This is a genomic window from Streptomyces sp. NBC_00670 (genome assembly GCF_036226765.1).
Classification (GTDB): Bacteria; Actinomycetota; Actinomycetes; order Streptomycetales; family Streptomycetaceae; genus Streptomyces.
Genome location: NZ_CP109017.1, coordinates 1,481,552 through 1,593,292, shown reverse-complemented (window position 1 = coordinate 1,593,292; position 111,741 = coordinate 1,481,552). Strand labels below are relative to the sequence as shown.

The following is a 111,741-nucleotide window of genomic DNA, read 5'->3' as shown; positions in this document are numbered from 1 at the left end:
AGCAGGCCCGGACGGCCGCCGCGCTCGGCGCCGGCACCGACGAGACCCCCCAGGACCCGGTCGACCTGGTGCTCGTCGCCGCCCCGCCCGCCCACGTCGCCACCGTGCTCGCCGACGCCATGCGGCGCGGCCTCGGCTACGGCTACCTCGACGTGGCCAGCGTCAAGGGCGGCCCGCGCCGCGAACTGGCGTCCCTCGGCCTGGACGACGAGCTGCTCGCCCGCTACCTCGGCACGCACCCCATGTCCGGCCGCGAGAAGTCCGGGCCGCTGGCCGCCACCGGGGACCTCTTCGAGGGCCGCCCCTGGGTGCTGACCCCCACCCGGGACACCGACACCGAGGTGCTCAACCTCGCCCTCGAACTGGTCTCGCACTGCCGTGCCGTCCCCGTCGTGATGGACGCCGACGCCCACGACCGCGCCGTCGCGCTCGTCTCGCACATGCCGCACCTGGTGTCCAGCATGGTCGCCGCCCGGCTCCAGCACGCCGAGGAGAGCGCCGTACGGCTGTGCGGGCAGGGCATCCGGGACGTGACCCGGATCGCCGCCTCCGACCCCCGGATGTGGATCGACATCCTCTCCGCCAACCCGGGCCCCGTCGCCGACCTGCTCACCGACGTCGCCGCCGACCTCGACGACACCGTACGGGCCCTGCGCGCCCTGCAGTCCGCCGACGACGCCAAGCGGCGCGAGGGCACCGAGGGCATCGAGACCATCCTGCGGCGCGGCAACGCCGGACAGGTCCGGGTCCCCGGCAAGCACGGCAGCGCCCCGCGCGCCTACGAGGTCGTCGCCGTGCTCATCGACGACCAGCCGGGCCAGCTGGCCCGCATCTTCGCCGACGCGGGGATGGCCGGCGTCAACATCGAGGACGTCCGCATCGAGCACGCGACCGGGCAGCAGGCGGGTCACGTCCAGCTGATGGTGGAGCCGAGCCGCGCGCCCGTCCTCACGGCGGCGCTGCGGGAACGGGGCTGGGCGATCCGCCAGTGACCGTCCGCCGGTGACCGTCGGCGGTGGGCCGGGCTCGGCTGTCGGAGGGGTGCCGGTGAGCCAGTAACCTTGTGCGGGACGCTCTCGCGTCCCGCACCACCCTTCACCCACCACCCTGCACCTGGAAGGTGTTCCACCGTGGAAAGCGTCCCGGCAGTGATTGTCGCCATCGACGGCCCCTCCGGCACGGGCAAGTCGAGCACGTCGAAGGCCGTGGCCGCACAGCTCGGCCTGAGCTACCTGGACACCGGCGCCCAGTACCGGGCGATCACCTGGTGGATGGTGACCAACGGCATCGACATAGACGACCCGTCGGCGATCGCCGACGCGGCCGGCAAGCCCGAGATCGTCTCCGGCACCGACCCGGAGCGGCCGACGATCACGGTCGACGGCACCGACGTGGCCGGCCCGATCCGCACCCAGGAGGTCACCGCCAAGGTCAGCGCCGTCAGCGCGGTGCCCGAGGTGCGGGCCCGGATCACCGAGCTGCAGCGCTCGCTCGCCGCGGGTGCCACGCGGGGCATCGTCGTCGAGGGCCGCGACATCGGCACGACCGTGCTGCCCGACGCCGACCTGAAGATCTTCCTCACCGCCTCCCCGGAGGCGCGCGCCGCCCGCCGCAGCGGCGAGCTCAAGGGCGCCGACGTCAACGCGACCCGCGAGGCCCTGATCAAGCGGGACGCCGCCGACTCCGGCCGCAAGACCTCCCCGCTGGCCAAGGCGGACGACGCGGTCGAGGTGGACACCACCGAGCTGACCCTCCAGCAGGTCGTCGAGTGCGTCGTCACCCTCGTCGAGGAGAAGCGGGCCGGGAAGTGAGCCATCCGTCCGCGCCCCCGGCGGGAGCTGTCTCGGAGCGTGGTGCCGAGGTGGGCCGGCGCATCGGCGTCGGACTGATGTACGGGCTGTGGAAGCCGCGCGTCCTCGGCGCCTGGCGGGTGCCCACCACCGGTCCGCTGATCTTCGCCGTCAACCACTCGCACAACGTCGACGGCCCGATGGTCATGGGCGTGGCGCCCCGGCCGACGCACTTCCTGATCAAGAAGGAGGCGTTCGTCGGCCCGCTGGGACGCTTCCTGACCGGCATCGGCCAGCTGAAGGTGGACCGCCACGCCACCGACCGCACGGCCATCGGGCAGGCGCTCGGTGTGCTGGCGGACGGCGGAGTCCTGGGCATCTTCCCGGAGGGCACCCGGGGCGAGGGCGACTTCGCCTCGCTGCGCGCCGGGCTCGCCTACTTCGCGGTGCGCAGCGGCGCCCCGATCGTCCCGGTCGCGGTGCTGGGAAGCACGGACCGTCCCGGACGGTTGATAAAGGCGCTGCCCCCGCTGCGCTCGCGCGTGGACGTCGTCTTCGGCGAACCCTTCGAAGCGGGCGACGGCAGCGGGCGGCGCACCCGCAAGGCGCTGGACGAGGCCACCGAGCGCATCCAGAAGCGGCTCACCGCGCACCTGGAAAACGCCAGGCGCCTCACCGGGCGCTGAGTGACACTTGAGTAGTGGATCACCCGGTACAGGGGTGTTCCACCGATCACCACGATGAACGAGGTACGGACTTCATGAACGACCACATCCACTCCGAGGGCTCGGGCGAGGAGCACGACCACGGGGCGCTCGGCGACGCCGAGTACGCGCAGTTCATGGAGCTGGCCGCCGAAGAGGGCTTCGACATCGAGGACGTCGAGGGCGCGATCGAGGAGGCCGGGCACGGCCCGCTGCCGGTCCTCGCCGTCGTCGGCCGCCCCAATGTCGGCAAGTCGACACTGGTGAACCGGATCATCGGCCGCCGCGAGGCGGTCGTCGAGGACAAGCCGGGCGTCACCCGCGACCGCGTCACCTACGAGGCGGAGTGGGCCGGCCGCCGCTTCAAGGTCGTCGACACCGGCGGCTGGGAGCAGGACGTCCTCGGCATCGACGCCTCCGTCGCCGCGCAGGCCGAGTACGCGATCGAGGCCGCCGACGCGGTGGTCTTCGTCGTCGACGCCAAGGTCGGCGCGACCGACACCGACGAGGCCGTCGTCCGGCTGCTGCGCAAGGCGGGCAAGCCGGTGGTGCTGTGCGCCAACAAGGTCGACGGCCCGAGCGGCGAGGCCGACGCCTCCTACCTCTGGTCGCTCGGCCTCGGCGAACCGCACCCGGTCTCGGCGCTGCACGGCCGCGGCACCGGCGACATGCTGGACAAGGTCCTGGAGGCGCTGCCCGAGGCGCCGCGCGAGTCCTTCGGCGGGACCGGGATCGGCGGTCCGCGCCGTATCGCGCTCATCGGCCGGCCCAACGTCGGCAAGTCCTCGCTGCTGAACAAGGTGGCGGGCGAGGAGCGTGTCGTCGTCAACGAACTGGCGGGCACCACGCGCGACCCGGTCGACGAGCTGATCGAACTCGGCGGTGTGACCTGGAAGTTCGTCGACACGGCGGGCATCCGCAAGCGGGTCCACCTTCAGCAGGGCGCCGACTACTACGCCTCGCTGCGCACCGCGGCCGCGGTGGAGAAGGCGGAGGTCGCGGTCATCCTGATCGACGCGTCCGAGTCCATCTCGGTCCAGGACCAGCGGATCGTGACCATGGCGGTCGAGGCCGGCCGTGCGGTCGTCCTCGCCTTCAACAAGTGGGACACGCTCGACGAGGAGCGCCGCTACTACCTGGAGCGGGAGATCGAGACGGAGCTGGGCCAGGTGGCGTGGGCGCCGCGGGTCAACGTCTCGGCGCGCACCGGGCGGCACATGGAGAAGCTGGTCCCCGCGGTCGAGACCGCGCTGGCCGGCTGGGAGACGCGGGTGCCGACGGGGCGGCTCAACGCGTTCCTCGGCGAGCTGGTCGCCGCGCATCCGCACCCGATCCGGGGCGGCAAGCAGCCGCGCATCCTCTTCGGTACCCAGGCGGGCACCAAGCCGCCGCGGTTCGTGCTGTTCGCCTCCGGGTTCATCGAGGCGGGGTACCGGCGGTTCATCGAGCGGCGGCTGCGGGAGGAGTTCGGCTTCGAGGGGACGCCGATCCACATCTCGGTGCGGGTGCGGGAAAAGCGCGGCGCGAAGAAGAAGTGACGGGCGGGCGGGCGGCGGCGGTCGGGTTGTCCCGGCCGCCGCCGCCCGCCCGTGTGCGTTGCGTCAGGGGGCCCGGCGGGGGGCCGGGGGGAGGGCCGCCGGGACGTGGTGCATGCCGGTGGAGTGCCGGGGGGTGCCTGGCTGCCAGACGGCGGTGCCGGAGTGGGTCTGCTGCGCGGCGGCGGCCCGGCGTGCGCCGTGCGCGCCGGCGCTGAAGGCGCCGTACGTGCCGTGGGTGGGGGAGTGGTAGGTGCCGGTGCGGTGGTGGAAGGCGTCGCCGAAGCCGGTGAAGCGGAACTCCTCCTCGCCCGTGCGGTCGCCGGGCAGGGCCCGGTACGACCTGACGTACTCGGCGTAGAGCGCGTCGTAGATCGGCGTGGCCGAGGAACCGCCGGGGGCGTCCGCCGCGCTCCGGGCGGCCGGAACGGGGCGGAAGGCGGGGCGGCGGGGGGCGTCATATGCGTGCACGTAACTGCCAACGACGCGGCGCACCCGGAGGATGCGCCATTTCCCCCCACTCCCACCCTTAGGGGGCCAACCTCCTGAACCGCCGAGGGCGCGCCGGGGCCCCCGGCCGGCCGGCAAGGAACCGTCAGGTGCCCGCCAGGGGCAGGGCCGCGCCCACCAGCTTGCCCTCCGCCGCCGCGCGGTCCAGCGCATCCCGCAGCAGGTCCTCCCTCGGCTGCCGGCCGATGGATCCGACCGGCGCCGCGAACAGCAGCACCTGCTGGTGCTTGCCCGCCGCCGTCCGCCAGCCCTCCGTCACCTGCAAGGGCTGGTGCGCCTGCCACCACGCCACCGGCGATCCCCCGGAGGGCCCCGGCTGCAGCACCGCGTGCAGCCGCCCCATCGCGAGCAGCACCGACCACCCGTGCAGCACCCCCGGCGCCGTCTCGATCGCCGTCAACGGCATGAACCCCTGCTCGATGAGGAGCGGCAGGAAGTCGTCGCCCGCCCCCGTCGCCCCGGGCCGCGCGATCGGCGCCGTCGGCTCGACGACCAGCGCCGGATGCAGCTCACCGGCGATCAGCACGAGCCCGCTGGTGACCCCGAGCACCGCCTGCTCGGGCGCCGCCGCCCCCGGCACCTGCGCCGCCTGCCCGGCCTGCCCCGCCGCCGAGTCCGCCGTGATGGAGCGGACCGCGCCCTGCAACTGCTCCTCGGTGACCTTGACGACCTGCGACGGCAGACAGCCCGCGTGGGCGAAGGCGAGGACGGCGGTCTCCTCGCCGATGAACAGGACGGTGCTCGTGCGCTCCTGCTCGGAGTCGCCCGGGGTACGGCACGACGTGCAGTCGTACCCGCCGGGGGCGTTCTCTCCGGCGAGCAGCCGTTCGGCCTCTTCGTCGCCGATCTCGGCGCGTACGTCGTCGCTGACATCGAGCATGCGCGGCACGGGTGGCTCCCTCGGGATGCGTGCGTGACGGTGCCGGGTGGCTCCCGGCCATGAGCCGGGGGCCCGGCTCATGAAGAACACAACGGAGGACCTGTGGCCGGAGTCACGCCCGCCGGCGAACGGAATCGAACCAACCGACGCACAGGGTGAGAGCGTCCCCGGAATTCGTCACTCCCCGTCAACTGCGCCGACTGTCAGGGAAGTTGACGCGGTGAGGTGGCTCACAGGCCACCTCGTCGCACGGTCGACAAATCCGGAAATCAGGGAATGAAGTGGGTGTCCGGAAAACGCCGCTACCGGAAGTAACGGCTGTGTGGCCTGGCCGTACGGGCCGGCTGTTGCTGCCGGGCCGCCGTCCTCCCTACATTCCTCCGCCGTGTGCAACGAGCACCGCCCGGGCACGTCCGCCGGCCGGACCGGGAGGACGGTCCGGGGCACCACACCGACGGACGGGGCGGCGCACGACGACCGCGTACGACACGTGGCGCGCCGTGCGGCGTCCGGGGGACCCCGGGTATGCCGAGAGGGAACTACATGTCCGCATGTGCCGACAACTCCCGTCCTGACAAGGCCCGTACGACGCCGGCCACGGACCGTGCGCCGCGTGCGCCGCGCACGTCACGTACGGCGCGCCGGGCCGCGGTCCTCGCCGGAGCGGCGCTGCTCGCCCCGGCCGGACTGCTCGCCGCGACCGGCACCGCCGCCGCGGCCGACGCGGGAGTGTGGGACCGCATCGCCCAGTGCGAGAGCGGCGGCGACTGGCACATCAACACCGGCAACGGCTACTACGGCGGGTTGCAGTTCTCCGCCGGAACCTGGCGCGCCTACGGCGGCACCGCGTACGCCGCCACCGCCGACGGGGCCTCGCGGGAGGCCCAGATCGCGGTGGCCGCCAAGGTGCAGCGGGCGCAGGGCTGGGGCGCCTGGCCGGTCTGCTCGGCCCGCGCGGGAGCCACCGGGACCGCCCCGGGCGGCGGGGTGGGCGGCGCCGACGGCGCCTCGAACGGCTCCCGCCATCGGGCGGCACCCGAGTCCGCCCCGTCCCGGCAGCCGGCACGGGCCCCCGAACGCCCGGCGGCGGCGCACACCGACCGCGGTGCCTCGCGCGGCGCCCACGGCGACTACACCGTCCGCACCGGCGACACCCTCAGCGGTATCGCGCAGCGGCACGGCACCAGTTGGCGGCGGCTCTACAGCGCCAACAAGGACGTCATCGGCGCCGACCCCGACGTGATCGTCCCCGGTCAGCGGCTCGCTCTCTGATCCGGAACCCCACGTTCCCTCGTATACCCCCGAGTTCCCCTACCGCCCGTGACGCTTGCACAGGGCAAATGGTTCCACGAACGGGTTATCAATAGCGCATCCGTTCTGGAACAAGATGGTGAGGGAGCCCAACCCCTTTCCGCGGCGGTGGGTCTAACCATGCAGTAGGCGGACGAGCCAGGGGAACTCAGGGGATACAGGGACGCATGCATATTTCTTTCCTTCTGCACAACGCGTACGGGATCGGCGGGACGATCCGTACGACGTACAACCTCGCGTCCACCCTGGCCGAGCAGCACGACGTGGAAATAGTCTCCGTCTTCCGCCACCGGGACGAACCCGTCTTCGCCCCCGGCCAGGGTGTCCGCGTGCGTCACCTCGTCGACCTGCGCCGGGACACCGCCGACGCCGACGACCCCGAACGGCAGCGGCCCGCCGAGGTCTTCCCGCGCGCCGAGGGCCGTTACGAGCAGTACAGCGCCCTGACCGACCGGCGCATCGCCGAACACCTCGCCTCCGTCGAGGCCGACGTGGTGGTCGGCACCCGCCCGGGGCTCAACGTGCACCTCGCCCGGCAGACCCGGCGCGGCCCGCTGCGCGTCGGCCAGGAGCACCTCACCCTCGACAACCACTCGCCCCAGCTGCGGCTCGCGCTGCGCGGCGTCTACCCGAGGCTGGACGCGCTCACCACCACCACGGAGGCCGACGCCCGCTCCTACCGCCGCAAGATGCGGCTCCCGGGGGTCAGGGTGCAGGCCGTGCCCAACCCGGTGCCCGCGCCCGGCATCGAACCGGCCGACGGCTCCGGCAAGTGGGTCGTGGCGGCCGGCCGGCTCGCCCCGGTCAAGCGGTACGACCTGCTCATCAAGGCCTTCGCCAAGGTCGCGGCCGAACGTCCAGACTGGCGGCTGCGGATCTACGGCGGCGGCAAGCAGAAGGACAAGCTGCGCGCCCTGATCGACCAGCTCGGCCTGTACAACCACGTGTATCTGATGGGCCCCGCCCACCCCATCGAGCCCGAGTGGGCCAAGGGCTCCCTCGCCGCGGTCACCTCCAGCATGGAGTCCTTCGGCATGACCATCGTCGAGGCCATGCGCTGCGGCCTGCCGGTGGTCTCCACCGACTGCCCGCACGGCCCCGGCGAGATCATCTCCGACGGCGTCGACGGCCGGCTGGTGAAGGTGGGCAGCGTGGACGCGATCGCCTCCGGGCTGCTCGGCCTCATCAACGACGACGAGCTGCGGCAGCGGATGTCGCACGCCGCGCTCGAGGACTCCGCGCGCTTCGACCCCGCGCGGATCGCCGAGCGGTACGAGTCGCTCTTCACCGACCTCGGTGCCCGCGCCGGCGCCTCGCTGGGCGGCCGGATGCGCGGCTCTTTACACCGTACGCGCGCGGCCCTGCTCGGCAGCGCCTACGCCGTCCGCGACGCCGGACACGCGGCCTGGCGGCAGAAGGGACACACGTCATGACGCAGCCGCTGGCCGACGACCGGCCCCTGAGATCCCCGCAGTCCGAGGAGGACGCCATCCTGCCCCCGCGTGCCGACTGCATCGCCGACTCCGCCGGCGGGCTGACCTTCGACGTCCTCGACGGCGGTGAGAGCGGTCCGGCGCACCTCGTCCTGGTCAGGCGGGGCGCCGAGGACGACGTGGTGCGGCTGCCGTTGACGCCGGTCGCGCGAGGGCGGCTGCGGGCGGTGCTGCCGAGCAGTGTGGAGCTGGCGGAGGGGCGGTGGGACGCGCAGGTGCGGATCGGTGACGCGCGGGCGCGGCGGCTGACTCCCGGCGTCAACGATCTGCGGGCGCTGGTGGACCGGGCGCCGAGTCCGGACGCGGCGCGGATCGCGGTACGGATTCCGTACGCGACGAAGCACGGCAATCTCAGCGTGCGCAGTTGGCTGCGGGGGCCGCACGCGGAGGCGGGCGAACTCACCCTTGACGACACGCGGCTGATGGTTCGTGGCCGGCTCTATGGCGCCGGGCTCGGGGAGGGAGCGTACGTCGAGCTGGGTGCGGGGGAGTCGGTGCTGCGGGCGGAGGTGACGGCGGAGCGGTCGGTGCCGGGGGGATTCGTGTGCGTGGTGGACTACGCGGCGCTCACGCAGGGCGTCTGGAAGCTCTGGCTCCGGCCGGCCGGAGAAACCGGCCCCCGCGTCCGTCTGTCCCGCCTCCTGGACGACGTCCCCGACAAACACGACATCTTCCACTACCCCGGCACGGCCTACCCCCCCAATACCCCCAAACTCCACATAATCCCCGCCTACACCCCCTCCAACGACCTGACCCTCACCACGACGCCGACCACGTAGAACAGCGGGACCGCGCCGGGGGTGCGCCGTTGGGGCGCGGGGCTGCGTCTTCTGCGCGGCTCCGCCGCGGGGGCAGCGAACCGTCGGCCGGGTGAGCGGCCCGCAGGCGGGTGGTGGGCGGGCGACTCACCCGGTGGTCGACTGGTGGGCGCGCGGCTCCGGTTGGGGGGCCTGGGCCGCGTAGTCCGGGTGGTGGAGGTCGAACGCCGGGGACTCCGAACGGATCCTCGGCAGCGCCCGGAAGTTGTGCCGCGGCGGCGGACACGACGTCGCCCACTCCAGCGACCGCCCGAACCCCCAGGGATCGTCCACCTGGACCCGCACCCCGTACCGCGCCGTCCGCCACACGTTGTACAGGAACGGCACCGTCGAGATCCCCAGCAGGAACGCCCCGATCGTCGAGATCGTGTTCAGCCACGTGAAGCCGTCCACCGCGAGATAGTCCGCGTACCGCCGCGGCATCCCCTCCGCCCCCAGCCAGTGCTGCACCAGGAACGTGGTGTGGAACCCGACGAAGAGCGTCCAGAAGTGAATCTTCCCGATCCGCTCGTCGAGCATCCTCCCCGTCAGCTTCGGCCACCAGAAGTAGAACCCCCCGAACGTCGCGAAGACGACCGTGCCGAAGACGACGTAATGGAAGTGCGCGACGACGAAGTACGAGTCGGTGACATGGAAGTCCAGCGGCGGCGAGGCGAGGATGACGCCGGTCAGCCCGCCGAAGAGGAACGACACCAGGAAGCCCACCGCCCACAGCATCGGCGTCTCGAAGGAGAGCGAGCCCTTGAGCATGGTGCCGCTCCAGTTGAAGAACTTCACCCCGGTCGGCACCGCGATCAGGAAGCTCATGAAGGAGAAGAACGGCAGCAGCACCCCGCCGGTGGCGAACATGTGGTGCGCCCACACGATCACCGAGAGGCCGGTGATCGCCATGGTGGCGCCGACCAGCGTGAGATAGCCGAAGACCGGCTTGCGGCTGAAGACCGGGATGATCTCCGTGATGATCCCGAAGAACGGCAGCGCGATGATGTAGACCTCGGGATGGCCGAAGAACCAGAACAGGTGCTGCCACAGCAGCGCCCCGCCGTTGGCGGAGGCGAACACCTGCGCCCCGAACCGCCGGTCCGCCTCGAGGACCAGCAGCGCCGCCGCCAGCACGGGGAACGCGATCAGCACCAGGATCGACGTGAACAGGATGTTCCACGTGAAGATCGGCATCCGGAACATCGTCATGCCCGGCGCCCGCATCCCGACGATCGTCGTCAGGAAGTTCACCGCGCCCAGGATCGTGCCGAACCCGGCCAGCGCCAGGCCCATGATCCACATGTCGGCGCCGATCCCGGGCGAGCGGTCCATGCTGTTGAGCGGGGCGTAGGCGAACCAGCCGAAGTCCGCCGCCCCGCCGGGGGTGAGCAGGGAGCCGAGCACGATCAGACCGCCGAACAGGAACAGCCAGTAGGACAGCATGTTCAGCCGTGGGAAGGCCACGTCGGGGGAGCCGATCTGCAACGGCATGATCTCGTTGGCGAAGCCCGCGAAGGTGGGGGTCGCGAAGAGCAGCAGCATGATCGTGCCGTGCATGGTGAACAGCTGGTTGTACTGCTCGTTGCTCATCAGCTGCAGCCCCGGGCGGGCCAGCTCGGCGCGCATCAGCAGCGCCATCACCCCGCCGGCCAGGAAGAACACGAACGACGTGATCAGATAGAGGTGGCCGATCTTCTTGTGGTCGGTGGTGGTCAGCCAGTCCACCGCGATCCGCCCCGGCGTCCGTCCCGTCCCCGCCGGCCGCCGTACCGCGGCCATGGTCTGCGTCCCCATTCGCCTGCCCCTCCGCCGTCGCGCTCCGGGCTTGCCGTGCCCGCCGCCCCGGCCGGTGGTGCTCGCGCGGGGTGTCCACGAGCACGGCCATGATGGCGCGCCGCCCCCGGCCGCGACAGGGGGCGTGCGGCGGTCCTGTGCGGGAACCGTGTATTTCCCATGGCGTGCCGGGTTCCGCGGCGGAGCGCGGTATCGGCGGGAAAAAGCGTGCGGCGGGGGTGGTGCCCGTACTTCCGTGCGGGTATTCCGAATGGCTTTTCGGGGGCGGCCCCGGCATCGCGGAAGTCGGTGCGGAATTACGTTCGACGGGTGGCCCGAAGGCTGTGAAACCGCTCGTTCGAGTGAACCGGTTGGGCCGAAACGCGTGTCGTTGTCCTGTGACAGAAGCGTGACCGGCGGGGAACGTACGGAGCGTCAGGGGCCGTCGGCATCGGAGGGCCCGGCCGGATTCTCCTGGGCACGGCCTCCGCTTCCCCCGGACGGACGGCGCCGCCTACCGTGGCCGTATGGCACCCATTCCCACACCCCCCGCGGAACCCCACGACTCCCCGGAGGCGTACGTCGGCCAGGAGGCGGCGCAGGCCGAGCGGCTGGCCCGGGAGCGCGGCTGGACCACCGTGCGGTCCCTGGCGCCGGGCACGGTCATCACGATGGAGTACCGCGCCGGACGGCTGAACTTCGAGGTGGCGGACGGCACCGTGACGCGCTGCTGGAAGGGCTGAGCACCCGGGCCCCTGCCGGTCGCCCCGCGCCCCGTTACGGTCAGTTGCCGCCGAGCGGGCGGGCCGAGCCGGCGGCGGCGCGCGGCGAGCGGTCCGAGTGCGGCGGGCGGCGGCTGCCCGCCGGGGTGACCGGCGTGCGCTCGGAGCGCGCGGTGTGCGGCCCCGGCGCCAGGTACGCCGGTGCGCGGGACGCGCGCGTGGCGACGGTCTCCCGGGCCGGGGGATCGATCTCGTCGGCCGTACGGGCCGCCTGCGGCGCCGGAGTGGCCACCGGGGCGACCGGGGTGGGGGAGGCGGCCGGAGCCGGAGCAGGGGGCGCGGCGGGCGCCGGCGCCGGTGCGGGGCCCAGGAGGCGGCTGCGCCAGCGGTCCCGCAGGTCCAGGATGAACGCCTCGGCGCGGGCGATCAGCGGCTCGCACCACGGCAGCCCCAGCAGGATCAGCAGCCCTGCCGTCCAGCCCAGCACCACGTCGCTCAGCCAGTGCGTACCGAGATAGACGGTGGTCAGACCGACCCCGAGCGAGGTCACCGCCGACAGCGCGGAGAGCCAGCGCCGGGCCCGCGGGGTGGAGGCGAGATAGGCCAGGATGCCCCAGGTCACCACGGCGTTGGCGGTGTGCCCGGAGGGAAATATGTCGCCGCCGCGCCACATCTCGTTGGAGCCGATGGCGGTCGCGTAGTGCGGTCCGAGCCGTCCCATGCCGTACTTGGCGGCGCCGACCGTGGCGTTCAGCAGCAGCAGCGCCGCGCCCAGCGTGAGCAGCGGGCGCAGGGTGTGCTGCCGCCAGGAGCGCCAGCCCAGCCAGGACGCCACCATCACCGCCGTGGGGCCGCGCTGGCCCAGCACCACGTAGTAGTCCAGGAACGCGTGGATCTCGGGCCACTGCTGGTACGGCCGGAAGAACATGACCTGCCAGTCGAGCCGCACCAGCCAGGAGGTGATCACCACGGCCCACACGATCGCCCCGTAGAAGGCGAGCGTCCCGGCGAAGAGGACCACGCGGTGCCGGCTCATCCTCGGCACGTCGATGTGGACCGGCCGCTCCGGCTCACGGTCGAGCCGCGCGAACAGCCCGTCCAGACGGGTCAGCATTGCTTCGGTACGCACTCAATCGACGTTACAGCGAGTGAGCTGCCGTCCCCGCACTATCACCGGGTTTGTGATGACGATGTGATGTGGGATTCCTCTCAGCGGAGGCTTATTTTCTGTGTAATTCCTGATCGGAAGCCCGGTCTCCCCTTCATTTCCTTTGATCTTCGGGCGTTCCGGTTATGCGCCCGTATTCAATTCGTTCACCGAATCATCGGCCGGAATTCCCCGGGCGCTCATTGAGCCGTTCGAGGCCGGTCGGGGCGGCCCGAGGGACGGTCACGGCGGCCCGGAACCGTTCAGCCACACCGCCCCGTAGACCGCGGACGCCACCGCGACCACCCCCAGCACCGTCGCCGACCTGCGCGGACGCCAGGCGGCCAGGGCCCGGGCGAGCGGCAGCAGCAGTGGGAAGGCGGGCAGCAGCAGCCGCGGCTTGGAGCCGAAGTAGCTCGACGCGCACAGCGCCAGCGCGGTCACCACCCCCGCGTAGACCAGCAGCGGCAGTGGCTGGCGCTGCCGTACGCACGTCACGTACAGCCACACCACCAGAGCGACTCCGACCAGCAGCCCCAGACCGGCCAGGGCGGCGGGGAACGACGTGAACTTGTCGCCGACGAAGCGGGCGAAGGCGTACCCGCCGTCGAAGCCGTTGCGCCAGCCCGCCTGGACGTCGAGGTAACCGAACGGCCCGCCGCCCGTGCGGTGCCCGACCCACAGGACGTAACCCGCCGCCCCCAGCGGCGCCAGCACCACCCCGAGCAGCCGTGCCGCCGGAACGCGGGGACCGGCCCCGCCCTCGCGCCGCTCCCGCAGGCAGGACCCGGCCGCCGCCGCCCACACCGCGGCCACCACCGCAAGACCCACCGGCCGGGTCAGCCCCGCCAGCAGGGCCAGGACGCCCGCACCGGCCCAGCGGCCGGTCAGCACCGCGTACAGCGACCAGGCGGCCAGCGCGGTGAACAGCGACTCGCTGTACGCCATCGACTGCACGATCCCCACCGGCAGCACCGCCCACAGCAGCACCGCGCACAGGGCCGCCCGCCCGCCGTACACCCGCGCCGTCACGGCTTGGATGCCGCCGGCCGCGGCGAGCGAGGCCAGCGCGCTCACCAGCAGCCCCGCGTCGGCGTACGACAGCGGGGTCAGGGCCGCGCCGAGCCGCTCCAGCCAGGGCAGCAGCGGGAAGAAGGCGAGGTTGGAGTGGACGTCGCCATTGGGCAGCCGCACCTCGTAGCCGTACCCCAGCTCCGCGACCCGGGTGTACCAGAGCGAGTCCCAGCGCGCGGACAGCAGTGTGCGCGGGTCCGCGCCGTGCGCGGCGCTCACCAGCGCGAGCGCCAGCAGGCCCAGCGCGCGCACGGCGGCGTACCCGAGCAGGGCGGGCAGCCGCCCCTCCAACCGTGTCGGCACCGTACGCAGAGCAAGATCGGTCACGCGCTCGATTATCGACGCCGGCCGGGACCGGCCGGGCCCCTTCGCCCCCTCAGCCGCACGAGAGCGTGGTGTACACCACACGCATCACGCGTGAACGTGAGGGGTCCGCCACTGGCCACCGGCCGGAACTCGCGTACTCTGGCGGCTCACTCGCATCGTTGCGTGGGCCCCACGGAGCACCACTCCCTCGGGCCGCAGCCCCGCGGGGACGTCCCCACCCCGTGGATCCGCCGATGCGAGGAACCATCTGGGAGGTACGTACATGTCCGGGACGACCACGGCCGCCGTGCGATGCCGTCGGGAGCCCGGGGCGGGTGCCAACCGCTGGGTCGTCCTCGTCGTCCTCTGCGTCAGCCTGCTGCTCGTCGCCGTCGACGCCACCGTGCTGCACGTCGCGGTACCGGCCGTCACCGAGGACCTCGAACCCGGCGCGATCGAACTGCTCTGGATCGTCGACGTCTATCCGCTGGTCTGCGCCTCGCTGCTGATCCTGTTCGGCACGCTGGGCGACCGGATCGGCCGCAGACGCGTCCTGCTGCTCGGCTACGCGTTGTTCGGCCTCGCCTCGGCGATCGCGGCCTTCGCCGGTGACGCGCACGTCCTCATCGGCGCGCGCGCCCTGCTCGGCGTCGGCGGCGCCATGATCATGCCGGCCACGCTCTCCCTGCTCCGCCAGGTCTTCCCCGACCGGCGGGAGCGGGCGCTGGCGATCGGGGTGTGGAGCGCGGTGGCGGCGGTCGGCGCGGCCGTCGGACCGCTGCTCGGCGGTTTCCTCCTCGAGCACTTCTGGTGGGGCTCGGTCTTCCTCGTCAACATCCCGCTCATGCTGGTCAGCCTGCCGGTGGGGCGGGCGCTGCTGCCGGAGTCGCGGGGCGAGGGCGACGGGCCCTGGGACGTGGGCGGCGCGTGCATGGCCGCCGCCGGGCTGTTCGGCACCGTGTTCGGAGTGAAGCGGCTGGGCGGCGGGGAGCCGCCGCTGTCCCTGCTCACCCTGGTGCCGCTGCTGGCCGGGGCGGTGCTGCTGGTGCTGTTCGTGCGGCGGCAGCGGAGCAGGGCGCATCCGCTGGTCGACCTCGGGATGTTCGCCCGTACGGCGTTCAGCACGTCCGTCGGGTGCATCGTGCTCGCGATGCTCGCGCTGGTGGGCCTGGAGCTGATCGCGGCGCAGTATCTGCAGCTCGTGCTGGGGCTGTCGCCGTTGCAGACGGGGCTGCGGCTGCTGCCGCTGACCTTCGCGGCGATGGCGGCGGGGCTGCTGGGCTCCCGGCTGCTGCACCGCTTCGGGCCCCGGCGCACCGTGGCCGCCGGGTTCTGCCTCACCGCGGGCGCGGTGCTCACGCTCACCGTGATGGGCGGGCACGACGAGCCCGGGCTGCTGCTCGGCGCGTTCCTGCTGCTCGGGTTCGGTCTGGAGACGACGCTGTTCGGGGCGTACGAGTCGATGCTGAGCGAGGCGCCGGTGGAGCAGGCGGGGGGTGCGGCGGCGATCGGGGAGACGTCGTACCAGCTCGGTGCGGGTATCGGGATCGCGCTGCTGGGGAGCGTGATGAACGCGGCGTACGCGCCGGGGCTCGCGTCCGTGCCGGGGGTGCCGGCGGGGGCGTCGGCGGCGGCAAGGCATTCGCTGGGGGAGGCGTATGCGGTGGCCGGGCGGCTCGGGGGTGAGCGGGGTGAGCTGCTGCGGCAGGCCGCGCGTCACTCGTTCGTGCATGGGTTGCATGTGACGTTGCTGGTGAGCGCGGGGTTGCTGCTGGCCGGGGCGGTGATGGCGTTGCGGTTGCCGCGGGCGATGCAGTGCGCGGAGACGCCGGCGGAGGGTGCGGTGCCGGAGGGTGCGGTGCCGGCACCGCGTGGCGTGGAGACGTCCAGGGTGTCGGCGTAGAGGGGCCGGGGGAGGGTTCTTCGCCCCCGCCGCCCCTACCCTTCCCGTCCCTTCAAGGGGCGCTGCCCCTTGGACCCCGGAGGCTCGGTGGGTGGGGTGAGGCGCGGGAGAGCTCGGGGGCTTCTGCGGTGCGGCGGCTGCGGCTGCGTCGTGGTTGCTCGCGCAGTTCCCCGCGCCCCCTAAAAGCCTGGGGGCGCCCCCGGCTTTCAAGGGGCGCGGGGAACTGCGCGACCGGCCACACTCGACCCGCACCCGCCGATCAACCCACCCGCCCCGAGCTCTTCCGCGCCTCACCCCCACGCGGGTGGTGCCGCCTGGTGTTAACGTGCCGTACCTGTTTCCTAGCGTTGCTAGTTTTCGTCGCCGGAGGAGCCCGTGTCCGCGTCCGCCAAGCCCCCCGCCTTCGACCCCACCGACCCCCTCGGCCTCGACGACCTCCTCTCCGCGGAGGATCTCGCCGTCCGGGCCACCGTCCGCAACTGGACGGCCCGCCGCATCGCACCCCACATCGCCGAGTGGTACGAGAACGGCGAACTCCCCGGCATCCGGGAGCTCGCCCGCGAACTCGGCGCCCTCGGCGCGCTCGGCATGTCGCTCACCGGCTACGGCTGCGCCGGCGCGAGCGCCGTCCAGTACGGCCTCGCCTGCCTGGAACTGGAGGCCGCCGACTCCGGCATTCGCTCCCTCGTCTCCGTCCAGGGCTCCCTCGCCATGTACGCCGTCCACCGCTTCGGCTCCGAGGAGCAGAAGCAGACCTGGCTGCCCCGGATGGCCACCGGCGAGGTCATCGGCTGCTTCGGGCTCACCGAGCCCGACCACGGCTCCGACCCCGCCGCCATGCGCACCCACGCCCGCAAGGACGGCACCGACTGGGTCCTCGACGGCCGCAAGATGTGGATCACCAACGGCTCGGTCGCCGGCGTCGCCGTCGTCTGGGCCCAGACCGAGGACGGCATCCGCGGCTTCCTCGTCCCGGCCGGCACCCCCGGCTTCTCGGCCCCCGAGATCACCCACAAGTGGTCGCTGCGCGCCTCCGTCACCAGCGAACTCGTCCTGGACGGCGTACGGCTGCCCGCCGACGCCGTACTGCCGGAGGCGACCGGGCTGCGCGGCCCGCTGAGCTGTCTGTCGCACGCCCGTTACGGAATCGTCTGGGGCGCGATGGGCGCGGCCCGCTCCTGCTTCGAGACGGCCGTGGAGTACGCGCGAACGCGCGAGCAGTTCGGACGGCCCATCGGGGGCTTCCAGCTCACCCAGGCCAAGCTCGCCGACATGGCGGTCGAACTGCACAAGGGGATCCTGCTCGCCCACCACCTGGGGCGGCGCCTGGACGCCGGCCGGCTGCGCCCCGAGCAGGTCAGCTTCGGCAAGCTCAACAACGTGCGCGAGGCCCTCGGGATCTGCCGCACCGCCCGGACGATCCTGGGCGCCAACGGGATCTCGCTGGAGTACCCCGTGATGCGGCACGCCACCAACCTCGAGTCGGTGCTCACCTACGAGGGCACCGTCGAGATGCACCAGCTCGTGCTGGGCAAGGCGCTCACCGGTCTGGACGCGTTCCGGTGACCTGAACACCGGAAAGGGCGCGGGCGCCGGTGAGCGGCCCTGCCTCAGCTCTGGTTGAAGAAGCCGTCGGACGGCCCTCTCATCGCCTCACCGCTGACGATCTCCGTGTCCGCCGGCGTCAGCAGGAAGACCCGGGTCGAGACGCGGTCGATGGAGCCGCGCAGGCCGAAGATGAGCCCGGCCGCGAAATCCACCACGCGCTTGGCGTCGGCGGGCTCCATGCCCGTGAGGTTCATGATGACCGGGACGCCGTCCCGGAAGAGCTCGCCGATGGCCCGGGCGTCCCGGAAGCTGTCCGGGGTGACCGTGGCGATCCGGCGGCTTCTGTCCTCGGCCGCCTCGGAGGCCACCTTCACCCGGGGGTCGGTGACCCAGGCATCGCCGGACTCCTGACCCTCGGCGTAGTCGTCGTCGTAGTAACGCTCGTCATCGTTGTCGTCGACGAGGCCAAGCCAGGCACTCGCCTTGCGCACCGATCCCATGGACGCCTCCTTTCACAGCGGTCCTGCCTGCCTTCCGCATCCCCATGGTCGACCATGATGCGGAGGGAGCGCCAAGGGGATAGACGTCGCGCGGGGGTTTCGTGACGGTACTGGTGCAGAGCGCGTTCGTCGAGAGCCCGCGTTTCCCAAGGGTCGCGACACAAACGGGTGCTGACTGGAAGTGAAATATGATTCTTCACGGCGACCGGGTGACGGCTGATACGGACGAGTGAACGACACGGCGCCCCCGAAGAGCGCGTGAATCCCGTCCGGAGCAGGGCCGGAAGAGACCTTGAACCGGTACGATGCCGCAGCTCAACGCCGTTTTTCCGGTTTCCGCTCCACATCGTGCACACCACCGGGGGAAGTGTCGTGTTCGGAATCGTTCGCCCCTGCCGGCACCGGCTGAGCGAGGGGCTCAGAAATCAGTGGATGGCGCACTTGTGCGGGCTGTGCCTGGCACTGCGCCAAGACCACGGACAATTCGCGAGGGTCGCGACAAATTATGACGGCCTTCTCATATCGGTGTTGACGGAGGCTCAGTCCGCGCCCGCCGCCACGGCGCGGCGCACCGCGGGGCCCTGTCCGCTGCGCGGCATGCGGACCGCGTCCGTCGCCCGCGGCGAGGGCGCCCGGCTCGCCGCCGCGGTCTCACTGGTCCTCGCCTCCGCCAAGGTGCGCGACCACGTCGCCGACGGGGACGGGCTGCTGGCCCGCCGGCCGGTGGCCGTCGCCGCCCGCCGGGTCGCCGCGAGCTGGGGGCGCGCGGGCGCCCGCAGCGGACATGACGTCGGGTTCGACACCGCGCTGCTCGTCGACGCGGTGGAGCGGCAGGCCGGCATCGAGGCACTCGCCGGGCCCGGCACGCCCCTGCTGACGGTCACCGAGCCCACCGAGACGGCCACCGCGGCCGCGTTCGCGCACACCGCGCTGCTCGCCGGGCGCCCGGCCAACGCGGAGCCCCTCGCCGAGGCGGGACGGCTCTTCGGGCGGCTCGCGCATCTGCTGGACGCGGTCGAGGACCAGGTCCAGGACGCCGCCACCGGCGCGTGGAACCCGCTCACCGCGACCGGCACCCCGGCCGCCGAGGCCCGGCGGCTCGCCGACGACGCGCTGCACGGGATCCGGCTGGCGCTGCGCGAGGTGGAGTTCACCGATCCGGCGCTGGCGCACCTGCTGCTCGTGCACGAACTGCCGCGCTCGGTGGACCGGGCGTTCGGGACGGAGTCGTGCGGGCATGGCGGGCACGGTGGCCAGGCGCGGGGGGCGTTCGGCCCGCCGCAGCCCCCGCACGGGGTACCGCAGTCGCCCTACGGCCCGCCGCGGTCCCCGTACGGGCCCCCGCCGTTCGGGCCGCCGGAGCCGCCGCGGCCGCCGGAGAAGCGGGGCTGGCTCGCGGGGTGCGCGGTCGCCACGGGGCTGTGCTGCACCTGCCAGGTGTGCTGCGCCGACGAGTACGAGGGGCCCTGGTCGCGCAAGAAGCGGGAGGGGTGCCTCAGCAACTGCGACTGTGACTGCGACTGCTGTGAGGCGTGCAGTTGTTGCGAGTGCTGTGAGTGCTGCTCCTGTTGCGACTGCGGCTGAGGGCGCGACGGGACCGATTCGCCCCTGAAGATCTCCAAAAACCGGTATGGGCGCAGCCGGGCAACTTCGCACGCATATGAAAGGGTTGTCCGCATGACGACGGACGCACCCGAGGTGTGGAAGCAGTGGCAGGAACACCGTCTGGAGACGGTCTCGGCCCCCTACGGGCCCCTCGCGCTGACCGGCACCCACTGGATCGAGGACTTTCCGGACGGTCGAATTCCGGACACCCCCGGCCGCTGGTCGGCCGAGGAGGACGCGGTCGTGCTCACCGCGCGCGCGGAGGACGGGCTGTCGGTCGACGGGGAGCCCTTCACCGGCAGGATCCGCCTGGTCGCCGACCCGGGACCGGCGGAGGCGGCCCGGGTGGCGCACGGCGAGCGCCGCCTGGTCGTGCTGGTCCGCGAGGACGACTGGGGCGTACGCGTGTATGACCCGGCCGCCCCCGCCCGCCGGGAATTCCGCGGCATCGAGGCCACGCCGTACGACCCGCGCTGGACGGTGCCGGGCCACTTCACCCCGTACGGCGCCCCCCGGACCGTACGCGTGGAGAACGCCGACGGCCGGTACCGGGGGCTGCGGCTCGGCGGGGTGCTCGCCTTCACGCTCGACGGGCAGGACCTCACCCTCCAGGTCTCGGTCCGCGACGACGGCTCGCTGCGGGCCGTCTTCACCGACACCACCGGCGCGGACGGCGCGAGTTACCGCTTCCGGTTCCTGCGCGCGCCGGCGCCCGACGCGCAGGGGAGCACGACGGTGGACTTCAACCGCGCGCACCTCCCGCCGTGCGCCTTCTGCTCCCACTTCCTCTGTCCGCTCCCGCCGCCGGGCAATACGCTGGACGTCGCCGTCGCGGCCGGGGAGCGCACCCTGCGCTGACCCGACGCGCCGTCATCCCGCACGCGTCGCACACCGGTTCACGACAGTTCGCGCACGCCGTCCCTTCCGTATCCACACATGTGCCGGCCGCCCGCGTCGCTCGGCCGAAAGGCGCCCTTGCGTCCGTCGGCCGGGTGACCGAATACTGCCCCCACAGCGCTTGTCAGGGACACGGCGTGTTCGCAACCCGGACGCGTCGGTCCCCGGCTGCGCCTCACCGGGCCCCGTCCCCACGCGGGCCCCCGACTTCCCCCGATGGAGGAACGAAAAGTGAGGATCAAGCGCACCACCCCCAGCAGCGGCATCTCGAGACGGACCCGGCTGATCGCCATCGGTTCGACGCTCGTGGCCGCCGCCGCGATCGCGGTCCCCAGCGCGAGCGCGTCCGACACCGCCGCCACCTTCAGCACCGCCCAGCTCAACCGGGCCGGCGGCTCGGTGCTCGAGGCCAACGTCCCGGGCACCGCCTGGGCGGTCGACACGGCCAACCACCGCGTGGTCGTCACCGTCGACAGCACGGTCTCCCAGGCCGAGATAGCCAAGATCAAGCAAGCGGCCGGCAGCGAGTCCGGCGCACTCACCATCAAGCACACCCCCGGCACGTTCAAGAAGCTGATCGGCGGCGGCGACGCCATCTACGCCAGCAGCTGGCGCTGCTCGCTCGGCTTCAACGTGCAGGACTCGAGCGGGAACTACTACTTCCTGACCGCCGGGCACTGCACCGACGGCGCGGGCACCTGGTGGTCGAACTCCTCCCACTCGACGACGCTCGGCACCACCGCCGGGTCCAGCTTCCCCGGCAACGACTACGGCATCGTGCGCTACACCAACAGCTCGGTGAGCAAGTCGGGCACGGTGGGCAGCGTGGACATCACCAGCGCGGCCACGCCGTCCGTCGGCACCACCGTCTACCGTCGTGGCTCCACCACCGGCATCCACAGCGGCCGGGTCACCGCGCTCAACGCGACGGTCAACTACGGCAGCGGCGACGTCGTCTCCGGGCTGATCCAGACCACGGTCTGCGCCGAGCCCGGCGACTCCGGCGGTTCGCTGTACTCCAACAGCGGCGTCGCCTACGGTCTGACCTCCGGCGGCAGCGGCGACTGCAGCTCCGGCGGTACGACCTTCTTCCAGCCGGTGACCGAGGCCCTGAGCGCGTACGGGGTGCACGTGTACTGATCCGGTTCCCTGTGGTGCCGGCCGTGTGAGGGCCCCCGTACGCCGTGGCGTACGGGGGCTCGCCCCGGTGTCCGTCCCGGAGCTACCGTGAGGTTGGACCAGGTGCGGGCGGGCGGCCCCGACACGCCCCCGCGGCGCACCCTCGCTGCGGACCCGAGGGGGCCGACATGGTCGAGGAACTGGTGACGGCGGGCGTGGCCTTCGTCTGCGCCGCGGGTGTCTACCTGATGGCGGGGGCCAAGGTCGTCAAACAGTACGAGCGCGGTGTGGTCCTGCGGCTGGGCCGGCTGCGGTCCGACGTGCGCGGGCCCGGGTTCACGATGATCGTTCCGTTCGTGGACAAGCTCCACAAGGTCAATATGCAGATCGTGACGATGCCGATTCCCGCGCAGGAAGGGATCACGCGGGACAACGTCACGGTGCGGGTGGACGCGGTGGTGTACTTCCGGGTGACCTCGGCGGCCGAGGCCGTCATCCGGGTCGAGGACTACCGGTTCGCGGTCTCGCAGATGGCGCAGACCTCCTTGCGGTCGATCATCGGCAAGAGCGAACTCGACGATCTGCTCTCCAACCGGGAGAAGCTCAACCAGGGGCTGGAGCTGATGATCGACAGTCCGGCGGTGGAGTGGGGGGTCACGATCGACCGGGTGGAGATCAAGGACGTGTCCCTGCCGGAGACGATGAAACGGTCGATGGCGCGGCAGGCGGAGGCGGACCGGGACCGGCGGGCGCGGGTCATCAACGCGGACGGGGAGTTGCAGGCGTCGAAGAAGCTGGCGGAGGCGGCGGCGCAGATGGCGGACCAGCCGGCGGCGTTGCAGCTGCGGTTGTTGCAGACGGTGGTGGCGGTGGCGGCGGAGAAGAACTCGACGCTGGTGCTGCCTTTCCCGGTGGAGCTGTTGCGGTTCCTGGAGAAGGCGCAGCAAGGGGCGGCGCCGCCCCCTGCTGCGGCTCCTTCGCCGGCGCCGGAGCCTGTGCGGGAGGCGCGGGAGGTGCGGGGGCCGGAGGCGTAGGCCGGCGCCCGGAGGCTCAGGACACAGCCACGTTCGTGGGCGCGGTCCAGCCGGTGGCTCGGATCCATGCGGCCAGGTCCAGGGTGGCCGGCTCGATCGAGCGCACCACCGCGGGGTCCGAAGGGTGTTCCGCCGCCTTCGCGAACTCGCGGAACATCACCCTGTCGAGGTCGGTGGGAAGCACGCTCAACGGGAGGGCCTCGTACCGTGCCGGGAGCCCGGCGCGCGCGCCGAACGCCGCGGCGATCTCGGGACCCGTCAGCTCGTCGCCGACGAGTTCGACGGCTCCGCCGGGCGCCTCCGCGAGGTCGAGCAGGAGCGCGGCGGCGACCCGGCCGATGTCCCTGACCGAGATCATCTTCAGGGGGGCGTCCTCCGGCAGCGGCAGCCTCAGCACGATCTCCCCGTGCTCCAGGCTCGGTGCCATCACGCTCGTGAAGTTCTCCATGAAGGCGGTCGCGCGCACCATCGTGGCCCTGAGGCCGGACTTCCTCAGGTACTCCTCGATCGAGTGCTTCGAGTCGTGGTGCGGCACACCCGACTCCCGGTCCGCCCCGAAGACCGAGTTGAACACGACGTGCGGGACGTCCGCCTCGACCGCCGCGTCGACGAGCGCGGTACCGACGCGGATCTCCGCCTCGACCTCTTCGAGGCTGTTCGCCTCCGGGGTCATGAAGGAGAACCCCTCGACACTCGCCAGCGCCGCGGCAGTCGACGCCGGGTCGTCGGCCCGGACGGCCGCCAGTTCGACGCCGCGGGCGGCCAGCGCCCGAGCCCGGTCGGACCGCGGGTCGCGGACCAGGGCCCGTACCCGCGCCTTGTGGTCCAGCAGCGCGTCGACCACCGCCCCGCCCTGTTGCCCCGTCGCGCCGAAGACCGCGATCGTGCCGGTCGTCTGTGTGCTCATCGCTGCCACCCTTCAGTAGTTCATGGCGTGAACGAAATTAGTTCACGGCATGAACAGTGTCAAGGGTGCGTGCGGGTGCGGCGGGACCTCACGGGGTGACGGGCTGGTCCGAGGTGGGTGCGGAGAGGTCCGAGGTGTCCACGATGGCGGTGGCCACGCGCGCGAAGTCGCGCTGGTCGTCGGGGTCGAGGTTCCTCGCGATCTCGGGCAGGCGCTTGGCGATCTCGGCGTAAATGGCCTCGGCGAGCACCTTTCCCGTGGGTGTCGCACTGAGCATGACGACCCGCCGGTCCTGCGCCGAGCTTGTCCGGCCGACCAACTCGCGCCGCGCGGTGCGGTCGACCAGCTGGCTCAACGCGTTCTTGGTCATACCCAACGCCGCGGCGAGGTCGGCCATCCGCCGCGGCTCGTTCCTGACCGCGCAGAGCAGTGTGGCCTGCAAGGGGGTCAGGTCGAACCCGGCGCAGATCTGCGCGTACTTGCGTTGAATCACGACCGAGAGCCAGAAGAGCTTGTCGCCATAGTCCACATAGTCCACGCCGACCTCCCCGGTACCGATGGCGAACGATCAGCCTACTCGTCGCGGGCCGGCGGACCACGCCACGTACCAGGAACCTGCCGTGGGGCGTCACGCCGCCAGTGAGCCCGGTCCGATCGCTCCGGGGCCGAACTTCGCCCGGACCCGGTCCGCGACCTCCTCGATGCGGCGGACCTTCTCGTCCACCGGGTCGAAGGTGAGCTGGTGCGCGGCCCGCTCGGCGGGGGTCAGCCCCTCGGCGCGCAGCGCGAGGCCGCGGACCCGGGCGCGTTGCAGGCCGAGCGCCTCGTACAGGCGGTAGGCGGTCCGGGTGAGCGCCGCCGAGTGCGCGGTCGGCTCCGGGAGCGCCCGGCCGCGGACGGTCGCGGAGCGGTCGGCGTAGCGCACGGTGAGGGTCAGCGTCCTGCACACGTGTGCGGTGGCGCGCAGCCGGACGCCCAGTTCCTCCGCCGCCGAGAGCAGCGCGCGCCGGTGCCGGCCGGGATCGAGTTCGTCCAGGTCGAAGGAGCGTTCGGTGGCGAGGGAGCGCGCGACCGCGTTCGGGACGACCCGGCCGCGGTCGACGCCGTTCGCCCGCTCGTGCAGCTCACGGCCGGCCTTGGCGCCGACAAGCCGTTGCAGCGTGGCCGGGGGCGCGGCGGCGACCCTGCCCACGGTGTCGAGCCCGTACTCGCACAGCGTGCGGGCGGTGGCGCCGCCGACGCCGGGCAGCGCCCGCACGGGCCGTCCGGCCAGGAACCCGGTCACGCCGTCCGCGGTGTCCGGTACGGCGACGACGGCGCCCGGCGCCGCCTCCCGCAGCGCCATGCGGGCCAGCATCGGGCCGGGTCCGGCGCCGATCGCGCAGTCGATCCCGTGGTGGGCGAGCGACCGTACCCGGAACAGCCGGGCCAGTTCGACGGCGTCCCGGCCGAAGTAGCGCTCGGCGCCGCGCAGGTCGGCGAGCGCCGTGTCCGGCGGCAGCGCCTCGACGACGGGCGTGAACTCCTCCAGCAGTCCGAGCAGCCCGGGCAGGGCCGCCTCGTACATCGGCGGCAGCTGGAAACGTACGCAGAGGATGGTCATCCCGCACTCCCCGGACTCTGGTGCCACAGTTTCCTTCCGCCCGGCGGGCCCTCGCCCGCGGGGCGCAGATCGGCCCAGGGGTGCATCTCGTACCCCGTGGGCATCCGGATGCGCCGCCCCCGGCCGTCGCCCCGGTCGTCGTCCCCGCCCTGCTCCCCCTTGGCCTCCTCGGCCCGCTCCAGTTCCCGTCGCCGGCGTTCCATCGGGTCCGGCGCGGCGGAGCCGGCCGGGCGTGGCAGCCCGTCGGACCCGGCGACCGCCCCGGCCCGGACCCGGCCGCCGCCGGTGCCCCCGTCACGGCCGTCGCCGTCGCCCGCGGTTCCCGTCTCGGCCAGCCGGGCCGCCACCCCCTCGAGCCCTTCCCGCCGGCGTATCTCCAGCAGCTCCGCGAGGTTCCAGGCCGCCGCGCCCACCACGCTCAGGCTGCGCGGGCCGCGCCGCTGGACGACGCCGCGCACCAGCAGCAGCCAGGAGTGGAAGACGGTGTGGGCGCAGGTGTCGTGGGAGTCCTCGAAGAAGGCCAGGTCGACCAGTCCCGTGCCGTCGTCGAGGGTGGTGAAGACGACCCGGCGGCCGGAGCGGATCGGCGGGGTCTGGGTGGCCGCCTTGGCGCCCGCGACCAGCACCGTCTCGCCGTGCCGGGCGTCGCGCAGCCGTCGTGCGGACAACACGCGCAGCTCGTCGAGGAAGGCACGGTGGTCGTCCATCAGATGGCGCGAGGCATCCATGGAGAGGACGCCCAGCTCGGCGCTGAGCCGTTCCTCGTCCGACAGGTCGGGCAGCCCCGCGGAGGCGGTGCGCCGGCCCCCGGCCAGCGGGAGCTGGCCGCCGCCCCCGCCGCGGGCGCCCCGGTGCAGTTCGGTCAGGTGCAGTTGCAGGTCGCGCCGGTTGGCGCCGAACGCGTCCAGCGCGCCGACCTGCGCGAGCCGTCCAGCGACCGGTCTGCTGGGCCGGGCGCGTTCCCAGAAGTCGAGCAGGGAGGCGTACGGCTGTCCGGCGGCGATCCGCCCGGCCTCGGCCTCGCTGATGCCGTGCACGTCCGAGAGGGCGAGCCGCAGCCCCCAGGCGCCCGCACGCCCCTCGCCACCGGACACCAGTTCGATACGGTGGGCGACCCCCGACCGGTTCACGTCCAGCGGCAGCACCGGCACCCCCCGCCGCCGCGCGTCCGCGAGCAGCAGCCGCTTGGGGTACATCCCGGGGTCATGGGTGAGCAGCCCGGCGTAGAAGGCGGCCGGGTGGTGGGCCTTCAGCCACGCCGACTGGTACGTGGGGACGGCGAAGGCCACCGCGTGCGCCTTGCAGAAGCCGTAACTGCCGAACGCCTCGACGATCTCCCAGGTGCGCGCGATCGTCTCCGCGTCGTATCCGCGCGCGGTGGCCTGCTGGGCGAACCAGACCCGGATGCGGCCCTGCGAGCCGGGGTCGGACAGCCCGCGCCGCACCCGGTCGGCCTCGTCGAGTCCGCAGCCGGTCAGGGTGTGCACGAGGTGGATGATCTGCTCGTGGAAGACGACGACGCCGTACGTCTCCTTCAGTGGTTCCTCCAGGTCGGGGTGGGGGTAGCGGACCGGGGTCCGGCCGTGCCGGGCCTCGATGAACGGCCGCACCATGTCGGCGGCGACCGGTCCGGGCCGGAAGAGCGAGATGTCGACGACCAGGTCGTGGAAGGTGGCCGGCTGGAGCCGGCCGACCAGGTCCCGCTGGCCGGGCGACTCGATCTGGAAGCAGCCGAGCGTCTCGGCGGACCGGATCAGCCGGTACGTCGCCGGATCGCCCGGCGGCACCGCGTCCAGGTCGATCCGGTCGCCGCTGGTGCGTTCGACCTCGGCGACCGCGTGCGCCATCGCCGACTGCATCCGCACCCCGAGCACGTCCAGCTTGAGCAGCCCGAGCTCCTCCACGTCGTCCTTGTCGAACTGGGACATCGGCAGCCCCTCGCCGCTGGTCGGCACGACCGGCGTACGGCCGCGCAGGGAGGCGTCGGAGAGCAGCACCCCGCACGGGTGCATGGCGACCCCGCGCGGCAGCGCGTCGAGGGCCTCGACCAGCTCCCAGAGCCTGCCGTACCGCTCCCGCTCGCCCGCGAGCGCGCGCAGCTCGGGCAGCTCGTCGAGGGCCGCGCGGGCGTCACGGGCGCGGATGTGCGGGAAGGACTTGGCGATCCGGTCGATCTCGGCGGGGTCCATGGACAGCGCCGCGCCCACGTCCCGGATCGCGTGCCGCACCCGGTACGTCTCCGGCATCGCGACGGTGGCGACCCGCTCGGCGCCGAACCGGCCGATGATCGCGCGGTAGACCTCGATGCGGCGCGCGGACTCCACGTCGATGTCGATGTCGGGCAGCACCGGGCGCCGCTTGGACAGGAAGCGCTCCATCAGCAGCCCGTGCTCGACGGGGTCGGCGTGCGCGATGCCGAGGAGGTGGTTGACGAGGGAGCCGGCGCCGGAGCCGCGCGCGGCGACCCGGATGCCCATGCCGCGCACGTCGTCCACGACCTGGGCGACGGTGAGGAAGTACGAGGCGAAGTCGTGGTGGGCGATGATGTCCAGCTCCTGGTGCATCCGCTCCCAGTACGCGCGCCGCCCGGTGAGCCCGAGCCGGACCATGCCGGCCGCCGCCCGGGAGGCGAGGGTGCGCTGGGCGGTGCGGCGGTCGGCGCCGACGAGGTGGGGCTCGGGGAAGTGGACGGTGCCGATGCCGAGGTCGTCCTCGGGGTCGACCACGCACTCGGCGGCCGTGGCCCGGGTCTGCTCCAGCAGATGGCGGGCGGTCCCGGGGCGGAAGCCGGCCGCCTCCACGATCCGCTCGGCGGCGTGGGCCATGGCGGCGGTGTCCTTCAGCCAGGCCTCACCGGAGTCCAGCTCCTTGGTGGGGTCGACGGGGACCAGGCGGCGGGCGGCGTCCAGGACGTCGGCGACCGGGCCGAGGCCGGGGTCGGCGTAGCGTACGGCGTTGCTGAGCACGGGCCGCACGCCCTGCTCGGCGGCGAAGCCGACGGTACGGGCGGCCAGGCGCAGGGAGCCGGGTCCGGTGCCGGTGCGGCCGTGCCAGACGGCCTCCAGACGCAGGGCGGCGCCGTACGTCTCGCGCCAGGGCGCGAGCAGCCGGGCGGCGCGGTCGGGGCGGCCGGCGGCGAGGGCGCGGCCGACGTCGGAGTCGGGGCCCAGGAGGACGGTGAGACCGTCGCCGTGGTTGGCGTCCCGGGGCAGGAGCGGGGGGCCGTCGCCGGGCCGCTCCCCGTGGGCCGCGTGGGCCGCCGAAACGATTCTGCACAGATCGGCCCAGCCGGTGGCGCCGTCCCGGGCGAGGAAGGTGACGCGCGGGGCGGACTCGTCCACGAAGGCGCCGCCGCGGACGGGGGTGCGGCGGCGCCCCTTCGGTGCGGGGCCGTACGGGGCGACGGCCAGGTCCACGCCGTACAGCGGGCGGACCCCGGCCGTGGCGCACGCGCGGGTGAACCGGACGGCGCCGGCGAGGGTGTCCCGGTCGGTCAGCGCGAGCGCGTCCATCCCGCGCTCACCGGCCTGCTCGGCCAGCCGCTCGGGGTGTGAGGCGCCGTAGCGCAGGGAGAACCCGGAGGCGGTGCGCAGATGCGTGAACGCCGGCACGACACCACCTCCCGCGGGCGCGTCTTTCGCACCCCACTCGAACATTCGTTCCCTACCCCACCCTACCTCCACCTTCGAACGCGCGTACGAACCCCGCAAACGGGGCCTCACCTGCGGGAAAGGGGGGTCGGGGGTGGCTCAGGGGTGGTTCGGGAGCGGTTCGAGTGCGGGTGTGCGGGGGTGCTCGCGCGGTTCCGGTGGGCTCCGCGCCGTGGCCGAGAGTCCGCCGAGTCCTGTCGCGTCGCGGGTCGCGGAGCTAGTTTGCCCAGGGTGGAGCGAGCCGGGTGCCGTCGGCGAGCTCCGCCTCCAGGCCGGTGGAGGTGGTGACCCAGGAGACGGCGGTGCGGCCGGCGGGGTTCTCGATGCCGAGGGTCGTGCCCGGGTTGACGACCACGGCGTCGCCCGCGACGGCCCGCTCGGTGCGCCCGTCGAGGGTGATCAGCAGCTCACCGTCGAGCAGGTGGAAGACCTCCTCCCGGCTGACGGTGTGCGCGGGCGCCGTGGCCCCGGCGGGAATCTCGACCCGCCAGGCGCACAGCTCCTTGCTGCCGGTGTGGGGGGCGGCGTACGAGACGAAACGGGCGCCGTGGACCTCGTGGACCACGGCCTCGGACGAACGGACGACGGGCATGGGGACCTCCGGTGGAGAGGGGTGGGAGTTATTTGGTCAAGCTGCTTGACCATCTGGACCCCCTCATGGTCAAGCAGCTTGACCAATTCGTCAAGGGTGTTCTAATGCCTGCGTGGAGAACTCCGAGGCCCTGGCCCTGTCCGCCGCCCTGCTCGCCGCCGCCGGTGAACTCACCCAGCGCATCCACGAGGGCGTGCTCGCCCGGGGCTTCGAGGGGCTGCGGCCCGCCCACGGGTTCGCGTTCACCCGGCTCGCTCCGGACGGGGCGACGGTCACCGACCTCGCGCTGCACCTCGGGGTCACCAAGCAGGCCGCCAGCCAGCTCGTCGACGAGCTGGTGCGCAAGGGGTACGTCGAACGCCGGCCGCATCCGGAGGACGCGCGGGCGCGGCTCGTGGTGATGACCGGACGCGGCTGGGCCTGCGCGCGGGCGGCGGAGGAGGCGGCGGCGGAGGCGGTGCGGCCGTGGGCCGAGCGGTTGGGGGAGCAGGGGGCGCGGGCGCTGCGGGGGGCGTTGCTGACGGTGGCGCCGCGGGGGCCGGTGCGGCCCACGTGGTGACGTCCGTGCCGTTCGGGGGCGGGTGCGGAGCCGGTCGGCGGGCCGCTGGGCCCGGAACCGCGGGCGGGGTCTGCCCGGCCTGAGCCGCCGGGCAGACCCCGCTGGTGGGTGTGTCGTTGGCAGGTGGGTCGTCCTGCGGTGCCTCGGTCAGCGGCCGTGGCGGCCCGCGTGGGTCGCGCGGCGGCGGACCGAGGCGAACAGGGCCGCCGCCCCGAGCGCGAGGGCGGCGGCGCCGCCGATCGCGACGTACGTGGTGTGTCCGTCGGCGCCGGTCTCGGCGAGGTTGCCGGTGGCGCCGTCGGCCTTCGGCTGGTTGGCCGAGGTGTCCTCGGCGGTGGTGTCGCCGCCCGTCGTGGTGCCGGTGGCGGTGGTGTCGTCCGACTTGGCGTCGGCGGGGCGGGGCTCCGCCGAGGTGCTGGCGTCCTGGTCGCCGTGGCCGTGGTGCTCGATCGTCGACTTGTCGGCGCCGGCTTCTATCTGCTCGTTGGTGGGGGCGGAGGCGGCCGGGGCGGGGGCCGCGCCGCCCGAGCCGCCGCTGTCGCTGTCGCTGCTGCCGTTGGTTGCGGTTCCGCTGCCGCCGAAGTCGACGTCGGAGCAGGAGTAGAACGCCTCCGGGCTGTCCGAACGCTGCCAGATCGCGTAGAGCAGGTGCTTGCCGGAGCGCTGGGGGAGGGTGCCGGAGAAGGTGTAGAAGCCGTTGACCGGGGACGGGTCGGTGGAGGTCGCGACCGGGTGGTCGAGGTCCAGGTCCTTCCAGGCGAGGGGCCCCGCGGGGTCGTAGCCGGACTTGGTGACGTACACCTTGAAGGTGCCCTTGTGGGGGGCGGTGACGCGGTACTTGAAGGTGTACGCGCCGCTCTTGACGGAGGTGGTGGGCCAGTCGGTGCGGGCCAGGTCCAGGCCCTTGAACTCGTCGTTGTTGGCGCTGCAGAGCTTGCCGTCGGGGATGAGGGTCTGGTGCCGGCCGGCGGCGTCGCCGATGCGGATGCCGTTCCAGTCGTAGAGCGCCTGGGTGCCGCCGGCGGCGACGGCCGCCTTGCACGCGGCGGACTTCGGGGACTCCGGGCCCTCGGCGTAGCACTGGGCCACCCGGCTGACCGGGTCGCCCATGGTGCCGTGGGCGGCGGCGGGGGTGGCGGCGAGGGCGGTCAGGGCGAGGGGGGCGCCGGTGAGGAGGGCGAGGGCGGTGGTGCGGCGGCGGGGGCGGCGGCTGGGGGCGGGCATGGGGGGCTCCTCGGGGTCCTGGGCGGCGGGTGCGGTCAGCAAGTTAGCCGCGGAGGACGGGGGAAGCCGCTGTTCGGGGCGGGGGGAGGGGATCCTTATGCTCGCGTTAAGGGAGTGCTCAGGCTGGGCTCAGGGAGAGGGAGTGGGAGGCGGTTTTCTCGCCCCCGCCGCCCCTACCCTTCCCATCCCTTCAAGGGGCTCCGCCCCTTGGACCCCGGGGGTGCGTTGTCGGCTGACCGCCGGTGGGGACTTCTCGCGCAGTTCCCCGCGCCCCTGAAGGGGCACGGTAGCTGCTCGCGCGCACCGCGGCGGAGCCGCGCAGATGTCGCGGTCCTGCGCCCCTTTTCGGCGCGCTGTCAGCCGTCCGGCCACCAGGTGCGGTGGATGTCCTTGCGGACCTCGGGGCGCTCGGCGGGGCGTTCTTCGGTTTCCTCCCGTACGCGGCGGGAGGCCGACTTCCTCAGCGGCTTCTGCACGGTTGTCCGGCGCATGGCTGCCTCCTAGCGAGATCACCAGGTCCCGCGTTCCCGCGGGCTGGACCTCTACCCGGAGCCTGGCCCATCCCACCCTCGATGTCAGTGGCGCTTGTCACGATTGGGCTGTCAGTGGTACCTGCCACGCTGGCCCCATGAGCACCCACAGTGAGAGCGGACCGGCCACCGGTGACGACTGGGACGCGCTGGCCGCCACCTTCGACGACGAGCCGGACCACGGGCTCGGCGATCCGCGGGTACGCGCCGCCTGGGCCGAACGGATGCGCCGCTGGCTGCCCGGCGACCCCGGTGAACTGCTCGACCTCGGCTGCGGCACGGGCAGCCTGTCGCTGCTCGCCGCCGAGGCGGGGCATCGCGTCACCTGCGTCGACCTCTCCCCGGCCATGCTCGACCGGGCCCGGGCCAAGCTCGCGGGGCGGAACGCGGAGTTCCTGGCCGGGGACGCGGCGGCGCCGCCCGTGGGGGAGCGGCGTTTCGACGCGGTGCTCGTCCGCCATGTGCTGTGGACGCTGCCCGACCCGGCGGGCGCCCTGCGGCGCTGGCACGGTCTGCTGCGGCCCGGCGGCCGGATGGTGCTGGTCGAGGGGGTGTGGGGCACGGTGAGCCCGGTCGGCATATCGGCGGACCGGATCACCGGGCTGCTCGCGCCCCTCGTCGAGGAGGTGGCGGTGGAGCGGCTGTCGGGTGACTCCCCGCTGTGGGGGCGGGAGGTGACGGACGAGCGGTACGCGGTGGTGGCGGTCAGCTGAGGAGGTCCGGGAACGCGGGGCTCAGGGCCAGCGCTTCGAGGGTGTTCAGGGCCTGGAGCGCGGCCCCGGCCGCCTCGGGGTCGGTGCGGGAGAGATTGCTCTGTTCGAATTCGTCCTCGTCCAGGCGGAGGACCGTCGTGCCGTCGGCCGAACGCCACAGATCCAGGTCCAGGTCCTCCGAGACGAGCTCCGTGCCGGTCAGGGTGGCGGGGCGGGTGATGTCGCAGTACCAGCCCTTCAGAGTGCCGGCGGCGTCGCGGACCTCCTTGACCGCGTACCAGCGGTCGCGCCAGTAGTACTCGGTGAAGACGTCGCCCGGCGCGAAGCGGACGAAGCCGAAGTCGCGCACGCCGGGGTTCGACCAGGGGGCCCGTACGGTGATCCGGCGGCCGTCGTCGGCGAGAAGCTCCGCGGGGTAGCGGATCTTCGTGCGGCCCGCCTTCCGGAGCACGACCCCGACCGTGCGCGCGGCACGGTCAGGCGAGGGTACGGACATGGCGCACCTCCGTCGCGCAGATTTCGTACCCGAACCACTTGTTGATCGCCAGCATCGGCCCGTTGCCGCCGTCGTTGCCCGTCAGGGCCTCGGTGAGGCCGGCGGCGCGGGCGCGGTGCAGGGAGTCGTTCTTGGCGAGCTTGGCCAGGCCCCGGCCCCGGTACGCGCGGGCCGTGCCCGTCATCACCGTGCCGTAGCGGGTGCCGCCGTTCGTACGGGCCATGGTGAACGCCGCCGGGCGGCCGTCGACGACCACCACCGACGTCAGCTCGTGGCTGGTCAGCGGATGGTTCCAGGTGCCCTTCAGCCAGTCCTCGTAGTCCGTCATCTCGTAGTCGATGTCGCTGGGCTCGTCCGACAGCGTCTCCGCGTCGAGCGCGAACAGCGGGCGCGGGTCGGCGGCGAACGCGGTGCCGGGCAGCACCTCCACGCCGGGCGGCGGGGGCTGCAGCGGCGGCAGGGAGCCGTCCGCCAGTCCCAGACGGAGGAAGTGCGCCGAGCGGCTCGCCCGGTAGCCGCGCCGCTCGGCGAACGCGCGGTTCGACGGGGAGTCCAGCACCCAGGAGTACACCTCCCTCACCCCCAGGCCCCGCAGCCGCTCCTCGGCGGCCCGCACCAGCGCCGTACCCGCGCCGCGGCCCTCGTGGTCCGGGCGTACGTAGATGTTGAGGTCCGCCAGGCCGGGCCGCGGGCTGTCGTGCACGACACTGACCTGGGCCGAGCCCACCGCCTCGCCGTCCACCCTCGCAAGGAGCGGCTGGTAGTGGGAGTCCGGATGCGCGTGGCGCAGGTTGTAGGCGATGGCCTCGCCGGTCAGCAGGACGAAGGGCAGCGCCTCGTCGCGGATGCGGGCGAAGGCCGCGCAGTCGGCGGCGTCGGGATGCAGGGCGTGCACGGTCACGGTCGGGGTCATGCCGCGGAACGGTACGGGGAGCGGGGGCGCGGGCGCCTTCGAATATTTCCCGCGCTGCGCGAGAATCGGGACGTGAGTCTGAAGATCGACATCATCGACAGTACGGAGGGCGGCGCGCCCTACGAGCAGGTGCGCGCCCGGATCGCCGAGCAGGCGCGGTCGGGGGCGTTGCCGGTGGGCTACCGGCTGCCGACCGTCCGCGGGCTCGCCGAGACGCTGGGCCTCGCCGCGAACACCGTCGCCAAGGCCTACCGGGCGCTGGAGGCCGACGGCGTGATCGAGACCCGGGGGCGCAACGGGACGTACGTCGCCGCCGCCGGCTCCGCCGCGGAGCGGACCGCCGCGACGGCCGCGCGGGAGTACGCGGAGCGGGTGCGGCGGCTGGGGCTGGGGGAGGACGAGGCGCTGGCCGCCGTCCGGGACGCCCTGCGGGCGGCGTACGGGGGGTAGGGCAGGCCACCAGGGGCTGCCGCCTTCAGCGCGAGGGGCGGGGGCGCATCGGGGGCAGGTGGTGGGGGGTGCGGGTCACGGTCCGGCCCGCCGCCCGGGCCGTCCGGGCGAACAGCATCGCGTCCAGGACCGCCGCGCCCTGCGGGTCGTTGTTGAAGTAGGCGTACACGTCCGACTCGTCCGGCCAGGCCTCCGCGATGCGGTGCACCCAGCTCGACAGGGACTGCCGGCCGTAGTGCGGCCGGCGGCGGGCACGGCCCGAGTGGAAGCGGACGTACCCCCAGTCGGCGGTGCGCCACAGCGGGGTGACCGGGCGGGAGAGGACGTCCGCCCAGCACAGCGCGGCGGCGTGCGCGGTGAGGACCTCGCGGACCGCCGGGGTCCACCAGGACTCGTGGCGGGGTTCGACGGCGACGCGGGTGCCGGTGGGGAAGTGGGACAGGCAGGCGTCGAGGAGGGCGGGGTCGGCACGGAGGGTGGGGGGCAGCTGGAGCAGCACCGGGCCCAGGCGGTCGCCCAGGCCGGCGGCGTGGGTCATCAGGCGGTGTACCGGTTCCTCGGGGTCGCGGAGACGCTTGATGTGGGTGAGGAAGCGGCTGGCCTTGACGGCGATGACGAAGTCGGGCGGGGTGCGGGTGCGCCAGCGTGCGAATGTGTCGCGGGTGGGGAGGCGGTAGAAGGCGTTGTTGATCTCCACGGTGGTGAAGTGGGTGGCGTACTCCTCCAGCCAACGGGTGGTGGGGAGGGCGGGGGGATAGAGGACGTCCCGCCAGTCCTTGTACTGCCAGCCGGAGGTGCCGACGAAGAGGGGCATACAGGTATGTAAGCACCGGGTGGGCGGGTTCGTGGGCGGGCGCGGGTGCGGGTGCGCCGGGGCTCGTCGCGCCCGGGCGGCGAATCCGCGCATCGACACCGCCCCGCGCCGCGTGAAAGCGGGGGCGCCGCTTGCGGGGCACCCCTACAGGTACAGGCCCGACTCTCCGTCCCGTTGGTCCGGGACCGTCGTGGGGTTCGTGCCTCGGTGCAGGGCGTAGAGCTCGGCGAGGGTGGCGCCGTCGCGGGGGACGGCGGTTTCGCGATCGGGGACGTCGGGGCCCAGCCAGGCGAGGGCCTCGGGGCGGGTCAGGGGACCCACCTCGATGCGGGCCAGGCAGCGGCCGGGGCGGACGACGGCCGGGTGGAGGCGTTCCAGATCCTCGTTGGTCGTCACGCCCACCAGCACGTTCCGGCCCTGGCCCAGCAGCCCGTCCGTCAGGTTCAGCAGCCGGGACAGCGCCTGGCCCGCCATGTGCCGCGCCTCGCCGCGGATCAGTTCGTCGCAGTCCTCCAGGAGCAGCAGCCGCCACCGCCCCTTGCCGCCCGCGTCCTCCTCGCCGATCGCGATGTCCATCAGATAGCCGACGTCACCGAACAGCCGCTCGGGGTCCAGCACGCAGTCCACCTGGCACCAGTCCCGCCACGAGCGGGCCAGCGTGCGCAGCGCGGAGGTCTTGCCCGTGCCCGGCGGGCCGTGCAGCAGGAGCAGCCGGCCCGCGATGTCCTCGGGGGTCGTCTTCATCAGACCGTCCATCGCCTCGGCCACCGGCGCGGTGTAGTTGCCCCGCACCTCCTCCCACGAACCCGCCGAGATCCGGCGCGTGGTGCGGTGCGGGCCGCGCCGCGGGGACATGTACCAGAACCCCATCGTGACGTTCTCCGGCTGCGGCTCCGGCTCGTCGGCCGCGCCGTCCGTCGACTGGGCCAGCACCTGCTCCGCCAGCTCGGCGGTGGTCGCGGTGACCGTGACGTCGGCACCGCGGTTCCAGCGGGAGATCAGCAGCGTCCAGCCGTCGCCCTCGGCGAGCGTCGCGCTGCGGTCGTCGTCGCGTGCCGTGCGCAGTACGCGGGCGCCCGGCGGCAGCAGGGTCGCGCCCGACCGCACCCGGTCGATGTTGGCCGCGTGGGCGCAGGGCTGCTCGCCCGTCGCGAAACGGCCGAGGAACAGCGCGTCGACGACGTCGGACGGGGAGTCGGAGTCGTCGACGTTGAGCCGGACCGGCAGGACGTCGTACGGGTTCTCGTACGAGGTCTCGTACGGGTTCTTGTACGGGGTCGCGGACGTGTTGTCGTGCGGCTGCCGGACGGGCGGCTGCGGCTTCTCGGACGGGGTCGCGGACATGTCGCCATGATCCGTCAGGAACGCGGCCCGTGCACCGGATTTCTCCCGGCCCGTGCCCGGTCGTCCCCCTGAGTGGACGTCAACTCGGGCGACGACACGCGGTCACCTGTACCGGTGAACCGCCCCGGCGGTCCCCGCGCGGACGCCTACGCGCAGGTGACCGGCGCCTTACCGCTGTTGAACAGTCGTCAACAATTTTGGCATGAGCACTTCCTGTCAACACGCGTAGCTGCTACCACGGTGGTGGCAGAGATCCTGCTAAAGGGAGGTTCCATGAGACGTTCCCGAATCGCGGCATACGTGACCTCACTCCTCCTCGCCGTCGGCCTCACCCTCACCGGGGCGGCCACGGCGCAGGCGTCCTCGGTCGCGGCCGGCACCGACTACGTGGCCCTCGGCGACTCCTACTCCTCGGGCGTCGGCTCGGGCAGCTATCTGAGCTCCAGCGGCGACTGCAAGCGCAGCACCAAGGCCTACCCCTACCTGTGGCAGGCCGCCCACTCGGTCTCCTCGTTCAGCTTCCCGGCCTGCTCCGGCGCCACCACCAGTGACGTCATGTCCGGCCAGCTCGCCACCCTCACCTCGGCCACGGACCTCGTCTCGATCAGCGTCGGCGGCAACGACGCGGGCTTCTCCGACGTCATGACGACCTGTGTGCTCCAGTCCGACGCCGACTGCCTCGCCCGGATCGACACCGCCAAGTCCTACGTCGACTCCACGCTCCCGGGCCGGCTCGACACCGTCTACTCCGCGATCCGCGCCAAGTCCCCCGCCGCCCGCGTGGTGGTCCTCGGCTACCCGCGCTTCTACCAGCTCGGCACCACCTGCCTCGGCCTCTCCGGGACCAAGCGCGCCGCGATCAACGACGCGGCCGACCACCTGGACGCCGCCCTCGCCAAGCGCGCCGCCGACCACGGCTTCGCCTTCGGCGACGTCCGCACCACCTTCACCGGCCACGAACTGTGCTCCGGCTCGGCCTGGCTGCACAGCCTGAGCCTGCTCAACATCGGCGAGTCGTACCACCCGACCGCCGCCGGACAGTCCGGCGGCTACCTGCCCGTCCTGAACAGCCTCGCCTGACCGACCGGTTCCGCCGACCCGGGGGCCCGTCCGCGATCCACGCGGGCGGGCCCTCAGCCGTCCGAGGAGGAGGACGAGGAGGACGCGGACGAGGACGAGTCACTGCTGGACGGAGTGTGATCGACGCACTTCACGGAGAGGGCAAGGGAGTTGGAGGTGGCACGTACGGGAGAGCGGACCTCGGCCCAGATGCTGCCGTCGGAGTCCTTGCCGCGGACGCTGACGGAGTCCTTCCACCGCACGCCCCTTCCGCCGGCGTCGAACGGCTTCGTGCGCCAGCCCGAGACCGGGCCGTCCCAGGTGTTCCAGCGGTACTCCACCGTCGTGGGCGCACGCTTCACCGTGACGTCCAGTTCGATGTCGAGGTCATGACGGCCCGCCGCGCATTCCCCGGTGTAGGGGTTGGCACCGGTGATCGTCACCTTCACCGACTGCGCGGGCGGCGCCGCCGACGTCGTACGACCGCTGTGGCTCGAGGTGTCCTCGCTCCCGCTCGCACTCCGTCGCGGACCGCCGCCGTCGCTTCCGCTCTCCGCCCCGCTCGTCGTCGCCCCGCCGCCCTTCGTGTCCGGATCGTCGTCGCCCCGGTCGAGCAGGGCGTACGTCAGCCCCGCGAGCGCCAGGGCGAGGGCGAGCACACCGGCGACGAGGACGACGACCGTGCGGCGGTCGCGGCGCGGAGGCGCGGGAGAGGGCGGGGCCGTGACCGGTGCGGCCGTCGTCGTCGGCTGCGGCGGGCCGGGGTCCGGGAGGGCGGCGAGCGTCGGGGGGTACGGCGTTCCGGCCACCGGCGGGGTGTCGCCCGCGGCGATCGCCCGCAGGCCGTCCTCGGCCCGCCCGGCGGTGATCCGCTCCGCCGGATCCTTGCGCAGCAGTCCCTCGATCACCGGCGCCAGCGGACCCGCCAGGCGCGGCGGCGGCAACGCGTCGTCGACGACCGCCCGCAGCGTGCTCAGCGGGGTGTCCTGGCGGAACGGCGTGGCGCCCTCCACCGCCGCGTACAGCAGCACACCGAGGGACCACAGGTCGGACTCGGGACCGGGATCCCGGCCCAGCGCCCGCTCGGGGGCCAGGAACTCGGGCGAGCCGATCACCTCGCCGGTCATGGTCAGCGCGGAGCTGCCCTCGACCCGGGCGATGCCGAAGTCCGTGAGGACCACCCGGCCGTCGTTCGCCATCAGCACGTTGCCCGGCTTGACGTCCCGGTGCAGCACCCCGGCCGCGTGCGCCGCCCGCAGCGCGGACAGCACCTCGGCACCGATCCCCGCCGACCGGCGCGGCGGCAGCGGGCCCTCGGCGTCCAGCAGGTCGGCGAGCGTGATCCCGCGGACCAGCTCCATCACGATCCACGGCCGGCCGTCCGCCACGGCCACGTCGTACACCGTGACCACATTGCGGTGCGCGACCCGCGCCGCCGCCCACGCCTCCCGCTCCAGCCGGGCGTACATCCGCTCCCGCTCGGGCACCGGCAGCCCGTCGGGGGCACGCACCTCCTTGACGGCGACCTCGCGCCGCAGCACCTCGTCACGGGCCCGCCACACCGTTCCCATGCCGCCCTCGCCGAGCGGCGACAGCAGCCGGTAGCGTCCCGCGACCACCCGCTCATGGCCCGGTTCTCCGTCGGACACGGGCGTCCCCCCCCGTCGCGTCGAGTGCGCCTGCCACGCCTGTTCAAAGTAGCTCAGCCGAGGGCGGTTGCCGCCCCCCTGAGCACCAGTCCGGCGCCGAGGACCAGGACCACGCAGGCCGAGCCCAGCGGCGCCGCCCGGCGCACCAGTGCCACCGCCGCGCCGCCGGTCCGGCGGGGGCGGCGGTCCAGCAGCCGGCCCACCCCGCCGCCGAGCCGGACGACGGCGAAGCCGGCCGCGGTCAGCGTCAGGGCGAGCCCGACGCCGTACGCCACGACGAGCAGCAGCCCGAACCAGGCCTGGCCCAGCGCGGCGGCGCCGACCAGCACGACGACGGCGGACGGCGAGGGCACGAGCCCGCCCGCGAAGCCGAGGAGGAGGGTGCCGCGGAGGGTGGGGGCCGTGGGGTGGGTGTGCGGGGGCCCGTTTCCGTGCGTGTGTTCGTGCCCGTGGGGGTGGGCGTGGCCGCGGGGGCGGGTGGGTGCGTGGCTGTGGTCGTGGTCGTGGTCCTGCGTGTGGCTGTGCCCGTGCCCGTGCTCGTGTCCGTGTGCGTGCCCATGCCGGTTGTGCCAGGCCCGGCGTACGAGGGTGACGCCCGCCGCGGTGACGAACGCGCCGCTCGCCAGGCCCAGCCAGGTGATCACCGACGGCGCCGCCGCCGAACCGGCCGTGACCAGCAGGCCCAGGGCGACGACGCCGAGGGTGTGGGTGACCGTCACCGACGCGGCGAGCGGCAGGACGTCCCGCGGCCGGGCCCGGCCCCCGCGTGCCGCGGCGGTCGCGGCCATCAGGGTCTTGCCGTGGCCCGGCGCGAGCGCGTGCAGCGCGCCGAGGCCGACCGCGAGCAGCACGGCGAGCGCGGCGAAGCCGAGGGTGAGGTCGTGCCGGGCCACCAGGTCGTCCAGCGCACGCGTCCAGCGGTCGGCGCCGCGCGGCAGCACCGAGGCGGCCGGGGCGTCGTCCTGCCGTTCCCGGGACAGCGCGGGGCCGCCCGGGCGCACGTCGAACGCCGCGTGCACGGTGTGCGCGGGGGAGGACAGCAACTCCTTCGGATACGTGGTCAGTTCGCGGGATACGGATTTCCCGGGCACGTCGGAGCCGGTGAGCGTCGTACGGTCGCCGCGTGCGGTGATCTCCCGCCAGCCGGGACCGGAGGCGGTGCCGCCCGCGCCGCGGAACTCCACGCGGACGGTGCCCTTCTCCGGCAGCGGGGCGGTCAGCCGGCACTCCACCCGCAGGGTGTCCAGACCCGCCTGCCCGGGGCGGCGGTGCGCCGCGCTCGCGGTGACGGTGAGCCGGGCGGCGCGGTCCGCGACGGTCACCTCGCTGCCGCGGGCGGCCTCGGCGCACCGCTGCCGGGCCCAGCCGGTGAGGCCGCCCGACCGTTCGATGTCCGGCCCGGCCTGGGTCGCCGGGATCTCGGCGAGGTCCTCGACGTGGTCGACCCGCAGCGATCCGGGGGCGGCGACCAGGCCGTCGTACCGGTTGACGGTGAAGTTGCCGAGCGGATGCGCCGCCGCCTGCCCGGCGGGCAGCAGGACGAGCGCGGCGACGGCGGTGACGAGTCCGGCGGCGAACGCGCGATGACGGGGCTTCACTCGGCGGCCCCCAGGGACTTCAGCGCGGTACGTGCCGTGCGGGCGCCGAGCGGCGCGAAGCCCGGGTTGAGGTCGAGGGCCGCCGTCAGGGAGGCGCGGGCCCGGTCCGGGTGGCCGGCGGCCCGCTCGATCATGCCCCGGTGGTAGAGGAAGGAGGCGTTGCGGTAGCCGGTGGCGGTGGCCCGGCGCGCGTACGGCAGTGCCTGGGCGTCCTCGCCGTTGACGTGCAGCGCCCAGGCGAGCGCGTCGGCCGTGTGCACGGTGTGGCGGCGCTGCCACTCGGCGCGGGCCGCCTTGAGCGCGGCCCCGGGGTCGCCGTGGTCGGCCGCGGCGAGCGCGGTGTCGAGGTCGGCGTCCACGCCGTTGGCGCGGGCGAGCGAGACCCAGGCGTGCACCAGGGCGTACTGGTCCCGGGCCCTGGCCGCGTCGCCCTCGGCGCCCCGCTCCTCGTACAACTCGCCCAGTTCGACGAGGGGTTGGGGGAGCGGGGAACGGGCCACGACCTGTTCCATGCCGCGGATCGCGGCCGTACGGTCGCCCAGTGCGGCCTGGGTGCGGGCGCGGCCGTCGAGTGCGGGCAGATACCCGTCGTCGGCGGCGAGCGCACGGGCGTAGTGGTGCAGGGCGGTTTTGTACTCGCCCTGGTTCCAGGCGAGTTGGCCGAGCGCGGTGGCCACGTACGCGATGTCGCCGCGGGTGGTGGCGGTGTCGAGCGCCTGGGTGAGGACGCGGCGGGCGGTGGTGACGTCGCCGCGCAGTTCGTGGACGTAGGCGTAGCGGGTGAAGACGGGGATGCCGGGGCGGCGGGAGTCGGCGAGGTCCGCCGCCTTCGAGGCGTCGGTGTAGCGGCCCAGTTCGACGAGGGCGTCGATGCGGGAGGACAGGGCGCGTTCGCTGTACGGGTTCTCGGTGAGGGCCTCGTCGGCGTACGTCAGGGCGCCGTGGAAGTCGTGCCGGGCGGCGGCGAGGGCGGCGTGGGCGGCGAGGGCGGGGTCGTGGTGGGGGTCGATCTTCAGGGCGCGGGTGAGGGCCTTGTCGGCCTGGGGGTAGCGGGAGGGGTCGCCCTCGGTGCGGGCCTGTTCCACGTAGGCGAGGGCGAGGGTGGACCAGGCGGTGGGGTCCTGGGGCTGGGCGCGGAGGTGTGTCTGGAGGGTTTCTATGCCGGCGGCGAGGTCGTCGCCGGTGAGCTGTTGGGTGGGGGTGGTGGTTGTCGTGGTCGTGTGGTGGGAGGCGGTGGGGGGTTGGGCTGCGCCCGCGGCTATCGCGCCGGTGGTGAGGGCGATGGCCAGGGCTGTGGCGGAGAGGGTGAGGTGGAGGCGGGTGGGGGTGCGGGGGGTGGTGGGCGTGCGGGTGGTGGGGGTGCGCGTGGGGGATTTCGCCCCCGCCGCCCCTGCCCTTTCCCGACCTCCGGGGGCTTCGCCCCCGGGCCCCCTGGGGGTGTTGTCGGGTGCGGGCTCGTTGGGGCTGGTCGCGCAGTTCCCCGCGCCCCTGGAGGCCCTGCGGGCCTCCTCGGGGTGCTCGGGTGGGGTGGGAGGCATGGTGTGTGTCTCCTTGGGTCAGTAGTACGTGCGGCGGGTGCGGCGGCGCCACCAGATCAGGGCCGTGGCGATGAGGAGGAAGCCGGCGGCGCCGGCTGCCGCGGATGTCACGATGAGCGTCGTGTCCGAGTCGCCGTTCATGCCGCTCGCGTTGAGCGCGTCGCCGAGCTGGTTGCGGACGTTGTTGCCGTCCGTCTTCGCGGTCCTGCCGCGGGAACCGGCCGTCGGTTCGGCCAGGTACGGGAAGGACGCGCCGAACTTCTTGTCGTTGGCGTCGACGGCGTCGCCCAGGTCGTTCTTGGCGCCGACCAGCTCGCCCTCCACCACCTGCAACGCCTCGTCGACCACGTCGTCGGTCAGCCGGCGGCCGTTGGGGAAGCCCGCGTTGTCGCCGTCGAGCACGCCCAGCCGCTTGGGGTCGGCGGCCGGTTCGACGGACGTGTTGAGGCGCAGCTCCTCCGCCGGCCGCACGGACGGCGGCTGGTTGAGGCCCTTGACGCCCTTCAGGAAGACGTCGACGAGGTCGTCACGCGGCTCGTCCGGCGCGTCGATCTTGTAGATGGCCTCGATGAGCTTGGGCAGCTCGGGGTTGGTCACGTTCTTGAGGAACTGCGCGTCGTCCCAGGGGGCCGACGCGTTGAACCTGTCCTTGTCCTTCTGCGGGTTGACGACCTCGTTGACGAGCGGGTTGCCCAGCCGTGAGACCTGCGTCCAGTGGCCGCGCGCGTCCTTGCGCTGGGTCGTCGACCAGATGCCGACCACCGGCTGGTCCTTCGACTCGGTGATCATGTCGGTCGGTACCTGGAGGGCTATGGAGTTGACGTTGTAGCCCTTGAGCGTGTCCCGGCCCACCTCGGAGAGGTCGCCGCCGTACAGCAGGTCGAAGACGCGCAGGTCCAGGAAGAACGGGTCGTCGGCCTGGCCGGCGAAGGTCGTCGAGCCGTTGGACAGCTTGTACACGGCCTGGTCGCGCAGCTTGCCGTAGTCCGGCATGGACGCCTTGCCGACGTTGGACGGGGCCACCGGCACGTCGTCCGCGAGCTTCGTCTTCGCCACCAGGCGCTGCTTGTGCAGCTTGATGAGGTCGATGTCGTACGTCTGCGTGATGTTCAGATCCGGGTCGTCCAGGCTGTCGACGGGGCCCGTGTTGTAGAGGAAGGTGTCCTTGTTCTTCGTGTGCGTGCGGAACGTGTACCGGAAGATCAGCTCGCTCTGCGCGTCACCGTTGTTGTCGACGTGGAGGTCGTACTGCGCGTCCTCCGCGAACGTGTAGAAGTTGGGTCCGCCGGCCGGTTCCTGGAACGGGATCCAGTTGGCCACGAGCGTGGTCGTGTCCGGCTTGTCCGGGCTGACGAACGCGTACACGTCGGTGTTGTCGTACTGCGGCTGCCCCGAGATCAGCGGGGCCTCCCGGTGGCTGGAGGCGGCGGCCGACCCCGGTTCCAGCACGGCCACACCGGCCGCCGCGAGTCCTCCGGCGGCCAGTGTGCCGCAGAGCAGGGCCGCGAGGCTCCTGCGTGCCGTGCCCTTGGCGGAGAGGGGGGTCGTGCGGTCCCCGTTCACGGGGCCGACCGTTCGTCCGTGCGTGCGTTCGTCCATCTGTCCGTCCATCCGTTCAGCGGTTCAGCGATGCAGCGGTCCGTGCGTTCGGCTGTGCTGCCGGGCCGCCTGGCTGTTGACCGGGCATTCGGAGAGGCCGGCGGGGCGGATTGGTCGGAGCGGAAAACTTGTCACGGGCCATCAGGGGGCGTGGTGGTGGCCGTCACGCCGACCGCCGCACCGCCGTCGTATTCGTCGCCGTCCGACCCGCGTTTTCGGGCCGTCGATCCGTAATCCCGTCCGAGGACGTGATCGCTCCGAACGACCAGTGAGGCCGCGCGACCCCGTGCCGTGGCCGGAGAGGGGGGTACGAGTGGAGGCGGAGGAACTCCTGGCACTCGTGGCCGGAGGCGACCAGAAGGCCTTCGAGGAGTTGTACGGCATGGTGTCCGGGCCGGTGTTCGGCCTGGTGCGCCGTATCGTGCGGGACCCGGCGCAGTCGGAGGAGGTGGCCCAGGAGGTGCTGCTCGAACTGTGGCGCTCGGCGCCCCGGTTCGACCCGGACCGCGGCAGCGCCCTGTCCTGGATCCTCACCGTCGCCCACCGCCGCGCCGTCGACCGGGTGCGCAGCGCCCGCGCGGCCGGCGAGCGCGAGGAGCGCGAGGCCCGCCGCGCCCACCACCCCGCCTTCGACCAGGTCGCGGAGGAGGTGGAGGCGGGTCTCGAACGCGAGTGGGTGCGCCGCTGTCTGGACCGGCTCACCGCGCTGCAACGGCAGTCCGTCACCCTCGCCTACTACGACGGCTACACCTACCGTGAGGTGGCCGAGCGGCTCTCGCTGCCGCTCGGCACCGTCAAGACCCGGATGCGCGACGGTCTGACCCGGCTGCGCCACTGCCTGGGAGGTGCGGCATGAGCCCCTTCGACCGGCTGTTCGGCCGTGCCGACCTGCACTCGCTCGCCGCGCCCTACGCCCTGGACGCCCTCGAACCCGACGAACGCCGCCGCTTCGAACGGCACTTGCGCCGCTGCGGCCGCTGTGCCGCCGAGGTGCGCGCGCTCTCCGAGGACGCCGTCCGGCTCGCCTGGTCCACCAGCGCCCCGGCCCCGCCCGCGCTGCGCGACCGGGTCCTCGCCGCCGTCCGCACCACCCCGCAGGACCCCACCCCGGGCCGGGACGCGCCCCGCGCCCGGGAACCGCATCTGCCGCCGCACGTGTGGGGCACCGCCCCGCCGCCGGCCCGGGCCCGCACGCCCCGGCCACGCCCCCTGTTCGCGCCGCTGGCCACCGCGACCGCCGCCGCGGCGCTGGTCGTCGCCGCGCTGTTCGCGGTGCAGGCCACGCGGACCCAGGACACGCTGGACGCCGAGCGTGCCCAGGCACGTGAGATCGCCCACGTTCTCGCCGCCCCCGACGCCCGCGCCGCCGCCGACCGGGACGCCCGGGGACGGGGACTGTCCGTGATCGCCTCCGCGTCTCAGGGGCGCGCGGTGGTCACGCTCAGCGGCGCGGGCGCGCTGCCGGACACCCGCGTGCACCAACTGTGGCTCATGCGCCCCGGCGCGCAACCGCGCTCCCTCGGCCTGTTCCACGGCGACACGCCCTTGGTCGCCGAAGGGCTGGTCAGGTCGGCGACGTCACTGGCCGTGACCGTGGAACCCGACGGGGGGTCGGTCCGTCCGACGAGTGCGCCGGTTGTCCAACTCGGCCTGGATTCTGTTGGATTCGGAGAGTAATCGTCAACGCCCTTACGGGGAAGGTGAATCCTGTGACCGTGATACACGAGTGCCCCGGGGGAGCGATAGGGTTACCCTGCCCGGGCCGGGTGGATACGTACGGGTGGGGAGTGACATGGATCAGATAACGATGCGCAGCAGGGCCAGGGTCCCTGCGATCACCTGCGGGAGCAGCGCGAGCAGTACGCGCCTCGACCGCCACCTCTCGGTGCTCGGGGGCCCCGCCCTGCCGCAGCGCGAGACGGCGGAGGCGACGTCCCTGATGCGGGAGATAACGGCGCGTGACGTGACGCACGGACGCAGTGACCGGGGGGCGCGGGTCCGCCGGGTCTCGCTGTTCGCACCGCTGCGCCGGCTGCGGCGGTCGCTGTTCGGGGGACGGTGAGTGGGGGAGCACTGAACGTGCGGGCGCCGTCGCTCTGACCTGACGGTGCCGCCCCTGGCGTACGCGCCCCACCCGGCCACGGCTCCTGTCGTCCCGCTCGTCCACCCGGGGGTTCGCCCCTGGCCACCCTTCTTCTGCCACCCTCCGGCTCCTCACCGCACCCGTCCCGGCACCGGATGCGTCACCACCGCCAGGCCCCGCCCGGCGTGTTCCCCGTCCCGTCACAGCAGGGTGAACTGCCCCTCCGGGCCTCCAGGACGGAGGCGGGGCGGCGGCGGGCGGGCGGTACCGGCAGGACGCCCGCCGCCCGCAGCTCGGCCGCGGTGACGGCGGCTTCGTCGGGCTCCGTTGCCCACTCCTCCCGCTGCGGGCCCAGTTCGGCCAGGAGCGTCAGTACGGTGATCAGCTCCAGGAGTTCCGACGTCCAGCCCTGGGGCCAGCCGGACGGGCGGATCGCCGCCAGCGTGCCGGGTTCCGGCTCCGCCGTGCGGGCCGCGAACCAGGACTCGACGACCCGGGCGCCGGCCACCTCGAACTCCCACGCGGCGGCGGGTACCGGGGAGATGCGGCCGTCGTCGAGGTGCAGGGCCTCCTCGTCGGGGTCGTAGTCCAGGTTCACCGGGCGTGGTGGCAGCGGTGCGCGGACGTACGGGCGCCGGCCGCCGGGCAGCCGGGGCCGCTCCCCGTCGCGTCGCATCAGCCACAGCGTCCGTCGCCCCAACTCCACGCCCCGCGCCCACCGTTCGGCGTCGGCGGTCAGGGGGACGGTGTGGCCGTGGGGTCCGTGGCGGACGGCGGCCATGATCCAGGCCAGGAGCTCGAGCGGTTCGGGCGTGTGGCCGAGGCGGGTGCCCAGGTGTGCGGCGAGGCCGGGCGCGAGATTGGGCTCCGTGGCGCCGGGGCGGCGGTAGAGGGGGCGGATGCGGGCGGTGCGGGGGGTGGGGAAGGGGAGGAGGGAGGTGGCGAGCAGGGGCAGTGGTGCGGGGACGGGTGCGGGGGCCGACTCCACGGTGAACACCTGGTGTGCGTCCGCCACGCGCCACAGTTCGGGGCGGGCGGCGTCGAGCAGGCGGTGGTCGGGGATGAGCCACTGCTCGTCGAACGGGGCGCGCAGGATGCGGACCGGGGTGGGGCAGGGGGTGGTGGTGTGGGCGAGGCGGTCCGTGCCGGTGGGGTGGCCGGGGAGTTGGGGGACGGCGGAGTGGGGGGTGCGGGCGCGGGTGGGCTCGAACAGGGTCTCGCGGTCGGGGGCTTCGGCCTTGAGGAGGGTGTCCCAGCGGGCGGTGAGGGACGGGGCGTCGGGGGAGAGGGGCCATGCCCGGCCGGGGCGGGGAGGCGGGACGGACCACGGCATGAGGTCCGCGAGCAGCGGAGCGTCGTCGTCGTTCGTCACGGGGGGAATCGTACGACGGGGTGTGCGGGCGGGGGCGTACGGCAGGTTTTCCCCGCGCCCCTATCAGGGGGCGAGGGCTTGCCCCCGCGCCCCTACGTCGCCTCCACCGTCACCGAGAAGGAGAACCGGTCACCGCGATAGTGGATGACCGCGACATCCAGCACCCGCCCGTCCACCCCGTACGTCACCCCCGTGTAGTGCAGGATCGGACTCAGCAGCGGCACCCGCAGCAGCCGAGCCGTCTCGGGGTCGGCGAGCCGTGCCTGGACCGTGTCCGTGATCCGGCCGATCTCCACGCCCACCACGTCCCGCAGCACCTTCGTCATCGGCCACCGCTCCAGATCCCCCGGCGCGATCCCCGCCGCCACCTCCGTCCGGACGAAGTTCCGCGCGTGATTCGTCGGCTCACCCGTCCCCTCGTCGCTCCGCACCCGGTGGTAGGCCACCACCTCGCCCACCCCCGCGAAGTGCTCGGCGAACTCCGCCGGCACCGGCACCGCCCCGTGGCCCAGCAACTCCGTCACCATCCCCGACTGCTGGGCGACGATCGCGTCGACCGACCCCAGCAGCCGCACCGGCGCACCCCGCCGGGCGTCCGGCTCGATGAACGTGCCGCGCCGCCGGTGCCTGCTGATCAGCCCCTCGTCCTCCAACTCCTTCAGCGCCTGCCGCATGGTCAGCACGCTCACCCCGTAGTGGACCGCGAGCTGTTCCTCGGTGGGCAGCCGCAGCGGCGCGTCCCGCGGGCGGCCCAGGATGGACGCGCGCAGCGACTGCGAGACCTGGTACCACAGCGGCAGCTTGCGGTTCAGGACGATCGAATCCGGAGCGAAGGAGGTCACGGGCCATCCTCACCGGCGGAAAAACGTCAGTGCAAGGGTCGGAAGTGCCGTTGCAGGCCCTGCCAGACGTCGTCGTAGCGCCGCTGCAGGTGGTCCGCGTCCGCCGCGTGCGGGGTGAGCGTCACCGGCCACCGCGTCTCGAACATGAACGCGAGCCCGTCGTCGACCTTCTGCGGCTTCAGCTCGGCCGTGCTCGCCCGCTCGAACGTCTCCCGGTCGGGGCCGTGCGCCGACATCATGTTGTGCAGCGAGCCGCCGCCCGGCACGAACCCGCCCTTCCCGGCCGACTTCGCGTCGTACGCGCCCTCGACGAGCCCCATGTACTCGCTCATCACGTTCCGGTGGAAGTACGGCGGCCGGAACGTGTCCTCGCCCACCAGCCAGCGCGGCGCGAACACCACGAAGTCGACGCCGGCCAGCCCCGGGGTGTCGGACGGGGAGGTCAGCACCGTGAAGATCGACGGGTCCGGGTGGTCGTAGGAGATGCTGCCGATCACGTTGAAGCGGCGCAGGTCGTAGACGTAGGGCACGTGGTTGCCGTGCCAGGCCACCACGTCGAGCGGCGAGTGGTCGTACGTGGCCGTCCAGAGGTTGCCGCAGAACTTGTTCACCACCTCCACCGGCCCCTCGACGTCCTCGTACGCCGCCACGGGCGCCCGGAAGTCCCGCACGCCCGCGAGGCCGTTGGCGCCGATCGGGCCGAGGTCGGGCAGCCGGAAGGGGGCGCCGTAGTTCTCGCAGACGTACCCCCGGGCCAAGCTGTCCAGCAGCTCCACCCGGAAGCGCACCCCGCGCGGGATCAGCGCCACATGGCCGGGCTCCGCGTGCAGCGCGCCCAACTCGGTGTGCAGCAGCAGTCCGCCGCGCTCGGGGACGATCAGCAGCTCGCCGTCCGCGTCGCTGAACACCCGTTCCATGGACGCGTTGGCGTGGTAGAGGTGCACGGCCATACCGGTGCGCTGGGTGGCGTCGCCGTTGCCGCCCAGCGTCCACAGGCCCGCGAGGAAGTCCGTGCCCGGGGCCGGCTCGGGCATCGGGTCCCAGCGCAGCCGGTTGGGGTCCGGGACGCTCTCGGCGAACGGAGCGGTGCGCAGGGCGCCGTTGTCCGTGCGGCGGAAGGCGGGGTGCGCGGCCGAGGGGCGGATCCGGTACAGCCAGGAGCGGCGGTTGTGCGCCCTCGGCTCGGTGAACGCGGTACCGCTCAGCTGCTCCGCGTACAGCCCGAGCGGGGCCCGCTGCGGTGCGTTGCGCCCCTCGGGCAGGGCGCCCGGCACCGCCTCGGAACTGTGCTCGTTGCCGAAGCCGTGCAGATAGGTCAGTCCTTCGGCACGCTTCCTCGCGTCCCCGGTCATGCGCGCTCCCTCGTTCCTGGGCCCTGGGTCACGGCCCGCGAACTCGCTCCGGGCCCGGTCCCGGCCCGCCGCGATTCCTATGCCTCACCGTAGGAATGAGGGCCCGGGTCCGCAAGAGGGAGGAGCCCCGCGTCTGTCTCCAGGCGGAGGCGACGGCCGAGAACCAGCCGTGGGGACGATCCGGTGTGTCGCAGGAATGTTCTACGCTCGCCGACATGTCGTGGACGCGCGGACTGCTCGCGGCGCTCGCGGTGTGCGCCCTGCTCGGCGGCTCGGCCGGCTGTGGCGCCGGTGACGCGCGCGGGCAGCACAACGGGAGCAACGAGAACTCGCCCTCGCCGGTGGGCAAGGTGCTGGACCACACCGACGAGAAGGGCAGGCACTACCGTGAGGTGGACACAAAGGACGCACCCGAAGTCGGTGTCGAGGTCCAGCCGGACTCCGACGAGGACAGCTGGACGGTCCGGCTGACCCTGCGCCACTTCCGCCTCTCGCCCTCCGGTACCCGCCCGGTGGCCGTGGCCGGACGCGGCCTCGTCCGGCTCTATCTCGACGGTCGTCTGCTGGCCCGGCTGCGTACCACCGAGTACCGGCTGTCCGCCGAGCTCGCGCGCGGCACGCACCACGTCACCGCGCGCCTCTACGCCGACGACGGCACCCTCTGGGCGGTCGACGGCGAACCGGTGGAACGCACGGCGGACATCACCGCCTCCGGCGACGGCACGGAACCGCCCTCGACGGAATCGGCGTCGCCCACGGCGAGCGGTGCGACGGGCAGGACCGCGGCGGACGGCGGGCGCGACGTGACCGCGCGCGGTGCGGACGCACCCGTTCCCGTGAGTGGACGGCGTTCCGCCGTGCGGACAGACGGGGGAGGTCCACCGGCCCCCGTCGGAAAGGCATGATGATGCCCGTGCCCCACCCGACCTCGCTGCGCCGCGCACCGGTCCAACGACGCAGCGCCGAACGGCTCACCCGGATCCTGGACGCCTGCGCCGACCTCCTCGACGAGGTGGGCTACGACGAACTGAGCACCCGCGCGGTCGCCGCCCGGGCCGGCGTCCCCATCGGCTCGGTCTACCGCTTCTTCGGCAACAAGCGCGCGATGGCCGACGCGCTGGGCGAACGCAACCTGGAGCGGTACACCGAGCGGGTCACCCGCCGGCTGGAGGAGACGGCGGGCGAGGGCGGCTGGCGTGCGGCGGTGGACGCGGTGCTGGACGAGTACCTCGACATGAAGCGCACCGCCCCCGGCTTCTCCCTCGTCGACTTCGGCAACCAGATACCCATCGGCACCCGGCACGCCGAGCCCAACCACCGGGTCGCCGACCGGCTGGCGGAACTGCTCTCCGGGTACCTGGGCCGGGGCCCGGACGAGGAGCTGCGGCGCACGGTCCTGGTCGCCGTCGAGACCGCCGACACGCTCGTCCACCTCGCCTTCCGGGTCTCCCCGGAGGGGGACGAACGGATCATCGACGAGATGCGTGAGCTGCTGCGGGCGTATCTGTCGCGTTCGCTGGACTGAACGCGGGCCCGTCCACGTCACCGCGCCCCGCCGGGCGTCCGCGCGGGACGCGCCGGATGCGCCGCTCGGGCGAACTCCGCGCCGCGGCCCGCGTGGCATGCCGCGCGGCGGCTCCTCCCTGTGAAAGAGAGTCAGGTGAACGAGCGATTTGTATGAAAATCGTCTGACTCGGAGGAACGCGCATGCCCACCAGGACACCCCCACGCACCCTCGCCTCCCGCGTCGGCGCCACCGCCGCGGTCACGGCCTTCACCGCCTCCGGCGCGGTCTGGCTCGCCGCCCCCGCCGCGGCCGTCGGAGAGGGCGGTGACATCAAGGTCCACCGGGAGGGCGTGCCGTACACCGTGTCCAAGGAGGACCCGGTGGTGTGCAAGTTCTACCTGGACGCCACCAACTTCGACTCGGCGACCACCGTCGCGTACACCATCACCCCGCAGCCCCCGCTGCCCACCAGCGCCGTCGTCAGCGGCAGCATCACGCTGGCCGCCGGTGCCGGCCACACCGACGTGCTGGGGCTGGCCGACGGCCAGTACAAGATCACCTGGGTGCCGAACGTCCCCGCCGTGCCGCCGGTCCCGCCGCCCGGCACCAAGGAGAAGGTCTTCCGCGTCAACTGCCACGACGAGAAGCACGACGAGAAGAAGGACGGCAACGAGAAGGCGGGCGACCAGGGCCACGAGTCGGCGACCATCGGCCACGACAACGGCGAGGGCCCCAAGGGCGGCGTCCACGCGGGCGGCGGCGGCCTCGCCCGCGCCACCGAGGCGTTCTCGCCCGCCACCGCGACCGCGGCCGTCGGCCTCGTCGTGCTCAGCGGGTTCGCCTACGTCCGCCTCATCCGCCGGCGTGCCGCCTAGGCGGCGCCGCCGACGCAAGCCGTGGCGCCGGACCCGCGCCTACCGCCTCGCCAGGACGGCCGTCCTCGCGGTCGTCCTGGTGACGGTGGTCGTACGGTGCGGGGAGGGGCACCGCGAGCGGCACCCCGAGGCGCACTCCGCGGCGCACTCCGGCGCCGTGGGGGCGCCGTCGGCCGGGTCCGGCGCGCGTGGTGGCCCGGGGGCGCGTTCTTCGCCGAGCCCCGATCCCACGCCCCCGACGCGGCCGCTGCCCCCCTCCAGGGCGACCGCCGTCCGCATCCCCGACCTGGGGGTCGACGCGCCGATCGTCCCGGTCCGGCTCGACGCCCACCGGCAGCTCGGCACCCCGCCCGTCGACAAGCCCAAGCTGATCGGCTGGTACGCGGACGGCCCCACCCCCGGTGAGACCGGCACCGCCGTCGCCGTCGGCCACCGCGACACCCGCACCGGACCCGCCGTCTTCGCCGCACTCGGCCAGCTCGACCCCGGCGACCACGTCGAGGCCCGCCGCGCCGACGGCCGTACCGCCGTCTACACCGTCGACCGGGTGCGGACCTTCGACAAGGACCACTTCCCCGACAAGGAGGTGTACGGCACCAGCGACCGCCCCGAGCTGCGCGTCCTGACCTGCGGCGGGCTCTACCGCAGCAAGACGGGGTACACCAGCAACATCGTCGTCTTCGCCCACCTCACCGCCACGCGCGGACCGTGAGGCACCCCGGGCACCGCCCCGAAGCCGTCGGCCCTCCCCGGACCCCTGGCGCAGGACACCCCCGGCGCAGGACCCCCCTGGCGCCGGAAAACTAACGCCGCTAGTTTGGGATTCCTGCGGTTCCGGTTCCGCGACGCCGTCGGCTCGGGGCCCGGACCCCGACGTCGTACCGCCCGGGAGGAAGACGATGAAGGCACACGACGGCATCTACGTGGACGGCGCCTGGCGCCCCGCCGCCGGGCCCGGCACGATCGAGGTGGTGAACCCGGCCGACGAGCAGGTCATCGCCCGTGTCCCGGCCGGCACCGCCGAGGACGTCGACGCCGCCGTGCGCGCCGCCCGCGCCGCGCTGCCCGGCTGGGCGGCGACGGCGCCCGCCGAGCGGGCCGCCCGGCTGGCCGCCCTGCGCGACCGGCTGGCGGCCCGCGCGGCGGAGATCGCGGAGACGGTCACCGCCGAACTGGGCGCCCCGCCCAAGGTCGCCCAGAGCGTGCACGCGGGCCTGCCCGTCCTCGTCGCCGGTTCCTACGCCGAACTGGCCGCCACGTACGCCTTCGAGGAGAGGCTCGGCAACTCGACCGTGCTGCACGAGCCGGTCGGCGTCGTCGGCGCCATCACGCCGTGGAACTACCCACTGCACCAGATCGTCGCCAAGGTCGCCCCGGCGCTCGCGGCCGGCTGCGCGGTGGTGCTCAAGCCCGCCGAGGACACCCCGCTCACCGCTCAGCTGTTCGCCGAGGCGGTCGACGAGGCGGGCCTCCCGGCCGGGGTCTTCAACCTGGTCACGGGGCTCGGCCCGGTCGCCGGACAGGCGCTGGCCGAGCACCCCGGCGTCGACATGGTCTCCTTCACCGGCTCCACCGCGGTCGGCCGCCGCATCGGCGCGACCGCGGGCGCGGCGGTGAAGCGGGTCGCCCTGGAACTCGGCGGCAAGTCCGCCAACGTCATCCTGCCGAGCGCCGACCTCGCCCGCGCGGTCAACGTCGGCGTCGCCAACGTGATGTCCAACTCCGGCCAGACGTGCAGCGCGTGGACCCGGATGCTGGTCCACCGCGACCACTACGACGAGGCGGTGGAACTGGCCGCCGCCGCTGCCGCCAAGTACGGCGAGCGCATCGGCCCGCTGGTCAACGCGGCGCAGCGGGACCGGGTGCGCGGCTACATCGAGAAGGGCGTCGCCGAGGGCGCCCGCCTGGTGGCCGGCGGCCCCGAGGCCCCGCGCGAGCGCGGCTACTACGTCAGCCCCACCGTCTTCGCCGACGTGCGCCCGGAGATGACGATCGCCCAGGAGGAGATCTTCGGCCCGGTGCTGTGCGTCCTGCGCTACGAGGACACCGAGGACGCGCTGCGGATCGCCAACGGCACGCAGTACGGGCTGGCCGGTGCGGTCTGGGCGGGCGACGAGGCGGAGGCGGTGGCCTTCGCCCGGGGCCTGGAGACCGGCCAGGTGGACATCAACGGCGGCCGGTTCAACCCGCTGGCGCCCTTCGGCGGCTACAAGCGGTCCGGGGTGGGCCGGGAACTGGGCCCGCACGGCCTGGCGGAGTACCTCCAGACGAAGTCCTTCCAGTTCTGACCCGTTCCTGAGCCGGTCCTGCGCCGGTTCTGACCGTCACGTTTCGAGGGAGCCGAACGACCATGGCCGTACGTGCCGCCGTCCTGCCCGCCCTGGGCGCTCCGCTGGAGCTCGCCGAGATCGACCTGCCCGATCCCGGACCCGGCCAGGTCCGCGTCCGGCTCGCCGCCGTCGGGGTCTGCCACTCGGACCTGTCCCTGTCCAACGGAACGATGCGGGTGCCGTTGCCGGCGGTGCTCGGGCACGAGGGGGCGGGCACGGTCGTCGCCGTGGGGGAGGGCGTCACGCATGTCGCGCCGGGCGACGGGGCGGTGCTGAACTGGGCACCCTCGTGCGGCAGTTGCCATGCCTGTGGACGGGGCGAGGTGTGGCTGTGCGCCAACGCGCTGAACGGTGCTGGGGAGGTGTACGCCCGTACGGCGGACGGCACGGAGCTGCATCCCGGGCTGAACGTCGCCGCGTTCGCGGAGGAGACGGTGGTCTCCGCGGGCTGCGTGCTGCCCGCGCCGGACGGGGTGCCCCTGGCGGACGCGGCGCTGCTGGGGTGCGCGGTGCTCACCGGGTACGGCGCGGTGCACCATGCGGCGGGGGTGCGGCCGGGGGAGACGGTCGCGGTGTTCGGTGTGGGCGGGGTGGGGCTGGCGGCGCTCCAGGAGGCGCGGATCGCGGGGGCCGGGAAGGTCGTGGCGGTCGATGTCTCGCCGGAGAAGGAGTCGCTGGCGCGGCGGGCCGGTGCCACGGACTACGTGGTGGCCTCCGCCACGACGGCCCGGGAGATCCGGGGGCTGACGGGCCGGCAGGGTGTCGATGTCGCGGTGGAGTGTGTGGGACGGGCGGTGACCATCCGTACGGCGTGGGAGTCCACGCGGCGGGGCGGGCGGACGGTGGTGGTCGGGATCGGCGGCAAGGAGGAGGAAGTCACGTTCAACGCGCTGGAACTCTTCCACTGGGGGCGGACGTTGTCGGGCTGCGTCTACGGCAACTGCGACCCGGCGCGTGACCTCCCGGTACTCGCGGCCCACGTGCGCGAGGGGAGCCTCGACCTGGGGCTCCTGGTGACGGAACGGATCGGGCTGGACGGGGTCCAGGGGGCGTTCGAGAACATGCGGGCGGGGAGGGGCGCGAGGGCGCTGGTGACGTTCTGAGCGGGCGGGCGCGGGCCCGTCGTGGCCGACCGCGCGGTTCCCCGGGCCCCCAAGGCAGTGGGGCGCCCCCCGCTTGCAGGGAGCACGGGGAACCGCGTGGGCGCGTGCCCCGGTGTCAGACGACGATGACCCGGCGCCCGCGGGTGTGACCTGCCTGGCTGTCGCGGTGCGCCGTGGCCGTCTCGGTGAGCGGGTACGACTTCTCGACCGGGATGTGCAGCGCCCCCCGGTCGAGGAGACGGACGGTCTCGGCGAGCGCCTCGGTCACGCTCCCGGCCATGTTGGAGAATCGCGCACCGAACTCCGGTGCGGCGAGATCGGCGATGGAGACCACCTTCCGCGGGTCCCCGGTCAGCTCGACGAGTTCGCGGATCACGCCCGAGCCGGCCAGATCGAGGGCGGCGTCGACGCGTCCCAGCCGGCGCACCCGCTCGACCCAGCCCTCGTCGTACGTGGTGGCGGCGGCGCCCAGGCCGCGCAGGTAGTCCTGGTTCGCGGCCCCGGCCGTGCCGATCACGGCGATGCCACGGTCGCGGGCGACCTGCAGCACCGCCGACCCGACTCCTCCGGACGCCCCGCTGACCAGCAGCGTCCGGCCGGGCTGCACGCCGACCTCGCGGATGACGCGCAGCGCGGTCTCCATCACGGAGGGGTACCCGGCCGCCTCCTCGAACGTCAGGTTCCCGGGCATACGGGCCCAGGCCGACAGCACGGCGAACTCGGCACAGGTGTCCGTGCCCTCGCCGAACACGCGGTCGCCGATCTCGACGCCGTCGACGCCCTCGCCGACCTCGTCCACCACTCCTGCGGCGTCCAGCCCGACTCCTGCGGGCAGGGCGGTCGGCCGGACCTTCCGCATCTGACCTTCGCGGATTCTCCAGTCGACGGGGTTCACGCCCGCCGCTCGTACGGCGATGCGTATGTGGCCGGGGCCCGCGTGGGGTTCCTCGGCGTCGATGAGGCGCAACACGTCAGGACCGCCGAACTCGGCGAAGCTCACTTTCTTCATGCGTACGACCTTAGCGCTAACGGTTAGCTTATCGAAACCGTTAGTGTTTCGCACCTGATAGTGTCAGGGCATGACCGTGCCGCCCGGACGCCGTGAACGCAAGAAGGCCGCGACCCGTCAGAAGATCGCCGATGCGGCGCTACGGCTCTTCCTGGAGCGCGGGTACGACGCGGTGGGCATCCGGGACGTGGCCGCCGAGGCCGATGTGGCAGTCACCACGTTGTTCGCCCACTTCGCCTCGAAAGAGGCCCTGGTGTTCGAACAGGACGAGGATTTCGAGCAGCGTTTCCGGCAGGCGGTCACCGGCCGGGCGCCGCACGAACCGCTCGTCCCCGCACTGCGCCGAGAGGTCCATGCCCTGGTGCGGCATTGCACAGGGGACGGCGCCACTCCGGTCTGGCGCATGATCGACGCCACCCCCGCCCTGCGGGAGTACGAGGAGGCGATGCGGCTGCGCCATGCGAAGACGCTGGCCACCGCCATCGCCGAAGACCTGGGCCTGCCGCCGGCCACCACGGCCTGCCGGGCGATTGCCAGATTCGTGGTCGACGCCCATGGCCTGGCCCGGGAGTCGGCCGATCCGCAGGCCGCGGTGGACGAGATCTTCGAGATGATCGAGGCGGCCTGGGCGGTCGTCCGGCCTGCCGGAAACCTTGGTGACCCGGCCGGACCGTGAAGGGAGCCGCTCCATGTGGCGGAGACGCCCGGCGGCCCTCGGTCAGGACGGCGCGGCGGTGGGCGGCCTGCGGCCGTGACGGTTCCGCGCCGGGTCAGGACGCCCGGCCGTCCGCCCGGCGCACCTCCTCGAACCGCACCTCCAACCCGTCCAGCAACGCCCGCAACCCCACCTCGAACGCCCGCTCGTCGATCTCCTCCTGGCGCCCGGCCAACCGATGCGCCTGCCCGAGGTGCGGATAGTCCGCCGGATCATAGGCCGCCTCGTCGTTCACGAACCCCCCGGCGAACGACCCCAACGCCGACCCCATCACGAAGTACCGCATCAACGCACCCACGGAAGTCGCCTGCGCGGCAGGCCACCCCGCGTCCACCATCGCCCCGTACACCGCGTCCGCCAACCGCAGCGCCGCCGGCCGCCTCCCCGGCCCGTGCGCCAGCACCGGCACCACGTTCGGATGCGCCCGCAACGCCGCCCGGTAGGACACCGCCCAGTCGTGCAACGCCCGCCGCCACTCGCGCACGTCCCACCCCGCCTCGAACATCGACAGATCGACCTGCGCGCTCACCGAGTCGGCGACCGCCTCCAGGATCTCGTCCTTCGTACGGAAGTGGTTGTAGAGCGACGGCCCGCTCACCCCCAGCTCGGCCGCGAGCCGGCGCGTGGAGACGGCCGCGAGCCCCTCCGCGTCCACGAGCGCACGCGCCGTCTCGACGATGCGGTCGGTGCTGAGCAGGGGCTTGCGCGGTCGGGCCATGGCGCACATAGTAGGGCTGTACCTATAAACTAGCAGTGCTAATTAAAGTCCCGAGGTGACCCCGCCGTGAACCTGGAGCTCAGTGAGGAACAGGCCGCCGTCCGCCGGCTGGCCAGGGACTTCGTCGAGGGCGAGATCGCACCGCACGCCGTCGCCTGGGACCGCGCGGAGGAGGTGGACCGGTCGATCGTCAAGAAGCTCGGCGAGGTCGGCTTCCTCGGCCTGACCCTCGACGAGGAGTACGGCGGCTCCGGCGGCGACCACCTCGCGTACTGCCTCGTCACCGAGGAGCTCGGCCGCGGCGACTCCTCCGTGCGCGGCATCGTCTCCGTCTCCCTCGGTCTCGTCGCCAAGACGATCGCCGCGTGGGGCAGCGAGGAGCAGAAGCGGCGGTGGCTGCCGGGGCTCACCTCCGGCGCGTACGTCGGCTCCTTCGGCCTCACCGAACCGGGCACCGGCTCCGACGCGGGCAACCTCACCACCCGCGCCGTCCGGGACGGCGGGGACTACGTCCTCAACGGCACCAAGATGTTCATCACCAACGGCACCTGGGCCGACGTCGTCCTGCTCTTCGCCCGCTCCACCGACGCCCCCGGCCACAAGGGCGTCACCGCCTTCCTCGTCCCCGCCGACAGCCCCGGCCTGACCCGCCGCACCCTGCACGGTAAGCTCGGCCTGCGCGGCCAGGCCACCGCCGAACTGGTCTTCGAGGACGTCCGGGTCCCCGCCGCCGCGATGCTGGGCCCCGAGGGCAAGGGCTTCTCCGTCGCCATGTCCGCGCTCGCCAAGGGCCGGATGTCGGTCGCGGCCGGCTGCGTCGGCATCGCGCAGGCCGCCCTGGACGCGGCCGTCCGCTACGCGGGCGAGCGCGAGCAGTTCGGCGGGCCCATCGCCCGGCACCAGCTCGTACAGGAACTGATCAGCGATATCGCCGTCGACGTGGACGCCGCCCGGCTGCTCACCTGGCGGGTCGCCGACCTGATCGACCGCGGGCGGCCCTTCGCCACCGAGGCGTCCAAGGCCAAGCTCTTCGCCTCCGAGGCCGCCGTCCGCGCCGCCAACAACGCCCTCCAGGTCTTCGGCGGTTACGGCTACATCGACGAGTACCCGGCGGGCAAACTGCTGCGCGACGCCCGGGTGATGACCCTCTACGAGGGCACCAGCCAGATCCAGAAGCTGCTCATCGGCCGCGCGCTGACCGGCGTCTCGGCGTTCTGAGCGCCCGGGCGCGCACGCGTCTGAGTACCCGGGTCCCCGGCGACTGAGTACGACGGCGGATGTGGCGCGGGCCACGTCCGCCGATCCTGATCGCATGAGTGACACACCGGTCAAGCAGCAGAACACCGCCGCCTTCTACGGTCAGGCCGCGGCCTCCTTCGTCGTCGCGCTGGTCGCGACCGCCGTCGGCATCTACCACCTCCAGGCCGACGCCTGGGTCCGCGCCTTCCTCGCCGTCGCCGTGCTGTACCTGGTGACCTCCGCCTTCACCCTCGCCAAGGTCATCCGCGACCGGCAGGAGGCCGGGCAGATCGTCAGCCGCGTCGACCAGGCGAGACTGGAGAAGCTGCTCGCCGAACACGACCCGTTCGAAAAGCTCTGAACCCGCCGCGCCCGCCTCCGGGCCGCTGAGCGGGCACGCTAAGCGCCCGCTCAGCATCGGCGGTATGGTGGTGCACCTGTCGGTGGAGAGGGGCACGAGCGATGAGTACGGCGCAGGAGACGGTCGGCGGCGAGAGCGAGCCGTGGGTGGAGGTCACCCCGGACGCGGCCCGGCGGCTGCTGGTGGCGGCCGTGGACGCCTTCGCCGAGCGCGGCTACCACGCGACGACCACCCGTGACATCGCGAGCCGCGCCGGCATGAGCCCGGCCGCGCTCTACATCCACTACAAGACCAAGGAAGAGCTGCTCCAGCGGATCAGCCGGATCGGCCACGAGAAGGTGCTGGAGATCCTTCAGGTGGCGGCCCGCGGCGAGGGCAACGCCACCGAGCGGCTCGCCGACGCGGTCAGCTCCTTCGTACGGTGGCACGCCGGCCGGCGCACCACCGCGCGGGTCGTGCAGTACGAGCTGGACGCGCTCGGCCCCGAGGCGCGCGCCGAGATCGTCGCGCTGCGCCGCCGGGTCGACGCCGAGGTGCGCGGGATCATCGAGGACGGCGTCGCCTCCGGCGAGTTCGACGTGCTGGACGTGCGCGGCACCACGCTCGCCGTCCTCTCGCTCTGCGTGGACGTCGCCCGCTGGTTCACCATCGACGGCCCCCGCACCCCCGAGGAGATCGGCACGCTCTACGCCGACCTCGTACTGCGGATGGTGGCCGCGAAGTAGACCCGGCGCGGCCGGCCGGTCAGAGGTAGTACCGGGACACCGACTCCGCGACGCACACCGGCTTGTCGCCGCCCTCGCGCTCCACGGTGAACGCGACGGTGACCTGCACGCCGCCGGGCACGTCGTCGGCGCCGGTGATGCGCGCGGTGGCGCGCAGCCGGGAGCCGACGGGGACGGGCGCGGGGAAACGCACCTTGTTCGTCCCGTAGTTGACGCCCATCCTCACGCCCTCGACACCGAGGAGCTGCGGCCCGAACAGCGGCAGCAGCGACAGGGTCAGATATCCGTGCGCGATGGTCGTCCCGAAGGGCCCGGAGGCGGCCTTCTCCGGATCCACATGGATCCACTGATGATCCCCGGTCGCCTCGGCGAACAGGTCGATCCGCTTCTGATCGACCTCCACCCAGTCGCTGTACCCCAACTGCTCCCCGACGGCGCCCTTCAACTCGTCCACACCGGCGAACACTCTGGGCTCTGCCATGTCCCGACCTCCCGCATCACACCACAACGTGCCTAAGCAACTGCTTAGCATGGTCGGCTGAAGGGTCGATGTCAACGAGGTCGTGTGCTTGGCGTCCTGTTCGGGGCGCGCCCGCGGGCAAGGCGCACCCCCGCAAGGCCTACGCCGACACCAGCAACCGCTCACTCCGGGCATGCCTCACCGACTCGTCGGTGAGTACCGGCACCGGCACCACGATGCCGCACGACACGCACACCGGCCCGGACGACGGCTCGTGCGCCAGGTCCCACCGCCACACCAGCCGCTCCCCACCGCACACCGGGCAGCAGGAACCCGGCTCCCGCTCCAGCGCCGCGATCAGTCGCCGCAGCACCTCCGCCATCGGGCCACGGGGGTGCACCCGGGGGTCGTCGCACCACGCCACCCCGAAGCCGCCCCACGTCAGCCGGTGCCAGTCGTCCACGCTGCCCGGCCTGCGCAGCCCGTCGTGCTTCTCCTTCCTGCGGCGCTCGGCGAACTCGACCTCGTAGGCGAGCCACACGGAACGGGCCTCCTCCAGCTCCTCCAGTGCGGCCACGAGCCGCGCCGGGTCGGGGGAGCGGTCCTCGGGGCCGAAGCCGGCCCGGGAGCACAGGTGGTCCCAGGTCGCCCGGTGCCCGTAAGGGGCGAACCGTTCAAGGCACTTGCGCAGCGAGTAGCGCCGCAGTGCCAGATCGCACCTCGGATCCCGCACCTGTCTCGCCAGACTCCGGAAACCCGCCATCGTCCTGCACCTCCGTCACACCTGCACCTGTACTTCGGTCACTTCGGCGTCGTCGTACGGACGTCGTCGAGTAGACGTATCGACACGCGATTCGGCTCCCTCCGGCGACCTCCTCTTTCCGACCTCTTTCCGAGTTCTTTTCCGACGACCTCCACGAGCCCGCCCCCAACGGCTTCAAAAGTGACGCCTGTTCATGTTCAATCGCGGGTGTACCGGCGGTAACATCCGGCCCCACCTCAGCTCCGGAGGACCTGCCATGTCACGGCACACCCCCCGCACCTTCCTCGACAGACTGAGAACTCCCCGCGGAATCCACGGGTTCCTGAAGACCGCGTCCGTATGCGTGCTCATTGCCGGACTTTTGTCCCCGCTTTCCACGGCCATGGCGGCGGACGGCACCCCCGAGCAGGCGCGGACGGCCGCCGCGACCGTCGGCGACCTGTGCGGCGGCCAGTGTTCCGACATCCTCCCGCCGGGCGAGAACGGCAACGCCACGCTCGCCCAGATCCTGCTCAACCAGGTCTTCGGCACCCAGCCCGACCACGCGGAGGACCAGCTCGGCCCCTACGCGAACCTGGCCACCGGCTACTCCGGACTGACCGACGCGAAGATCAACACCTTCTTCAACGACGCCTCGTTCGGCGTCCCTTCGGGGCAGGTCGCCTCCACCCTGAAACCGGGCGGTCGGACGGATGTGACCATCGTCCGGGACAAGAAGACGGGCGTGCCGCACATCACCGGCACCACGCGTTACGGCACCGAGTTCGGCGCCGGCTATGCCGCCGCCCAGGACCGGCTGTGGCTGATGGACGTCTTCCGGCACGTCGGCCGGGGCCAGTTGACCGGCTTCGCGGGCGGTGCCCCGTCCAACCAGGGTCTGGAGCAGGAGTTCTGGCGCAACGCCCCGTACACCGAGGCCGACCTCCAGGCGCAGATCGACGGCGCCGTCGCCTCCGCCGGGGAGCGCGGCAAGCAGGCTCTCGACGACGTCAACGCCTATCTCGCGGGCGTCAACGCCTACATCGACGCCTCCGACAGCGGGCGTTACTTCCCCGGCGAGTACGTCCTGACCGGGCACAAGGACTCGATCACCAACGCCGGCACCATCGAACACTTCAAGCAGACCGACCTGGTCGCACTCGCCTCCGTGATCGGCGCGCTGTTCGGCTCGGGCGGCGGCGGCGAGGTCAACAACGCGCTCTCCCTCCTCGCCGCGCAGTCCCGGTACGGCGTGGCCGAGGGCACGAAGGTGTGGGAGTCCTTCCGGGAGCGGAACGACCCCGAGGCGGTCCTCACCGTCCACGACGGCGAGTCCTTCCCGTACGCGGCCAAGCCGGACGACCCGCAGGGCGAGGCCCTCCCCGACGCCGGATCGGTCGCACAGGAACCCCTCGTGTACGACCGCACCGGCAGCGCCGCCACCGCGAGCGCGAAGCGCACCTCGGGTACCGCGTCCGGCACGGCGCTCAGTTCCGCGAGGCGCGGCATGTCCAACGCCCTCGTCGTCAGCGGGAACCACACCGCGAGCGGCCACCCCGTCGCCGTCTTCGGCCCGCAGACCGGCTACTTCGCCCCGCAGCTCCTCATGCTCCAGGAGATACAGGGCCCCGGCATCAGCGCGCGCGGCGCCTCGTTCGCGGGGCTGAGCATGTACGTCGAACTCGGGCGCGGCCAGGACTACTCGTGGAGCGCCACGACGTCCGGCCAGGACATCATCGACACGTACGCGGTCGAGCTGTGCCAGGACGACCACCACTACCTCTACCACGGCACCTGCACGGCCATGGACGAGGTCGAGCAGACCAACGCCTGGAAGCCGACGGTGGCGGACTCCACGGCCGCCGGTTCCTACACGATGCGGGTGTGGCGCACGAAGTACGGGCCCGTCGAGTACCGGGCGACCGTCGGCGGCAAGAAGGTCGCGTACACGACCCTGCGCTCGTCCTACCTCCACGAGGCCGACTCGATCATCGGCTTCCAGATGCTCAACGACCCCGACTACGTCAAGGGCCCCGCGGACTTCCAGAAGGCCGCACAGCACATCAACTTCACCTTCAACTGGTTCTACGCCGACTCCGCGCACACCGCGTACTACAACAGCGGCGACAACCCGGTCCGGGCGAGCGGCGTCGACGCCGAGTTCCCGGTGTGGGCGCGGCAGGCGTACGAGTGGGGCGGCTGGAACCCCGCGACGAACACGGCGTCGTACACGCCCGCGTCGGCCCACCCGAACTCCGTCGACCAGGACTACTACATCTCCTGGAACAACAAGCAGGCCGAGGACTACGCCGCCGCGCCCTGGGGCGAGGGGTCCGTGCACCGCGGTGACCTGCTGGAGGACCGGGTGAAGAAGCTGGTCGCCGCCGGCGGGGTGACCCGCTCCTCCCTCGTCAAGGCGATGGCGGACGCGGCCCTGGCCGACCTGCGCGCCGAGGACGTCCTGCCGAAGCTGCTGGAGGTCGTCAACAGCTCGACGGTGACGGACTCCACGACGGCGGCGGCGGTGAACAAGCTGTCGGCCTGGGTCTCGGCGGGCGCCAAGCGCACGGAGACGTCGGCCGGTTCGAAGACCTACGCGAACGCGGACGCGATCCGCATCCTGGACGCGTGGTGGCCGCTGCTGGTGAAGGCGGAGTTCGCCCCGGGCCTCGGCGACGACCTCTACACGGCCATGACGGCCAACCTCCCCATCGACGAGTCCCCGTCGGCCGCGCACGGTCCGACCGGCTCGCACGCCGGCAGCTCCTTCCAGTACGGCTGGTGGTCCTACGTCGACAAGGACATCCGGGCGGTGCTGGGGGAGTCGGTCCAGGGCCCGCTGGCGCGGACCTACTGCGGCGGCGGCACGCTCAGCGCCTGCCGCACGGTGTTGCTCGACACGCTGAAGGAGGCGGCGGGCACGCCGGCGTCGCAGGTCTACCCGGGCGACGACCTCTGCTCGGCCGGCGACCAGTGGTGCGCCGACTCGATAGTCCAGCGCGCGCTGGGCGGCATCAAACACGGCAACATCAGCTGGCAGAACCGCCCGACCTACCAGCAGGTGGTGGAGTACACGTCCCACCGCTGACAGACCGGCCCCGCACCGGCCGCTTCCGGTGCGGGGCCCTGTCGTGTCAGACGCGCAGCGCGCCGTCGCGCACGGCGACGACGAAGGCGGACCAGTCGTCCACGGGGAAGACGAGCAGGGGTCCGTGCGGGTCCTTGCTGTCCCGCACGGGGACGACGGTGTCGAAGCTGTCGGCGACTTCGAGGCATGCGCCGCCGTCCTGATTGCTATGGGTGCTCTTGCGCCAGGTGGGCCGCACAACACCGTCGGCGACCTCGAGGCACTCGCCGCCGTCCTGGTTGCTGTAACTGCTCTTGCGCCAGGTCGGTCCTACGAAGCTGTCGGCGACCTCGACGCATGCGCCGCCGTCCGGATTGCTGTAGGAGCTCTTTCGCCAGGTCGGTTGCATGGCGCCTCCTCCGCTGTGGGTCCGCCGGTCAGGCGCGCAGTTCGTCGTTGCCGATGGCGGTGACGAAGGCGGACCAGCCGTTTGCCGGGAACACGAGTACGGGGCCGCGCGGGACCTTGCTGTCCCGCACGGGGATGAGGGCGCCGAAGTCGTCGGACACCTCGACGCACTCGCCGCCGTCCGAATTGCTGTAGGAACTCTTGCGCCAGCCAGCGGTACTCAGGTCGATGCCTCGCACGGTACTTCCTCCAAAGTAGCCAGGACGAACTTCAGCGACTCGGCTGGGGACAGCGCCAGGTCGCGCATCGCATCGTACTTACGCTGTAGCTGTTCAACTGGCGCGTCAGCTTCGATGAGTTCGCCGCGGTGTGCGTTCTCCGTGTACGCCACGGTACGCGCGCCGGCGATGCGCAGGAACATCAGCGTGGTGCTGTCCAGGCCGTGCATGCCGGCGCTCAGCGGCAGCACCTGCGTCGTGACGTTCGGCCACTTCGCCGCTTCGGTCAGGTACTCCAGTTGCCCTCGCCACTCCGCCGCATCTCGCAGCGGCGTCCGTAGCGCCGCCTCCGAAAGAATCGTCCGGAACGGCGGCGCGTCCTTCCCCTGCAACAGTTCCCGTCGGCTCATCCGGGCCTCGACCTGTTGCTCGAGTTCCTTGCCCTGCGAACCCCCCGCCGCCAGAACCTCCCGCGCGTACCCGGGGGTCTGGAGGAGTCCCGGGAGCACACTCACCGCGAAGTGCCACAGGCTCACCGCCTCCGCCTCCAGCGCCATGTACCGCCGGTAGCGCTCGCGGAACTGGGTGTGGTCGCCGGCGGCCAGTTCCCACAGGGCGAGCAGCAGCCCCGGCGTTCCGTAGTGCTGGTCCAGCGCCTGGACCACCTCGGGGCTGCCCAGCGTCTCGCCCTTCTCCATCTTCCCGAACAACGACCAGTCCCAGCCCATCCGTTCGCCGAGCTGGCGCAGGCTCGTCCCGCTGCTGGTGCGGAGTTTCCGCAGCTCCTCCGCGAAGCGCTGACGTGGTTCCTGGCTGCGGCCGGTGATGGCGCGTCGTTGCGGCATACGGCTGGCTCCTGTTCCGCGAGCGGCTCGGCGTGGAAGGTGTGGCACCGGCTCCGCGCGGCGGGGAAGCACCCGCCCGCCCACGGCGGAGCCGACCACGACCGGGCGCATTCTCGTAACGCCCGCACTACGCAGCGTAATTCAGCCGACGCGGTCGGTGTGGTCGTATCGTGAAATCACCGTCATCAACCGACAAGGACGCCCATGCCCCGTTCGCCGAAGATCCAGGAAGCCCTCGACGCCCGCGACGCGCTCGCCGCCGCGCTCGGCGGGGCCGGCATCCAGCTCCCCGCGATGGACGTCCGCACCCCGTGGGCGGACGACCGCGAGCGGGACGCGGACTACGCGCTGGTCCACCTCGGCGTCTGCTCCGCCCCGGTCGCGCTGCTGCTGGCCGAGGTGATCCGGAAGGGCAGCACGTCGTGACGGAGGAACGGGAAGCGGTCCCCGGCGTCGGCGCGGCCGTCCACGACACCGCCCGGGACCGCTACGGCCGGGTCGCGGCCCACGAGGGCCCGCACCTCCAGGTGCGCCCCTTCTCCGGCGGCCGCACCTGGACCGCGGACCCGGAGCACCTCCGGTCCCTGGGTCAGGACGAACTGCTCAAGATCCTTGTCGCCGAGGCGAACGCCCGCAGTGCCCGCGGGCGGCACGGCCGGTGACGACGGCCTCCTGAGCCCCCTTCCACTCCACATACCGACCGGTTAGTCTGCCAGGTGGAGCCGATTCGGAACGTCTCGTCGTCTCGTCGTGTCGAAGGAGACCGATGGTGGAAGCCGTGCAGGATGCGGGAGTGGTGGTCACCGGGGCCGGGGGTGGGATCGGGGCCGCGTTGGCCCGGCGGTTCGCGGCCGAGGGGGCGCGGGTCGTGGTGAACGACCTGGACGCCGGGCGGGCGCGGGCCGTCGCCGACGAGGTCGGCGGGATCGCCGTTCCCGGCGACGCCTCCGCGATCGTGGCGGACGCGCGGGACGCCCTCGGCGGCACCGTCGACGTGTACTGCGCCAACGCCGGGCTCGGCTCCGGCGGCACCGAGGCCGCGCCCGAGGACGTGTGGGCCAGTGCGTGGGACGTGAACGTCATGGCGCACGTGCGCGCCGCGCACGCCCTGGTCCCCGGCTGGCTGGAGCGCGGCCGCGGGCGGTTCGTGTCCACCGTCTCGGCGGCCGGGCTGCTGACCATGATCGGCGCCGCCCCCTACAGCGTCACCAAGCACGGCGCCTACGCCTTCGCCGAATGGCTGTCGCTCACCTACCGCCACCGCGGCATCAAGGTGCACGCCATCTGCCCGCAGGGCGTACGCACCGACATGCTCACCGCGGCCGGCAGCGCCGGCGAACTCGTGCTCGCGCCCACCGCGATCGAACCGGAGGCCGTAGCCGACGCGCTGTTCAAGGGCATCGCCGAGGACCGCTTCCTGATCCTGCCGCACCCCGAGGTCGCCGCCTACTACCAGGCGCGGGCCGCCGAACCCGACCGCTGGCTCACCAACATGAACCACCTCCAGCAGAAGTGGGAGGCCACCTCGTGACCGCCGCACCCTCCCGCTACGCCGCCAAGCCCTGGCTCGCCCAGCTCACCGAGGCCCAGCGCGCCCCGCTCACCCCGCCGGACACCCTGCTCCACGCCCTGCGGGGACACGTCGCCGCCCACCCGGACCGCGCCGCCCTCGCCTACTTCGACGGCCGGCTCACCTACCGCGAACTGGACGAACTGAGCGACTCCGTCGCCGGGCACCTCGCCGCCCGCGGCCTGGAACGCGGCGACCGCGTGGCGATCCTGCTGCAGAACTCCCCGCACTTCGTGCTCGCCCTGCTGGGCGCCTGGAAGGCGGGCGCGACCGTCGTCCCCGTCAACCCGATGTACAAGTCGGGCGAGGTCACCCACGTCCTGCACGACGCCGAGGTCACCGCGCTGATCTGCGCCGACCGCGCCTGGGAGACGTATCTGCGCGAGACGGCGGCCGGCTCCTCCGTACGGATCGTGCTCACCGCCTGCGAGCTGGACTTCCAGACCCGGAACGACCCCCGCGTACTCACCTTCGAACGGCTCCCGCAGGCGTCCGACGCCGACGACCTCACCGCCGTCGCCCGGCAGGGCAGCAAGGCCCCCGAGGGCCGCGCCCTCACCCCCGCCGACATCGCCCTGATCAGCTACACCTCCGGCACCAGCGGCACCCCCAAGGGCGCCACCAACACGCACGGCAACATCATGTTCAACGCCGAGCGGCAGCGCACCGGACTCGAACTGCCCGACGCCCCCGTCTACTTCGCGATGGCGCCGCTGTTCCACATCACCGGCATGGTCTGCCAGCTCGTCGCCTGCCTGGACAGCGCCGGCACGCTCGTGCTCGCCTACCGCTTCGAGGCCGGGGTCGTGCTCGACGCGTTCGCCGAGCACCGGCCCGTCTACACCGTCGGCCCCTCCACCGCGTTCATGGCGCTCGCCGCCCACCCCGCCGTCACCCGGGACCACTTCTCCTCCTTCCGCACGATCTCCTCCGGCGGCGCCCCGCTGCCGCCCGCCCTGGTGGAGAAGTTCCGGGCCGGCTTCGGGCCGTACATCCACAACGGCTACGGCCTCACCGAGTGCACCGCCCCCTGCGCCTCCGTGCCCCCGCACCGCGAGGCCCCCGTCGACCCCGTCTCCGGAACGCTCGCGGTGGGCGTGCCCGGCCCCGACACCGTCGTCCGCATCCTCGACGACGCGGGCGAGGAGGTTCCCTTCGGCGAACAGGGCGAGATCGTCGTACGGGGCCCGCAGGTCGTCCCCGGCTACTGGCGCCGCCCCGACGCCACCGCCGAGACCTTCCCCGGCGGCGAACTGCGCACCGGCGACATCGGCTTCATGGACGAGGCCGGCTGGCTCTACGTCGTCGACCGCAAGAAGGACATGATCAACGCCTCCGGCTTCAAGGTCTGGCCGCGCGAGGTCGAGGACGTCCTCTACACCCACCCGGCGGTGCGCGAGGCCGCCGTCGTCGGGGTGCCGGACGGGTACCGCGGGGAGACCGTACGGGCATACATCAGCCTCCGCCCGGGCACGGAAGCGGCTCCGGAGGCCCTGGCCGCGTACTGCCGGGAGAGACTGGCCGCCTACAAGTACCCGCGCCAGGTGGAGATCCTGCCCGAGCTGCCCAAGACGGCGAGTGGGAAGATCCTCCGTCGGGAACTGCGTTCCCGTACCGGCGGGGGAACCGTTGGACCTTCGCAGGCGTGATCGTAGGCAGCATCCAGGAAAGGCAGGTGGCGGCAGTGCCCAGAACCACGGACGGAGACGGCACGCCCGTACCGCAGCGGCTCCTCGCCGCCGCCACCCGGCTCTTCGCCGAACAGGGCTACGACCGCACGTCGGTGCAGGAGATCGTCGAGGCGGCGGGCGTCACCAAGGGCGCGCTCTACCACTACTTCGGCTCCAAGGACGACCTGCTGCACGAGGTGTACGCGCGCGTGCTCCGCGTCCAGCAGGAACGCCTGGACGCGTTCGCGGACGCCGACGAGCCGGTGGAGAAGCGCCTGCGCGGGGCGGCGGCGGACGTCGTCGTCACGACGATCGAGAACCTCGACGACGCGTCGATCTTCTTCCGCTCGATGCACCACCTCAGCCCCGAGAAGAACAAGCAGGTACGCGCCGAACGCCGCCGCTACCACGAACGCTTCCGCGCGCTGATCGAGGAGGGCCAGCGCGAGGGCGTCTTCTCCACCGCCACCCCGGCCGACCTGGTGGTCGACTACCACTTCGGCTCCGTCCACCACCTCTCCACGTGGTACCGCCCGGGCGGCCCACTGGGCCCCCAGCAGGTCGCCGACCACCTGGCCGACCTGCTGCTCCGCGCGCTGCGGCCCTGATCAGGGGGCGCGGGACAGGCCCTAGCGGCGGTAGGACTCCTGTGCGGGGTGGCCGTGTCCCTGGTCCGTCCGGGACGGGGCGGTCCCTTCCGCCGCGCGCCGGCGGCGTTCCTCGGAGGCCGCCTCCTCGCGCAGATAGCTGTAGCGCCATTCGTAGCTGTGCGTGTGGCCGGCCCGCACCTGGCGCCCGTAGAAGGTGTTGAAGTCGCCCTCGGCGGAGAACAGATCGGCACCCGTACCCGCTCCGCCCGCGGCGGCCACGACCGCCCGGTGCCTCAGCCCGTTCTCCCATTCGATGCGCTCCACCTCCATCGCGAAGAACGCCGCGGGCTGCCACCCCGACCGCTGCGCCTGGACGTCCAGCCCGCCGCTGCGCACCTCGTTCTCCAGGGCCGCCACACGAGGCGCCGCCGCCGCGTTGAGGATCTCGAAGACGGCGGTTCCGCGGAGATGAGCGGTGTCCCCCCGCTTGTTGTCCAACGTGATGGAGCGGCTGCCCGCCCGCCATTCGCCGGGGGTTCCGCCCTTCGTACGGCCGAACCGCACCGTGACGGAGCCGACGGCAGCGAGTTCCCGGCGGAAATGGGGGGCCGCGGCGGACACGAAGTCGTAGAGGCGCGACAGGCCGTCCCTACCTGTACCGCTTCAACTCCCGTCGTGCCAGCGAGCGTTGGTGGACCTCGTCGGGGCCGTCGGCCAGCATCAGGGTGCGGGCGCCCGCGTACAGCTCCGCCAGGGGGAAGTCCTGGCTCACGCCACCCGCCCCGTGCAGCTGAATCGCGCGGTCGAGAATGCCGACCACCGTCCGCGGGGTCGCGATCTTGATCGCCTGGATCTCCGTGTGCGCGCCCCGGTTGCCCACCGTGTCCATCATCCAGGCCGTCTTCAGCACCAACAGCCGCAGCTGCTCGACGGCGACCCGCGCGTCCGCGATCCAGTTGTGGACGACCCCCTGCTGCGCCAGCGCCTTGCCGAACGCCGTCCGCGACACCGCCCGCCGGCACATCAGCTCGATCGCCCGCTCGGCCATGCCGATCAGCCGCATGCAGTGGTGGATACGGCCCGGGCCGAGCCGCGCCTGTGCGATGGCGAAGCCGCCGCCCTCCTCGCCGACCAGGTTCGACACCGGCACGCGCACCCGGTCGAAGACGACCTCCGCGTGCCCACCGTGGTAGTGGTCCTCGTATCCGAAGACCCGCATCGCCCGCTTCACCGTCACCCCGGGCGTGTCCCGCGGCACGAGCACCATGGACTGCTGCCGGCGCACGTCGTCACCGTCCGGGTCCGTCTTGCCCATCACGATGAAGATCTTGCAGTCGGGGTTCATCGCCCCGGAGATGTACCACTTGCGCCCGGTGATGACGTAGTGGTCGCCGTCGCGCTCGATCCGCGTCTCGATGTTCGTGGCGTCCGACGACGCCACCTCCGGTTCGGTCATCGCGAACGCCGAGCGGATCTCACCGGACAGCAGCGGCTCCAGCCACTGCTTCCGCTGCCGCTCGTCGCCGAACTGGGCCAGCACCTCCATGTTGCCGGTGTCCGGCGCCGCGCAGTTCAGCGCGGTCGGCGCGAGCTGCGGGGAACGGCCGGTGATCTCGGCGAGCGGCGCGTACTGGAGGTTGGTGAGCCCGGCGCCGTACTCGTCGTCGGGCAGGAAGAGGTTCCACAGGCCCTGCCTGCGGGCCTCGGCCTTGAGCTCCTCCACCACCGCCGGGGTCTCCCACGGCGAGGCGAGCCGCGCCCGCTGCTCCTCGGCGACCGCCTCGGCGGGGTACACGTGCTCGTCCATGAAGGCCAGCAGCTGTGCGCGCAGCTCCTCGGTGCGCGCGTCGAACGCGAAGTCCATGACGGATCAGCCCTCCTCGGAGCCGTGCTTCAGGGTGGTCAGGCCGTGCTCGATGAAGACCGGGACGAGATCGCCGATCCGGTCGAAGCCGGCGCCGACCGTCCGGCCGAGCGTGTACCGGTAGTGGATGCCCTCCAGGATCACGGCGAGCTTGAACCAGGCGAACGCCGTGTACCAGGAGACGGCCAGGACGTCGCGCCCCGAGCGCGCGGCGTACCGCTCGACCAGCTCCGCCGGGGACGGGTGCCCCGGGGCCGTGGCCGTGGTGGAGACGGGGGAGTCGGGCAGCCCGAGCGGCACGCTGTACATCGTCAGCAGGCCCAGGTCGGTGAGCGGGTCGCCGAGCGTGGACATCTCCCAGTCCAGGATGGCGGTGATCCGGTCGTCGTCGCCGAGCAGGACGTTGTCCAGCCGGTAGTCGCCGTGCACGACGGCGGGCGCGGGGGAGCGCGGCAGCCGGCGGCCGAGCGCGGCGTGCAGCTCGTCGATGCCGGGCAGGTCGCGGTTGCGGGAGGCGTCGAGCTGCTTGCCCCAGCGCCGCAGCTGCCGGTCGAGGAAGCCCTCGGGCCGGCCGAAGTCCGCGAGCCCGACCTCCGCCGGGTCCACGGCGTGCAGCTCGACGAGCGTGTCGACGAGGCCCAGCACCGCGGCCCGGGTCCGCTCCGGACCGAGCGGCGCGAGCTGGTCGGCCGTCCGGTACGGGGTGCCCTCGACGAACTCCATGACGTAGAACGGCGCCCCGGGCGCCGCCTCGTTCTCCGGGTCCTCGCACAGCAGTACGGGGCGTGGCACGGGCACGGCGGTGGGGTGCAGCGCGCTGATCACCCGGTGCTCGCGCCGCATGTCGTGCGCGGTGGCCAGGACATGGCCGAGCGGGGGCCGTCGTACGACCCACCTGGTGGTGCCGTCGGAGACCGCGTACGTCAGGTTCGACCGTCCGCCCTCGATCAGCCGGCCGGTCAGGGGACCGTGCACAAGACCGGGCCGCTCGCGGTCGAGCAGCTCGCGCAGCCGGTCGGGATCGAGACCTGGCGGGTGATCTGGACTCATCGTCGCTCCTACGCCGTTGAACGGTGACCCGCTCATGATGCCGACCGGTCGGTATGTCGTCCAGTGGGCGACACGGGGTGACGGCCAACGTGACGGGAACCACGGTGGCACGGGGGCGCTCCGCAGTGGCACGGGGGTGCCCCCCCGGCGGCTCGGGGGTGCCCCGCCGTCCCTCACACCACCAGGACGGCCGCGCACACGGCGAGGGCCACCGTGGCCAGCGCGGCGAGCGCGGCGTGCCGGGCGGGCATGCGCGGCGGACCGGCGGCCGGGGCCGAGGCGAGGGTGCGGATGCGGACGTGCGCCAGGGCGAGGAAGGCCAGCCACAGCGCGCCGCAGGCCAGGCAGACGGCGTAGCCGGCCGCGGAACCGCCGTGCAGCGCGGTCTTCACGGCGAGCACGGCGGCGACGGTGCACGACAGGGTCGTACGCCGCCAGGCGAGCCGGGTGCGCTCGGGCTGAAGGCCGGGGTCGCGGACGGGGCCGGGGGTACGTGGGGGTTCCGGCTCGGGGCCGGGGTCCGGCCGTGGTGCCGGGCGGCCGGTCATCCTTCCCAGCCGAGCAGCACGACGACGACCATCGCGACGGCGACGACGCCGATCGCGATGCCGAGCAGCGCGGGGAAGCGCGAGACCGGCAGGTCCTCGCCCCGCCGCATCGCCCGCTCGCACCGCACCCAGTGGTTGACGGCCCGCAGCGCGCACAGCACACCGGCGGCGAGCAGGGCGAGCGCCAGCCCGATGCGCCAGGCCCGGCCCAGGTCCGGCAGGAACTGGTCCACGGCGAAGCCCCCGCCGATCAGGGCGAGGGCGGTCCGCAGCCAGGCGAGAAAGGTCCGCTCGTTGGCCAACGAGAACCGGTAGTCGGGCGTGTTCCCTTCCCCCCGCACCTCCTCCGGCACGAACCACGACCGGACGTTCCGCACGAGATCACTCACGTACGGGACCCTATCCGCCACTCCCGCAGCCGCTCGTACGCCGCCAGTCCGTCCGGCACCCACTCCCACTCCCCGAGCCGCGCCTCCACCTCGCCCTCGGTGAGGAACCCGTGCCACGCGACCTCCTCCACCTGCGGCCGCACCGGCAGCACGCACCGCACCTCGTACACCGCCGACCACCAGCCGTGCCCCGTCGCCGGGTCCTCGTACAGGAACCGGAACAACGGCTCGGGGCGCGGCAGCCCCGAGACGCCGAGTTCCTCCTCCGCCTCGCGCAGCGCCGCGTCGTCGTACGACTCGCCGGTGCCGACGACACCGCCGACGAACATGTCGTAGAGGGAGGGGAAGACGAGCTTGGTGGGGGTGCGGCGGTGCACGAAGACGCGGTCCGTGGCGTCACGGGCCTGGATGAAGACGCAGCGGTGGCGGAGGCCGCGGGCGTAGACCTCGCCGCGGGGGGCCTGTCCGACGACGCGGTCGTCGACGTCCACGACGTCGAGGATCTCGTCGGCGGGGTCGGGGGCGGGGGTTTCGTGCGAGGCAGTCATGGTCCCCATCCAACATGTTCTCGCCCCCGCCGCCCCTACCCTTCCCGTCCCTTCAAGGGGCTCCGCCCCTTGGACCCCGGGGGGTGCGTTGTCGGCTGACGGCCGGTGGGGCTTCTCGCGCAGTTCCCCGCGCCCCTGAAAGACGGGGGGCGCCCCCTGCTTTCAAGGGGCGCGGGGAACTGCGCGACCAGCCACGATCTGCCAGCACTCGCCGGAACAACCCGTACCCCCGAGCCCCAAGGCGCCCTCAATACGCTTGCAGATCACGGTCCCGCTTCGCCGCGCGGCTCGTCGCGTCGCCTCCGCACGGCATCGCCGGATGCGCACCCAGCAGCACGATGCCGACCACGATCGCCGCCAGCCCCGTCGCCTCCCAGGTCAGCGCGCCGACATCCGTGCGCAGCCGGTCACCGAGGAACCCCACCCCGCACGTGATGCCCGCCAACGGCTCCGCCGCCGTCAGCGCGGGGAGCGACATCCGCAGGGACGCCGTCTCGAACGCGCTCTGCACCAGCAGCAGCCCCGTCGCCCCGCACACCACCACCCCGTACGGCTCCCAGCCGGTGAACAGTTCCGTGAAGCCGCCGTGGGTGAACCGCTGCCCGCTCACCCGGGTGAGCGCGTCCTGCATGCCGTACAGCAGCCCCGCCGCGAGCGCCAGCAGCACCGGCGCCGCGCTCATCCGGGAACGTTTCGCCGCCGTCGTCAGCAGCAGCGCGAGCCCCGCCATCGAGCCGATGATCGCCCAGTGCCGTACCGGATCGGCGACCGCCTGCCCGCCGCTCGGCCGGCCCGCCACGATGAACGCGGTGACGCCGCCCGCCAGCATCAGCAGCCCCGACCAGCCCTGTCGGCCCAGCGGCCGGCGGGCCCCCGCGCCGCGCGGCCAGTGCCGGGACAGCACCAGCGCGAACAGCAGGTTCGTGGCGAGCAGCGGCTCGACCAGGGACACCTCGCCCTGGGACAGCGCGACCGCGCCCAGCACCATGCCGGCGATCATGCACCCGATCCCGCCCAGCCAGCGCGGCACCCGCATCAGGTCGAGCAGCAGCCGGGGGGAGAGGAAGTCGCTCAGCGGCGCCTGCTGGGCGGCGTTCTGCTGGAGCACGAACCCGACGCCCAGACAGACGGCGGCGCTCACCGAGAGAACCAGAACCAGTACCGACACGCTGTGTACCTCGATAACTCAGCGGGGTCACGGAAGGCGTATCCCGCTGACTGTAGCGGCCCGGGCCGTGCCCCGCCCGTGAGTGCCCCGGGCTGTGACGCGCTCGTCAGTACCCCGGATCCCGCGCCCGACGCCGGAGGCGGGCCGGGCGGACGGTTGACGCGGTCACCCGTGTGCCCAAGGATCTGACCAGTCGGTAACAAGGGCCGGCGGTGCGGCACGACGGTGCGGTACGACGACGGGGCGAGAGGACGCGCGCATGGCCTACGACGCTGACGTGATCGTGATCGGGGCGGGCCTCGCAGGTCTCGCGGCGACGGCGGAACTGGTGGACGCCGGCCGCAAGGTGCTCCTCCTCGACCAGGAGCCCGAGCAGTCCATGGGCGGCCAGGCGTTCTGGTCGTTCGGCGGACTGTTCCTCGTCGACTCGCCCGAGCAGCGCCGTATGCGGATCAAGGACAGTCACGCGCTCGCCCTCCAGGACTGGATGGGCACGGCCGCGTTCGACCGTCCGGAGGACCACTGGCCGCGCCGCTGGGCCGAGGCGTACGTCGACTTCGCGGCCGGGGAGAAGCGCTCCTGGCTGTACCGGCAGGGCGTGCGGTTCTTCCCCCTCGTGAACTGGGCCGAGCGCGGCGGCTACGGCGCCATCGGGCACGGCAACTCCGTGCCGCGCTTCCACATCACGTGGGGGACCGGGCCCGGGGTGGTCGCACCGTTCGAGCGCCGGGTACGGGAGGGTGTCGCGCGCGGGCTCGTGCGGCTGGCGTTCCGGCACCGGGTCACCGGGCTGTCCCGTTCCGGCGGCGCCCTCGACACCGTCTCCGGCGAGGTGCTGGAGCCCTCGGACGTCGAGCGCGGGCGCGCCACCAGCCGTACCGTCACCGGCGCCTTCGAGTACCGGGCCCAGGCGGTGATCGTCACCTCCGGCGGCATCGGCGGCAACTTCGACCTGGTCCGCGCCCACTGGCCGAAGCGGCTCGGCACCCCGCCCGAGCACATGATCTCCGGCGTCCCCGCGCACGTCGACGGCAGGATGCTCGGCATCGCCGAGACGGTCGGCGCGCACGTGATCAACCGCGACCGGATGTGGCACTACACCGAGGGCGTCCAGAACTGGGACCCCATCTGGGACAAGCACGGCATCCGCATCCTGCCCGGCCCCTCCTCGCTCTGGCTCGACGCGCGCGGCCGGCGGCTGCCCGTGCCGCTCTTCCCCGGCTTCGACACCCTCGGCACGCTCGAACACATCATGCGCACCGGGTACGACTACACGTGGTTCGTCCTCGACCGGAAGATCATCGGCAAGGAGTTCGCGCTCTCCGGCTCCGAGCAGAACCCGGACCTGACGGGGAAGTCTGTGCGCGACGTGCTCGGGCGGGCGCGCACGGACGTGCCGGGGCCGGTGCGGGCCTTCATGGACCACGGCGCCGACTTCGTCGTCGAGAAGGACCTCGGCGCGCTGGTGCGCCGCATGAACGCGCTCACCGAGGAGCCGCTGATCGACGAGGCGGAACTGCGCCGCGAGATCGTCGCGCGCGACCGCGAGGTGGCCAACCCGTACACCAAGGACCTCCAGGTCACCGCGATTCGCGGGGCCCGCCGATTCCTCGGCGACCGGCTGATCCGCACGGCGCCGCCGCACCGCATCCTCGACCCCGCGGCGGGGCCGCTGATCGCGGTCAAGCTGCACATCCTCACCCGCAAGACCCTCGGCGGCCTGGAGACCGACCTCTCCTCGCGCGTCCTGACCGACAGCGGTGAGCCCTTGCCCGGCCTCTACGCCGCGGGCGAGGCCGCCGGGTTCGGCGGCGGCGGCGTCCACGGCTACCGGGCCCTGGAGGGCACGTTCCTCGGCGGCTGCCTCTTCTCCGGCCGCACAGCCGGCCGCGCGGCAGCCCGCACGGTGGCATAAGGGGCGCGGGGAACTGCGCGACAAGCCACAACGCACCCGCACCCGCACCCGCACCCGCCAACGAACCCACCCCCCCGGGGTCCAAGGGGCGGAGCCCTTTGAGGGGACGGGAAGGGTAGGGGCGGCGGGGCGAAAAACCCCAACTCCAGCCACCCCCACCCCCGTTGACGCGAGTAACGCACCCCCCACCCTTGACGCCGACCACACCCGCCCGCTTGGCTGTCAGTGATCACCCACTGACAGCCCGCACCCACCCGCACCCGTGAGGAACCCCCGCGGTGCCCCCACCTCCACCCCCACCCCCCTTCGGCCACCCCCGAAAACGCCCCCACCCCTACGACCCCGCCCTCGACGACACCCCCCTCGTCGCCACCCGCACCGCCCTCACCCAGGGCCGCTGGTCCGCCGCCCGCGCCCTCCTCGCCACCACCGGCGACGACTGGGACCGCCGGTCCCACCGCGTCACCGTCCTGGCCCAGGCCCGCGCGGCCGTCCACTGGGCCCGCGACTGGCAGGTCGCCGACCCCGAGTCACCCGCCGCCGCCCTCCTCCTCGCCCTCGCCCTCGTCCACCGCGCCCTCACCGGCAAGGAACACCCCGAGACCGCCCGCGAGGCCTGCCGCTCCGTCGCCGCCGCCGTCCCCGACGACCCCACCCCCTGGTTCGGACTGCTCCTCCTGGAGCGCACCCTCGGCACCGAGGAGGACGTCGTCCGCCTCTTCGACGAGGTCCGGCTGCGCCACCGCGACCACCACCACGCCCACCACCTGATGGTCGCCCGCCTCGCCGAACGCCGCGCCGAGGCCGGCCAGGACCCGCTGCACGAGGTGTACGACTTCGCCAACTGGGCCGCCGAACAGGCCCCCGCCGACTCCCCGTTGGCCATCCTCCCGGTCGTCGCGCACGCCGAGCGGTACCGCGTGCTGGCCGCCGCGGGACAGGAACCCGCCGACCCCGTCGCCTCCGGGCACTGGGTCGGCCGCCGGGCCCGCCAGGTGATGAAGGCCGCGTTCGACTGGTGGCTGGAGTGGGAGCGCGACGACCACCCGCGCCGCCTCGTCGACCTCAACTTCCTCGCCCACGCCAAGGTCTGCGAGGGACGCGGCGCGGAGGCCGCCGCGCTGTTCCACCGCATCGGCGAACACGCCACGCCCGCCCCCTGGTCGTACCCCGACCGCGACCCGTACCAGGCCTTCCGCACCGCCCGCGACGGCGCACTCGGCGCGGTCTGAAAGATCCCGCACACACGACCACGCACCCGCACAGACCCGCACGGCACGTCCCACGCACCTCGGACCCGAGGAGAGGATCCCGCGATGACGACGGGCAGTTCGAGCACCAGCGAGAGCGGAAGCAGACCGGGCCCCGGACCCCGCCCGCCGGGCAGCACCGACGGCCGGACAGGCACCGGCACCGACGGCCGCACCGGCACCGGCATCAGCACCTTCAAGGGCGAGGCACGCGCACTCCGCGCCGACCGCCTCGGCACGACGGGCCTGCTGCTGTCCGTCCTCGCCGCCACCGCCCCCCTCATGGTGGTCGCCGGCGTCATGCCCACCACGTTCGGCGTGATGGGCATCGAGGGCCAGCCCCTCCTCTTCGTCGCCCTCGGCCTCGTCCTGGCCCTGTTCTCCCTCGGCTACGCCGAGATGAGCCGCCACGTCCACAACGCCGGCGCCTTCTACGCGTACATCTCCCGCGGCCTGGGCGGCACGGCAGGCGCCGCCGCGGCCCTCGTCGCCCTCGTCGCGTACAGCGCGCTGCAGGTCGGGATCTACGGCATCTTCGGCTACGAGGTGTCCGGCCTGTTCGCCACCTACCTCGACACCGACCTCGTCTGGTGGATCCCCTCGCTGGCCGCCGTTCTCCTCGTCGGCGCGCTCGGCTGGCTGAAGATCGACCTCAACGCGCGGGTGCTCGGCGTCCTGCTGGTCATCGAGGTCGCGCTCGTCGTCATCTTCGACGTGGCCGCCGTGGGCGACCCCGCCAAGGAGGGCCTGTCGCTGCACGCCTTCAACCCCGACACGCTCACCGGCGCGGGCGTCGGCACCGCGCTGTGCTTCTGCGTCGCCGCCTTCCTCGGCTTCGAACAGGCGCCCGTCTACGCCGAGGAGACCAGCCGCCCGCATCTCCTCGTGCCGCGCGTGATGTTCCTGGCCGTCGGCTTCGTCGCCGTCTTCTTCGCGCTCAGCTGCTGGGCGCTCACGGTCGCCGCCGGGCCCTCCGCGATCGTGCCCACCGCACAGAAACAGAGCGCGGGACTGCTGTTCTTCCTCACCGAGGACGTCCTCGGCTCCACCTTCACCGACGTCCTGCACGTCCTGTTCGTCACCGGCATGTTCGCGGCGATGCTCAGCTTCCACAACGTCGTCGCCCGCTACGCCTTCGCCATGGGCCGCGAGGGGCTGCTGCCCGCCGCGTTCGGCCGCACCACCGGTTCCAGCGGCGCGCCCGGCACCGGCTCGCTGCTCCAGACCACGGTGTCGCTGCTGGTCGTGGCGGGCTTCGCGGTCGCCGACGACCATCCGCACGGCGACCCCACCGCGCCCGTGCTGCACCTGTTCACCTGGGGCGGCAGCGTCGGCGCGCTCGGCGTCACGGTGCTGATGGTCGCCGCCTCCCTCTCGGTGATCGTCTTCTTCGCCCGCCGCGGCGCCGCCCGTGCCCAGGCCTGGCGACTGGCGACCTCCGCACTCTCCGGCGCCGCGCTCGCGGTGATCGTCGGCTACACCGTCAAGGACTTCGACGTCCTCGTCGGCTCCGGACCCGGCTCGGCCCTGAGCTGGGCGCTCCCCGCGATCATCGCCGTGGCCGCGCTCGCCGGCGTCGTCCAGGGCCTGCTCATCCGCGCGCGGAACCCCGGGGCCCACGCCCGGATCGGCCTGGGCAACGAGGCGTTCCGCCTGGAGGAGGCGGCGGCGCACACGCCGGACGACGAGGAACCGAAGTAGCTACCGATTTCTTACGGACCCGGGCAAGCACTGGCCCCCGAGGGGTGACCGGTGCTCGAATCAAGGGGTGAGTCCTCTACGTCCCGAACCCTCCGACCCGCCGGAGACCCCGGAATCCGAGGAGGGCGGCGGCACCCCCATCGGGCGGCGCGTGCTGCTCGGCACCCTCGGCCTGGGCGCCCTCGGCGTCGTCGCCGCGCCCCCGCTCCAACGCGGACTGGAAGCCTTCCTCGGGGGCGTCTCCGGCAAGGACCCCACGGGTCTGACCGGTCTCCTCCCCAACGGGGGCGGCTTCCGCTACTACTCGGTGACCTCCTCCGTCCCGCACAAGGACGCCGGCGACTACCGCCTGACCGTCGGCGGCCTGGTCGACCGTCCGACGTCGTACACGCTGCCCGAACTGCGCGCCCTGCCGCAGACCCGGCTCGTGCGGGACGTGCAGTGCGTCACCGGCTGGCGGGTGCCGGACACCCCCTTCGAGGGCGTCCGGCTCTCCGACCTGCTCGACGCCGCGGGCGTGCGCTCCTCCGCCAGGGCGGTCCGCTTCACGTGCTTCGACGGCGCGTACACCGAGAGCCTGACCCTCGACCAGGCCCGCCGCGCCGACGTCCTCGTCGCCCATCGCATGCGCGATGAGCCGATCGGCCACAACCACGGCGGCCCCGTCCGCCTCTACGTCGCCCCCATGTACTTCTACAAGTCCGCCAAGTGGCTCTCCGGGATCGAGGTCACCGACCGGGTGCGCCCCGGTTACTGGGAGGAACGGGGCTACGACGTGGACGGCTGGGTCGGCCGCTCGAACGGACGTGACGATGCCCCCACCACCTGACACGGCGGTCCCCGCCCCGCCGTCGACCCGGGTACGACGCTTCACCCGCGCCGAACGCTGGGTGCACCGGGCGACGGCCGCGCTGATGGGCGTCTGCGTGGCCACGGCCGCCTGCCTCTACCTGCCCGAGTTCGCCGAACTGGTCGGCAGGCGCGAGCTGGTGGTCCGGATCCACGAATGGGCGGGTCTGCTCCTGCCCGTGCCGGTCCTGGCCGGCCTGGCCTCCCGCGCCCTCCGCGCCGACCTCGGCCGCCTCAACCGCTTCGGCCCGCACGACAGAACGTGGCTGCGCGAGGCGATGCGCCGTCGGAAGGGCCCGGCGGGCAAGTTCAACGCCGGCCAGAAGCTCTACGCGTCCTGGCTGGCCGGCGCGACGCTGGTCATGCTCGGCACGGGCCTGCTGATGTGGTTCACCCACCTCACCCCCCTGATGTGGCGCACGTCGGCGACGTTCGTCCACGACTGGCTCGCCCTCACACTCGGCGTGGTGATCGCGGGCCACGTGGGCATGGCCCTGGCCGACCCGGAATCCAGAACGGGCCTGCGCACGGGAACGGTCGACCGCGACTGGGCATCGGAACAGCACGACCTGTGGCGCCCGTAGTCCCCGGGTGCGACTGAGGGGGTTTTCCGCCCCCGCCGCCCCTACCCATTCCCGTCCCTCCGGGGGCAAGCCCCCGGACCCCCAAAAGATCGCGCAGTTCCCCGCGCCCCTGATAGGGGCGCGGGGAACTGCGCAACGGGGTCCAAGGGGCGGAGCCCCTTGAAGGGACGGGAAGGGTAGGGGCGGCGGGGGCGAGAAAACCCACCCGCACCCCCACCCCTCCCCGCACGGCCCCCTAAATCACAAGCGACAGCAACAACACCAACCCACCCGCGACCACGGAGATAATCGTCTCCATCACGGACCAGGTCTTGATGGTCTGCCCCACGCTCAACCCGAAGTACTCCTTCACCAGCCAGAACCCCGCGTCATTGACATGGCTGAAGAACAACGACCCGGCCCCGATCGCCAGCACCAGCAACGCCGCATGCGTCGTCGACATGTCCGCCGCCAGCGGCGCCACCAGCCCCGCCGCCGAAACCGTCGCCACCGTCGCCGACCCCGTCGCCAACCGGATCGCCACCGCGATCAGCCACGCCAGCAACAGCGCCGGAATCGACCAGTCCTTGGAGATCTCCAGGATCATCTGCCCGACACCGCAGTCGATCAGCGTCTGCTTGAAGCCACCGCCCGCACCGACGATCAGCAGGATGCCCGCGATGGGCATGAGCCCCTTCTCGACGGTCTCGGATATCCGGGACCGCGTGAACCCGGCCGGCCGCCCCAGCGTGAAGATCCCGACGATCACCGCCGCGAGCAGCGCGATCAGCGGCGACCCGATGACGTCGAAGACCCGCTGCACCGTGTTGTCGGCGTCGTCGATGACGATGTCCACCAGCGCCTTGGCCAGCATCAGCACCACCGGCAGCAGCACGGTGAACATGGTCGCGCCGAACCCGGGCCGCTTCTCCAGCTCCTCCGAGGCGCGCGGCGGCAGCATCCGCTCCGGCACCGGCACGTCCGCCCAGCGGGCCGCGAACTTCGAGAACACCGGACCCGCGATGATCACCGTCGGGATGGCGACGAGAACACCGAGCGCGAGCGTGACACCGAGGTTGGCCTTGACCGCGTCGATCGCGACCAGCGGCCCGGGGTGCGGCGGCACCAGACCGTGCATCACGGACAGACCGGCCAGCGCCGGGATGCCGATCCGCATCAGCTTGAAGTTGCCGCGCCGGGCGACCATCAGCACCACCGGGATCAGCAGCACGATGCCGACCTCGAAGAAGAGCGGCAGGCCGATCACGGAGGCGATCAGCACCATCGCCCACGGCATGGCCCGCCCGCTCGCCTTGGCGAGGATCGTGTCCACGACCTGGTCCGCGCCGCCGGAGTCGGCGAGCAGCTTGCCGAGGATCGCGCCCAGCGCGATCAGCACGCCGACGCCCGCGACCGTCGAGCCGAGACCGCTGGTGAAGCTGGTGATGACCTTGTCGAGCGGGGCACCGGCGAACGCGCCGAGCGCGAGCGAACCGATCGTCAGGGACAGGAAGGCATGCAGTTTGAACTTGGTGATCAGCAGAACAATGACGGCGATGCCCGCCAGGACGGCGATGCCGAGTTGAGCGTGGCCCGCCGACGTGATCGGTTCGACGGTGTCCGCTGCCAGCATCTCGACTCTGAGACTGGTCACGGTGATCCCTTGCGTTGGGGAGTGGGGAAACAGGGGTGGGGGGTGGAGCCAAAGGGGAGTGGAACCAAAGGAACCAAAGGGGAGTGGAACTGACGAAGGAGGAGTGGGTGACCCCTCGAAAAAGCGCCTTCAGTGCGAAGGCGCCTCAGTGCGAAGGCGCCTCGACCTCGGCCAGCGCGGCCGACGCCCGCTCTGTGATCTCCTCCGGCGTGCCGGCGACGCTCACCGTGACCCCCGCCTCGTCCGCACCCAGCGGCTGGAGGGTGGCGAACTGGGAGTCCAGCAGTGCCGTCGGCATGAAGTGCCCCTGGCGGTGGGACATCCGGTCCTCGATGAGCGCACGGTCGCCCGACAGGTGCACGAACACGACACCCGGCGCGGCGGCCCGAAGCCGGTCGCGGTACGACCGCTTCAGCGCCGAACAGCTCACCACACCGCCCAGCCCCGCCCTGTCGTGCGCCCAGGAACCGATGGCGTCCAGCCACGGCCACCGGTCCGCGTCCTCCAGGGGGACACCCGCCGACATCTTGGCGATGTTGGCCTGGGGATGGAAGTCGTCGCCTTCGGCGTACGGAACGCCGAGCCGGGCCGCGAGCAGGGGACCGATCGTGGTCTTTCCCGTGCCCGCGACGCCCATCACCACGACGACGTGGGGGGTGTGCATCGCTGCCTCGCTGTCTTCGTCGACACCTGATGTCGACGACACTGAAACCCATTAGGTACGACTTTTTCAAGACCCTGTGACAAATAAGTCTGACTTTTGCCTGCTGTGAACATCCCCGTACCCTGTGCCCATGACCACTGGGGGCCGAGGGCTGCACGGACACGTACTCGACACCCTCGGGCCGTCGATCACCGCGGGCGAGTACCCGCCGGGCAGCGTGCTGCGCACGGACGAGCTGGCCCAGCGCTTCGAGGTGTCCCGCTCGGTGATGCGCGAGGCCGTGCGCGTGCTGGAGTCGATGCACCTCGTCGAGTCCCGCCGCCGGGTCGGCGTCACCGTCCGCCCCAAGCACGAGTGGAACGTCTACGACCCCCAGGTCATCCGCTGGCGGCTGGCCGGCGCCGACCGCCCGCACCAGCTGCGCTCGCTCACCGTGCTGCGCTCCGCGATCGAACCGGTCGCCGCGGGCCTCGCCGCCCGCAACGCCACCTCCGAGCAGTGCGCCGAACTCACCGACTGCGCCCTGGGGATGGTCGCCACCTCGCGCGGCCACCAGCTCGAGGGCTACCTCTTCCACGACGTGGCCTTCCACCGCGTCATCCTGACCGCGTCGGGCAACGAGATGTTCGCCCGCCTCGGCGACGTCGTCGCGGAGGTGCTCTCGGGCCGGACCCACCACGACGTGATGTTCGAGGACCCCGACCCGGCAGCCGTCACCCTGCACGTCCGCCTCGCCGAGGCGGTCCGCGCGCGCGACGCCCGGGCGGCCGAGGAACTCACCCGCGAGATCACCGTCGGCGCCCTCCAGGAACTGGACATCCTGGCACCGTAGGGGCGCGGGACCCGGCCGAGGAAGCCCCCGTCGGCCGGCACGTGCCCATCAGTCGAGAAAGTCCCCGTCGACGTACACCCACGCCCCGTCGACCCGTTCGAACCGGCTCCGCTCGTGCAGCGAGCCGCCCCGCCAGGAGGCGCGGAAGGTCACCGTCCCGGTGGTGTGGAAGGCGGAGCCGCCCGTCGTCCCCGTCACCTCCAGGCCGGTCCACCGGGTCCCCGGGTCGAGCTCCAGGCGCGGCGGCCGGGTCCGCGGGTGCCAGGTGCGCAGCAGATACCCCTCGTCGCGCACCACGAAGGCGGAGTAGCGGGAGCGCATCAGCGCCTCGGCGGTCGGCGCCGCGGCCGGCCCGGCGACGTACCGCCCGCAGCACGCCTCGTACGCCTCGCCGCTCCCGCAGGGGCAGTGGCGCCCGGACCGGTCCGTCATCGACAACCTCCTGGGCGAGAGCCTTCCGGAACACGAAGAGGACCCCCGGCGGCCGGAGGCCGACCAGGGGTCCACATGATGCATGGTGTCCGAGGGGGGACTTGAACCCCCACGCCCGATAAAGGGCACTAGCACCTCAAGCTAGCGCGTCTGCCATTCCGCCACCCGGACAAGGTGTCTGTCGCGCGGGTTTCCCCCCGCGGCGACAGAGGAAACATTACCAGGCTTTCCGGGACCCCCGATCACCTCCCGCCCGTACCCCGCGGCCCCCTGTGCGCGGGCCCCCGTCCGCCGTCGCTCCCGGTGAACGGCGTGTGACGGACCGGGCGGGGCCTTGGGGCCCGGGCCGGGTCGGGGGCAGGATGGCAGGGACCACCACCAGGCACCCGGCGGCAGCGACCGGCGGCGGGGGCAGTGGCAGGGACAGCGAGAGGAAGCAGCGTGAGCGACACGGGCACGGCCGGAACCGTCAGGGGCGAGGACGAGGTCGTCGACCTCTGCCGCGACCTGATCCGGATCGACACCAGCAACTACGGCGACCACTCCGGCCCCGGCGAGCGGAAGGCGGCCGAGTACGTCGCCGAGAAGCTCGCCGAGGTCGGGCTCGAGCCGCGGATCATCGAGTCGCACAAGGGCCGCGCCTCGGCCGTGGCCCGCATCCAGGGCGAGGACCCCTCCCGCCCCGCGCTGCTGATCCACGGCCACACCGACGTCGTCCCCGCCAACGCGGCGGACTGGACCCACGACCCGTTCTCCGGCGAGATCGCCGACGGATGCGTGTGGGGCCGGGGCGCGGTCGACATGAAGGACATGGACGCCATGACCCTCGCGGTCGTCCGCGACCGGCTGCGCAGCGGGCGCCGGCCGCCGCGCGACATCGTCCTCGCCTTCCTCGCCGACGAGGAGGCCGGCGGCACCTGGGGTGCCCGGCACCTCGTCGACAACCACCCCGACCTCTTCGAGGGCGTCACCGAGGCGATCGGCGAGGTCGGCGGCTTCTCCTTCTCGGTCAACGAGCAGCTGCGGCTGTATCTGGTGGAGACCGCCGAGAAGGGCATGCACTGGATGAAGCTCACCGTGGACGGCACCGCCGGCCACGGCTCGATGATTCACAAGGACAACGCCATCACCGAGCTGTCCGAGGCGGTCGCCCGGCTCGGCCGGCACGAGTTCCCGGTGCGCGTCACCAAGACCACCCGGCACTTCCTCGACGAACTCGGCGACGCCCTCGGCCTCGAACTCGACCCCGAGGACATGGAGACGACGATCAACCGGCTCGGCGGCATCGCCAAGCTGATCGGCGCCACCCTGCGCAACACCGCCAACCCCACCCAGCTGGGCGCCGGTTACAAGGTCAACGTCATCCCCGGCCAGGCCACCGCGTACGTCGACGGCCGCTTCCTGCCGGGCCACGAGGAGGAGTTCCTCGCCGACCTCGACCGCATCCTCGGCCCGCGCGTGCGGCGCGAGGACGTGCACGCCGACAAGGCCGTGGAGACCACGTTCGACGGCGCGCTGGTCGAGGCGATGCAGACCGCGCTGGTCGCCGAGGACCCGATCGCCCGCGCCGTGCCGTACATGCTCTCCGGCGGCACCGACGCCAAGTCCTTCGACGACCTCGGCATCCGCTGCTTCGGCTTCGCACCGCTGAAGCTGCCGCCGGAGCTGGACTTCGCGGGCATGTTCCACGGCGTCGACGAGCGGGTGCCGGTGGACGCGCTCCAGTTCGGCGTACGCGTGCTCGACCGTTTCCTCGACGCCTCCTGAACTCCCCTTTCGCGCACCGCTCTTCGTCCTGATTCGAGCGTGCGTACGGAGATCACCGGGACGGGTGAATGTGACCATAGGCTCGTAGCCTCATTAGTCCCTCCTCGTTACAGGTGATGCGATCCGAGGTCTGGATCGCTTTTGCCAACGGGTTTGTGAACGAGGAGGAACTAATGATCAAGAAGGTTGTCGCCGCTGCCGTCGCCACGAGCGGCCTGGTTCTCGCGGGTGCCGGCCTGGCCGCCGCCGACTCCGGGGCGCAGGGTGCCGCCGTGCACTCCCCGGGTGTCGCCTCCGGCAACGTCATCCAGGTGCCCGTGCACGTTCCGGTGAACGTCTGCGGCAACACCATCTCCGTGATCGGGCTGCTCAACCCGGCGTTCGGGAACGTCTGCATCAACAAGTGACGTCGCGGCCCCGTCCCACGAGGGTCTGAGTCCACCGGCCCCGGAGCGCGCGCCCCGCGCTCCGGGGCCGGCCGGTTCTCCCGTGCCGCCCGCGGCACCTCTCCGTATCTCGAAGGCAGGAATCAACCATGCGACAGGTCACCCGCAAGGGCCTGATGACCGTGGCCGCGGCGACCGGCGTACTCGCCGTCACCGGTGGCTACGCGCACGCCGACTCGGCGGCGAACGGCACCGCGTCGGACTCTCCCGGCGTGCTGTCGGGCAACTCGGTGCAGGCGCCGGTGCACGTTCCGGTGAACGTCTGCGGCAACACCGTCAACGTCGTCGGACTGCTCAACCCGGCGGCCGGCAACGCCTGCGCCAACAAGGGCGGCGGCAGCCACACGGGCGACCGCCACGGCGGCTACGGGGACGGCCACGGCCGCCACCGCGGTGGCCACGGCGACGACGACCGCTCCGGCGGCCACGGGAAGGGCCGCCACCACGGCGGCTACGGCGACGACGACCGCTCCGGCGGCGACGGCTCGGGCGGTGGCTCGGACGCCCACGGGCACACCGGCGGCTCGCCCGGCGTCGGCTCCGGCAACCACGTCGAGGTGCCCGTCGACGTGCCCGTGAACGTCTGCGGCAACAACATCACCGTCGGCGGCCTCGGCAACCCGGTCACCGGCAACGACTGCGCCAACACCCCCGGCGACGACACCCCGGCCCCTCCGGACCGTCACACCCCGCCCGGTCACTCCACGACCCCCGGCGGCGGCGACGGCTCCACCACGCCCGACACCCCGGCCGCGCCCGGCGGCGGCAGCGCGGTGCAGGCCAACCACCCGGGCGCCCGGTCCGCCCTCACCCAGCCGGTGGCCGACGCGCAGCTCGCCCACACCGGCAGCGAGACCCCGCTCGGTCTGCTGGTCCCGGCGGGCGCGGCCGCGCTGCTGGGCGGGACCCTGCTCTACCGCCGGTCCCGCGCGGGCGCGCGCTGACATCGGCGCGGCACGGACACCGGAGCGGGCCCCGCACCGGCGGCGCCCGCTCCGTCCGTTCCGTCTCCCGCCCGTTCTCCGTACCGAGGTCGTCCGTCCCCGCTCACCACGTGGCCCGCGCCTGGCGGATGATCCGCCGGCGCAACCGCACCCTGCGGCTGCCGTCCCGCATGAGGCTCAGACGGTGCAACTCCCAGTGTCCGTACTCGGCATGGTCCGTCAGCAGACGCGTCGCCTCCTTGCGGGAGACCCCGCGCGGGACGTACACGTCGACAAATTCGTATTCCGGCATCGCATCTATTGTGCGGGCACGGGCCCGGTACGGATAGCGTCTGCACTATGTCTGATGCAGTGCAGCCCACCGCTGCCGAGGTACGCGCCGCCGCCGAGGCGGTCAAGACCGCGCTCGACCGCCACCTGGCCGCGGTCGAACGCAGGTCGGGTGAGGACGACCCGGCCGTCTACGAGGCGTTCAACGAACTGGCCGCCGCGGCCGAGCAGTACGACGAACTGCTCTACGACCGCTACGACGAGGTCACGCCCTTCGAGATCCCCGGCACCGAGGACATGCCGCCGTACACGGGCCCGGAGGAGCCCAGCGCACTGAGCGTGCTGATCCGCCGCGACTACGCCGTGGTCGAACCGCGGCGGCTGCTCGCGCAGGCCCAGCGGATCGAGGCCGCGGAGGAGCCCGCCGAGGAGGTCTCGGGCACGGTCCACGGCGCGCTCGGCGTCCTCTTCGGCGAGTACGAACCGGACGAGATCGCCTCCCGCCACAAGGAGTTCGGCCTGGAGGAGGGCGACTCCACGCTCTGGGTCACCGCCACGGACGACCCGCCCGAGGCCGGCGAATGGCTCGATTCCCCCTTCGACCAACCCGACCCCACCCAGGTCGTCTGCCGCTTCGACATCAGCGCGGTCTTCGACGACGACCCAGAGGAAGACCGGGACGAAGACCCGACCCCGGCCCCCACACCCTGAGCCGCGGGCCCCGGCCCCGCGCCCTGTCTTTCAGAGGTGCGGGGCTGTGTCTTTTGCGCGGCTTTGCCGCGGCTGCGCGACGAGCGCCCTGTCTCCTAGGGGCGCGGGGCTGTGTCTTTTGCGCGGCTTTGCCGCGGCTGCGCGGCCAGCGCCCTGTCTCCTAGGGGCGCGGGGAACTGCGCGATCAGCCACGGCGCACCCGCACCCGCCCACGAACCTGCCCCCCCGAGCTCTACGGCGCCCTTCCCGCCCACCCTCGGGGTCCAAGGGGCGGAGCCCCTTGAAGGGACGGGAAGGGTAGGGGCGGCGGGGGCGAAAACTCCCTCGCCGCACCCCCGTCACCGCACACCCCCCACCCCCAGCAAAACCCCCAACCGCGTCGTACGCGGCTTCACCGCACCCCCCGCCACCACCCGCGGCAACGCCTGCTCCACCCCCTGCACCACCGACAGATGCCGCTCCGCCCGCCCGAACGCCGTATACACCCACGACCGCGACAACGAAGACACCGCATCCCCCGGCAACACCACAACCACCGCCTCCCACCGCGCCCCCACCGCCTGGTGCGCGGTCAACGCCCATCCATGCCGCACCGCCCCCTCCACCCGCTCCCGCGGCACCACCACAGGCGCCCCCGCACACTCCAGCCGCAACCCCTCCGCGTCCGCCCCGACGACACGCCCCGGCACGGCCCGCCCCGCCGCCCCCGCCACGTACACCACCCGGTCCCCGGGGTCGAACCCCCCGAACCGCCCGGGCCCGGGATTGAGCCGCTCCTTCAGCGCCGCGTTCAGCGCCCGCGTCCCCGCCGCCCCACCGTGCCCCGGCGTGACGACCACCGTCTCCTCCGCGGGCACCCCGATCGCCCGCGGTACGGAGTCCGCGACCAACTGCACCGCCCGGTGCACGGCCTCACCCGCGTCCCGCACCGGCACGATCACCACTTCCTTGCCGGGCGCCGCGACCTGGTTGAGCTCCCCGATGCCGATGCCGGAGACCAACTTGCCGAGCGGACCGGGATCCGGCGTCCGCGAGGCGATCTGCGGACAGATCCGCGCCGCCAGCAGATCCGCGAAGACCCGCCCGGGACCCGCCGACCACAGCACCCCGGGGTCACCGGAGAGCACCAGCCGCGCCCCGTCGGGCATCGACTCCACGAGCAGCGCCGCCGTCTCGACGTCGAGCTGCGGCGCGTCCAGCACGACGAGCAGGTCCAGAGCGAACGCCCCCTCCGCATCCCGCCCCGGCCCGCCCTCGGCCCCGGACAGCAGATCCGCCACGGTGACGACACCACCGCCTCCGGCGGGGACGCCACCCCCGGCCACCTGCGCGGCGAGACGCTCGCGCCCGCCCGCACCGTGCGTCGCCCCCCACGCCCGCAGCCCCAGCTCCGCCGCCGCCCGCAGCAGGGCCGCCGGCTCCTGCCGGGCGGCCTCCCCGCCGGTGTGCAGCACCAGCCCGTGCCCGGCGACGGCCCGGATCAGCTCCGCCGCGGACCGCCCGGCGGCCTCGGCCGCCCGCTCCCAGTCCCCGGCGGCCTCGACCGCTCCTTCCCGCTTCGGCACGGAGTTGACGAGCCGGCCGAGCCCGTCGGCGAGGCTCTCCTCGGCCAGCGCGTACCGCTCGAGCCCGACCAGGACCCGTACCGGACGCTCCTCGGCCTGCGCGTCCTCCCCGTCACCGCCGCCACTTCCGTCGCTCCTGGAGCCCCCGCCCTCCGCGGGCTGCGGCGCGGCCCCGCCGGTCTGGTCCAGGGCGTCCTGGAAGACCAGCGCCTCGCCCTCCGCGAGCGTGTCCCGCACCGCCGCGTCCGGGTCCGGCACCGCGTACCGTCCGAGCGCGGTGAGCAGCGCGGGCAGCTCCAGCGCCGTGTGCCCGGCGAGCGCGGCCTGCTCCAGCAGCCACACGGTGACCGCGCGGCCGCGCCGCTCGTCGCCCGGCCCGGCCTCCGCGCCCAGCAGCGCGCGGGCGAACCCGTCGGCCTGCTCCGGGCGCACGCCCGTGACCCGCAGCAGCTGCCAGGGGTCCTCGCGCAGCACACCGTCGGCGCCCGCCCCGAGCCCGGCGGCGGTCCCCGGCGCCAGCGCGGCCGGGGCACCGCCCTCGGCGAGCACCGCCCGGACCGCCGCGACGGCCTCCTCGTCCGGCACCGGCGCCGCGGCCGGGGGAGTCGCCGGCGCCACCGGCTGGGGCGGCCGTACGGGCTCCGGGGCGGCCCTGCGCGGAGCCGGGGGCGGCTCGCTGAACGCACTGGCCACCGGCTTGGCCCCGCTCTCCACCGCCCGCACGGCGGCCAGCAGGTCCGCGGCCGTGCCGCTGAGCTTGGCCCCGCTCTCGACCGGGCCCTGCCTGGCGGCCTTCCGCTGCGCGATCCGCTCCCGCTCCAGCCGTTGCGCCGCCAGCTCCGCCTCGGCCTCGGACAGCTGCGCGGACGCGCCCCCGGAACCGTCGGCCGGCTCGGACTCGGCGGACTCGGCGGACTCGGCGGGCGCGGCCGGCTCCGCCGGCTCCGCGGCCGTCTCCGTGGTCTCGGGGTCCGTGCTCACAGCGTGCTCCAGTCGTGATCGGGATAACGGTGCACCGGGGCCGACACGTCGTCCAGCGCCCGGCAGATCTCGTCAGGAAGACTAAGCGCCTCCACTGACAACGCCGCCGTGAGCTGCTGCGCCGTGCGGGCGCCGACGATCGGGGCGACCACCCCCGGGCGGTCCCGGACCCACGCGAGCGCCACCTGGAGCGGCGTCGCCGACAGGCCGTCCGCCGCCGTCTGCACCGCGTCGACGATGCGGCTCGCCGCGTCGTCCAGGTACGGCGCGACGAAGGGGGCCAGATGCTCCGAGGCGCCCCGCGAGCCGGGCGGGGTGCCGTCCCGGTACTTGCCGGTCAGCACGCCCCGGCCCAGCGGCGAGGACGGCAGCAGCCCCACCCCGAGGTCCAGCGCCGCCGGCAGCACCTCCCGCTCCACCCCGCGTTGCAGCAGCGAGTACTCCATCTGCGTACTGGCGATCCGGGTCCGCCCGCCAGGGGCGGCCAGCTGCCACGTCGCCGCCCTGGCCAGCTGCCAGCCGCAGAAGTTGGACACGCCCGCGTACCGCGCCCGCCCGCTGCTGACCGCCAGGTCCAGCGCCCCGAGCGTCTCCTCCAGCGGCGTGCACGGATCGAAGGCGTGCAGATGCCACACGTCGACGTAGTCCGTGCCCAGGCGGGCGAGCGAGGCGTCCAGGGCGGAGAGCAGATGGCCGCGGGAGCCGTCGAACCGGCGTTCGGGGTCGGGGACGCTGCCGGCCTTCGTGGAGACGACCAGGTCACGCCGGGGCACCAGCCCCTCCATGAGCCGCCCGAGCAGGTACTCCGCCTCGCCGTCGCCGTACACGTCGGCGGTGTCCACGAGGGTGCCGCCCGCCTCCCAGAACACCTTCAACAGGTCCGCGGCGTCGTGCTCGTCGGTGTCGCGCCCCCACGTCAGGGTGCCGAGCCCGATGCGGGACACGCGCAGGCCGGTGCGACCGAGATGCCTCTGCTCCATGAACGCCGACATTACTGGCCAAGGCACGCACGTGGGGGGCCTGTGGACAACCGAAAACGGCGGGTGCGCGCTAGTGTTCCCACAAGGAACGTTACTGATCAGTAAGGGGAATCGTATGCGGCTCGGCATCAACCTCGGTTACTGGGGCGCCGGAATGGACGCGGACAACCTCGCCGTCGCCCAGGAGGCCGACCGGCTCGGCTACGCGGTCTGCTGGGCCGCCGAGGCGTACGGCTCCGACGCGGCCACCGTGCTCACCTGGGTCGCCGCCCAGACCGAACGCATCGACGTCGGCTCGGCCATCTTCCAGATCCCGGCCCGCCAGCCGGCGATGACGGCGATGACCGCCGCCACCCTCGACTCCCTCTCCGGCGGCCGCTTCCGGCTCGGCCTCGGCGTCTCCGGCCCGCAGGTCTCCGAGGGCTGGTACGGCGTCAAGTTCGACAAGCCGCTCGCCCGCACCCGCGAGTACGTCGAGATCGTCCGCAGGGCCATGAGCCGCGAGCGGCTGACGTACGAGGGCGAGCACTGGACGCTGCCGCTGCCCGACGGCCCCGGCAAGCCGATCAAGCTCACCGTGCACCCGGAGCGCACCCACATCCCGCTCTACATCGCCGCCATCGGCCCGAAGAACCTCGAACAGACCGGCGAGATCGCCGACGGCGCGCTGCTCATCTTCGCCGCCGCCGAGCACCTGGAGGAGACCGCGCTCCGCCCCTTGCGGGCCGGCCGGGAGAAGGCCGGGCGGACCCTCGACGGCTTCGACATCTGCCCGACCGTGCCGCTGGCCGTCGGCGACGACAAGGACGTCACCGCGCTCGCCGACACCTTCCGCCCGTACACCGCGCTGTACGTCGGCGGCATGGGCAGCCGCAAGCAGAACTTCTACAACCGGCTCGCCGGCCGCATGGGCTACGAGCGGCAGGCCGCCGAGATCCAGGACACGTACCTGTCCGGCGACAAACAGGGCGCCGCGGCCGCCGTACCGCACGAACTGATCGACCGCACGACGCTCCTCGGCTCCGTCGACCGCATCGCCGACCGCATGAAGGAGTACGCCGGTGCCGGCGTCACCACCCTCACCCTGGCCCCCGCCGGCTTCACCCTGGAAGAACGCCTGACCGCGCTCCGCGCAGGCACGGAGGCCTTGGAACGCGCCGGGCTGGCGGAGTAAGGGGCGCGGGGCTGTGTCGATCTGCGGCTCCGCCGCGCGGGGGCAATCCTTTGGCGGGGTCCGGGGGCGAAGCCCCCAGGGGACGGGAAGGTAAGGGCGGCGGGGGCGACGAACTCCCGGCCTCCGAAGATCATCACGGCCGTGGTGGGGGCTCGGGGATCATCCCCGCCACGGCCGTCACGAAGAACAACGCCCCGACCCCCCACCGGTTACGCGCGATGGCCCCGGCACCTTCCTCCGTTAGGCGGAGCCACCCGACACGTCTGTTGCCCCCGCCGCCGAGCCCACTTTGACTCGGATGCGGCGGCCCGCCGGAAACAGAGAGGTGTGCAGACGTGCTTTCCACAAAAAGTCTCTTCCGGGAGATCGTCGACAACGACGAATCGTTCCGTCTCCTCTGCTCCATCGCCGCCGGCGGCGAGGCCCAGGGCGGCTGGGAGAACGCCCGCATCGCCGCCCTCGTCCCGCCGGCCGAACAGGCCCTCGCCCCCAAGATCGCCCGGCACGGCACCGACGAGGACAAACACGGGCGGATCTTTCAGGCCCTGCTCAAGAAGCGCCATCTGGAACCCGTCGAGGTCCCGGCCGAGACGGACTACACCATGCTCCTCGAACGGCGCGGCATCGGTCTGTCCCACGAAAGACTGAGAGCCGACCGGCCGCTGACCGTGCAGGACATCGTCACCTACCTCGCCCACAGTCGCGTCACCGAACAGCGCGCCTGTGAGCAGATGGAACTGCTGCGCCGGCACTTCGCCGACCACCCCGACCTCGGCCGGGCGGTCCGGATGATCTCCCAGGACGAGGACAACCACCTCGCCTACTGCCACGAGGAACTGCTGCGCCTCGCCCGCGCGGGCCACGAGCGCGCGATCCGGCGCACGCTCCACGAATGCGCCCGCGCGGAGATCCAGGTGCACCGTGACGTCAGTCTCGCGGTCATGCGCCACATGGGCCGCATCCTCGGCTGGTCCCGGGCCAAGGGCGCCGTCCTGGCCGCCGGCATCCACGCCGCGTACGCGTACGAACTGCTGCTCGGCCGGCGGCGCATGGTCGTCCTGCGGATGCCCGAGCGCCGCGACGCGCTGGGCGAACCTACAGCCACCCCCGTCGCTTGAACTGCCGGTACAGCAGCACCTCCAGGACCACCATCACCGCGATCACCGCCGGGTACGACCAGATCCAGTGCAGCTCCGGCATGTGGTCGAAGTTCATGCCGTAGATCCCCGCGATCATCGTGGGGACCGCGGCCATCGCCGCCCAGGCGGAGATCTTCCGCATGTCGTCGTTCTGCCGGACGCTCATCTGCGCCAGGTGCGCCGAGAGGATGTCCGACACCAGCCGGTCCAGGCCCTCCACCGACTCGTTCACGCGCGTGAGGTGGTCGCTGACATCACGGAAGAAGGGGCGCGCGGAGTCGTCCACGAACGGCAGCGCGCCCCCGAACGAACCGGTGTTCGCCAGCCGGGTCAGCGGCAGCGCCAGCGGGTTGGTGGCCCGGCGGAACTCCAGGATCTGCCGCTTGAAGGTGTAGATCCGCGAAGCGGTGTTCCTGGAGCCCCCGCCCTCCGGCGAGAACACCTCCGCCTCCAGCTCCTCCAGGTCGGTCCCCAGTTCCGTCGCCACGTCCAGGTAGTGGTCGACCGAGGCGTCGGCCAGGGCATACAGGACCGCCGTCGGCCCCTTGCCGAGCATCTCCGGCTGCTGCTCCAGCCGCTTGCGCACGACGCCGAGCGGTGCGCCCTCGCCGTGCCGGACCGTCACCACGAAGCCGTCGCCGAGGAAGATCATCACCTCGCCGGTGGAGACGGCGTCGCTCTCCGGCTCGTACACGACCGGCTTGAGCACCATGAACAGCGAGTCGTCGTACACCTCCAGCTTGGGCCGCTGGTGCGCCTTGAGGGCGTCCTCCACGGCCAGCGGGTGCAGCCCGAACTCCTCGGTGACCTTCCCGAACTCCCGTTCCGTCGGTTCGTGCAGCCCGATCCACACGAAGCCGCCCGCGGCGCGCGCGTTCGCGAGCGCGTCCGAGAGGTCCTCCGGCCCCTCGGAGCGGCGCCCGTCGCGGTAGATGGCACAGTCGACGATCACGGAAGGTGTGCTCCCCTCTCGGAACGGACACGGAACGCGGAACCCGCGGCAGGACCGGCGACCGCGGAAGCGGAAAACGGGCCCCATGAGGAGGATGACCGCGAAAACGGCCTCTACGCGCGCGTGGGCACCGTCCGCCGGACGGATTGACGGCAGGTCCTAGGCTGGGCGCCATGCCCACGTTGATCCTCGTACGGCACGGACGCTCCACCGCCAACACCTCGGGACTGCTCGCCGGGTGGACCCCGGGCGTGGCCCTCGACGAGCGCGGCACCGCCCAGGCGGCCGCCCTGCCGGGGCGGCTGGACGGCATCCCGATCGCCGAGATCGTCACCAGCCCGTTGCAGCGCTGCCAGGAGACCATGCGGCCACTCCTCGACGCCCGCGGCCTCGAACCGCACAGCGACGACCGTATCGGCGAGTGCCACTACGGCGACTGGTCCGGCCGCAAGCTCGCCGAACTGAAGGACGAACCGCTGATGGAGGTCGTCCAGGCGCACCCCTCGGCGGCCGCGTTCCCCGGCGGCGAGTCCATGCGGGCCATGCAGACCCGCGCCGCCGAGGCGGTGCGCGAGTGGAACGCGCGCGTGGAGCGCGACCACGGCCCCGACGCCGTCTACCTGATGTGCTCGCACGGCGACATCATCAAGTCGCTCGTCGCCGACGCGCTCGGGCTTCATCTCGACCTCTTCCAGCGGATCAGTGTCGAACCGTGTTCCGTCACCGCGATCCGTTACACCAGGCTCCGGCCGTTCCTCGTACGGCTCGGCGACACCGGTGACCTCGCGTCCCTGGTGCCGCCCGAGCGCGCCCCGTCCGGTGACGACGGCGGGGACGGGAGCGACGCCACGGTCGGGGGCGGTGCTGGCGCACCGTGATCGTCGGCCGCAGTAGGGTGAAGCGGTCGAAACAGCGCAGTAGTTGTCAAGCAATGGAGACAGGACGTGTCCCGTCAGGTGTTCCTCTACGACCCACCGGACCGCTTCGTGGCCGGTACGGTCGGGCTGCCCGGGCGCCGTACCTTCTTCCTCCAGGCCATCGCCGGGGCCCGGGTGACCAGCGTGGCCCTGGAGAAGACCCAGGTCGCCGCGCTCGCCGAACGCATGGACGAACTCCTCGACGAGGTCGTCCGGCGCAGCGGGGGCAACGCGGCGGTGCCCGCCGTGACCCCCTCGGAGATCTCCGACACCGAGCCGCTCGAGACGCCGGTGGAGGAGGAGTTCCGGGTCGGCACCATGGCGCTTGCCTGGGACGGCGACGAGGAGCGCATGATCGTCGAGGCGCAGGCGCTGGTGGAACTCGACGCGGAGTCCGAGGAGGACCTCGCCGAGGCCGAGGAGCGGCTGCTCCAGGACGAGGAGAACGGCCCGCCGATGCTCCGCGTCCGGCTCACCGGCGCGCAGGCCAGGGCGTTCGCCAAGCGCGCCCTGGACGTCGTCAACGCCGGGCGGCCGCCGTGCCCGCTGTGCAGCCTCCCGCTCGATCCGGAAGGACACGTATGTCCGCGCCAGAACGGATACCGCCGCGGAGCGTGACGAAGGTGACGACGAGCGACGAGACCGGCCTCGGAACGACGGCCGCGGACACCACCGCGCAGGGCCCCGCGGCCGGGAGCGCGTCCGGCCCGGCCGTCGACGCCGTGCGGCTGCTCACCGAGGGCGAGCTGACCGTACACGGCCGGATCCGCGACGCCTCCAACGCGGCGCTGTACTGCACCGTCGCGCTCGACGGACAGGAGGCCGCCTGCGTCTACAAGCCCGTCGCCGGGGAGCGGCCGCTGTGGGACTTCCCCGACGGCACCCTGGCCGAGCGCGAGGTCGCCGCCTACGAGGTCTCCGAGGCGACCGGCTGGGCCCTCGTGCCGCCCACGGTGCTGCGCGAGGGGCCGTACGGCGAGGGCATGTGCCAGCTGTGGATAGAGGTCCGCCCGGAGGCCGACCTGCTCGCCCTGGTGGACGCCGAGGAGCCGGAGCCGGGCTGGAAGGCGATCGGCTTCGCCGAGGTCGAGGAGGGCCGCACCGCGCTCCTCGTGCACGCCGACGACACGCGGCTGCGACGGCTCGCCGTCCTCGACGCCGTGATCAACAACGCCGACCGCAAGGGCGGCCATCTGCTGCCCGCCGACGGACAGCACCTCTACGGCATCGACCACGGGGTCACCTTCAACGTCGAGAACAAGCTGCGCACCCTCCTGTGGGGCTGGGCCGGCGAGACCCTGACCGACGAGGCCCTGGACGTGCTGCGGGGACTGCGGACGGGCCTGGGGGAGGGCGGAGCGCTGGCCGTCCGCCTGGGCGAGCTGCTCACGGAGGCCGAGGTCGAGGCCACCCGCGCCCGCGTGGCGGCGCTCCTGACGTCGGGACGGCATCCGGAGCCGAGCGGGGAGTGGCCGGCGATCCCCTGGCCGCCCGTGTGACGGTCCGGCCCGCCGGCAGGCGCGCTTCGCACACCGGGGCGAACCGGGCGGCCGCCGGCCCCTGCACATCGGGACGCGGCGCGCAAGAACGGCTTCCCGGCCATCTCGCCCCCTCCGGTTCGTGCAGGGAACATCCATCCGGTTAGGCTCATGACATGCATGCCTGGCCCGCTTCCGAGGTCCCCGCCCTGCCTGGTCAGGGTCGCGACCTGGTGATCCACGACACCGCCACCGGCGGTCCGGTCACCCTCCAGCCCGGTCCCGTCGCCCGCCTCTACGTCTGCGGCATCACGCCGTACGACGCCACGCACATGGGGCACGCGGCGACCTACAACGCGTTCGACCTCGTGCAGCGCGTGTGGCTCGACACCAAGCGCCAGGTGCACTATGTCCAGAACGTGACGGACGTCGACGATCCGCTGCTGGAGCGGGCCGAGCGCGACGGCGTCGACTGGACCGCACTCGCCGAGAAGGAGACCGCGCTCTTCCGCGAGGACATGACCGCCCTGCGGATGCTGCCGCCGCGGCACTACATCGGCGCCGTGGAGGCGATACCCGGGATCGTCCCGCTCGTCGAACGGCTGCGGGAACTCGGCGCGGCCTACGACCTCGACGGTGACGTGTACTTCTCCGTCGAGTCCGACCCCCACTTCGGCCAGGTCTCGAACCTCGACGCCGCGGCGATGCGGCTGCTCTCCGCCGAGCGGGGCGGTGACCCCGAGCGGCCCGGCAAGAAGAACCCCGTCGACCCCATGCTCTGGATGGCCGCGCGTGACGGCGAGCCGAGCTGGGACGGCGGCTCGCTCGGGCGGGGCCGGCCCGGCTGGCACATCGAGTGCGTGGCCATCGCCCTGGACCACCTCGGGATGGGCTTCGACGTGCAGGGCGGCGGGTCCGACCTCGCGTTCCCGCACCACGAGATGGGCGCGTCGCACGCCCAGGTGCTGACCGGGGAGTTCCCCATGGCCAAGGCGTATGTGCACGCCGGCATGGTGGCCCTCGACGGCGAGAAGATGTCGAAGTCCAAGGGGAACCTGGTCTTCGTCTCGCAGCTGCGGCGGGACGGTGTCGATCCCGCGGCGATCCGGCTCGCGCTGCACGCGCACCACTACCGGGCCGACTGGGAATGGACCGAGCAGGTGCTGCGGGACGCGGTGGCGCGGGTGGAGCGGTGGCGGGCGGCCGTGTCGCGGCCGGACGGGCCGGCGGCGGAGGGGGTCGTGGACGAGGTGCGGGCGGCGCTCGCGGATGATCTCAACGCGCCTGAGGCGTTGGCGGCGGTCGACCGCTGGGTCGCCCGCCAGGCGGAGACCGGCGGCCCGGACGAGTCCGCCCCCGGTGTCCTCTCCCGCGCGGTCGACGCGTTGCTGGGCGTGGCCCTGTAGGGCGTGCGGGGCGTTCTCTTTCGCCCCCGCCGCCCCTTCCCATTCCCGTCCCCGGGGGCTCCGCCCCCGGACCCCCAAAAGATCGCGCAGTTCCCCGCGCCCCTGATAGGGGCGCGGGGAACTGCGCAACGGGGTCAAAGGGGCGGAGCCCCTTGAGGATGGGACGGGTAGGGGCGGCGGGGGCGAGAAAGATCCTGCCCCACCCCCCGGCTCACTCCTCCGACGGGTCCTCGTCCTCGTCGTCCGGGCGTGGGGGTTTGGGGGCGCGGCCCCGGCCGCCGGCGGGAGGGCCGTTGAAGGGGCCGGCCGCCGTGCCGCCGTCCCGCCGCCGCAGGTATCGCTCGAACTCGCGCGCGATCGCCTCTCCCGAGGCCTCCGGCAACTCCGCCGTGTCCCGCGCCTCCTCCAGCGTCTGCACGTATTCCGCGACCTCGCTGTCCTCCGCCGCCAGCTGGTCCACCCCCGTCTGCCACGCCCGCGCGTCCTCCGGCAGCTCGCCCTGCGGGATGCGGACGTCGATCAGGTCCTCCAGCCGGTTCAGCAGCGCCAGCGCGGCCTTCGGATTCGGCGGCTGCGACACGTAGTGCGGTACCGCCGCCCACAGCGACACCGCCGGCACCCCGGCGTGCGTGCACGCCTCCTGGAGGATGCCGACGATGCCCGTCGGACCCTCGTACTTCGTCTCCTCCAGGTCCATCCGCTGCGCGAGATCCGCGTCGGACGTCACCCCGCTGACCGGAACCGGACGTGTGTGCGGGGTGTCGCCGAGCAGCGCGCCCAGGATGACGACCAGCTCCACACCCAGCTCGTGCGCGAAGGCGAGCAGCTCGTTGCAGAATGAGCGCCACCGCATCGACGGCTCGATCCCGCGCACCAGCACCAGGTCACGCGGTCTGTCGCCGCCGACACGGACCACCGAGAGCCGGGTCGTGGGCCAGGTGACCTTACGGACCCCGGCCTCCATGAACACCGTGGGGCGGTTGACCTGGAAGTCGTAGTAGTCCTCGGCGTCGAGCGCCGCGAACACCTCGCCCTTCCATTCCCTGTCCAGATGCGCGACCGCGGTGGAGGCGGCGTCGCCGGCATCGTTCCAGCCCTCGAACGCGGCCACCATGACCGGGTCGATCAGCTCGGGAACCCCCTCGAGCTCGATCACCCAGCGCCTCCTTCCGACGTGCCTGACGTACGCCCCAACCTTACGGCCCCGGCAGGCCGTCGCCGCAGCCCCGTGCACCGCTGGGTGAACGGATGACTGCCCCGTTCGACCGGCTCGAACACCTTGATCGTCGACCTCTACCCCCGGCCCGGGCCGCCATGCCGCGGGGGCGGCCCCCACTGGGGAGCCGCCCCCGCGACGTCCGGCGGCGGGCCGGGACTCCGCTCACTTCCCGTCGAGCAGCTCCCGCACCCGGGACCGGACCTCGTCCGTGGCCAGCCCCCGGATCGTCAGGGTGGTCCGGCGGCGCAGCACGTCGTCCTCGGTCTCGGCCCACTCGTGGTCCCGGGCCCACACGACCTGCGCCCAGATCTCGGGCGCGTCCGGGTGGACCCGCTCGGCCAGCGCCGGGTCCTCGTTGGCCAGCCGCGCGATGTCGAAGGCCAGCGAGCCGTAGTGGGTGGCCAGGTGCCGGGCCGTCTCGGGGGCCATCCGCGACGCGGGCTCCGGCCGGTCCACGAGCAGCCGGTGGGCGACCGCACGCGGGTTGGCTATGCCGGGCAGCGGCAGCTTCCTCGGCAGCGAGGCGATGGGCTCGAAGTCCTCGCCCAGCGGACGCCCGGGCAGGGCCTCCAGCTTCTTCATCACCGTACGGCCGATGTGCCGGAACGTCGTCCACTTGCCGCCCGCCACGGACAGCATGCCGCCCCGGCCCTCGGTGACCACCGTCTCCCGCTTGGCCTTGGCAGTGCTGCCGGGGCCGCCCGGCAGCACCCGCAGCCCGGCGAAGGCGTAGGTGATGAGATCCCGGTCGAGCTGCTGGTCGCGGACGGAGAACGCGGCCTCGTCCAGGATCTGCGCGATGTCCTTGTCGTTGACGGCGACCTCGCCCGGATCGCCCTCGTACTCCTCGTCGGTGGTGCCGAGCAGCAGCATGTCCTCCCAGGGGAGGGCGAACGTGATCCGGTACTTGTCGATGGGGGTCGCGAGCGCGGCCTTCCAGGGGGCGGTGCGCTTGAGCACCAGGTGCGCGCCCTTGGACAGCCGGATCGACGGCGCGGCCCCGGCGTCCTCCATCCGGCGCAGGTGGTCGACCCAGGGGCCGGTCGCGTTGAGCACCAGGCGCGCGTCGACGCCGAACTCCTCGCCCGAGATCCGGTCCTTCAGCTCGGCACCGGTGACCCGGCCCCGGGTGAAGCGCAGACCCGTCACCTCGGCGTGGTTCAGGACGACGGCGCCGGAGTCGACGGCCGCGCGGACCGTCATCAGCGCCATCCGCGCGTCGTTCATCTGGTCGTCCCCGTAGACGGCGACGGCCTTGAGGTTCTCCGTGCGCAGCTCGGGCACGTCCTGCGCGGCCTTGGCCGGGCTGAGCAGATGGCCCACGCCGTCGCCGAACGCGGAGAGCGCGGAGTAGGCGAAGACGCCCGCCCCGAGCTTCGCCGCGCCGTGCGGCCCGCCCTTGTACACGGGGAGGTAGAACGTGAGCGGGTTGGCCAGGTGGGGGGCCACCTGGCGGGAGACGGCACGGCGCTCGAAGTGGTTCTCCGCCACCAGCTTCACCGCGCCGGTCTGCAGATAGCGCAGACCGCCGTGGAGGAGCTTGGAGGAGGCGGAGGAGGTGGCGCCGGCGAAGTCGCCGGCGTCGACCAGTGCCACCCTGAGCCCGGACTGCGCGGCGTGCCAGGCGGTGGAGATGCCCAGGATGCCGCCGCCGATCACGAGGAGGTCGTACGTCGCCTTGGAGAGCTGCTCCCGGGTCTCAGCCCGGCTCGGACCCGTGCCGGTGGCCGGGTGCGTACCGAGGGCAGGCACGGACTGCAGGGTGGACTGACTGGTCATCGCTACTACTTACTCCTCGTCCTCGAGCCAGCCCATGGTCCGCTCGACGGCCTTGAGCCAGTTCTTGTACTCACGGTCGCGGGTCTCCGCGGCCATGTTCGGGGTCCACTCGGCGGCCCGCCGCCAGTTGGCGCGCAGGTCGTCGGTGCTGTTCCAGAAGCCGACGGCCAGGCCGGCGGCGTAGGCGGCGCCGAGGCAGGTGGTCTCGGCGACCATCGGGCGCACCACGGGTGCGTCCAGCACGTCGGCGAGGGTCTGCATCAGCAGGTTGTTGGAGGTCATGCCGCCGTCGACCTTGAGGGCGGTCAGCTCCACGCCGGAGTCCTTCGTCATGGCGTCGGCGATCTCCCGCGTCTGCCAGGCGGTGGCCTCCAGGACGGCGCGCGCGAGGTGCGCCTTGGTGACGTACCGGGTCAGGCCGGCGATCACACCGCGGGCGTCGGAGCGCCAGTACGGGGCGAACAGGCCGGAGAAGGCCGGTACGAAGTAGGCGCCGCCGTTGTCCTCGACGGACAGGGCGAGCGTCTCGATCTCGGCGGCGGTGGAGATGAGGCCCATCTGGTCGCGCATCCACTGCACCAGGGAGCCGGTGACGGCGATCGAGCCCTCCAGGGCGTAGACCGGCTTGTTGTCGCCGATCTGGTAGCCGACGGTGGTCAGCAGCCCGCTGTAGGAGTTGATCAGCTTGTCGCCGGTGTTCATCACCATGAAGGTGCCGGTGCCGTACGTCGACTTCGTCTCGCCCTCGGCGAAACAGGTCTGCCCGAACAGGGCCGCCTGCTGGTCGCCGAGTGCGGAGGCGACGGGAATGCCGCCGAGCAGCTCGCCGAGCCGGCCGCCCTTGATCTCGCCGTAGACCTCGGCGGAGGAGCGGATCTCCGGCAGCATCGCCGTGGGCACGCCGATGGACTCGGCGATCTTCTCGTCCCACGCCATGGTGTGCAGGTTCATCAGCAGGGTGCGGGAGGCGTTGGTGACGTCCGTGACGTGCCGGCCGCCGTCGGCGCCGCCGGTCAGGTTCCAGATGACCCAGGTGTCCATCGTGCCGAAGAGGATGTCGCCGCGCTCGGCGCGCTCCTTGAGGCCGTCGACGTGGTCGAGCAGCCAGCGGGCCTTGGGGCCGGCGAAGTAGGAGGCGAGGGGGAGACCCGTCTCGCGGCGGAAGCGGTCCTGGCCGACATTGCGGCCGAGCTCCCGGCACAGCCCGTCGGTACGGGTGTCCTGCCAGACGATCGCGTTGTGGACCGGCTCGCCGGTGTTCTTGTCCCACAGCACGGTGGTCTCGCGCTGGTTGGTGATGCCGATGGCCTTGATGTCGTCCCGGGTGATGCCGGCCTTCTCGATGGCGCCGGCGACGACCTCCTGGACGTTGGTCCAGATCTCGGTGGCGTTGTGTTCGACCCAGCCCGGCTTGGGGAAGATCTGCTCGTGTTCCTTCTGGTCGACGGAGACGATGCGGCCGTCCCGGTCGAAGACGATGCAGCGCGAGGAGGTCGTGCCCTGGTCGATGGCGGCGATGAACGGCCCGGCGGTGTGTGCGTCGGTCACTGTGTGCTCCTGGGAGTAGCGGGGGATTCCGTGAGATCCGTGGTCGGGGGGCTGTCCGTACGGCGCTGTGCTTGTGAAGGAATGGTTCCTCTAAGCAAAGGCGACGTTGTAGAGGCCTGCAGCGATCGCGCCGCCGATCAGCGGACCGGCCACCGGGATCCAGGCGTAGCTCCAGTCGGAACCGCCCTTGTTGGGCAGGGGGAGCAGGGCGTGCACGATGCGGGGACCGAGGTCACGGGCCGGGTTGATCGCGTACCCGGTGGGGCCGCCGAGCGAGAGACCGATGGAGACGACCACCAGGGCGGTGATCAGTCCGCCCACGACGCCCAGGCCCTTGCCGCTGTCGTTCAGGCCCTGGGTGAGGACGGCGAGGCAGAGGACGAAGGTGCCGATGACCTCCGTGGCGATGTTCAGCACCGCGTTGCGGATCTCGGGACCGGTGGAGAAGACGCCGAGCACCGGTCCGGCCTTCGTCTCCTGGGCCTCGACGGCCTTGACCCTGGTGTCCTGCGCGCCCGGACCGCCGACGACCTCACGGTCGGTGAGGTGCGCGTGGAACTGTCCGTAGTACGCGATCCAGGTCAGCGCGGCGCCGATCATGGCGCCGAGGAGCTGCCCGCCCCAGTAGACCGGGAGGTCGCTGAAGTCGTGGTCCTTGATCGCGATGGCGAGGGTGACGGCCGGGTTGAGGTGGGCTCCGGAGAGCGGCCCGGAGATGTAGACCGCGGTGAGGACCGCGAAGCCCCAGCCGAAGCTGATGGCGAGCCAGCCGGCGTTGCGCGCCTTGGAGGCCTTGAGGGTGACGGCGGCACAGACGCCGGCGCCGAGCAGGATGAGTATGGCGGTACCGATGGTCTCGCCGATGAAGATGTCGGAGCTGGACACCCGCGACTCCTTTGTCCTTCGTCCAGGGGAAGGCGAACCCCGGGTCCCTCCGGTGGTCCGCGCCCTCAGGGGTGAGGGCGTTAACCGGCCGATGGTGTTGTCACACTCTAACGCGTATTGCCGGTAGGTGTTCGACAATGCCGACCGATGGACGCGAGTCTCGCCGCGCGGTGCGCGGCAGTCAAGGGTTCGGTTATCGAAAACGCGATCGTTATTGATCGGGGTGGGTTATGGATCGCGGCAGGGAGCGGCCGAGGAAGGGACGCGGGGAAGGGGCGCGGGGCTGTGTCGATGTGCGGCTCCGCCGCGTGGGCGCATCTTTTGTGGGTCCGGGGGCGGAGGCCCCCCCGGGGACGGGAAGGGAAGGGGCGGCAGGGGCGAAAAAGGAGCCCTCAGCCTCAGAACCGGCTGGCGCCGAGGTCGCGCGAGACCGCCCGCGCGCAGTCCCGCACGGCCGCGATCAACTCCGCCCGCACCTCCCCCTCACGACCCTCACGGCAGAGCCGCTCCACCGCCCCCGTGATCCCCACCGCCCCCACCGGCATCCTCCGCCGGTCATGAATGGGCGCCGCGATCGACGCGACCCCCTCCCACGTCTCCTCCACGTCCGCCGCGTACCCCCGCGCCCGCGTCAGGTCCAGGACCTCCTCGAACCGCGGGAGCTCGCTGATCGTCCGGTCCGTGAAGGCCTTGCGGTCCGCCTCCAGCGCCTCGCTGTGTGCCACCGGGTCGTAGGCGGAGAGCACCTTCCCCAGCGCCGTGGAATGCAGCGGCTGCATCGCCCCGATCTCCAGCACCTGCCGGCTGTCGTCGGGCCGGAACACGTGGTGCACGATCAGCACGCCCTGCTGGTGCAGCACCCCCAGGTACACGCTCTCCCCGCTGGAGCGCGCCAGGTCGTCCGTCCACACCAGGGCCCGCGCCCGCAGTTCGTGCACGTCGAGATAGGTGGTGCCCAGGCGCAGCAGTTCGGCGCCCAGCTGATAGCGCCCCGAGGCGTCGTCCTGTTCGACGAAGCCCTCCTGCTGGAGGGTGCGGAGTATGCCGTGGGCCGTGCCCTTGGCCAGGCCGAGGGAGGAGGCGATGTCCGACAGGCCGAGCCGTCGCTCGCCGCCCGCGAGCAACCGCAGCATCGCGGCCGCCCGCTCGAGCGACTGGATGTTCCGTGCCATCGCCGTCCTGCCCTCCGTCCCCTTCGACCACTGGACCGCCGGCCGAGGCTCGAGTACCGCGTTCGGCAATGTCGAACACTACCGGTCGTTGTCGACCTCCCGCCAATGGGCGGTCACGGCGAGTTCCGGCCGGAAACCGCCCGAATGCCACGTACGGCACCACGGGTGCACACCCGTCCGCCCCGTGGACGCCTCTGACCGTACGGCGTACCGGGGGCTACCCTGACCGGGTGCGCCTTCCGCGGGAAGACGCAAAGCCGACAGCCGTCGCACTCCAGGGAGCATCTTCCATGGCCTCGTCGCCGAACCCGTCCGCATCCCCCGCCCCCGCCGCCGAGGGCGCGTCCGCCGCCACCGGAACCCGGGCCCGCACCGACGCCCTCCGTGAGGCGCTCGCCACCCGGGTCGTGGTGGCCGACGGCGCGATGGGCACGATGCTGCAGGCCCAGGACCCGACACTGGAGGACTTCCAGGGGCTGGAGGGCTGCAACGAGGTCCTCAACGTCACCCGCCCGGACATCGTCCGCTCCGTCCACGACGCCTACTTCTCCGTCGGCGTCGACTGCGTCGAGACCAACACCTTCGGCGCCAACCACACCGCTGCCTCCGAGTACGAGATCGCCGGCCGGGTGCACGAGCTCTCCGAGGCCGGCGCCCGCCTCGCCCGCGAGGTCGCCGACGAGCACGGCGCCCGCGACGGCCGCCAGCGCTGGGTGCTCGGCTCCATGGGCCCCGGCACCAAGCTGCCCACCCTCGGCCACGTCGGCTACACCACCATCCGCGACGGCTACCAGGCCAACGCCGAGGGGCTGCTGGCCGGCGGCGCCGACGCCCTGATCGTCGAGACCACCCAGGACCTGCTGCAGACCAAGGCCTCCGTCCTCGGCGCCCGCCGGGCCATGGCGGCCACCGGTACCGAGGTCCCGCTGCTGGTCTCCATGGCGTTCGAGACCACCGGCACCATGCTGCTCGGCTCCGAGATCGGCGCCGCGCTCACCGCGCTCGAGCCGCTCGGCATCGACATGATCGGCCTGAACTGCTCCACCGGCCCCGCCGAGATGAGCGAACACCTGCGCTACCTCACCCGGCACTCCCGCATCCCGCTGCTGTGCATGCCGAACGCGGGTCTGCCGGTGCTCACCAAGGACGGCGCGCACTTCCCGCTGGACGCCGAGGGCCTCGCCGACGCGCAGGAGACCTTCGTCCAGGACTACGGCCTCTCCCTGGTGGGCGGCTGCTGCGGCACCACCCCCGAGCACCTGCGCCAGGTCGTCGAGCGGGTCCGGGAGACCGCCCCCGCCGAGCGCAGCCCCCAGCCGGAGCCCGGTGCCGCCTCCCTCTACCAGACCGTGCCGTTCCGCCAGGACACCGCCTACCTCGCCATCGGCGAGCGCACCAACGCCAACGGCTCCAAGAAGTTCCGTGAGGCCATGCTGGCGGGCCGCTGGGACGACTGCGTGGAGATGGCCCGCGACCAGATCCGCGAGGGCGCCCACATGCTCGACCTCTGCGTCGACTACGTGGGCCGCGACGGCGTCGCCGACATGGAGGAACTGGCCGGCCGGTTCGCCACCGCCTCCACGCTGCCGATCGTCCTGGACTCCACCGAGGTCGACGTCATCCGGGCCGGCCTGGAGAAGCTCGGCGGCCGCGCGGTCATCAACTCCGTCAACTACGAGGACGGCACCGGACCCGACTCCCGCTTCGCCAAGGTCACCGCCCTGGCCAAGGAGCACGGTGCCGCGCTGATCGCCCTGACCATCGACGAGGTGGGCCAGGCCCGCACCGCCGAGAAGAAGGTCGAGATCGCCGAACGCCTGATCGAGGACCTGACGCGGAACTGGGGCATCCACGAGGAGGACATCCTCGTCGACTGTCTGACCTTCACCATCTGCACCGGCCAGGAGGAGTCCCGCAAGGACGGCCTCGCCACCATCGAGGGCATCCGGCTGCTGAAGGAACGCCACCCGAAGGTGCAGACCACCCTCGGCCTGTCCAACATCTCCTTCGGCCTCAATCCGGCCGCCCGCATCCTGCTGAACTCCGTCTTCCTCGACGAGTGCGTCAAGGCCGGCCTGGACTCCGCGATCGTCCACGCCTCCAAGATCCTGCCCATCGCCCGGTTCGACGAGGAGCAGGTCACCACCGCCCTCGACCTCATCCACGACCGCCGCCGCGAGGGCTACGACCCGCTGCAGAAGCTCATGCAGCTGTTCGAGGGCGCCACCGCCAAGTCCCTCAAGGCCGGCAAGGCCGAGGAACTGGCCGCCCTCCCGCTGGACGAGCGCCTCAAGCGGCGCATCATCGACGGCGAGAAGAACGGCCTCGAACAGGATCTGGACGACGCCCTCCGGGAGCGCCCCGCCCTCGACATCGTCAACGAGACCCTGCTCGACGGCATGAAGGTCGTCGGCGAACTGTTCGGTTCCGGCCAGATGCAGCTGCCGTTCGTGCTGCAGTCCGCCGAGGTGATGAAGACCGCCGTCGCCCACCTCGAACCGCACATGGAGAAGACCGACGAGGCCGGCAAGGGCACCATCGTGCTCGCCACCGTCCGCGGCGACGTCCACGACATCGGCAAGAATCTCGTCGACATCATCCTGTCCAACAACGGCTACAACGTCGTCAACCTCGGCATCAAGCAGCCCGTCTCCGCGATCCTGGAAGCCGCCGACGAGCACAAGGCCGACGTCATCGGCATGTCCGGACTGCTCGTCAAGTCCACGGTGATCATGAAGGAGAACCTGGAGGAGCTCAACCAGCGCGGCCTGGCCACCGACTACCCGGTCATCCTCGGCGGCGCCGCGCTGACCCGGGCCTATGTCGAACAGGACCTGCACGAGATCTACCAGGGCGAGGTCCGCTACGCCCGCGACGCCTTCGAGGGACTGCGCCTGATGGACGCCCTCATCGGCATCAAGCGCGGTGTCCCCGGGGCACAGCTGCCCGAACTGAGGCAGCGCCGGGTGCGCGCGGCCACCGTCGAGATCGAGGACCGCCCCGAGGAGGGCGCCGTCCGTTCCGACGTCGCCACCGACAACCCCGTGCCCGAGCCGCCCTTCCGGGGCACCCGCGTCATCAAGGGCATCCAGCTCAAGGAGTACGCGGGCTGGCTCGACGAGGGCGCCCTCTTCAAGGGCCAGTGGGGCCTCAAGCAGGCCCGCAGCGGCGACGGGCCGACGTACGAGGAGCTGGTGGAGCGCGAGGGCCGGCCCCGGCTGCGCGGGCTGCTCGACCGGCTCCAGACCGACAACCTGCTCGAAGCCGCCGTCGTCTACGGCTACTTCCCCTGCGTCTCCAAGGACGACGACCTCATCGTCCTGGACGACGACGGCAACGAGCGCACCCGCTTCACCTTCCCGCGCCAGCGCCGCGGCCGCCGGCTCTGCCTCGCCGACTTCTTCCGGCCCGAGGAGTCGGGGGAGACCGACGTCGTCGGCTTCCAGGTCGTCACCATCGGCTCCCGGATCGGCACCGAGACCGCGAAGCTGTTCGAGGCCAACGCCTACCGCGACTACCTCGAACTGCACGGACTGTCCGTCCAGCTCGCCGAGGCGCTCGCCGAGTACTGGCACGCCCGCGTCCGCTCCGAACTCGGCTACGCCGGCGAGGACCCCGCCGCCATGGAGGACATGTTCGCCCTCAAGTACCGCGGCGCCCGCTTCTCGCTCGGCTACGGCGCCTGCCCGGACCTGGAGGACCGCGCCAAGATCGCGGAACTGCTGCGGCCGGAGCGGATCGGCGTACACCTCTCCGAGGAGTTCCAGCTCCACCCCGAGCAGTCCACCGACGCCATCGTCATCCACCACCCGGAGGCCAAGTACTTCAACGCCCGGTGACGGCCCGTCACCGCCGCGGCGCTCACGCAGGGTGACCCGCCCCGCACCGCCGCGATCCGCCCGACGCGCACTCCGGACGGCCACGACGTACACTGGTCGGTCCACCGCAGGCCGGTTCCTCTTCGGGAACCGGCCTGCTCGTCCCTCAAGGAGGTGCGTCGGATGACGACAACCGTCCCCGCGCTCGGAACCCGCTCGGCGGAGGGCTCGGCCCTGCAGGCCGTGCTCCTCGACATGGACGGCACCCTGGTGGACACCGAAGGTTTCTGGTGGGACGTCGAGAGGGACGTCTTCGCCGCCCTGGGCCACCGCCTTCAGGACTCCTGGCGCGAGGTCGTGGTCGGCGGCCCCATGACCCGCAGCGCGGGCTTCCTCATCGAGGCCACCGGCGCCGACATCACGCTGGCCGAACTCACCGTCCTGCTCAACGACGGCTTCGAGGACCGCATCGACCGCGCCCTGCCGCTGATGCCCGGCGCCGCCCGACTGCTGGCCGAACTGGCCGCCCACGACATCCCCACCGCCCTGGTCTCCGCCTCCCACCGGCGCATCATCGACCGGGTGCTGGCCGCCGTCGGACCGCAGTACTTCGCCCTGACCGTCGCCGGCGACGAGGTCGAGCGGACCAAGCCGTTCCCCGACCCCTATCTGCTGGCCGCCTCCGGGCTCGGCGCGCGGCCGGAGCGCTGCGCCGTCGTCGAGGACACCGCGACCGGCGTGGCGGCCGCCGAGGCCGCCGGCTGCCGGGTCCTCGCGGTTCCCTCCGTGGCACCCATCACGGCCGCCCCCGGGCGCACGGTCATCGCCTCCCTGGAAGAGGTCGATCTGCCGTTCCTGCGCGGCCTGATGACGTCCGCATGACCGGATTCCGGTCCCCGCCCACACCACTCGGGATGTGAGGTTCGCCACGCGCAAGGGGGTCGACAGCGGGCCGTGCGTGTGCTGTTCACCCCATATCGGCGCGCGAGGACGCGCCCATGTGTCCCGTTTGGTGGGACGCTGCGCGAATCCTCCCCCTGTCGGGTTTTCGGTGTGTCCACACCCGGTTTCGCTCCGTGATGGGGCCTCAACTCCGGGGGCAGCGGGCGCCTTGGTCGGCGCCTACTAATCTCATCGCGGTAAACACCGTCACTACCCCCGTGATCCGCCGCGACACCCCTGCATGCCGGGTACACGGACTCGACCGCTCTGGAGAATCTCGAGCATGAACCGCAAGACTTTGGTGCTGCCGGCCGTCGTCGGCCTGCTCGCTCCTGTGCTCGCCGCCTGCGGTGGTTCCGACAGTGGGAGCAGCGGCGGCGACGCGATCGTCGTCGGCACCACGGACACGTTCACCCAGCTGAAGACCCGGCCCGCTCCGCTGGACCCGGCCTACGCGTACGACGTGGGCACGTGGAACGTCCTGCGGCAGACCGTCCAGACGCTGATGGCCTACCCCAAGGGTGACGGCGC

General features: G+C 72.7%; 106 protein-coding genes and 1 tRNA gene (2 of these 107 only partly in view). 56 read left to right on the top strand and 51 right to left on the bottom strand.

What is annotated here, in order from left to right:
- From OIE12_RS07100 to der, 4 genes are all read left to right on the top strand, one after another.
- Window positions 1-992: the 3' portion of a prephenate dehydrogenase gene (locus OIE12_RS07100; protein WP_329132870.1), read on the top strand. It extends 103 nt beyond the left edge of the window; the window shows 992 of its 1,095 coding nt (coding positions 104-1,095); its start codon lies off the left edge, out of view; the stop codon is at window positions 990-992.
- Between the two features lie 138 nt (window positions 993-1,130).
- Window positions 1,131-1,811, top strand: a complete 681-nt coding sequence (cmk, locus tag OIE12_RS07095) for a (d)CMP kinase (RefSeq protein ID WP_329132868.1) — start codon at window positions 1,131-1,133, stop codon at window positions 1,809-1,811.
- Window positions 1,769-2,476, top strand: a complete 708-nt coding sequence (locus tag OIE12_RS07090) for a lysophospholipid acyltransferase family protein (protein WP_443053773.1) — start codon at window positions 1,769-1,771, stop codon at window positions 2,474-2,476. The genes cmk and OIE12_RS07090 overlap by 43 nt, the downstream gene beginning before the upstream one ends.
- Window positions 2,477-2,550: 74 nt before the next feature.
- Window positions 2,551-4,032, top strand: a complete 1,482-nt coding sequence (der, locus tag OIE12_RS07085) for a ribosome biogenesis GTPase Der (RefSeq protein WP_329132864.1) — start codon at window positions 2,551-2,553, stop codon at window positions 4,030-4,032.
- Between the two features lie 63 nt (window positions 4,033-4,095).
- Here der and OIE12_RS07080 read toward each other — a convergent pair whose 3' ends face one another.
- Window positions 4,096-4,500 carry a hypothetical protein gene (locus tag OIE12_RS07080; protein WP_030381211.1) on the bottom strand — a complete coding sequence of 135 codons (405 nt, stop codon included), beginning with the start codon at window positions 4,498-4,500 and terminating at the stop codon, window positions 4,096-4,098.
- A gap of 124 nt (window positions 4,501-4,624) precedes the next feature.
- Window positions 4,625-5,428 (bottom strand): hypothetical protein, encoded by an 804-nt coding sequence (locus OIE12_RS07075; protein ID WP_329132862.1) that lies wholly within the window; start codon window positions 5,426-5,428, stop codon window positions 4,625-4,627.
- Between the two features lie 534 nt (window positions 5,429-5,962).
- Here OIE12_RS07075 and OIE12_RS07070 point away from each other — a divergent pair.
- From OIE12_RS07070 to OIE12_RS07060, 3 genes are all read left to right on the top strand, one after another.
- Entirely contained in the window at window positions 5,963-6,691 is a 729-nt protein-coding gene (locus OIE12_RS07070) for a LysM peptidoglycan-binding domain-containing protein (RefSeq protein WP_329132860.1), read from the top strand.
- A gap of 206 nt (window positions 6,692-6,897) precedes the next feature.
- On the top strand, window positions 6,898-8,163 hold the full coding sequence (locus tag OIE12_RS07065; RefSeq protein WP_329132858.1) for a glycosyltransferase family 4 protein: 1,266 nt from the start codon (window positions 6,898-6,900) through the stop codon (window positions 8,161-8,163).
- Window positions 8,160-9,002: a hypothetical protein gene (locus OIE12_RS07060; protein ID WP_329132855.1), complete on the top strand. Its 843-nt coding sequence runs from the start codon at window positions 8,160-8,162 to the stop codon at window positions 9,000-9,002. Before OIE12_RS07065 ends, OIE12_RS07060 begins: the two co-directional genes overlap by 4 nt.
- Before the next feature lie 126 nt (window positions 9,003-9,128).
- On the opposite strand, the gene ctaD is transcribed toward OIE12_RS07060, so the two are convergent.
- On the bottom strand, window positions 9,129-10,817 hold the full coding sequence (gene ctaD / locus OIE12_RS07055) for an aa3-type cytochrome oxidase subunit I (RefSeq protein WP_329132853.1): 1,689 nt from the start codon (window positions 10,815-10,817) through the stop codon (window positions 9,129-9,131).
- Window positions 10,818-11,323: 506 nt separating this feature from the next.
- On the opposite strand from ctaD, the gene OIE12_RS07050 reads away from it, so the two are divergent.
- The gene (locus OIE12_RS07050; protein ID WP_329132851.1) at window positions 11,324-11,539 is read left to right on the top strand and encodes an I78 family peptidase inhibitor; all 216 of its coding nucleotides are present in this window, start codon (window positions 11,324-11,326) and stop codon (window positions 11,537-11,539) included.
- 40 nt (window positions 11,540-11,579) lie between these two features.
- On the opposite strand, the gene OIE12_RS07045 is transcribed toward OIE12_RS07050, so the two are convergent.
- Window positions 11,580-12,647 carry a phosphatase PAP2 family protein gene (locus OIE12_RS07045; RefSeq protein WP_329132849.1) on the bottom strand — a complete coding sequence of 356 codons (1,068 nt, stop codon included), beginning with the start codon at window positions 12,645-12,647 and terminating at the stop codon, window positions 11,580-11,582.
- A gap of 261 nt (window positions 12,648-12,908) precedes the next feature.
- Window positions 12,909-14,066, bottom strand: a complete 1,158-nt coding sequence (locus OIE12_RS07040) for a hypothetical protein (RefSeq protein ID WP_329132847.1) — start codon at window positions 14,064-14,066, stop codon at window positions 12,909-12,911.
- A gap of 262 nt (window positions 14,067-14,328) precedes the next feature.
- Between OIE12_RS07040 and OIE12_RS07035 the strand changes: the two genes are divergently transcribed.
- Window positions 14,329-15,948, top strand: a complete 1,620-nt coding sequence (locus OIE12_RS07035; RefSeq protein WP_329132845.1) for an MFS transporter — start codon at window positions 14,329-14,331, stop codon at window positions 15,946-15,948.
- Window positions 15,949-16,323: 375 nt separating this feature from the next.
- Window positions 16,324-17,514, top strand: a complete 1,191-nt coding sequence (locus OIE12_RS07030) for an acyl-CoA dehydrogenase family protein (protein WP_329132843.1) — start codon at window positions 16,324-16,326, stop codon at window positions 17,512-17,514.
- 44 nt (window positions 17,515-17,558) lie between these two features.
- On the opposite strand, the gene OIE12_RS07025 is transcribed toward OIE12_RS07030, so the two are convergent.
- Complete coding sequence (locus tag OIE12_RS07025) at window positions 17,559-17,996, bottom strand: cell division protein SepF (protein ID WP_329132841.1); 438 nt, start codon at window positions 17,994-17,996, stop codon at window positions 17,559-17,561.
- A gap of 372 nt (window positions 17,997-18,368) precedes the next feature.
- On the opposite strand from OIE12_RS07025, the gene OIE12_RS07020 reads away from it, so the two are divergent.
- The 4 genes from OIE12_RS07020 (at window position 18,369) to OIE12_RS07005 (ending at window position 22,651) form a co-directional block, all read left to right on the top strand.
- Window positions 18,369-19,580 carry a DUF5685 family protein gene (locus tag OIE12_RS07020; protein ID WP_329132839.1) on the top strand — a complete coding sequence of 404 codons (1,212 nt, stop codon included), beginning with the start codon at window positions 18,369-18,371 and terminating at the stop codon, window positions 19,578-19,580.
- A gap of 93 nt (window positions 19,581-19,673) precedes the next feature.
- Window positions 19,674-20,459 carry a DUF1684 domain-containing protein gene (locus OIE12_RS07015; protein ID WP_329132837.1) on the top strand — a complete coding sequence of 262 codons (786 nt, stop codon included), beginning with the start codon at window positions 19,674-19,676 and terminating at the stop codon, window positions 20,457-20,459.
- A 270-nt stretch (window positions 20,460-20,729) separates the two neighbouring features.
- On the top strand, window positions 20,730-21,638 hold the full coding sequence (locus OIE12_RS07010; RefSeq protein WP_329132835.1) for a S1 family peptidase: 909 nt from the start codon (window positions 20,730-20,732) through the stop codon (window positions 21,636-21,638).
- Between the two features lie 167 nt (window positions 21,639-21,805).
- Window positions 21,806-22,651, top strand: coding sequence for a slipin family protein (locus tag OIE12_RS07005; RefSeq protein ID WP_329132833.1), 846 nt, complete (start codon window positions 21,806-21,808; stop codon window positions 22,649-22,651).
- 16 nt (window positions 22,652-22,667) lie between these two features.
- Here the strand turns inward: OIE12_RS07005 and OIE12_RS07000 are convergent, their stop codons facing one another.
- The 5 genes from OIE12_RS07000 to OIE12_RS06980 all read right to left on the bottom strand — a co-directional run bounded on the left by OIE12_RS07000 (window position 22,668) and on the right by OIE12_RS06980 (window position 29,403).
- A complete protein-coding gene (locus OIE12_RS07000; protein ID WP_329132830.1) occupies window positions 22,668-23,558 on the bottom strand; it encodes an NmrA/HSCARG family protein in 891 nt (296 codons plus the stop codon).
- Window positions 23,559-23,646: 88 nt separating this feature from the next.
- Window positions 23,647-24,096 carry a MarR family winged helix-turn-helix transcriptional regulator gene (locus tag OIE12_RS06995; RefSeq protein WP_329132829.1) on the bottom strand — a complete coding sequence of 150 codons (450 nt, stop codon included), beginning with the start codon at window positions 24,094-24,096 and terminating at the stop codon, window positions 23,647-23,649.
- A gap of 90 nt (window positions 24,097-24,186) precedes the next feature.
- Entirely contained in the window at window positions 24,187-25,161 is a 975-nt protein-coding gene (locus OIE12_RS06990; protein WP_329132827.1) for a DNA polymerase Y family protein, read from the bottom strand.
- A complete protein-coding gene (locus OIE12_RS06985; protein WP_329132825.1) occupies window positions 25,158-28,772 on the bottom strand; it encodes a DNA polymerase III subunit alpha in 3,615 nt (1,204 codons plus the stop codon). Before OIE12_RS06985 ends, OIE12_RS06990 begins: the two co-directional genes overlap by 4 nt.
- 256 nt (window positions 28,773-29,028) lie before the next feature.
- Entirely contained in the window at window positions 29,029-29,403 is a 375-nt protein-coding gene (locus tag OIE12_RS06980) for a cupin domain-containing protein (protein ID WP_329132823.1), read from the bottom strand.
- A 112-nt stretch (window positions 29,404-29,515) separates the two neighbouring features.
- Here OIE12_RS06980 and OIE12_RS06975 point away from each other — a divergent pair, with 112 nt between their 5' ends.
- The gene (locus OIE12_RS06975) at window positions 29,516-29,962 is read left to right on the top strand and encodes a MarR family winged helix-turn-helix transcriptional regulator (protein WP_329132821.1); all 447 of its coding nucleotides are present in this window, start codon (window positions 29,516-29,518) and stop codon (window positions 29,960-29,962) included.
- 147 nt (window positions 29,963-30,109) lie between these two features.
- Here the strand turns inward: OIE12_RS06975 and OIE12_RS06970 are convergent, their stop codons facing one another.
- Window positions 30,110-31,186: a lytic polysaccharide monooxygenase auxiliary activity family 9 protein gene (locus tag OIE12_RS06970; RefSeq protein WP_329132819.1), complete on the bottom strand. Its 1,077-nt coding sequence runs from the start codon at window positions 31,184-31,186 to the stop codon at window positions 30,110-30,112.
- A gap of 356 nt (window positions 31,187-31,542) precedes the next feature.
- Complete coding sequence (locus tag OIE12_RS06965; RefSeq protein ID WP_329132817.1) at window positions 31,543-31,677, bottom strand: hypothetical protein; 135 nt, start codon at window positions 31,675-31,677, stop codon at window positions 31,543-31,545.
- 137 nt (window positions 31,678-31,814) lie between these two features.
- On the opposite strand from OIE12_RS06965, the gene OIE12_RS06960 reads away from it, so the two are divergent.
- Window positions 31,815-32,429 (top strand): class I SAM-dependent methyltransferase, encoded by a 615-nt coding sequence (locus tag OIE12_RS06960; protein WP_329132815.1) that lies wholly within the window; start codon window positions 31,815-31,817, stop codon window positions 32,427-32,429.
- Here the strand turns inward: OIE12_RS06960 and OIE12_RS06955 are convergent.
- Both OIE12_RS06955 and OIE12_RS06950 read right to left on the bottom strand, forming a co-directional pair.
- Entirely contained in the window at window positions 32,422-32,925 is a 504-nt protein-coding gene (locus OIE12_RS06955) for a DUF402 domain-containing protein (protein ID WP_329132813.1), read from the bottom strand. The genes OIE12_RS06960 and OIE12_RS06955 overlap by 8 nt on opposite strands.
- Window positions 32,906-33,838: a GNAT family N-acetyltransferase gene (locus tag OIE12_RS06950; protein WP_329132811.1), complete on the bottom strand. Its 933-nt coding sequence runs from the start codon at window positions 33,836-33,838 to the stop codon at window positions 32,906-32,908. Before OIE12_RS06950 ends, OIE12_RS06955 begins: the two co-directional genes overlap by 20 nt.
- A 72-nt stretch (window positions 33,839-33,910) precedes the next feature.
- On the opposite strand from OIE12_RS06950, the gene OIE12_RS06945 reads away from it, so the two are divergent.
- Window positions 33,911-34,288 carry a GntR family transcriptional regulator gene (locus tag OIE12_RS06945; RefSeq protein ID WP_329132809.1) on the top strand — a complete coding sequence of 126 codons (378 nt, stop codon included), beginning with the start codon at window positions 33,911-33,913 and terminating at the stop codon, window positions 34,286-34,288.
- Between the two features lie 25 nt (window positions 34,289-34,313).
- Here the strand turns inward: OIE12_RS06945 and OIE12_RS06940 are convergent, their stop codons facing one another.
- Together OIE12_RS06940 and OIE12_RS06935 are read right to left on the bottom strand one after the other, a co-directional pair.
- The gene (locus OIE12_RS06940; RefSeq protein WP_329132807.1) at window positions 34,314-35,102 is read right to left on the bottom strand and encodes a DUF72 domain-containing protein; all 789 of its coding nucleotides are present in this window, start codon (window positions 35,100-35,102) and stop codon (window positions 34,314-34,316) included.
- Window positions 35,103-35,246: 144 nt separating this feature from the next.
- Complete coding sequence (locus tag OIE12_RS06935) at window positions 35,247-36,446, bottom strand: DUF5925 domain-containing protein (protein WP_329132805.1); 1,200 nt, start codon at window positions 36,444-36,446, stop codon at window positions 35,247-35,249.
- 273 nt (window positions 36,447-36,719) lie between these two features.
- On the opposite strand from OIE12_RS06935, the gene OIE12_RS06930 reads away from it, so the two are divergent.
- Entirely contained in the window at window positions 36,720-37,526 is an 807-nt protein-coding gene (locus tag OIE12_RS06930; protein ID WP_329132803.1) for an SGNH/GDSL hydrolase family protein, read from the top strand.
- Between the two features lie 53 nt (window positions 37,527-37,579).
- On the opposite strand, the gene OIE12_RS06925 is transcribed toward OIE12_RS06930, so the two are convergent.
- From OIE12_RS06925 to OIE12_RS06910, 4 genes are read right to left on the bottom strand one after another with little or no spacing between them, the layout of a single operon-like run.
- On the bottom strand, window positions 37,580-39,154 hold the full coding sequence (locus tag OIE12_RS06925) for a serine/threonine-protein kinase (protein WP_329132801.1): 1,575 nt from the start codon (window positions 39,152-39,154) through the stop codon (window positions 37,580-37,582).
- 53 nt (window positions 39,155-39,207) lie between these two features.
- Window positions 39,208-40,752 carry a HoxN/HupN/NixA family nickel/cobalt transporter gene (locus OIE12_RS06920; protein ID WP_329132799.1) on the bottom strand — a complete coding sequence of 515 codons (1,545 nt, stop codon included), beginning with the start codon at window positions 40,750-40,752 and terminating at the stop codon, window positions 39,208-39,210.
- The gene (locus tag OIE12_RS06915; protein WP_329132797.1) at window positions 40,749-42,290 is read right to left on the bottom strand and encodes a tetratricopeptide repeat protein; all 1,542 of its coding nucleotides are present in this window, start codon (window positions 42,288-42,290) and stop codon (window positions 40,749-40,751) included. Before OIE12_RS06915 ends, OIE12_RS06920 begins: the two co-directional genes overlap by 4 nt.
- An 18-nt stretch (window positions 42,291-42,308) precedes the next feature.
- Window positions 42,309-43,889, bottom strand: coding sequence for a DUF4331 domain-containing protein (locus tag OIE12_RS06910; protein ID WP_329132795.1), 1,581 nt, complete (start codon window positions 43,887-43,889; stop codon window positions 42,309-42,311).
- 313 nt (window positions 43,890-44,202) lie between these two features.
- Between OIE12_RS06910 and OIE12_RS06905 the strand changes: the two genes are divergently transcribed.
- From OIE12_RS06905 to OIE12_RS06895, 3 genes are all read left to right on the top strand, one after another.
- Window positions 44,203-44,745: a sigma-70 family RNA polymerase sigma factor gene (locus OIE12_RS06905; protein WP_030379414.1), complete on the top strand. Its 543-nt coding sequence runs from the start codon at window positions 44,203-44,205 to the stop codon at window positions 44,743-44,745.
- Window positions 44,742-45,566, top strand: a complete 825-nt coding sequence (locus tag OIE12_RS06900) for an anti-sigma factor (RefSeq protein WP_329132793.1) — start codon at window positions 44,742-44,744, stop codon at window positions 45,564-45,566. Before OIE12_RS06905 ends, OIE12_RS06900 begins: the two co-directional genes overlap by 4 nt.
- Before the next feature lie 115 nt (window positions 45,567-45,681).
- Window positions 45,682-45,951, top strand: coding sequence for a hypothetical protein (locus OIE12_RS06895; RefSeq protein WP_329132791.1), 270 nt, complete (start codon window positions 45,682-45,684; stop codon window positions 45,949-45,951).
- 181 nt (window positions 45,952-46,132) lie between these two features.
- Here OIE12_RS06895 and OIE12_RS06890 read toward each other — a convergent pair whose 3' ends face one another.
- From OIE12_RS06890 to hmgA, 3 genes are all read right to left on the bottom strand, one after another.
- Entirely contained in the window at window positions 46,133-47,344 is a 1,212-nt protein-coding gene (locus tag OIE12_RS06890) for a type ISP restriction/modification enzyme (RefSeq protein WP_443053772.1), read from the bottom strand.
- A 92-nt stretch (window positions 47,345-47,436) separates the two neighbouring features.
- Window positions 47,437-48,186 carry a GntR family transcriptional regulator gene (locus tag OIE12_RS06885; protein WP_329132790.1) on the bottom strand — a complete coding sequence of 250 codons (750 nt, stop codon included), beginning with the start codon at window positions 48,184-48,186 and terminating at the stop codon, window positions 47,437-47,439.
- Window positions 48,187-48,212: 26 nt separating this feature from the next.
- Complete coding sequence (gene hmgA, locus OIE12_RS06880) at window positions 48,213-49,538, bottom strand: homogentisate 1,2-dioxygenase (protein WP_329132787.1); 1,326 nt, start codon at window positions 49,536-49,538, stop codon at window positions 48,213-48,215.
- A gap of 215 nt (window positions 49,539-49,753) precedes the next feature.
- Here hmgA and OIE12_RS06875 point away from each other — a divergent pair, with 215 nt between their 5' ends.
- The 6 genes from OIE12_RS06875 to OIE12_RS06850 all read left to right on the top strand — a co-directional run bounded on the left by OIE12_RS06875 (window position 49,754) and on the right by OIE12_RS06850 (window position 55,353).
- Entirely contained in the window at window positions 49,754-50,443 is a 690-nt protein-coding gene (locus OIE12_RS06875) for a nuclear transport factor 2 family protein (RefSeq protein WP_329132785.1), read from the top strand.
- Window positions 50,443-51,063 carry a TetR/AcrR family transcriptional regulator gene (locus OIE12_RS06870; RefSeq protein WP_329141752.1) on the top strand — a complete coding sequence of 207 codons (621 nt, stop codon included), beginning with the start codon at window positions 50,443-50,445 and terminating at the stop codon, window positions 51,061-51,063. The genes OIE12_RS06875 and OIE12_RS06870 overlap by 1 nt, the downstream gene beginning before the upstream one ends.
- Window positions 51,064-51,245: 182 nt before the next feature.
- Complete coding sequence (locus tag OIE12_RS06865) at window positions 51,246-51,920, top strand: hypothetical protein (protein ID WP_329132783.1); 675 nt, start codon at window positions 51,246-51,248, stop codon at window positions 51,918-51,920.
- On the top strand, window positions 51,910-52,632 hold the full coding sequence (locus OIE12_RS06860) for a class F sortase (protein WP_329132781.1): 723 nt from the start codon (window positions 51,910-51,912) through the stop codon (window positions 52,630-52,632). Before OIE12_RS06865 ends, OIE12_RS06860 begins: the two co-directional genes overlap by 11 nt.
- A gap of 187 nt (window positions 52,633-52,819) precedes the next feature.
- Window positions 52,820-54,208, top strand: a complete 1,389-nt coding sequence (locus OIE12_RS06855; RefSeq protein ID WP_329132779.1) for an aldehyde dehydrogenase family protein — start codon at window positions 52,820-52,822, stop codon at window positions 54,206-54,208.
- A 62-nt stretch (window positions 54,209-54,270) separates the two neighbouring features.
- Window positions 54,271-55,353, top strand: coding sequence for a Zn-dependent alcohol dehydrogenase (locus OIE12_RS06850; protein WP_329132777.1), 1,083 nt, complete (start codon window positions 54,271-54,273; stop codon window positions 55,351-55,353).
- A gap of 115 nt (window positions 55,354-55,468) precedes the next feature.
- Here OIE12_RS06850 and OIE12_RS06845 read toward each other — a convergent pair whose 3' ends face one another.
- A complete protein-coding gene (locus tag OIE12_RS06845) occupies window positions 55,469-56,362 on the bottom strand; it encodes an NADP-dependent oxidoreductase (protein WP_329132775.1) in 894 nt (297 codons plus the stop codon).
- Window positions 56,363-56,432: 70 nt separating this feature from the next.
- Between OIE12_RS06845 and OIE12_RS06840 the strand changes: the two genes are divergently transcribed.
- Window positions 56,433-57,038 carry a TetR/AcrR family transcriptional regulator gene (locus OIE12_RS06840; protein ID WP_329132773.1) on the top strand — a complete coding sequence of 202 codons (606 nt, stop codon included), beginning with the start codon at window positions 56,433-56,435 and terminating at the stop codon, window positions 57,036-57,038.
- A gap of 94 nt (window positions 57,039-57,132) precedes the next feature.
- Here the strand turns inward: OIE12_RS06840 and OIE12_RS06835 are convergent, their stop codons facing one another.
- A complete protein-coding gene (locus OIE12_RS06835) occupies window positions 57,133-57,804 on the bottom strand; it encodes a TetR/AcrR family transcriptional regulator (RefSeq protein ID WP_329132772.1) in 672 nt (223 codons plus the stop codon).
- A 57-nt stretch (window positions 57,805-57,861) separates the two neighbouring features.
- Here OIE12_RS06835 and OIE12_RS06830 point away from each other — a divergent pair, with 57 nt between their 5' ends.
- From OIE12_RS06830 to OIE12_RS06820, 3 genes are all read left to right on the top strand, one after another.
- Entirely contained in the window at window positions 57,862-59,013 is a 1,152-nt protein-coding gene (locus tag OIE12_RS06830) for an acyl-CoA dehydrogenase family protein (RefSeq protein ID WP_329132770.1), read from the top strand.
- Between the two features lie 94 nt (window positions 59,014-59,107).
- A complete protein-coding gene (locus OIE12_RS06825) occupies window positions 59,108-59,395 on the top strand; it encodes a YiaA/YiaB family inner membrane protein (protein ID WP_030379433.1) in 288 nt (95 codons plus the stop codon).
- Window positions 59,396-59,496: 101 nt separating this feature from the next.
- On the top strand, window positions 59,497-60,120 hold the full coding sequence (locus OIE12_RS06820) for a TetR/AcrR family transcriptional regulator (RefSeq protein WP_329132765.1): 624 nt from the start codon (window positions 59,497-59,499) through the stop codon (window positions 60,118-60,120).
- A gap of 19 nt (window positions 60,121-60,139) precedes the next feature.
- Here OIE12_RS06820 and OIE12_RS06815 read toward each other — a convergent pair whose 3' ends face one another.
- Together OIE12_RS06815 and OIE12_RS06810 are read right to left on the bottom strand one after the other, a co-directional pair.
- A complete protein-coding gene (locus OIE12_RS06815) occupies window positions 60,140-60,601 on the bottom strand; it encodes a MaoC family dehydratase (protein ID WP_329132764.1) in 462 nt (153 codons plus the stop codon).
- A 139-nt stretch (window positions 60,602-60,740) separates the two neighbouring features.
- Complete coding sequence (locus OIE12_RS06810) at window positions 60,741-61,343, bottom strand: hypothetical protein (protein ID WP_329132762.1); 603 nt, start codon at window positions 61,341-61,343, stop codon at window positions 60,741-60,743.
- Between the two features lie 256 nt (window positions 61,344-61,599).
- Here OIE12_RS06810 and OIE12_RS06805 point away from each other — a divergent pair, with 256 nt between their 5' ends.
- Window positions 61,600-64,410 carry a penicillin acylase family protein gene (locus tag OIE12_RS06805; protein WP_329132760.1) on the top strand — a complete coding sequence of 937 codons (2,811 nt, stop codon included), beginning with the start codon at window positions 61,600-61,602 and terminating at the stop codon, window positions 64,408-64,410.
- 46 nt (window positions 64,411-64,456) lie between these two features.
- On the opposite strand, the gene OIE12_RS06800 is transcribed toward OIE12_RS06805, so the two are convergent.
- The 3 genes from OIE12_RS06800 to OIE12_RS06790 are packed head-to-tail and all read right to left on the bottom strand — an operon-like array spanning window position 64,457 to window position 65,860.
- Window positions 64,457-64,798 (bottom strand): DUF397 domain-containing protein, encoded by a 342-nt coding sequence (locus OIE12_RS06800; protein ID WP_329132758.1) that lies wholly within the window; start codon window positions 64,796-64,798, stop codon window positions 64,457-64,459.
- A gap of 28 nt (window positions 64,799-64,826) precedes the next feature.
- Window positions 64,827-65,036, bottom strand: a complete 210-nt coding sequence (locus tag OIE12_RS06795; protein ID WP_329132756.1) for a DUF397 domain-containing protein — start codon at window positions 65,034-65,036, stop codon at window positions 64,827-64,829.
- A complete protein-coding gene (locus OIE12_RS06790) occupies window positions 65,018-65,860 on the bottom strand; it encodes a helix-turn-helix domain-containing protein (RefSeq protein ID WP_329132754.1) in 843 nt (280 codons plus the stop codon). The genes OIE12_RS06795 and OIE12_RS06790 overlap by 19 nt, the downstream gene beginning before the upstream one ends.
- Before the next feature lie 204 nt (window positions 65,861-66,064).
- Here OIE12_RS06790 and OIE12_RS06785 point away from each other — a divergent pair, with 204 nt between their 5' ends.
- From OIE12_RS06785 to OIE12_RS06765, 5 genes are all read left to right on the top strand, one after another.
- Entirely contained in the window at window positions 66,065-66,286 is a 222-nt protein-coding gene (locus OIE12_RS06785) for a hypothetical protein (RefSeq protein WP_329132752.1), read from the top strand.
- Window positions 66,283-66,522, top strand: coding sequence for a hypothetical protein (locus OIE12_RS06780; RefSeq protein ID WP_329132750.1), 240 nt, complete (start codon window positions 66,283-66,285; stop codon window positions 66,520-66,522). The genes OIE12_RS06785 and OIE12_RS06780 overlap by 4 nt, the downstream gene beginning before the upstream one ends.
- A 104-nt stretch (window positions 66,523-66,626) precedes the next feature.
- On the top strand, window positions 66,627-67,391 hold the full coding sequence (locus OIE12_RS06775; protein ID WP_329132748.1) for an SDR family oxidoreductase: 765 nt from the start codon (window positions 66,627-66,629) through the stop codon (window positions 67,389-67,391).
- Complete coding sequence (locus OIE12_RS06770; RefSeq protein ID WP_329132746.1) at window positions 67,388-69,079, top strand: class I adenylate-forming enzyme family protein; 1,692 nt, start codon at window positions 67,388-67,390, stop codon at window positions 69,077-69,079. Before OIE12_RS06775 ends, OIE12_RS06770 begins: the two co-directional genes overlap by 4 nt.
- Window positions 69,080-69,114: 35 nt before the next feature.
- Entirely contained in the window at window positions 69,115-69,708 is a 594-nt protein-coding gene (locus tag OIE12_RS06765; RefSeq protein ID WP_329132744.1) for a TetR/AcrR family transcriptional regulator, read from the top strand.
- Window positions 69,709-69,729: 21 nt separating this feature from the next.
- On the opposite strand, the gene OIE12_RS06760 is transcribed toward OIE12_RS06765, so the two are convergent.
- The 7 genes from OIE12_RS06760 to OIE12_RS06730 all read right to left on the bottom strand — a co-directional run bounded on the left by OIE12_RS06760 (window position 69,730) and on the right by OIE12_RS06730 (window position 75,257).
- A complete protein-coding gene (locus OIE12_RS06760) occupies window positions 69,730-70,311 on the bottom strand; it encodes a hypothetical protein (protein WP_329132742.1) in 582 nt (193 codons plus the stop codon).
- A 28-nt stretch (window positions 70,312-70,339) separates the two neighbouring features.
- Window positions 70,340-71,554, bottom strand: coding sequence for an acyl-CoA dehydrogenase family protein (locus OIE12_RS06755; RefSeq protein ID WP_329132740.1), 1,215 nt, complete (start codon window positions 71,552-71,554; stop codon window positions 70,340-70,342).
- A gap of 6 nt (window positions 71,555-71,560) precedes the next feature.
- On the bottom strand, window positions 71,561-72,604 hold the full coding sequence (locus tag OIE12_RS06750) for a phosphotransferase family protein (RefSeq protein WP_329132738.1): 1,044 nt from the start codon (window positions 72,602-72,604) through the stop codon (window positions 71,561-71,563).
- 173 nt (window positions 72,605-72,777) lie between these two features.
- Window positions 72,778-73,152, bottom strand: a complete 375-nt coding sequence (locus OIE12_RS06745; RefSeq protein ID WP_329132736.1) for a DUF202 domain-containing protein — start codon at window positions 73,150-73,152, stop codon at window positions 72,778-72,780.
- The gene (locus OIE12_RS06740; protein WP_329132734.1) at window positions 73,149-73,541 is read right to left on the bottom strand and encodes a YidH family protein; all 393 of its coding nucleotides are present in this window, start codon (window positions 73,539-73,541) and stop codon (window positions 73,149-73,151) included. The genes OIE12_RS06745 and OIE12_RS06740 overlap by 4 nt, the downstream gene beginning before the upstream one ends.
- On the bottom strand, window positions 73,538-74,089 hold the full coding sequence (locus OIE12_RS06735; protein WP_329132732.1) for an NUDIX hydrolase: 552 nt from the start codon (window positions 74,087-74,089) through the stop codon (window positions 73,538-73,540). Before OIE12_RS06735 ends, OIE12_RS06740 begins: the two co-directional genes overlap by 4 nt.
- A 247-nt stretch (window positions 74,090-74,336) precedes the next feature.
- Complete coding sequence (locus OIE12_RS06730) at window positions 74,337-75,257, bottom strand: DMT family transporter (protein ID WP_329132730.1); 921 nt, start codon at window positions 75,255-75,257, stop codon at window positions 74,337-74,339.
- Between the two features lie 259 nt (window positions 75,258-75,516).
- Here OIE12_RS06730 and OIE12_RS06725 point away from each other — a divergent pair, with 259 nt between their 5' ends.
- The 5 genes from OIE12_RS06725 (at window position 75,517) to OIE12_RS06705 (ending at window position 81,556) form a co-directional block, all read left to right on the top strand.
- Window positions 75,517-77,172 carry an FAD-binding dehydrogenase gene (locus tag OIE12_RS06725; protein ID WP_329132728.1) on the top strand — a complete coding sequence of 552 codons (1,656 nt, stop codon included), beginning with the start codon at window positions 75,517-75,519 and terminating at the stop codon, window positions 77,170-77,172.
- Window positions 77,173-77,450: 278 nt separating this feature from the next.
- Window positions 77,451-78,404 carry a hypothetical protein gene (locus tag OIE12_RS06720; protein ID WP_329132726.1) on the top strand — a complete coding sequence of 318 codons (954 nt, stop codon included), beginning with the start codon at window positions 77,451-77,453 and terminating at the stop codon, window positions 78,402-78,404.
- Window positions 78,405-78,488: 84 nt separating this feature from the next.
- Window positions 78,489-80,123, top strand: a complete 1,635-nt coding sequence (locus OIE12_RS06715) for an APC family permease (protein ID WP_329132724.1) — start codon at window positions 78,489-78,491, stop codon at window positions 80,121-80,123.
- Window positions 80,124-80,190: 67 nt separating this feature from the next.
- Complete coding sequence (locus OIE12_RS06710; RefSeq protein WP_329132722.1) at window positions 80,191-80,952, top strand: molybdopterin-dependent oxidoreductase; 762 nt, start codon at window positions 80,191-80,193, stop codon at window positions 80,950-80,952.
- Window positions 80,936-81,556, top strand: a complete 621-nt coding sequence (locus OIE12_RS06705; protein ID WP_329132720.1) for a cytochrome b/b6 domain-containing protein — start codon at window positions 80,936-80,938, stop codon at window positions 81,554-81,556. Before OIE12_RS06710 ends, OIE12_RS06705 begins: the two co-directional genes overlap by 17 nt.
- Before the next feature lie 235 nt (window positions 81,557-81,791).
- Here OIE12_RS06705 and OIE12_RS06700 read toward each other — a convergent pair whose 3' ends face one another.
- Window positions 81,792-83,189 (bottom strand): GntP family permease, encoded by a 1,398-nt coding sequence (locus tag OIE12_RS06700; RefSeq protein ID WP_329132718.1) that lies wholly within the window; start codon window positions 83,187-83,189, stop codon window positions 81,792-81,794.
- Window positions 83,190-83,334: 145 nt separating this feature from the next.
- Window positions 83,335-83,853, bottom strand: a complete 519-nt coding sequence (locus tag OIE12_RS06695; RefSeq protein WP_329132716.1) for a gluconokinase — start codon at window positions 83,851-83,853, stop codon at window positions 83,335-83,337.
- 130 nt (window positions 83,854-83,983) lie between these two features.
- On the opposite strand from OIE12_RS06695, the gene OIE12_RS06690 reads away from it, so the two are divergent.
- Entirely contained in the window at window positions 83,984-84,685 is a 702-nt protein-coding gene (locus tag OIE12_RS06690; RefSeq protein WP_329132714.1) for a FadR/GntR family transcriptional regulator, read from the top strand.
- 48 nt (window positions 84,686-84,733) lie between these two features.
- Here OIE12_RS06690 and OIE12_RS06685 read toward each other — a convergent pair whose 3' ends face one another.
- Window positions 84,734-85,117: a YchJ family protein gene (locus OIE12_RS06685; protein WP_329132712.1), complete on the bottom strand. Its 384-nt coding sequence runs from the start codon at window positions 85,115-85,117 to the stop codon at window positions 84,734-84,736.
- Window positions 85,118-85,200: 83 nt separating this feature from the next.
- Window positions 85,201-85,288, bottom strand: a tRNA-Leu gene (locus OIE12_RS06680).
- 270 nt (window positions 85,289-85,558) lie between these two features.
- Between OIE12_RS06680 and OIE12_RS06675 the strand changes: the two genes are divergently transcribed.
- From OIE12_RS06675 to OIE12_RS06665, 3 genes are all read left to right on the top strand, one after another.
- The gene (locus OIE12_RS06675) at window positions 85,559-86,884 is read left to right on the top strand and encodes a M20/M25/M40 family metallo-hydrolase (RefSeq protein WP_329132710.1); all 1,326 of its coding nucleotides are present in this window, start codon (window positions 85,559-85,561) and stop codon (window positions 86,882-86,884) included.
- Window positions 86,885-87,057: 173 nt separating this feature from the next.
- Window positions 87,058-87,291, top strand: a complete 234-nt coding sequence (gene chpH, locus OIE12_RS06670) for a chaplin ChpH (RefSeq protein ID WP_030381513.1) — start codon at window positions 87,058-87,060, stop codon at window positions 87,289-87,291.
- A gap of 128 nt (window positions 87,292-87,419) precedes the next feature.
- Complete coding sequence (locus OIE12_RS06665) at window positions 87,420-88,274, top strand: chaplin (protein WP_329132707.1); 855 nt, start codon at window positions 87,420-87,422, stop codon at window positions 88,272-88,274.
- Between the two features lie 103 nt (window positions 88,275-88,377).
- Here OIE12_RS06665 and OIE12_RS06660 read toward each other — a convergent pair whose 3' ends face one another.
- On the bottom strand, window positions 88,378-88,566 hold the full coding sequence (locus OIE12_RS06660; RefSeq protein WP_030381515.1) for a DUF5703 family protein: 189 nt from the start codon (window positions 88,564-88,566) through the stop codon (window positions 88,378-88,380).
- Window positions 88,567-88,613: 47 nt separating this feature from the next.
- Between OIE12_RS06660 and OIE12_RS06655 the strand changes: the two genes are divergently transcribed.
- Window positions 88,614-89,255 (top strand): hypothetical protein, encoded by a 642-nt coding sequence (locus tag OIE12_RS06655; RefSeq protein WP_329132705.1) that lies wholly within the window; start codon window positions 88,614-88,616, stop codon window positions 89,253-89,255.
- 338 nt (window positions 89,256-89,593) lie between these two features.
- On the opposite strand, the gene OIE12_RS06650 is transcribed toward OIE12_RS06655, so the two are convergent.
- Window positions 89,594-91,801 (bottom strand): helix-hairpin-helix domain-containing protein, encoded by a 2,208-nt coding sequence (locus OIE12_RS06650; RefSeq protein WP_329132703.1) that lies wholly within the window; start codon window positions 91,799-91,801, stop codon window positions 89,594-89,596.
- The gene (locus OIE12_RS06645; RefSeq protein ID WP_329132701.1) at window positions 91,798-92,781 is read right to left on the bottom strand and encodes an aldo/keto reductase; all 984 of its coding nucleotides are present in this window, start codon (window positions 92,779-92,781) and stop codon (window positions 91,798-91,800) included. Before OIE12_RS06645 ends, OIE12_RS06650 begins: the two co-directional genes overlap by 4 nt.
- A gap of 115 nt (window positions 92,782-92,896) precedes the next feature.
- Between OIE12_RS06645 and OIE12_RS06640 the strand changes: the two genes are divergently transcribed.
- Window positions 92,897-93,955, top strand: coding sequence for an LLM class F420-dependent oxidoreductase (locus tag OIE12_RS06640; RefSeq protein ID WP_329132699.1), 1,059 nt, complete (start codon window positions 92,897-92,899; stop codon window positions 93,953-93,955).
- 335 nt (window positions 93,956-94,290) lie between these two features.
- Window positions 94,291-95,073, top strand: coding sequence for a ferritin-like domain-containing protein (locus OIE12_RS06635; RefSeq protein ID WP_329132697.1), 783 nt, complete (start codon window positions 94,291-94,293; stop codon window positions 95,071-95,073).
- Here OIE12_RS06635 and corA read toward each other — a convergent pair.
- Window positions 95,051-96,046 carry a magnesium/cobalt transporter CorA gene (gene corA, locus OIE12_RS06630; protein ID WP_329132695.1) on the bottom strand — a complete coding sequence of 332 codons (996 nt, stop codon included), beginning with the start codon at window positions 96,044-96,046 and terminating at the stop codon, window positions 95,051-95,053. The genes OIE12_RS06635 and corA overlap by 23 nt on opposite strands.
- A 173-nt stretch (window positions 96,047-96,219) precedes the next feature.
- On the opposite strand from corA, the gene OIE12_RS06625 reads away from it, so the two are divergent.
- From OIE12_RS06625 to mshC, 4 genes are all read left to right on the top strand, one after another.
- Entirely contained in the window at window positions 96,220-96,924 is a 705-nt protein-coding gene (locus OIE12_RS06625; protein ID WP_329132693.1) for a histidine phosphatase family protein, read from the top strand.
- A 66-nt stretch (window positions 96,925-96,990) separates the two neighbouring features.
- Window positions 96,991-97,581: a DUF3090 domain-containing protein gene (locus tag OIE12_RS06620; RefSeq protein ID WP_329132691.1), complete on the top strand. Its 591-nt coding sequence runs from the start codon at window positions 96,991-96,993 to the stop codon at window positions 97,579-97,581.
- Window positions 97,545-98,462 carry an SCO1664 family protein gene (locus tag OIE12_RS06615; protein WP_443053771.1) on the top strand — a complete coding sequence of 306 codons (918 nt, stop codon included), beginning with the start codon at window positions 97,545-97,547 and terminating at the stop codon, window positions 98,460-98,462. The genes OIE12_RS06620 and OIE12_RS06615 overlap by 37 nt, the downstream gene beginning before the upstream one ends.
- Before the next feature lie 155 nt (window positions 98,463-98,617).
- Window positions 98,618-99,847: a cysteine--1-D-myo-inosityl 2-amino-2-deoxy-alpha-D-glucopyranoside ligase gene (mshC, locus tag OIE12_RS06610; RefSeq protein WP_329132689.1), complete on the top strand. Its 1,230-nt coding sequence runs from the start codon at window positions 98,618-98,620 to the stop codon at window positions 99,845-99,847.
- A 211-nt stretch (window positions 99,848-100,058) separates the two neighbouring features.
- Here mshC and OIE12_RS06605 read toward each other — a convergent pair whose 3' ends face one another.
- From OIE12_RS06605 to OIE12_RS06585, 5 genes are all read right to left on the bottom strand, one after another.
- Window positions 100,059-101,003, bottom strand: coding sequence for a PAC2 family protein (locus OIE12_RS06605; RefSeq protein ID WP_329132687.1), 945 nt, complete (start codon window positions 101,001-101,003; stop codon window positions 100,059-100,061).
- A gap of 225 nt (window positions 101,004-101,228) precedes the next feature.
- Window positions 101,229-102,845 carry a glycerol-3-phosphate dehydrogenase/oxidase gene (locus OIE12_RS06600; RefSeq protein WP_329132685.1) on the bottom strand — a complete coding sequence of 539 codons (1,617 nt, stop codon included), beginning with the start codon at window positions 102,843-102,845 and terminating at the stop codon, window positions 101,229-101,231.
- Window positions 102,846-102,854: 9 nt separating this feature from the next.
- Window positions 102,855-104,393, bottom strand: a complete 1,539-nt coding sequence (gene glpK / locus OIE12_RS06595) for a glycerol kinase GlpK (RefSeq protein ID WP_329132683.1) — start codon at window positions 104,391-104,393, stop codon at window positions 102,855-102,857.
- Window positions 104,394-104,483: 90 nt separating this feature from the next.
- On the bottom strand, window positions 104,484-105,278 hold the full coding sequence (locus OIE12_RS06590; RefSeq protein ID WP_329132681.1) for an MIP/aquaporin family protein: 795 nt from the start codon (window positions 105,276-105,278) through the stop codon (window positions 104,484-104,486).
- A 398-nt stretch (window positions 105,279-105,676) separates the two neighbouring features.
- Window positions 105,677-106,450: an IclR family transcriptional regulator gene (locus OIE12_RS06585; RefSeq protein ID WP_329132679.1), complete on the bottom strand. Its 774-nt coding sequence runs from the start codon at window positions 106,448-106,450 to the stop codon at window positions 105,677-105,679.
- Window positions 106,451-106,740: 290 nt separating this feature from the next.
- Here OIE12_RS06585 and metH point away from each other — a divergent pair, with 290 nt between their 5' ends.
- The 3 genes from metH to OIE12_RS06570 all read left to right on the top strand — a co-directional run.
- Complete coding sequence (gene metH, locus OIE12_RS06580; RefSeq protein WP_329132678.1) at window positions 106,741-110,289, top strand: methionine synthase; 3,549 nt, start codon at window positions 106,741-106,743, stop codon at window positions 110,287-110,289.
- 162 nt (window positions 110,290-110,451) lie between these two features.
- Window positions 110,452-111,150, top strand: a complete 699-nt coding sequence (locus OIE12_RS06575) for an HAD family hydrolase (RefSeq protein ID WP_329132676.1) — start codon at window positions 110,452-110,454, stop codon at window positions 111,148-111,150.
- Window positions 111,151-111,493: 343 nt separating this feature from the next.
- A protein-coding gene (locus OIE12_RS06570; protein WP_329132674.1) for an ABC transporter substrate-binding protein crosses the window boundary here: on the top strand, window positions 111,494-111,741 show its beginning. The gene runs 1,363 nt beyond the window's last position; the window shows 248 of its 1,611 coding nt (coding positions 1-248); its start codon is at window positions 111,494-111,496; its stop codon lies beyond the right edge, outside the window.

What these genes read in the sequence shown, in the direction of transcription:
- der (WP_329132864.1), top strand. Translation starts at nt 2,551, where the DNA reads ATGAACGACCACATCCACTCCGAGGGCTCGGGCGAGGAGCACGACCAC.
- OIE12_RS07070 (WP_329132860.1), top strand. Translation starts at nt 5,963, where the DNA reads ATGTCCGCATGTGCCGACAACTCCCGTCCTGACAAGGCCCGTACGACG.
- OIE12_RS07065 (WP_329132858.1), top strand. Translation starts at nt 6,898, where the DNA reads ATGCATATTTCTTTCCTTCTGCACAACGCGTACGGGATCGGCGGGACG.
- OIE12_RS07060 (WP_329132855.1), top strand. Translation starts at nt 8,160, where the DNA reads ATGACGCAGCCGCTGGCCGACGACCGGCCCCTGAGATCCCCGCAGTCC.
- ctaD (WP_329132853.1), bottom strand. Translation starts at nt 10,817, where the DNA reads ATGGGGACGCAGACCATGGCCGCGGTACGGCGGCCGGCGGGGACGGGA.
- OIE12_RS07050 (WP_329132851.1), top strand. Translation starts at nt 11,324, where the DNA reads ATGGCACCCATTCCCACACCCCCCGCGGAACCCCACGACTCCCCGGAG.
- OIE12_RS07035 (WP_329132845.1), top strand. Translation starts at nt 14,329, where the DNA reads ATGTCCGGGACGACCACGGCCGCCGTGCGATGCCGTCGGGAGCCCGGG.
- OIE12_RS07025 (WP_329132841.1), bottom strand. Translation starts at nt 17,996, where the DNA reads ATGGGATCGGTGCGCAAGGCGAGTGCCTGGCTTGGCCTCGTCGACGAC.
- OIE12_RS07015 (WP_329132837.1), top strand. Translation starts at nt 19,674, where the DNA reads ATGACGACGGACGCACCCGAGGTGTGGAAGCAGTGGCAGGAACACCGT.
- OIE12_RS07005 (WP_329132833.1), top strand. Translation starts at nt 21,806, where the DNA reads ATGGTCGAGGAACTGGTGACGGCGGGCGTGGCCTTCGTCTGCGCCGCG.
- OIE12_RS07000 (WP_329132830.1), bottom strand. Translation starts at nt 23,558, where the DNA reads ATGAGCACACAGACGACCGGCACGATCGCGGTCTTCGGCGCGACGGGG.
- OIE12_RS06990 (WP_329132827.1), bottom strand. Translation starts at nt 25,161, where the DNA reads ATGACCATCCTCTGCGTACGTTTCCAGCTGCCGCCGATGTACGAGGCG.
- OIE12_RS06980 (WP_329132823.1), bottom strand. Translation starts at nt 29,403, where the DNA reads ATGCCCGTCGTCCGTTCGTCCGAGGCCGTGGTCCACGAGGTCCACGGC.
- OIE12_RS06970 (WP_329132819.1), bottom strand. Translation starts at nt 31,186, where the DNA reads ATGCCCGCCCCCAGCCGCCGCCCCCGCCGCCGCACCACCGCCCTCGCC.
- OIE12_RS06965 (WP_329132817.1), bottom strand. Translation starts at nt 31,677, where the DNA reads ATGCGCCGGACAACCGTGCAGAAGCCGCTGAGGAAGTCGGCCTCCCGC.
- OIE12_RS06960 (WP_329132815.1), top strand. Translation starts at nt 31,815, where the DNA reads ATGAGCACCCACAGTGAGAGCGGACCGGCCACCGGTGACGACTGGGAC.
- OIE12_RS06955 (WP_329132813.1), bottom strand. Translation starts at nt 32,925, where the DNA reads ATGTCCGTACCCTCGCCTGACCGTGCCGCGCGCACGGTCGGGGTCGTG.
- OIE12_RS06950 (WP_329132811.1), bottom strand. Translation starts at nt 33,838, where the DNA reads ATGACCCCGACCGTGACCGTGCACGCCCTGCATCCCGACGCCGCCGAC.
- OIE12_RS06940 (WP_329132807.1), bottom strand. Translation starts at nt 35,102, where the DNA reads ATGCCCCTCTTCGTCGGCACCTCCGGCTGGCAGTACAAGGACTGGCGG.
- OIE12_RS06935 (WP_329132805.1), bottom strand. Translation starts at nt 36,446, where the DNA reads ATGTCCGCGACCCCGTCCGAGAAGCCGCAGCCGCCCGTCCGGCAGCCG.
- OIE12_RS06930 (WP_329132803.1), top strand. Translation starts at nt 36,720, where the DNA reads ATGAGACGTTCCCGAATCGCGGCATACGTGACCTCACTCCTCCTCGCC.
- OIE12_RS06915 (WP_329132797.1), bottom strand. Translation starts at nt 42,290, where the DNA reads ATGCCTCCCACCCCACCCGAGCACCCCGAGGAGGCCCGCAGGGCCTCC.
- OIE12_RS06910 (WP_329132795.1), bottom strand. Translation starts at nt 43,889, where the DNA reads ATGGACGAACGCACGCACGGACGAACGGTCGGCCCCGTGAACGGGGAC.
- OIE12_RS06900 (WP_329132793.1), top strand. Translation starts at nt 44,742, where the DNA reads ATGAGCCCCTTCGACCGGCTGTTCGGCCGTGCCGACCTGCACTCGCTC.
- OIE12_RS06895 (WP_329132791.1), top strand. Translation starts at nt 45,682, where the DNA reads ATGGATCAGATAACGATGCGCAGCAGGGCCAGGGTCCCTGCGATCACC.
- hmgA (WP_329132787.1), bottom strand. Translation starts at nt 49,538, where the DNA reads ATGACCGGGGACGCGAGGAAGCGTGCCGAAGGACTGACCTATCTGCAC.
- OIE12_RS06875 (WP_329132785.1), top strand. Translation starts at nt 49,754, where the DNA reads ATGTCGTGGACGCGCGGACTGCTCGCGGCGCTCGCGGTGTGCGCCCTG.
- OIE12_RS06870 (WP_329141752.1), top strand. Translation starts at nt 50,443, where the DNA reads ATGATGCCCGTGCCCCACCCGACCTCGCTGCGCCGCGCACCGGTCCAA.
- OIE12_RS06865 (WP_329132783.1), top strand. Translation starts at nt 51,246, where the DNA reads ATGCCCACCAGGACACCCCCACGCACCCTCGCCTCCCGCGTCGGCGCC.
- OIE12_RS06855 (WP_329132779.1), top strand. Translation starts at nt 52,820, where the DNA reads ATGAAGGCACACGACGGCATCTACGTGGACGGCGCCTGGCGCCCCGCC.
- OIE12_RS06850 (WP_329132777.1), top strand. Translation starts at nt 54,271, where the DNA reads ATGGCCGTACGTGCCGCCGTCCTGCCCGCCCTGGGCGCTCCGCTGGAG.
- OIE12_RS06845 (WP_329132775.1), bottom strand. Translation starts at nt 56,362, where the DNA reads ATGAAGAAAGTGAGCTTCGCCGAGTTCGGCGGTCCTGACGTGTTGCGC.
- OIE12_RS06840 (WP_329132773.1), top strand. Translation starts at nt 56,433, where the DNA reads ATGACCGTGCCGCCCGGACGCCGTGAACGCAAGAAGGCCGCGACCCGT.
- OIE12_RS06835 (WP_329132772.1), bottom strand. Translation starts at nt 57,804, where the DNA reads ATGTGCGCCATGGCCCGACCGCGCAAGCCCCTGCTCAGCACCGACCGC.
- OIE12_RS06825 (WP_030379433.1), top strand. Translation starts at nt 59,108, where the DNA reads ATGAGTGACACACCGGTCAAGCAGCAGAACACCGCCGCCTTCTACGGT.
- OIE12_RS06820 (WP_329132765.1), top strand. Translation starts at nt 59,497, where the DNA reads ATGAGTACGGCGCAGGAGACGGTCGGCGGCGAGAGCGAGCCGTGGGTG.
- OIE12_RS06815 (WP_329132764.1), bottom strand. Translation starts at nt 60,601, where the DNA reads ATGGCAGAGCCCAGAGTGTTCGCCGGTGTGGACGAGTTGAAGGGCGCC.
- OIE12_RS06810 (WP_329132762.1), bottom strand. Translation starts at nt 61,343, where the DNA reads ATGGCGGGTTTCCGGAGTCTGGCGAGACAGGTGCGGGATCCGAGGTGC.
- OIE12_RS06805 (WP_329132760.1), top strand. Translation starts at nt 61,600, where the DNA reads ATGTCACGGCACACCCCCCGCACCTTCCTCGACAGACTGAGAACTCCC.
- OIE12_RS06800 (WP_329132758.1), bottom strand. Translation starts at nt 64,798, where the DNA reads ATGCAACCGACCTGGCGAAAGAGCTCCTACAGCAATCCGGACGGCGGC.
- OIE12_RS06790 (WP_329132754.1), bottom strand. Translation starts at nt 65,860, where the DNA reads ATGCCGCAACGACGCGCCATCACCGGCCGCAGCCAGGAACCACGTCAG.
- OIE12_RS06785 (WP_329132752.1), top strand. Translation starts at nt 66,065, where the DNA reads ATGCCCCGTTCGCCGAAGATCCAGGAAGCCCTCGACGCCCGCGACGCG.
- OIE12_RS06775 (WP_329132748.1), top strand. Translation starts at nt 66,627, where the DNA reads ATGGTGGAAGCCGTGCAGGATGCGGGAGTGGTGGTCACCGGGGCCGGG.
- OIE12_RS06755 (WP_329132740.1), bottom strand. Translation starts at nt 71,554, where the DNA reads ATGGACTTCGCGTTCGACGCGCGCACCGAGGAGCTGCGCGCACAGCTG.
- OIE12_RS06750 (WP_329132738.1), bottom strand. Translation starts at nt 72,604, where the DNA reads ATGAGTCCAGATCACCCGCCAGGTCTCGATCCCGACCGGCTGCGCGAG.
- OIE12_RS06745 (WP_329132736.1), bottom strand. Translation starts at nt 73,152, where the DNA reads ATGACCGGCCGCCCGGCACCACGGCCGGACCCCGGCCCCGAGCCGGAA.
- OIE12_RS06735 (WP_329132732.1), bottom strand. Translation starts at nt 74,089, where the DNA reads ATGACTGCCTCGCACGAAACCCCCGCCCCCGACCCCGCCGACGAGATC.
- OIE12_RS06725 (WP_329132728.1), top strand. Translation starts at nt 75,517, where the DNA reads ATGGCCTACGACGCTGACGTGATCGTGATCGGGGCGGGCCTCGCAGGT.
- OIE12_RS06715 (WP_329132724.1), top strand. Translation starts at nt 78,489, where the DNA reads ATGACGACGGGCAGTTCGAGCACCAGCGAGAGCGGAAGCAGACCGGGC.
- OIE12_RS06705 (WP_329132720.1), top strand. Translation starts at nt 80,936, where the DNA reads ATGCCCCCACCACCTGACACGGCGGTCCCCGCCCCGCCGTCGACCCGG.
- OIE12_RS06695 (WP_329132716.1), bottom strand. Translation starts at nt 83,853, where the DNA reads ATGCACACCCCCCACGTCGTCGTGGTGATGGGCGTCGCGGGCACGGGA.
- OIE12_RS06690 (WP_329132714.1), top strand. Translation starts at nt 83,984, where the DNA reads ATGACCACTGGGGGCCGAGGGCTGCACGGACACGTACTCGACACCCTC.
- OIE12_RS06685 (WP_329132712.1), bottom strand. Translation starts at nt 85,117, where the DNA reads ATGACGGACCGGTCCGGGCGCCACTGCCCCTGCGGGAGCGGCGAGGCG.
- chpH (WP_030381513.1), top strand. Translation starts at nt 87,058, where the DNA reads ATGATCAAGAAGGTTGTCGCCGCTGCCGTCGCCACGAGCGGCCTGGTT.
- OIE12_RS06665 (WP_329132707.1), top strand. Translation starts at nt 87,420, where the DNA reads ATGCGACAGGTCACCCGCAAGGGCCTGATGACCGTGGCCGCGGCGACC.
- OIE12_RS06660 (WP_030381515.1), bottom strand. Translation starts at nt 88,566, where the DNA reads ATGCCGGAATACGAATTTGTCGACGTGTACGTCCCGCGCGGGGTCTCC.
- OIE12_RS06655 (WP_329132705.1), top strand. Translation starts at nt 88,614, where the DNA reads ATGTCTGATGCAGTGCAGCCCACCGCTGCCGAGGTACGCGCCGCCGCC.
- OIE12_RS06645 (WP_329132701.1), bottom strand. Translation starts at nt 92,781, where the DNA reads ATGGAGCAGAGGCATCTCGGTCGCACCGGCCTGCGCGTGTCCCGCATC.
- OIE12_RS06640 (WP_329132699.1), top strand. Translation starts at nt 92,897, where the DNA reads ATGCGGCTCGGCATCAACCTCGGTTACTGGGGCGCCGGAATGGACGCG.
- OIE12_RS06625 (WP_329132693.1), top strand. Translation starts at nt 96,220, where the DNA reads ATGCCCACGTTGATCCTCGTACGGCACGGACGCTCCACCGCCAACACC.
- OIE12_RS06615 (WP_443053771.1), top strand. Translation starts at nt 97,545, where the DNA reads ATGTCCGCGCCAGAACGGATACCGCCGCGGAGCGTGACGAAGGTGACG.
- mshC (WP_329132689.1), top strand. Translation starts at nt 98,618, where the DNA reads ATGCATGCCTGGCCCGCTTCCGAGGTCCCCGCCCTGCCTGGTCAGGGT.
- OIE12_RS06600 (WP_329132685.1), bottom strand. Translation starts at nt 102,845, where the DNA reads ATGACCAGTCAGTCCACCCTGCAGTCCGTGCCTGCCCTCGGTACGCAC.
- OIE12_RS06585 (WP_329132679.1), bottom strand. Translation starts at nt 106,450, where the DNA reads ATGGCACGGAACATCCAGTCGCTCGAGCGGGCGGCCGCGATGCTGCGG.
- metH (WP_329132678.1), top strand. Translation starts at nt 106,741, where the DNA reads ATGGCCTCGTCGCCGAACCCGTCCGCATCCCCCGCCCCCGCCGCCGAG.
- OIE12_RS06575 (WP_329132676.1), top strand. Translation starts at nt 110,452, where the DNA reads ATGACGACAACCGTCCCCGCGCTCGGAACCCGCTCGGCGGAGGGCTCG.